General features: G+C 72.6%; 88 protein-coding genes, 2 pseudogenes and 1 riboswitch. Of the genes and pseudogenes, 27 read left to right on the forward strand and 63 right to left on the reverse strand.

Annotation, left to right across the window (positions count from 1 at the left end; genetic code table 11):
- A pseudogene (locus AB0L45_RS14360) lies at positions 1-101 on the forward strand (ATP-binding protein); the annotation flags it as partial.
- Positions 102-164: 63 nt separating this feature from the next.
- On the opposite strand, the gene AB0L45_RS14365 reads toward AB0L45_RS14360, so the two are convergent.
- The 4 genes from AB0L45_RS14365 to AB0L45_RS14380 all read right to left on the reverse strand — a co-directional run bounded on the left by AB0L45_RS14365 (position 165) and on the right by AB0L45_RS14380 (position 5,659).
- Complete coding sequence (locus AB0L45_RS14365) at positions 165-827, reverse strand: DUF4360 domain-containing protein (RefSeq protein ID WP_365839546.1); 663 nt, start codon at positions 825-827, stop codon at positions 165-167.
- Positions 828-1,064: 237 nt separating this feature from the next.
- Complete coding sequence (locus AB0L45_RS14370; protein ID WP_365839548.1) at positions 1,065-1,274, reverse strand: acyl-CoA carboxylase epsilon subunit; 210 nt, start codon at positions 1,272-1,274, stop codon at positions 1,065-1,067.
- Between the two features lie 96 nt (positions 1,275-1,370).
- Positions 1,371-2,954, reverse strand: coding sequence for an acyl-CoA carboxylase subunit beta (locus AB0L45_RS14375; RefSeq protein WP_365839550.1), 1,584 nt, complete (start codon positions 2,952-2,954; stop codon positions 1,371-1,373).
- Positions 2,955-3,214: 260 nt separating this feature from the next.
- Complete coding sequence (locus AB0L45_RS14380) at positions 3,215-5,659, reverse strand: polysaccharide lyase 8 family protein (RefSeq protein WP_365839552.1); 2,445 nt, start codon at positions 5,657-5,659, stop codon at positions 3,215-3,217.
- 238 nt (positions 5,660-5,897) lie between these two features.
- On the opposite strand from AB0L45_RS14380, the gene AB0L45_RS14385 reads away from it, so the two are divergent.
- Positions 5,898-6,527, forward strand: a complete 630-nt coding sequence (locus AB0L45_RS14385) for a YceI family protein (protein WP_365839554.1) — start codon at positions 5,898-5,900, stop codon at positions 6,525-6,527.
- 86 nt (positions 6,528-6,613) lie between these two features.
- Here AB0L45_RS14385 and cimA read toward each other — a convergent pair whose 3' ends face one another.
- From cimA to AB0L45_RS14415, 6 genes are all read right to left on the reverse strand, one after another.
- Positions 6,614-8,230, reverse strand: a complete 1,617-nt coding sequence (cimA, locus tag AB0L45_RS14390; RefSeq protein ID WP_365839556.1) for a citramalate synthase — start codon at positions 8,228-8,230, stop codon at positions 6,614-6,616.
- Between the two features lie 705 nt (positions 8,231-8,935).
- Positions 8,936-10,285: an MFS transporter gene (locus tag AB0L45_RS14395; protein WP_365839558.1), complete on the reverse strand. Its 1,350-nt coding sequence runs from the start codon at positions 10,283-10,285 to the stop codon at positions 8,936-8,938.
- A gap of 55 nt (positions 10,286-10,340) precedes the next feature.
- Positions 10,341-11,612, reverse strand: coding sequence for a hypothetical protein (locus AB0L45_RS14400; RefSeq protein WP_365839559.1), 1,272 nt, complete (start codon positions 11,610-11,612; stop codon positions 10,341-10,343).
- Between the two features lie 9 nt (positions 11,613-11,621).
- Entirely contained in the window at positions 11,622-12,854 is a 1,233-nt protein-coding gene (locus tag AB0L45_RS14405; protein WP_365839561.1) for a hypothetical protein, read from the reverse strand.
- Between the two features lie 177 nt (positions 12,855-13,031).
- Complete coding sequence (locus AB0L45_RS14410) at positions 13,032-13,652, reverse strand: TetR/AcrR family transcriptional regulator (RefSeq protein ID WP_365839563.1); 621 nt, start codon at positions 13,650-13,652, stop codon at positions 13,032-13,034.
- A 17-nt stretch (positions 13,653-13,669) separates the two neighbouring features.
- On the reverse strand, positions 13,670-14,719 hold the full coding sequence (locus tag AB0L45_RS14415) for an agmatine deiminase family protein (protein ID WP_365839565.1): 1,050 nt from the start codon (positions 14,717-14,719) through the stop codon (positions 13,670-13,672).
- 268 nt (positions 14,720-14,987) lie between these two features.
- Here AB0L45_RS14415 and AB0L45_RS14420 point away from each other — a divergent pair.
- A pseudogene (locus tag AB0L45_RS14420) lies at positions 14,988-15,903 on the forward strand (cytosine permease); the annotation flags it as partial.
- Here the strand turns inward: AB0L45_RS14420 and AB0L45_RS14425 are convergent.
- Positions 15,818-16,903 carry a branched-chain amino acid aminotransferase gene (locus AB0L45_RS14425; protein WP_365839567.1) on the reverse strand — a complete coding sequence of 362 codons (1,086 nt, stop codon included), beginning with the start codon at positions 16,901-16,903 and terminating at the stop codon, positions 15,818-15,820. The pseudogene AB0L45_RS14420 and the gene AB0L45_RS14425 overlap by 86 nt on opposite strands.
- A gap of 310 nt (positions 16,904-17,213) precedes the next feature.
- The gene (locus AB0L45_RS14430; RefSeq protein WP_365839569.1) at positions 17,214-18,254 is read right to left on the reverse strand and encodes a 3-isopropylmalate dehydrogenase; all 1,041 of its coding nucleotides are present in this window, start codon (positions 18,252-18,254) and stop codon (positions 17,214-17,216) included.
- A gap of 129 nt (positions 18,255-18,383) precedes the next feature.
- On the opposite strand from AB0L45_RS14430, the gene AB0L45_RS14435 reads away from it, so the two are divergent.
- Positions 18,384-19,949, forward strand: coding sequence for a fibronectin type III domain-containing protein (locus AB0L45_RS14435; RefSeq protein WP_365839571.1), 1,566 nt, complete (start codon positions 18,384-18,386; stop codon positions 19,947-19,949).
- Positions 19,950-20,027: 78 nt separating this feature from the next.
- On the opposite strand, the gene AB0L45_RS14440 is transcribed toward AB0L45_RS14435, so the two are convergent.
- Complete coding sequence (locus AB0L45_RS14440; RefSeq protein WP_274535863.1) at positions 20,028-20,159, reverse strand: hypothetical protein; 132 nt, start codon at positions 20,157-20,159, stop codon at positions 20,028-20,030.
- 520 nt (positions 20,160-20,679) lie between these two features.
- Between AB0L45_RS14440 and AB0L45_RS14445 the strand changes: the two genes are divergently transcribed.
- A complete protein-coding gene (locus tag AB0L45_RS14445) occupies positions 20,680-21,033 on the forward strand; it encodes a beta/gamma crystallin domain-containing protein (protein WP_365839574.1) in 354 nt (117 codons plus the stop codon).
- A 232-nt stretch (positions 21,034-21,265) separates the two neighbouring features.
- Positions 21,266-21,907: a Uma2 family endonuclease gene (locus AB0L45_RS14450; protein ID WP_365839576.1), complete on the forward strand. Its 642-nt coding sequence runs from the start codon at positions 21,266-21,268 to the stop codon at positions 21,905-21,907.
- Between the two features lie 68 nt (positions 21,908-21,975).
- Here the strand turns inward: AB0L45_RS14450 and pruA are convergent, their stop codons facing one another.
- Both pruA and AB0L45_RS14460 read right to left on the reverse strand, forming a co-directional pair.
- Positions 21,976-23,607, reverse strand: coding sequence for an L-glutamate gamma-semialdehyde dehydrogenase (gene pruA, locus AB0L45_RS14455; RefSeq protein ID WP_365839578.1), 1,632 nt, complete (start codon positions 23,605-23,607; stop codon positions 21,976-21,978).
- A 109-nt stretch (positions 23,608-23,716) separates the two neighbouring features.
- On the reverse strand, positions 23,717-24,643 hold the full coding sequence (locus tag AB0L45_RS14460; RefSeq protein ID WP_365839580.1) for a proline dehydrogenase family protein: 927 nt from the start codon (positions 24,641-24,643) through the stop codon (positions 23,717-23,719).
- A gap of 266 nt (positions 24,644-24,909) precedes the next feature.
- Here AB0L45_RS14460 and AB0L45_RS14465 point away from each other — a divergent pair, with 266 nt between their 5' ends.
- A complete protein-coding gene (locus AB0L45_RS14465; protein WP_365839582.1) occupies positions 24,910-26,220 on the forward strand; it encodes a helix-turn-helix domain-containing protein in 1,311 nt (436 codons plus the stop codon).
- Between the two features lie 650 nt (positions 26,221-26,870).
- Here AB0L45_RS14465 and AB0L45_RS14470 read toward each other — a convergent pair.
- The 8 genes from AB0L45_RS14470 to AB0L45_RS14505 all read right to left on the reverse strand — a co-directional run bounded on the left by AB0L45_RS14470 (position 26,871) and on the right by AB0L45_RS14505 (position 38,982).
- The gene (locus tag AB0L45_RS14470) at positions 26,871-27,566 is read right to left on the reverse strand and encodes a TetR/AcrR family transcriptional regulator (RefSeq protein ID WP_365839584.1); all 696 of its coding nucleotides are present in this window, start codon (positions 27,564-27,566) and stop codon (positions 26,871-26,873) included.
- A gap of 202 nt (positions 27,567-27,768) precedes the next feature.
- Positions 27,769-28,743 carry a PRC and DUF2382 domain-containing protein gene (locus AB0L45_RS14475; RefSeq protein ID WP_365839586.1) on the reverse strand — a complete coding sequence of 325 codons (975 nt, stop codon included), beginning with the start codon at positions 28,741-28,743 and terminating at the stop codon, positions 27,769-27,771.
- 281 nt (positions 28,744-29,024) lie between these two features.
- Positions 29,025-30,617, reverse strand: coding sequence for a phosphoglycerate dehydrogenase (gene serA / locus AB0L45_RS14480; RefSeq protein WP_365839587.1), 1,593 nt, complete (start codon positions 30,615-30,617; stop codon positions 29,025-29,027).
- A gap of 301 nt (positions 30,618-30,918) precedes the next feature.
- On the reverse strand, positions 30,919-31,917 hold the full coding sequence (gene ilvC, locus AB0L45_RS14485; RefSeq protein WP_365839589.1) for a ketol-acid reductoisomerase: 999 nt from the start codon (positions 31,915-31,917) through the stop codon (positions 30,919-30,921).
- Between the two features lie 104 nt (positions 31,918-32,021).
- Entirely contained in the window at positions 32,022-32,546 is a 525-nt protein-coding gene (gene ilvN / locus AB0L45_RS14490) for an acetolactate synthase small subunit (RefSeq protein WP_003986033.1), read from the reverse strand.
- Positions 32,547-32,591: 45 nt separating this feature from the next.
- A complete protein-coding gene (locus AB0L45_RS14495; protein ID WP_365839592.1) occupies positions 32,592-34,457 on the reverse strand; it encodes an acetolactate synthase large subunit in 1,866 nt (621 codons plus the stop codon).
- 208 nt (positions 34,458-34,665) lie between these two features.
- Positions 34,666-37,686, reverse strand: a complete 3,021-nt coding sequence (locus AB0L45_RS14500) for an EAL domain-containing protein (RefSeq protein ID WP_365839594.1) — start codon at positions 37,684-37,686, stop codon at positions 34,666-34,668.
- Positions 37,687-38,019: 333 nt separating this feature from the next.
- Positions 38,020-38,982, reverse strand: coding sequence for a 2-hydroxyacid dehydrogenase (locus AB0L45_RS14505; protein ID WP_365839596.1), 963 nt, complete (start codon positions 38,980-38,982; stop codon positions 38,020-38,022).
- Between the two features lie 87 nt (positions 38,983-39,069).
- On the opposite strand from AB0L45_RS14505, the gene AB0L45_RS14510 reads away from it, so the two are divergent.
- The 4 genes from AB0L45_RS14510 to AB0L45_RS14525 all read left to right on the forward strand — a co-directional run bounded on the left by AB0L45_RS14510 (position 39,070) and on the right by AB0L45_RS14525 (position 41,835).
- Positions 39,070-40,062, forward strand: coding sequence for an aldo/keto reductase (locus AB0L45_RS14510; RefSeq protein WP_365839598.1), 993 nt, complete (start codon positions 39,070-39,072; stop codon positions 40,060-40,062).
- Between the two features lie 181 nt (positions 40,063-40,243).
- Positions 40,244-41,416 (forward strand): PQQ-dependent sugar dehydrogenase, encoded by a 1,173-nt coding sequence (locus tag AB0L45_RS14515; RefSeq protein WP_365839600.1) that lies wholly within the window; start codon positions 40,244-40,246, stop codon positions 41,414-41,416.
- A gap of 12 nt (positions 41,417-41,428) precedes the next feature.
- Positions 41,429-41,575, forward strand: coding sequence for a hypothetical protein (locus tag AB0L45_RS14520; RefSeq protein WP_365839602.1), 147 nt, complete (start codon positions 41,429-41,431; stop codon positions 41,573-41,575).
- A gap of 29 nt (positions 41,576-41,604) precedes the next feature.
- Positions 41,605-41,835, forward strand: a complete 231-nt coding sequence (locus tag AB0L45_RS14525; protein WP_365839604.1) for a DUF6191 domain-containing protein — start codon at positions 41,605-41,607, stop codon at positions 41,833-41,835.
- Positions 41,836-41,860: 25 nt separating this feature from the next.
- Here AB0L45_RS14525 and AB0L45_RS14530 read toward each other — a convergent pair whose 3' ends face one another.
- The 6 genes from AB0L45_RS14530 to AB0L45_RS14555 all read right to left on the reverse strand — a co-directional run bounded on the left by AB0L45_RS14530 (position 41,861) and on the right by AB0L45_RS14555 (position 52,458).
- Entirely contained in the window at positions 41,861-44,935 is a 3,075-nt protein-coding gene (locus tag AB0L45_RS14530; protein ID WP_365839916.1) for an AAA family ATPase, read from the reverse strand.
- A 112-nt stretch (positions 44,936-45,047) separates the two neighbouring features.
- Positions 45,048-45,248 carry a hypothetical protein gene (locus tag AB0L45_RS14535; protein WP_365839606.1) on the reverse strand — a complete coding sequence of 67 codons (201 nt, stop codon included), beginning with the start codon at positions 45,246-45,248 and terminating at the stop codon, positions 45,048-45,050.
- Between the two features lie 237 nt (positions 45,249-45,485).
- Positions 45,486-46,142 (reverse strand): hypothetical protein, encoded by a 657-nt coding sequence (locus AB0L45_RS14540; protein WP_365839608.1) that lies wholly within the window; start codon positions 46,140-46,142, stop codon positions 45,486-45,488.
- Positions 46,143-46,432: 290 nt separating this feature from the next.
- On the reverse strand, positions 46,433-48,703 hold the full coding sequence (locus tag AB0L45_RS14545) for an MMPL family transporter (RefSeq protein WP_365839609.1): 2,271 nt from the start codon (positions 48,701-48,703) through the stop codon (positions 46,433-46,435).
- Between the two features lie 245 nt (positions 48,704-48,948).
- On the reverse strand, positions 48,949-51,072 hold the full coding sequence (locus AB0L45_RS14550; RefSeq protein ID WP_365839611.1) for a phosphocholine-specific phospholipase C: 2,124 nt from the start codon (positions 51,070-51,072) through the stop codon (positions 48,949-48,951).
- Positions 51,073-51,255: 183 nt separating this feature from the next.
- Positions 51,256-52,458: a helix-turn-helix domain-containing protein gene (locus AB0L45_RS14555; protein WP_365839918.1), complete on the reverse strand. Its 1,203-nt coding sequence runs from the start codon at positions 52,456-52,458 to the stop codon at positions 51,256-51,258.
- A 97-nt stretch (positions 52,459-52,555) separates the two neighbouring features.
- On the opposite strand from AB0L45_RS14555, the gene AB0L45_RS14560 reads away from it, so the two are divergent.
- Positions 52,556-53,035 (forward strand): hypothetical protein, encoded by a 480-nt coding sequence (locus AB0L45_RS14560; protein ID WP_365839613.1) that lies wholly within the window; start codon positions 52,556-52,558, stop codon positions 53,033-53,035.
- A 260-nt stretch (positions 53,036-53,295) separates the two neighbouring features.
- On the opposite strand, the gene AB0L45_RS14565 is transcribed toward AB0L45_RS14560, so the two are convergent.
- Positions 53,296-54,957 (reverse strand): FAD-binding protein, encoded by a 1,662-nt coding sequence (locus AB0L45_RS14565; RefSeq protein WP_365839615.1) that lies wholly within the window; start codon positions 54,955-54,957, stop codon positions 53,296-53,298.
- Positions 54,958-55,317: 360 nt separating this feature from the next.
- Between AB0L45_RS14565 and AB0L45_RS14570 the strand changes: the two genes are divergently transcribed.
- Entirely contained in the window at positions 55,318-57,057 is a 1,740-nt protein-coding gene (locus AB0L45_RS14570) for a glycoside hydrolase family 18 protein (protein WP_365839920.1), read from the forward strand.
- Positions 57,058-57,114: 57 nt separating this feature from the next.
- Here the strand turns inward: AB0L45_RS14570 and gatB are convergent, their stop codons facing one another.
- The 10 genes from gatB to gdhA form a co-directional block, all read right to left on the reverse strand.
- Positions 57,115-58,623, reverse strand: a complete 1,509-nt coding sequence (gene gatB, locus AB0L45_RS14575; RefSeq protein WP_365839617.1) for an Asp-tRNA(Asn)/Glu-tRNA(Gln) amidotransferase subunit GatB — start codon at positions 58,621-58,623, stop codon at positions 57,115-57,117.
- A 24-nt stretch (positions 58,624-58,647) separates the two neighbouring features.
- On the reverse strand, positions 58,648-58,890 hold the full coding sequence (locus AB0L45_RS14580) for a hypothetical protein (protein WP_030668052.1): 243 nt from the start codon (positions 58,888-58,890) through the stop codon (positions 58,648-58,650).
- Positions 58,887-60,389 carry an Asp-tRNA(Asn)/Glu-tRNA(Gln) amidotransferase subunit GatA gene (gene gatA / locus AB0L45_RS14585; RefSeq protein WP_365839619.1) on the reverse strand — a complete coding sequence of 501 codons (1,503 nt, stop codon included), beginning with the start codon at positions 60,387-60,389 and terminating at the stop codon, positions 58,887-58,889. The genes AB0L45_RS14580 and gatA overlap by 4 nt, the downstream gene beginning before the upstream one ends.
- Entirely contained in the window at positions 60,386-60,682 is a 297-nt protein-coding gene (gene gatC / locus AB0L45_RS14590) for an Asp-tRNA(Asn)/Glu-tRNA(Gln) amidotransferase subunit GatC (RefSeq protein ID WP_003984986.1), read from the reverse strand. The genes gatA and gatC overlap by 4 nt, the downstream gene beginning before the upstream one ends.
- Positions 60,683-60,921: 239 nt before the next feature.
- A complete protein-coding gene (locus AB0L45_RS14595) occupies positions 60,922-63,042 on the reverse strand; it encodes a bifunctional diguanylate cyclase/phosphodiesterase (RefSeq protein ID WP_365839621.1) in 2,121 nt (706 codons plus the stop codon).
- Positions 63,043-63,198: 156 nt separating this feature from the next.
- Positions 63,199-65,415, reverse strand: a complete 2,217-nt coding sequence (gene ligA, locus AB0L45_RS14600) for an NAD-dependent DNA ligase LigA (RefSeq protein WP_365839623.1) — start codon at positions 65,413-65,415, stop codon at positions 63,199-63,201.
- Between the two features lie 31 nt (positions 65,416-65,446).
- The gene (locus AB0L45_RS14605) at positions 65,447-66,409 is read right to left on the reverse strand and encodes a methionine synthase (RefSeq protein ID WP_365839922.1); all 963 of its coding nucleotides are present in this window, start codon (positions 66,407-66,409) and stop codon (positions 65,447-65,449) included.
- Positions 66,410-66,533: 124 nt separating this feature from the next.
- Positions 66,534-67,223 (reverse strand): SDR family oxidoreductase, encoded by a 690-nt coding sequence (locus AB0L45_RS14610; RefSeq protein ID WP_365839625.1) that lies wholly within the window; start codon positions 67,221-67,223, stop codon positions 66,534-66,536.
- Between the two features lie 103 nt (positions 67,224-67,326).
- Positions 67,327-67,869 carry a TIGR00730 family Rossman fold protein gene (locus AB0L45_RS14615; protein ID WP_365839627.1) on the reverse strand — a complete coding sequence of 181 codons (543 nt, stop codon included), beginning with the start codon at positions 67,867-67,869 and terminating at the stop codon, positions 67,327-67,329.
- Positions 67,870-67,940: 71 nt separating this feature from the next.
- Positions 67,941-69,323, reverse strand: a complete 1,383-nt coding sequence (gene gdhA / locus AB0L45_RS14620) for an NADP-specific glutamate dehydrogenase (protein WP_365839629.1) — start codon at positions 69,321-69,323, stop codon at positions 67,941-67,943.
- 294 nt (positions 69,324-69,617) lie between these two features.
- Here gdhA and murJ point away from each other — a divergent pair, with 294 nt between their 5' ends.
- Complete coding sequence (murJ, locus tag AB0L45_RS14625; protein ID WP_365839924.1) at positions 69,618-71,186, forward strand: murein biosynthesis integral membrane protein MurJ; 1,569 nt, start codon at positions 69,618-69,620, stop codon at positions 71,184-71,186.
- Here the strand turns inward: murJ and AB0L45_RS14630 are convergent.
- Positions 71,152-71,982 (reverse strand): VC0807 family protein, encoded by an 831-nt coding sequence (locus tag AB0L45_RS14630; RefSeq protein ID WP_365839631.1) that lies wholly within the window; start codon positions 71,980-71,982, stop codon positions 71,152-71,154. The two genes, murJ and AB0L45_RS14630, sit on opposite strands and share 35 nt — an antisense overlap.
- A gap of 203 nt (positions 71,983-72,185) precedes the next feature.
- Here AB0L45_RS14630 and AB0L45_RS14635 point away from each other — a divergent pair, with 203 nt between their 5' ends.
- Complete coding sequence (locus AB0L45_RS14635) at positions 72,186-73,244, forward strand: aldo/keto reductase (protein WP_365839633.1); 1,059 nt, start codon at positions 72,186-72,188, stop codon at positions 73,242-73,244.
- A 36-nt stretch (positions 73,245-73,280) separates the two neighbouring features.
- Here the strand turns inward: AB0L45_RS14635 and mnmA are convergent, their stop codons facing one another.
- On the reverse strand, positions 73,281-74,402 hold the full coding sequence (mnmA, locus tag AB0L45_RS14640) for a tRNA 2-thiouridine(34) synthase MnmA (RefSeq protein WP_365839635.1): 1,122 nt from the start codon (positions 74,400-74,402) through the stop codon (positions 73,281-73,283).
- A gap of 54 nt (positions 74,403-74,456) precedes the next feature.
- On the opposite strand from mnmA, the gene AB0L45_RS14645 reads away from it, so the two are divergent.
- Together AB0L45_RS14645 and AB0L45_RS14650 are read left to right on the forward strand one after the other, a co-directional pair.
- Complete coding sequence (locus AB0L45_RS14645; protein WP_365839637.1) at positions 74,457-75,146, forward strand: N-acetylmuramoyl-L-alanine amidase; 690 nt, start codon at positions 74,457-74,459, stop codon at positions 75,144-75,146.
- 57 nt (positions 75,147-75,203) lie between these two features.
- Positions 75,204-75,767 carry a hypothetical protein gene (locus tag AB0L45_RS14650; protein ID WP_365839638.1) on the forward strand — a complete coding sequence of 188 codons (564 nt, stop codon included), beginning with the start codon at positions 75,204-75,206 and terminating at the stop codon, positions 75,765-75,767.
- A 47-nt stretch (positions 75,768-75,814) separates the two neighbouring features.
- On the opposite strand, the gene AB0L45_RS14655 is transcribed toward AB0L45_RS14650, so the two are convergent.
- Positions 75,815-76,984, reverse strand: a complete 1,170-nt coding sequence (locus AB0L45_RS14655; protein ID WP_365839640.1) for a cysteine desulfurase family protein — start codon at positions 76,982-76,984, stop codon at positions 75,815-75,817.
- Positions 76,985-77,149: 165 nt separating this feature from the next.
- Between AB0L45_RS14655 and AB0L45_RS14660 the strand changes: the two genes are divergently transcribed.
- Complete coding sequence (locus tag AB0L45_RS14660; RefSeq protein ID WP_365839642.1) at positions 77,150-77,980, forward strand: alpha/beta hydrolase; 831 nt, start codon at positions 77,150-77,152, stop codon at positions 77,978-77,980.
- Positions 77,981-77,986: 6 nt separating this feature from the next.
- Here the strand turns inward: AB0L45_RS14660 and AB0L45_RS14665 are convergent, their stop codons facing one another.
- Genes AB0L45_RS14665 through AB0L45_RS14685 form a run of 5 tightly spaced genes read right to left on the reverse strand, consistent with a single transcriptional unit; the run spans position 77,987 to position 88,104 of the window.
- Positions 77,987-83,347, reverse strand: a complete 5,361-nt coding sequence (locus AB0L45_RS14665) for an SAV_2336 N-terminal domain-related protein (RefSeq protein WP_365839644.1) — start codon at positions 83,345-83,347, stop codon at positions 77,987-77,989.
- Positions 83,344-84,363, reverse strand: a complete 1,020-nt coding sequence (locus AB0L45_RS14670; protein ID WP_365839646.1) for a MoxR family ATPase — start codon at positions 84,361-84,363, stop codon at positions 83,344-83,346. Before AB0L45_RS14670 ends, AB0L45_RS14665 begins: the two co-directional genes overlap by 4 nt.
- Positions 84,364-84,398: 35 nt before the next feature.
- The gene (locus tag AB0L45_RS14675) at positions 84,399-86,726 is read right to left on the reverse strand and encodes a trypsin-like peptidase domain-containing protein (protein WP_365839648.1); all 2,328 of its coding nucleotides are present in this window, start codon (positions 86,724-86,726) and stop codon (positions 84,399-84,401) included.
- A 22-nt stretch (positions 86,727-86,748) separates the two neighbouring features.
- Positions 86,749-87,192 (reverse strand): CU044_2847 family protein, encoded by a 444-nt coding sequence (locus AB0L45_RS14680; RefSeq protein ID WP_365839650.1) that lies wholly within the window; start codon positions 87,190-87,192, stop codon positions 86,749-86,751.
- 54 nt (positions 87,193-87,246) lie between these two features.
- The gene (locus tag AB0L45_RS14685; RefSeq protein WP_365839651.1) at positions 87,247-88,104 is read right to left on the reverse strand and encodes a thioesterase family protein; all 858 of its coding nucleotides are present in this window, start codon (positions 88,102-88,104) and stop codon (positions 87,247-87,249) included.
- A 138-nt stretch (positions 88,105-88,242) separates the two neighbouring features.
- Here AB0L45_RS14685 and AB0L45_RS14690 point away from each other — a divergent pair, with 138 nt between their 5' ends.
- A complete protein-coding gene (locus tag AB0L45_RS14690) occupies positions 88,243-88,857 on the forward strand; it encodes a TRIC cation channel family protein (RefSeq protein WP_365839653.1) in 615 nt (204 codons plus the stop codon).
- Between the two features lie 17 nt (positions 88,858-88,874).
- Here AB0L45_RS14690 and AB0L45_RS14695 read toward each other — a convergent pair whose 3' ends face one another.
- From AB0L45_RS14695 to AB0L45_RS14740, 10 genes are all read right to left on the reverse strand, one after another.
- The gene (locus AB0L45_RS14695) at positions 88,875-89,936 is read right to left on the reverse strand and encodes an alpha/beta hydrolase-fold protein (protein ID WP_365839655.1); all 1,062 of its coding nucleotides are present in this window, start codon (positions 89,934-89,936) and stop codon (positions 88,875-88,877) included.
- A 111-nt stretch (positions 89,937-90,047) separates the two neighbouring features.
- Positions 90,048-91,451 (reverse strand): M1 family metallopeptidase, encoded by a 1,404-nt coding sequence (locus AB0L45_RS14700; RefSeq protein WP_365839657.1) that lies wholly within the window; start codon positions 91,449-91,451, stop codon positions 90,048-90,050.
- 121 nt (positions 91,452-91,572) lie between these two features.
- Positions 91,573-92,382 carry a class I SAM-dependent methyltransferase gene (locus tag AB0L45_RS14705; protein ID WP_365839659.1) on the reverse strand — a complete coding sequence of 270 codons (810 nt, stop codon included), beginning with the start codon at positions 92,380-92,382 and terminating at the stop codon, positions 91,573-91,575.
- A gap of 161 nt (positions 92,383-92,543) precedes the next feature.
- Positions 92,544-93,629 (reverse strand): dipeptide ABC transporter ATP-binding protein, encoded by a 1,086-nt coding sequence (locus tag AB0L45_RS14710; protein WP_365839661.1) that lies wholly within the window; start codon positions 93,627-93,629, stop codon positions 92,544-92,546.
- A complete protein-coding gene (locus tag AB0L45_RS14715; RefSeq protein ID WP_365839926.1) occupies positions 93,626-94,756 on the reverse strand; it encodes an ABC transporter ATP-binding protein in 1,131 nt (376 codons plus the stop codon). The genes AB0L45_RS14710 and AB0L45_RS14715 overlap by 4 nt, the downstream gene beginning before the upstream one ends.
- A gap of 104 nt (positions 94,757-94,860) precedes the next feature.
- Positions 94,861-95,871: an ABC transporter permease gene (locus AB0L45_RS14720; protein ID WP_365839663.1), complete on the reverse strand. Its 1,011-nt coding sequence runs from the start codon at positions 95,869-95,871 to the stop codon at positions 94,861-94,863.
- 77 nt (positions 95,872-95,948) lie between these two features.
- Positions 95,949-97,697 carry an ABC transporter substrate-binding protein gene (locus tag AB0L45_RS14725; RefSeq protein ID WP_365839665.1) on the reverse strand — a complete coding sequence of 583 codons (1,749 nt, stop codon included), beginning with the start codon at positions 97,695-97,697 and terminating at the stop codon, positions 95,949-95,951.
- A gap of 70 nt (positions 97,698-97,767) precedes the next feature.
- A complete protein-coding gene (locus tag AB0L45_RS14730; protein ID WP_365839667.1) occupies positions 97,768-98,766 on the reverse strand; it encodes an ABC transporter permease in 999 nt (332 codons plus the stop codon).
- Positions 98,767-99,612: 846 nt separating this feature from the next.
- The gene (locus AB0L45_RS14735; protein ID WP_365839669.1) at positions 99,613-100,419 is read right to left on the reverse strand and encodes an enhanced serine sensitivity protein SseB C-terminal domain-containing protein; all 807 of its coding nucleotides are present in this window, start codon (positions 100,417-100,419) and stop codon (positions 99,613-99,615) included.
- A gap of 159 nt (positions 100,420-100,578) precedes the next feature.
- Positions 100,579-101,376, reverse strand: coding sequence for an enhanced serine sensitivity protein SseB (locus AB0L45_RS14740; protein WP_365839928.1), 798 nt, complete (start codon positions 101,374-101,376; stop codon positions 100,579-100,581).
- Positions 101,377-101,646: 270 nt separating this feature from the next.
- Between AB0L45_RS14740 and AB0L45_RS14745 the strand changes: the two genes are divergently transcribed.
- On the forward strand, positions 101,647-102,441 hold the full coding sequence (locus AB0L45_RS14745) for a hypothetical protein (RefSeq protein WP_365839671.1): 795 nt from the start codon (positions 101,647-101,649) through the stop codon (positions 102,439-102,441).
- A gap of 344 nt (positions 102,442-102,785) precedes the next feature.
- On the opposite strand, the gene AB0L45_RS14750 is transcribed toward AB0L45_RS14745, so the two are convergent.
- Positions 102,786-103,541 carry an AAA family ATPase gene (locus tag AB0L45_RS14750; protein WP_365839930.1) on the reverse strand — a complete coding sequence of 252 codons (756 nt, stop codon included), beginning with the start codon at positions 103,539-103,541 and terminating at the stop codon, positions 102,786-102,788.
- A 262-nt stretch (positions 103,542-103,803) separates the two neighbouring features.
- Positions 103,804-103,899: riboswitch (glycine riboswitch) on the forward strand.
- A 141-nt stretch (positions 103,900-104,040) separates the two neighbouring features.
- On the opposite strand from AB0L45_RS14750, the gene gcvT reads away from it, so the two are divergent.
- The 5 genes from gcvT (at position 104,041) to AB0L45_RS14775 (ending at position 110,500) form a co-directional block, all read left to right on the forward strand.
- On the forward strand, positions 104,041-105,168 hold the full coding sequence (gene gcvT / locus AB0L45_RS14755; protein WP_365839673.1) for a glycine cleavage system aminomethyltransferase GcvT: 1,128 nt from the start codon (positions 104,041-104,043) through the stop codon (positions 105,166-105,168).
- An 88-nt stretch (positions 105,169-105,256) separates the two neighbouring features.
- On the forward strand, positions 105,257-105,631 hold the full coding sequence (gene gcvH, locus AB0L45_RS14760; protein ID WP_365839675.1) for a glycine cleavage system protein GcvH: 375 nt from the start codon (positions 105,257-105,259) through the stop codon (positions 105,629-105,631).
- A gap of 55 nt (positions 105,632-105,686) precedes the next feature.
- Positions 105,687-106,946, forward strand: coding sequence for a serine hydroxymethyltransferase (gene glyA / locus AB0L45_RS14765; RefSeq protein ID WP_365839677.1), 1,260 nt, complete (start codon positions 105,687-105,689; stop codon positions 106,944-106,946).
- Positions 106,947-107,204: 258 nt separating this feature from the next.
- A complete protein-coding gene (locus AB0L45_RS14770; RefSeq protein ID WP_365839679.1) occupies positions 107,205-109,004 on the forward strand; it encodes an APC family permease in 1,800 nt (599 codons plus the stop codon).
- 113 nt (positions 109,005-109,117) lie between these two features.
- Positions 109,118-110,500, forward strand: coding sequence for an L-serine ammonia-lyase (locus tag AB0L45_RS14775; RefSeq protein ID WP_365839681.1), 1,383 nt, complete (start codon positions 109,118-109,120; stop codon positions 110,498-110,500).
- Positions 110,501-110,570: 70 nt separating this feature from the next.
- Here the strand turns inward: AB0L45_RS14775 and AB0L45_RS14780 are convergent, their stop codons facing one another.
- From AB0L45_RS14780 to AB0L45_RS14795, 4 genes are all read right to left on the reverse strand, one after another.
- Positions 110,571-111,443 (reverse strand): HNH endonuclease, encoded by an 873-nt coding sequence (locus AB0L45_RS14780; protein WP_365839683.1) that lies wholly within the window; start codon positions 111,441-111,443, stop codon positions 110,571-110,573.
- Positions 111,440-112,105 (reverse strand): class I SAM-dependent methyltransferase, encoded by a 666-nt coding sequence (locus AB0L45_RS14785; RefSeq protein ID WP_365839685.1) that lies wholly within the window; start codon positions 112,103-112,105, stop codon positions 111,440-111,442. Before AB0L45_RS14785 ends, AB0L45_RS14780 begins: the two co-directional genes overlap by 4 nt.
- 56 nt (positions 112,106-112,161) lie before the next feature.
- Positions 112,162-112,425, reverse strand: a complete 264-nt coding sequence (locus AB0L45_RS14790; protein WP_365839687.1) for a hypothetical protein — start codon at positions 112,423-112,425, stop codon at positions 112,162-112,164.
- 111 nt (positions 112,426-112,536) lie between these two features.
- Positions 112,537-113,244, reverse strand: coding sequence for a phosphatase PAP2 family protein (locus AB0L45_RS14795; protein ID WP_365839689.1), 708 nt, complete (start codon positions 113,242-113,244; stop codon positions 112,537-112,539).
- Positions 113,245-113,778: 534 nt separating this feature from the next.
- On the opposite strand from AB0L45_RS14795, the gene AB0L45_RS14800 reads away from it, so the two are divergent.
- Both AB0L45_RS14800 and nadE read left to right on the forward strand, forming a co-directional pair.
- The gene (locus AB0L45_RS14800; protein ID WP_365839691.1) at positions 113,779-114,333 is read left to right on the forward strand and encodes a GH25 family lysozyme; all 555 of its coding nucleotides are present in this window, start codon (positions 113,779-113,781) and stop codon (positions 114,331-114,333) included.
- Between the two features lie 79 nt (positions 114,334-114,412).
- Positions 114,413-115,243, forward strand: coding sequence for an ammonia-dependent NAD(+) synthetase (gene nadE / locus AB0L45_RS14805; RefSeq protein ID WP_365839693.1), 831 nt, complete (start codon positions 114,413-114,415; stop codon positions 115,241-115,243).
- Positions 115,244-115,343 lie beyond the last annotated feature (100 nt).

Here is a 115,343-nt window from a genome sequence, read left to right on the forward strand (position 1 = left end):
CCGACGCACCGATCATCACCACCGACGCCCGCCACCGCAGCGAGGCCAAGAGCGCCCTCATCACCCTGGTCGAACACGCCCTCATGGCCCGTCTGCGCTAGTGCGGCCACCGATGGGACGAGCCCCCGCACCGGCGGTGCGGGGGCTCTGTGCTGCCTGTGTGCCTACCTCGGGCACTGCTTCCACGCGAAGTGGTACTTGGTGTTGATGCTGCCGTCGGTGGAGTCCATCGCCATGTAGCTGGTCAGCTTGGGGTCGGAGCCCTTGGCGTCCACGCGCAGCTCGGTGTTGATGTTGAAGTACCGTTTCTCGCCACAGGGGGCGTAGACCAGCGCGTCGATCCCGGTCTCGTCCGAGGCCTGCCAGTTGGCGTCGTACGGGCCGGTGAACCGGTGGCTCTTGCGGGCGGTCTCGGAGCTGCCCTGGAAGTAGTAGCCCGCCTGTTCCAGGCCGACGGCACCGGGCGCGAGCTGCGCGTAGCCGCGGTAGTCGGCCTTGGCGATGGCGTAGGTGAAGCCCTGGGGGACGTGGACGTTCAGGGCGATCTGGCAGTTCTTGCGGGAGTCCGTGGGTCTGCTGTCCTTGCCCGCCTGGGCGAGGTATTCGCTGTACGTCACGGTGAACGCGGTGTTGTCGGGCGCGACGGCCACCGCGGCGCTGCCGGGCCGGCAGCCCGAGCCGTTGACGGTGGCGACCGTGATGGTGATCTGGCCGGTCGGCGGTGCCTCTTCGCCGTAGCGGGGGGCCTGTGCGGTGGCGGGGGACGCCGACCCGGCGAGGAGCAGCAGCGATGCCGCGGCGGCACCGACACCCAGGGTGCGGAGCATGGGATTTTCCTTCCGGTCGTCCTGTGGCCGGCTCCCGCGGCCCGGAGTGCGGGACGACAGGAGCGGAATGACGAGCGCATGTCAGCACGGGGAGCACGTCTTGGACAGCTCCCGGCCCCGGAGTCGGTGCGAACCTACGCCTTGTTTCGGCCGCCGCAGCAACGGCGTACGACGCGCGAAGAAAGCAGTCGGGCCCGGCACTCACGAGGAGTACCGGGCCCGGTGTGACGGCTGTGCTCAGCGCTGCCAGCTGCCGGCACCGCGGAAGCCGTGCTGGCGCTCCAGCCGGCGCCAGCGCGCGGCGGTGGCGCGGCGGCGGCCCGGCACGGCGGCCTCCGGCCGGTGGGCGGCACGGGCGAGCAGGACGGCGGTCAGCGCCGCCAGCTCCTCCTCGCTGGCCTCACCCTTCTCCACGCGGATGGGGCTGGTCTGAACGGGAGTGGTCACGTCGTTTCTCCGGTCTGCGAAAGGTCCGGTCGGGGGCCGGTCGGTGGCTGTCGTGCCGGGCGGGCCTGCGCGCCCTACGGGGCGGGCCTGCGCGCCTTACTGGGGCGGGTTGCCGTGCTTACGGGCGGGCAGGTCCGCGTGCTTGTTGCGGAGCATGTCCAGGGAGCGGATGAGGACCTCGCGGGTCTCGGCGGGGTCGATCACGTCGTCGACCAGGCCGCGCTCGGCCGCGTAGTACGGGTGCATCAGCTCGGACTTGTACTCCTTGACCATCCGCGCCCGCATCGCCTCGGGGTCGTCCGCCTCCGCGATCTGCTTGCGGAAGATGACGTTGGCCGCGCCCTCGGCGCCCATCACCGCGATCTCGTTGGTGGGCCAGGCGTAGGTCAGGTCCGCGCCGATGGACTGCGAGTCCATGACGATGTAGGCGCCGCCGTACGCCTTGCGCAGCACCACGGAGATCCGCGGGACGGTGGCGTTGCAGTACGCGTACAGCAGCTTGGCGCCGTGCCGGATGATGCCGCCGTGCTCCTGGTCGACGCCGGGCAGGAAGCCGGGCACGTCCAGCAGCGTGACGATGGGGATGTTGAACGCGTCGCACATCTGCACGAACCGCGCGGCCTTCTCGGACGCCTCGATGTCCAGCACGCCGGCCAGCGACTGCGGCTGGTTGGCGACCAGGCCGACGACCTCGCCGTTCATCCGCGCCAGCGCCACGATGATGTTGGTGGCCCAGCGCTCGTGGATCTCCAGGAACTCGCCGTCGTCGACCAGCTCCTCGATCACCGCGCGCATGTCGTAGGGGCGGTTGCCGTCGGCCGGCACCAGGTCCAGCAGCGTGTCGCCGGAGCGGTCGGCGGGGTCCTCGCACTCCACCGACGGCGGGTTCTCCCGGTTGTTCGACGGCAGCAGGGAGATGAGGTAGCGGACCTCTTCGAGGCAGGTGGCCTCGTCGTCGTAGGCGAAGTGGCACACGCCCGAGGTCTCGGCGTGCACGTCGGCGCCGCCCAGGCCGTTCTGGGTGATCTCCTCGCCGGTGACCGCGCGCACCACGTCCGGGCCGGTGATGAACATCTGCGAGGTCTCGCGGACCATGAACACGAAGTCGGTCAGCGCCGGGCTGTAGGCCGCGCCGCCCGCGCACGGGCCGAGCATCACGCTGATCTGCGGGATGACGCCGGAGGCCTTGGTGTTGCGCTGGAAGATGCCGCCGTACCCGGCCAGCGCCGAGACGCCCTCCTGGATACGGGCGCCGGCGCCGTCGTTCAGCGACACCAGCGGGGCGCCGGCCGCGATGGCCATGTCCATGATCTTGTGGATCTTCGTGGCGTGCGCCTCGCCCAGCGCGCCGCCGAAGATCCGGAAGTCGTGGGCGTAGACGAACACGGTGCGCCCGTGCACGGTGCCCCAGCCGGTGATCACACCGTCGGTGTAGGGCTTCTTGGCCTCCAGGCCGAATCCGGTGGCCCGGTGCCGCCGCAGCGGCTCCACCTCCCGGAAGGAACCCTCGTCCAGCAGCAGCTCGATCCGCTCACGCGCGGTGAGCTTGCCCTTGGCGTGCTGCGCCTCGGTCGCCCGCTCGCTGGGGCCGCGCCGGGCCTGCTCACGGATGGCGTGCAGCTCGGCGACCCGCCCGCGGGCGTCGTTCGCCTCGGCGGGCACATCTTCGACAGTGGTCATGTATCGACGGTACGTGGCCGGACCCTCCGGAACCGATGTCGGTTTCGTACAACGTCGGAAGCGATTTGGTGGGCAGGCAGCACAGAAGCGTCCTGGACGAGGCCTGCGTCACCCCTGGTCGGCACGCCGGACTGCCTCAGCGGTATGTATGGGCCCGACAAAACGCGCCCGCGTGGCGTTGTGGCAGTCCACTGCTTGACCGGGCGCCGCGGAACCCCGGCCGGCGCGTCGGCGCCGCCGTGGCCAGGCGGAACGGCCGGTCAGCGCAGGGCGACGGTGCAGGTGTGGCTGGTGCAGGCGGTGCCCGGAGTGACGCGCAGCCGCAGCGCCGGGGTGGTCGCCAGGACCGTGACGGCGGGCCCGGCGGTGAGCACGGCGCGGACCGGACGGCGCCAGACCACCTCGAAGGGCGTGCCGGTACGCGGCGGCTCGGCGACGCACAGTGACGCCGTGCGGCCGCCGTGCCGCCCGTACGCGGCCTGGGCCGGCCGCTCGCGCAGCAGGACGCTCGCGGGTGCCGAGACGGTCACTCCGCCCGCCGCACCGGCCTGCCAGAAGTTCGCGGCGGTCAGGCCGAGCGACGGGACGGCGACGGCCTGGCACCGGCCGGTGTTGGCGAGGACGGTCAGCCAGTGGCGGTCGGCGGCCCGGGCGGCGAGGGCGCGCGGGCCCGCGCCGGGCATCAGCAGGTACGCGTACGCGGCGTCCGCCGGGTCGGTGCCGTGGTCGATCCAGAGGGTCAGGTAGCGCCGGGTGAACGGTTCGGGCGAGCCGCCGGTGTTGATGTCGCTCCAGGCGCCCGTCCGGGTGTCGCGCAGCGCGTGCAGGGCGGTTTCCCCGGCGCCGGGGACGCGGGGGAAGACGTACCCGCCGTGCCCGGCCAGGTGGATCCAGCGGGCGCGCGGGAAGGCGAGCGGACGGCCGGGTGCCGCGGGCTGCCGTACGCCGTCGACGGTCAGCGCCTGCTTCCCCGCCGCGCCCAGGTTCCGGTTGTCCACGACCGTCTCGGCGGGCACCCCGTCGCGGGAGGTGATGCCGGCGCCCAGGCAGACGACGCAGTCCGCGGCGAAGAACCACGACTTCTTGGCGCGCAGGGTGGCGGACAGGCCGCGTACGTCCTGTCCCACCACGGCGTACTCCCCGTCGGTGGTGCCGCCGACCCACCGCGCGGCCGGCTTGGGCGCGCCCCAGCCGCCGCCCTCGTTGTCGGCGAGCCGTTTGGCGGAGACGGTCGTGCCGGGCAGGCGGTACGGATCGACGGTGGGCCAGAACGCGTCCGTGTACTGGGCGTTCGCGAAGTCGCGGCCCCACCAGTAGAGCATTCCGGCGCCGGTGTGCCAGCCGCGCGGGTTCTCGCCGTTGCCGTTCTCGTAGTACGTGATGCGGTCCGAGGCCATGGCCAGGCCGGCGGCCCAGCCGGGGCGGCGGTGCACGGCCCGGTCCATGGCGGGGAAGAGCCGGTGGGCGACGGGCTCCGGCGCGACCGGGCCGCCGTCGTCCGCGAGCGCCTTCAGGCGGGCGAGGTCGGCGATCTCGTACTGCCGGTCGGCGAGCACGGGGTAGCTCACGTCGCGCCGGATCCAGCCGCGGACCATCGCCTGCCAGCGCTCCCGCTCCCGGGGCGTGGCCGCCTCCGCCAGCAGGGTGACGGCGGCGACCAGGGCGTGGCCGTGGAAGTGGTCACTGCGCATCACCCGGCGCTCGTCCGCGCGCAGAAAGCCGCGGCTGATGGCGCGTCCGTTGACGCTGTCCATCATCAGGCCGTTGTAGAGCAGCGGCGCGTAGGCGTGCTCCACGCTGTCGAAGATGATCTGGCGCTTCGGGTCGGTGACGGCCCAGTCGGTCCCGGCGAGCAGGGTGAAGAGGCGGCCGAGGCCGTCGAGGAGGACGAAGCCGTAGGTTCCGGAGTAGGCGACCCAGGTGTGCTGGACGAAGGAGCCGTCGGCGTAGAGGCCGTCGCCCTTGGTGACGTACGGGAAGACCGGGGACAGCGCGTCACGGGCCAGCGCGGTCTTCGCCGGGGCCCGGCCGAGGATGCCGCGCAGGGCGACGACGCGGCACAGGTCGACGCGGTTGGCGCCGGTGCTGGTGCCGGTGTAGTCACCGAGCATGCTGTCCGGTACGAAGTGGTCGACGGCGGCCAGGTACCGCTCCCGCCGGTCCGCGCCGAGCTGGTCGTGGAGCATCGCGACGGTGTCCAGGAGGAGCCGCGGGCTGCCGATCTGCCACTCCCACCAGTTGCCGTACCGCGCGGTGCCGGCGTGGTAGACCGCGTCGTGCACGTGGTCCAGGCCCCGGACGGCGTCGGCGGCGAGGCCCGCGTCGCCGGTCAGGCCGGTGCCGGGCTGGAGGTACGCCCGGGCCATGGTGGCCAGCCGGCTGTAGCTGCGGGTGATGCCGGCCGGCGGGTCGAAGGGGCTGTCGGGCCAGAGCGATCCGGTGGCCGGGCGCATGGCCGCGCGGAAGCCGCGGGCCAGCTCGCCGGTCTCCTTCAGGCGGGCGGCGTACGGCTCGGCGGCGGGGTCGAAGCCGGTGCCGAGCTGGATGCCGAGCCAGCGGCGGCGCAGGGCTTCGTACGGGTCGCCGTCGGCGGCGTGCGCGGCGGGGGCCGGTCCGGCGAGCGCGGGCGTCAGCGCGAGGCCGAGGGCGCCCGCTCCGGAGAAGCCGAGGAAGCCGCGGCGGGACCAGACGGGGGAAGGCGGCACGGTCCGTCCTCTCCGTGAGCGTCAACTGCGTACGGATCGGGGCTGGTTGAACGGTGTCCGACGGCTGAGACCCTGCCACGGGCCGCGCACTTCGACAATGCCCATGACATGTCCGCCGCGGGACATCGCATCACTCCCCCACGGGACAGATGTTGAAACTTGAACTAGATAGCGCTAGGCTCGATCTCGTTGAAGGTTAAACAACCTTGTTCGAGCATCCCGTCTTCGAGGAGGAGCCATGGCTCTGTTCCACCGCAAGCGCGCCGCCGACGCCGGCCACGCCACCACCGACCGGGCCACCGCCGTCCTCGACGCCGGCCCCGACCTCACCGCGCTGACCGGCGACTACACCATCGACCCGGCCCACAGCCGGATCGGCTTCACGGTCCGGCACGCCATGGTCACCAACGTCCGCGGCGCCTTCGGCACCCACGAGGGCACCCTGCACCTGGACGACGCCGACCCGGCCCGCTCCACCGCCACCGTCGACGTCACCATCGCCTCCGTCGACACCGGCATCGCCGACCGCGACGCCCATCTGCGCGGCACCGACTTCTTCGACGCCGACACCTTCCCGCTGATGACGTTCCGCTCCACCGCCGCCGAGCGGGTGGGCGGCGACACGTACCGCGTCACCGGCGACCTGACGATCAAGGACGTCACCCGGCCGCTCACCATCGACCTGGAGTTCCAGGGCGCCGCCACCGACGTGTACGGCGCCGAGCGCGTCGGCTTCGAGGGCAGCGCCGAGATCCTGCGCTCCGACTGGGGCCTGACCTGGAACGCGGCGCTGGAGACCGGCGGTGTGATGGTCAGCGACAAGGTCAAGCTGACCTTCGACATCTCCGCCGTCAAGGCCACCGCCTGACCCGGAACCCCGAGAACCCCGCGGCCCCGTCCCGGCTCCTCCCCCAAGGACCGGTACGGGGCCGCGGTCGTCCCGGCGCCGTGCGGTCACTCCTGCGGCTCGACCCCGGCCCGCATCAGTCCGTACGCGTACGCGTCGTCCAGCGCCTGCCACGACGCGGCAATGACGTTCTCGGCGACGCCGACCGTCGACCACTCCCCCTGCCCGTCACTGGTGGACACCAGGACGCGGGTGATCGAACCGGTGCCCAGCCGGCCCTCCAGGATGCGGACCTTGTAGTCCACCAGCTCCAGCCCGGCCAGCTCCGGGTAGATCCGTTCCAGGGCCACCCGCAGCGCCCGGTCCAGCGCGTGCACCGGTCCGTTGCCCTCGGCGGTGGCCACCAGCCGCTCGCCCTTGGCCCACAGCTTCACCGTCGCCTCGTTGGCGTGCGTACCGTCCGGCCGGTCCTCGACGATCGCCCGCCACGACTCCACCCGGAAGTACCGCAGCGCCCGGCCCTCCGCCTCCTCGCGGAGCAGCAGCTCGAAGGAGGCGTCGGCGGCCTCGTACGTGTAGCCCGCCAGCTCCCGCTCCTTGACCCGCTCCACCACCCGGCCGACCAGCTCCCGGTCGCCGCTCAGGTCGAAGCCCAGCTCCTTGCCCTTGAGCTCGATGGAGGCGCGCCCCGCCATGTCGGAGACCAGCATCCGCATGCTGTTGCCGACCAGCGCCGGGTCGATGTGCTGGTACAGGTCCGGATCGACCTTGATCGCGGAGGCGTGCAGCCCGGCCTTGTGCGCGAAGGCGGAGACCCCGACGTACGGCTGGTGCGTGGACGGCGTGAGGTTGACGACCTCGGCGATGGCGTGCGAGATCCGGGTGGTCTCGGCCAGCTTGCCCTCGGGCAGCACCCGGCGCCCGTACTTCAGCTCCAGGGCCGCCACGACCGGGAAGAGGTTGGAGTTGCCGACCCGCTCGCCGTAACCGTTCGCGGTGCACTGCACGTGGGTCGCGCCCGCGTCCACGGCGGCGAGGGTGTTGGCCACCGCGCAGCCGGTGTCGTCCTGGGCATGGATGCCCAGCCGCGCCCCGGTGTCCGCCAGCACCGTCCGTACGACGGCCGCGACCTGCGCGGGGAGCATGCCGCCGTTGGTGTCGCAGAGCACCACCACGTCGGCGCCGGCCTCGCGCGCGGTGCGGACGACCTCCTTGGCGTACGCCGGGTCGAGGGCGTACCCGTCGAAGAAGTGCTCACAGTCCAGGAAGACCCGGCGGCCCTGTGCCCGCAGGTACGCGACGGTGTCCCGCACCATCGCCAGGTTCTCCTCCGGCGTGGTGCGCAGCGCCAGCTCCACATGGCGCACGTGCGACTTGGCGACCAGCGTCACGACCGGCGCCTGCGACTCCAGCAGCGCGGCGACCTGCGGGTCGTCCTCGACCCGCACGCCCGCCTTACGGGTGGCGCCGAAGGCGACCAGCTGCGCGTGCCGGAAAGCGATCTCCGTACGGGCCCGCTGGAAGAACTCGGTGTCCCGGGGGTTGGCGCCGGGCCAGCCGCCCTCGATGAAGCCCACACCGAAGTCGTCCAGGTGCCGGGCGATGGTCAGCTTGTCCGCCACCGTCAGGTTGATGCCTTCGCGCTGGGCCCCGTCGCGCAGCGTCGTGTCGAAGACGTGGAAGGCGTCGGACAACGCGGGTCCGGGTTCGGGTGCGTCCGTCATGCTGGTCTGGCTCCTGTCGAGGTCTCGGGTTACCGGAATACCCGGTTCCACCGCCCCCTCATGGTCCCTCGCGCTCCGCCTCCGGCGAAGGTGGTGCCGGAAACGAAAAGACCCCTCGCGGATGCGAGAGGTCTGCGCGCGGGTCTGGGGCGACGGTGACCGCGCCGTACTCGGTTCGTACGGGGCGGTCACTGCGGACCGGCGCGCCTGCTGCCAATAATGATGGCGAGGGAGGGCACGGCGTCAGTGTGCCATACGTTCCCGGAGGGGGGGCGGGTGTCTCACAGTGCGGGCCATAGGGGTGGCCGGTCCTGTGTCCTCAAACGCCGGACGGGCTGATTTCGCCTGGCTGCGGGCCGTCAGGGGTGACGGTTCCTGTGTCCTCAAGCGCCGGACGGGCTGGATTTGGCCTGGCTGCCGGCCGCCAAGGGTGACGGATCCTGTGCCCTCAAACGCCGGACAGGCTGATTTCGCCTGGCTGCGGGCCGTCAGGGGTGACGGTTCCTGTGTCCTCAAGCGCCGGACGGGCTGGATTTGGCCTGGCTGCCGGCCGCCAGGAGTGACGGATCCTGTGCCCTCAAACGCCGGACAGGCTGATTTCGCCTGGCTGCGGGCCGTCAGGGGTGACGGTTCCTGTGCCCTCAAACGCCGGACAGGCTGATTTCGCCTGACTGCCGGCCGCCAGGAGTGACGGATCCTGTGTCCTCAAGCGCCGGACGGGCTGGATTTGGCGGGCTGTGAGCTCGGCTGGGCAGGTTCAGGCGTGCTCTCTCCTTCCGCCTGCTTCACCCGGTTCAGGTCGATCGTCCGCGTCTCCCGCATCGTGATGTAGACGACCAGGGAGACCGCCGCGCAGCCGGCCACGTACCAGTAGTAGCCCGACTCGATGCCGCCCTTCTTGAACCACAGTGCGACGTACTCCGCCGTGCCGCCGAAGAGGGCGTTGGCGATGGCGTACGGGAGGGCCACGCCGAGGGCGCGGATGCCGGTGGGGAAGAGTTCGGCCTTCACGCAGGCGTTGATGGAGGTGTAGCCGGTGACGACGAGCAGGGCCAGCAGCGAGAGGCCGAGGGCGGGCCAGAAGCTGCCGGCGTGCCGGAGCAGCGTCATGATCGGCACGGTCAGGAAGGTGGAGCCGACCGCGAAGGTGATCAGCAGCGGGCGGCGGCCGATCCGGTCCGAGAGCTTGCCCGCCAGCGGCTGGATGCACATGAAGACGAACAGCGCGCAGAAGCTGACCAGCGAGGCGGTCGGTTTGTCCATCCCGGCGCTGCCCGAGAGGTACTTGGTGAGGTAGGTCGTGTACGTGTAGTACGCGACGGTGCCGCCCATGGTGAGGGCGATGACGAGGAACGCCTCGCGCCGGTGCGCCCACAACGCCTTGATCGTGCCGCGCGCCGGGTCGCTGTGCGCGCTGTCGTCCTGCGCGTACACCTCCGTCTCCAGCATGTTGCGCCGCAGGTAGAAGACGATGGCCGCGCCGAGCGCGCCGATGATGAAGGGGATGCGCCAGGCCCAGCTGTGCAGGGCGTCCTCGGACAGGGTGCGCTGGAGGACGATCTGCAGGCCGAGTCCGAGGAGCTGGCCCGCGGTCATGGACACGTACTGGAAGCTGGAGGCGAAGCCGCGCCGGCCGGGGGCGGACGCCTCGGTGAGGTAGGTGGCGCTGGCCGCGTACTCGCCGCCCACCGAGAGTCCTTGCAGCATGCGGGCGATGAGCAGCACCGCGACGCCACCGTACCCGGCCACCGCGTAGGTCGGCGCGACGGCGATGAGGATGGCCGAGGCGGACATCAGGGTGACGGTGAGGGTCAGCGCGGCCTTGCGGCCCTTGCGGTCACCGACCCGGCCGAGCACCCAGCCGCCCACCGGCCGCATGAAGAAGCCGACCGCGAAGATCCCCATGGTGTTCATGAGGTTGGCGGTGTCGTTCCCCTTCGGGAAGAAGGAGTCGGCGAAGTACACCGCGAAGCTGGCGTACACGAACCAGTCGAACCACTCGACCATGTTGCCGGCCGAGCCGACCCAGATCTTCTTCCACTGCTCTCGTCCCATGACGGATCACGCTCGCCGACGCCGCCCGCCGCGGCAAGGGTTCAGCGGGCAACGATCACGCTTCGTTACCTGCGGGGTATGCGGAGGAACGGCGTACGAACACGTCACCGCGCCCGTTGGTGTCATCCGGAACCAGGTCCTCCGCCCACGAGGCGAAGACGACGGTGCGGGCGTGCGCATCCAGGGCGGCGTCGCGGAGGTCGGTGGCGGGCTGCACGAGCCGCGTCCGGCCGTCACGCAGATCGCGTAAGGACAGCCCGTCGGCGGACCGGAACGCCAGGTACCGGCCGTCGGCGCTGAGCCGTCCCGCGGCGGTGGTGCCGGCCGGGTCCGCCGCGTCCACCCGCTGGGTCGTCCCGGTGCGCAGGTCGCGGCGGAAGACGTTGCGGCCGCCGTTGGTGTCGCCGGGGGTGAGGTTGGCAGCGACGGCGGTGAACAGGACGTACCGGCCGTCGGCACCGATGTCGTCGAGAACCGAGTAGCGGTCCGAGGGGGTGCCGTCGTAGGGCACGTCGGCCTGCCGCACCCGGCCGGTCGAGCGGTCCGTGACGTAGACGTCCGTCTGCGGCCGGCCGGACACCTTGGGGACGTTGGTCCGGTACGCGACATGGCGGCCGTCGGCGCTGATCCGTGGCGAGTCGGCCTCGGTCGCGCCCTGCGGCGGCGGGCCGCTGACCCGCTCGGTGGTGCCCGCCACCCGGTCGCGGACGTACACCCGTACGTCGCGGTTGGGCGAGCCGGGGTACCGGGCGGCACGGGAGGCGGCGAAGGCGACGTACCGGCCGTCGGCGCTGACGGCCGGGTGGTACGAGGCGGTGCCGAAGCCTGGTTCGAGGCCGGTGTCGACCCGCTCGGTGCGGCCGGTGCGCAGGTCGCGGGCGTAGACGTACGACGCTTCGCCGCACGGGCCGTGACCGTCGCAGACGCGGTGGGAGGCGGTGAAGGCGACGGTGCGGCCGTCGGCGCTCAGTGCGGGCTCGTGGGCCCAGGAGCCGGGCGGCGCTCCGGCGGACGCCGCGTCCACCCGGGTCAGTTCCCCCGTGCGGGAGTCGCGGACGTACACGTCCTGGAGCCGGTCGGTGTCTCCCGGGACGAGGTTCGCCGCGTCGGAGGCGAAGGCGATGTACCGGCCGTCGGCGGAGACGGCGGGGGTCTGGCTGTCGCCGTCGCCCTGGGTGCCGTCGGGGGCGACGCTGACGCGTGCGATGCGGTAGGTGCCGGTGTCCGGTGCCGGGCCGTGGGCCGCCGGGGCGGTGGGCGCGGCAAGGGCGGTGGCGAGAGCGGTGACCAGCGCGGCGGCGGCGCGGCCCGCGATTGCGTACGGCATGGTGCCCCCTCAGCGGACGTGCCGCAGGAACACGTCGGTCTCGTCGTTGGTGTCGTCGGCGACCAGGTCGTCGAGGTGCGACTCGAAGACGGCCTTGCGGCCGTCCGGCGTCATCCCGTCGGGCCCGGCGGTGGCCGCCCTGGGCCTGCCGTCGGTGCCGGGGCTGACCAGGGTGTCCTTGCCGGTCTTCAGGTCCTTGACGTACAGCCCGTACGCGGCGCCGTAGGAGTGCAGCAGCAGGCGCCGGCCGTCCGGGCTGATCGCGTCCGCTTCGGCGTACGGGTTGCCGTCGATGCCGTCCACCCGCCGGATCGCACCGCTGCGGACGTCCCGCACGAAGGCGTAGGAGCGCGCCTCGTCGGGCACCGGCACGATGTTCTTCGCCGAGGAGTTGAAGGCGACGGTGCGGCCGTCGGCGCTGAGCAGCGGGTCGGTGGAGCCGGAGGTGGCGGGCCGGCCGTCGGCGGTGGTGTCGATCTGCCGCTGCTCGCCGGTGCGCAGGTCCGCGAGGTGGATGTCGGCCCAGTCGCGTTCGCCGCCGGGGCCGCCGCCGCGCCGGCTGCGCTCCCGGTAGGCCACCTTGGTGCCGTCGGCGCTGATGCGCGGCGCGTCGTAGCCGCGCCCCTCCTTGGCGGGGATCCTGTTGGCGCGGCGCGTCGTGCCGGTCCGGCGGTCGCGTACGTAGATCCGGCCCAGTTCCTCCTCCGGCGGCGGGGCGGTGGCCTGCCGGCCCAGGAAGGCGACGTAGCGGCCGTCGGCGCTGAGGGCGGGTGTCTCGCCGCCGGTGAAGCCCGCGTCCAGGTCCAGGTCCACGCGCTCCAGGCGGCCGGTGCGGATCTCGTGGACGTAGACGTGGTACGTGCCGTCGGTCTCCGCGTCGAAGGCCACATAACGGCCGTCCGCGCTGATCGTGGCGAAGTCGGCGTTGCCCGGGCCGAGCGGGGCGTTGAGGCGGCGGGTGGTGCCGGTGCGGCGGTCGTGGAGGAAGACGTCGTGGACCAGGGCGCCGTCGTTGTCGTCGCCCGGCACGAGGTTGTCGGCCGCGGAGTCGTAGGCGATGTACCGGCCGTCCGGGCTGATCGCGGCGTTGTACGAGCCGCCGCCGACCGCCTGCGCCCCGTCCGGCGCGGTGTTGACCCGCTCGGTACGCGGCCCGTGGCCGCCGGCGGCCGTCGCGGACGTACCGGTACCGCCTGCCGCCAGTGCCCCGGCCAGGGCGGCGATCGCCACCGCACCCGGCACCGTGCGTCTGCTCCTGCCCCTGCTCCTGCTTCTGCCCCTGCGCACGGCCATGCTTCCCCCCGGAAACACCCGCGTCCGGCCCTGCGCCGGAGCGCCAGGGGATCCAACCGCACCACGGGCGACAGGGTCAATGCGCTCTTTTCCGTACAACCTGGTCCGGGTGTCAGGCGTCCGCGGTCACAGCCCTTCCGCGGGCCGCAGCGCCTCGTCCAGGAACTCCCCCACGTGCCGCAGCACCTGCTCCCGGTCCAGGCCCGGCAGGCCGACGACGAGGTGGGTGCCGAAACCGTCCAGCAGCGCGCGCGTACGGGTGGCGAAGCGCTCCGCGTCCACGGCCCGCAGCTCCCCCTTCGAGGCGCCTTCGGCCAGCAGCGCCACCAGGTCGCGGTGCCAGGCCAGTTCCAGGTCGAGCTGGCGCTCGCGGGCCTCGTCGTCCACGTTCTGCGAGCGGTTCCACACCTCCAGCCACAGGGTCCAGCGCGGGTCGCGGCGCCCCTGGGGGAGGTACAGGTCCACCAGCGCGTCGAGGCGTTCGCGGGCCGGGACGCGGCGGGCGAGGGTGGCCCGGCGCCGGGCGCCGAGCTGTTCCTCGCTCCACTGGAGGGTCTGGAGCAGCAGCTCGTCCTTGGTACCGAAGTAATAGAGGATGTGTCCGCTGCTCATCCCGACCTCGCGGCCCAGCCCGGCCATGGTCAGCCGGTCCAGGCCCGCCTCGGCGATGGTGGCCATGGCCGCGGCGAGGACCTGCTCGCGCGGCTGGGTGAGCCGCCGCCGTGGTCGGCGGACCGGTCCGGGCACGGGAACCTCCGGGAACGTCAGACGGTGCCCACCTTGGGCTGCTGCTGGGTGATGCAGTGGATGCCACCGCCCGCTGCGAAGATCGTACGGGCGTCGACCGGGGTCACCGTCCGCTCCGGGAACAGCCGCCGGAAGATCCCGGCGGCGTCCTCGTCGCGCGGGTCGCCGAACGCGCACAGCACCACGCCGCCGTTGCACAGGTAGTGGTTGATGTACGAGTAGTCCACCGGCTCGCCGTCCGCCTCCACGACGGTCGGCGCGGGCACCTCGACCACTTCCAGCCGCCGGCCGCGCGCGTCCGTCGCGGCGCGCAGCAGGCCGATGATCTCCTCGCACACCTCGTGGTCGGGGTGGGCCGGATCGGGCTGGGTGTGCGCGACGACGACGCCGGGACGGGCGAACGCGGCGACGATGTCCACGTGGCCGCGGGTGCCGAACTGCCCGTAATCGGCGGTCAGTCCGCGCGGCAGCCAGACCGCCTTCGTGGTGCCGAGGCAGGCGTGGACCTCCGCCTCGGCCTCCTCCTTCGTCCGCCCCGGATTGCGTCCGGGGTCGAGCTGCACGGTCTCCGTCAGCAGCACCGTCCCCGCACCGTCCACGTGCAGGCCGCCGCCCTCGTTGACCAGCGACGACCGATACGTACGGGCCCCGGTCAGCCCGGCCACGTACCCGCCGATCTCCGCGTCCCGCTCCCAGCGGGCCCAGTCCTGCCCGCCCCACCCGTTGAACACCCAGTCGACGGCGGCGAGCCGCCCGTTCCCGTCCGTCAGGAACGTCGGTCCGATGTCCCGCATCCACGCGTCGTCCAGGGCCCGCTCGACCACCTCGATCCCCGGCCCGAGCAGCCGCCGCGCCCCGTCGCCCTGCCCGGTACCCGCCACGACCGTCACCGGCTCGAACCGCCGCACGGCCCGCGCCACCGCGGCCCACGCCTCCCGCGCCCGCTCCAGGCCCGCACCACCCTCCTCACCGAAGGTGGCATTGGGCCCGGGCCATGCCATCCAGGTCCGGTCATGCGGAGCCCACTCGGCAGGCATACGGAAGCCGTCGGCGACGGGGGTGCTCATGGGGTCCTCCGGACTCGGGGCGGGACTGGGGCCGGACGGGGCGGGCCGCACGGAGCGGGACGGCCCCCGTCCGGACCGCCCCGCGACTGGTGCGCGGCGCCGCACTCCGCCGCTTTAGTGCGGCACTCTAACCAGGTTCCGACGAGTCGCCAAGCAAGCGCCCCCCTTGACGCGCTACCAGGCCATAGTTCAGATTGAGCGCCGTTCGAACAACTGCCCCCGGTCACCTTCCCCGTGCTCGCGTTCGTCCGCACGCGAGTCCCCCTCCGGCTGGACGTACGCCGCCGTGTACGCGCTGCTCGTCGCCTGCACCATGCTCGGCGCGGTGCACGGCCACCGGCTGCTGCTGCGCCTGAGCCGCGCCCTCGTCGTCACGATGACCGCCGTCCTGGCCCTCGGCCTCCTCGCGTACGCGCCGCCTCCACCACCGCTCCCCCGCCCGGCACCCCGCTGCTCCTGCACTCCTTCTGGCCCACCTGGCTGCTCGCCACGGTCTCCGCGGGTCTCAGCGGCCCGATCGCCTTCATCACCCTGCTCGGCGACTGCACCCGCCACCTCTCGCCGCGCCGCCACTCCTCGCGCGCCGTCCTGCGCACCACCTGGCTCGGTCTCGTCGCGGGCCTGCGCGCCTCCCCCGCCGGCAGGCCACCCACGCGGTCGCGGCGCTCGCCACCGCGCTCGTCTTCCTGGGCCACTTCCTGTGGTCCGCGCAGTCCACGATGACCTCGTTCGTGCTGCTGCTCACCGCCGTCGGCGCCCCGTGGGCCGTCATCACCCTCCTCGGCCACGTCCGGCACGGCGGTACGTACGACTCCGAGGCCCTCCAGGTCTGCAACCGCCGCGCCCGGGGCGGCCGTTACTGGTACCGGTCCGGCTGGCACCCGCGGGCCGCCCTCGCCTGGGCCGTCGGCTCCGCGCTCGGTCTCGCCGCCGTGGACACCCCCTTCTACCGGGGGCCGCTGCTGTCCTGGGCCGACGGCGTCGACATCAGCTTCCTGCTGTCGGCGGCAGCGGCGGGCCCGGCGTACACGGCCCTGACCGCACGCGAACGGCCGCCCGGCAAGCTGCCGGACGGCCGTGGCGAAGCGGGGACGCGGGTCAGCCCAGGGGGTGCATCCAGCCGTGGGTGTCCGCCGTCGCGCCGGTCTGGAGGTCCAGGAGGGCCTTGCGGAGCTTCATCGTGACCTCGCCGGGCTTGCCGTCGCCGACGGTCCAGGAGGCGGCCTCGGACTTCACGGAGCCGACGGGGGTGATGACGGCGGCGGTGCCGCAGGCGAAGACCTCGGTCAGCGAGCCGTCCTCGGTGGCGGCCTTCCAGTCCTCGACGGAGATACGGCCCTCGGTGGCCTCGTAGCCCAGGTCGGTGGCGATCTTCAGGAGGGAGTCGCGGGTGATGCCGGGGAGGAGGGAGCCGGACAGCTCCGGGGTGACGATCTTGTTCCCGTACACGAAGTACAGGTTCATGCCGCCCATCTCCTCGATCCAGCGGCGCTCGATGGCGTCCAGCCAGACGACCTGGTCGCAGCCGTGCTGGGCGGCCTGGGCCTGGGCGACGAGGGAGGCGGCGTAGTTGCCGCCGGTCTTGGCGGCGCCGGTGCCCCCGCGCACGGCGCGCACGTACTCCTGGGAGAGCCAGACCGAGACCGGCTTGACGCCGCCGGTGAAGTAGGCGCCCGCGGGCGAGGCGATGATGATGAACAGGTACTCGTTGGCGGGCCGGACGCCCAGGCCGACCTCGCTCGCGATCATGAAGGGGCGCAGGTAGAGCGATTCCTCGCCGCTGGCCGGCACCCAGTTCTTGTCCTGCTTGACCAGCGCGTCGCAGGCCTCGATGAACGTCTCGACCGGCAGCTCGGGCATGCCGAGGCGGCGTGCGGACGCCTGGAAGCGGCGGGCGTTGGCGTCCGGGCGGAAGGTGGCGACGGTGCCGTCGGGCTGGCGGTAGGCCTTGAGCCCCTCGAAGATCGTCTGCGCGTAGTGCAGCGTCATGTTGGCCGGGTCCATGGACAGCGGCGCGTACGGGACCAGCTGGGCGTCGTGCCAGCCGCGGCCTTCCGTCCACTTGATCGTCACCATGTGGTCGGTGAAGTACCGGCCGAAGCCGGGGCTGGCCAGGATCTTCTCCCGCTCCGCGTCGGACAGCGGGTGGGAGGAGGGCTTGAGCTCGATCGTGGGCGTCGTCATGAGTGCGTGTCCTTCACCGGTGAGGTTGTGGGGCCGCGCTCACGAAGTCCTTGTCGGTACAGGACGTCCGGTATTCCCCTCGTACAGCGGCTCCGCGTTCGATTATCGCTCCCGAGGTGCCGGGGACGGAAATGCCGTGGTGCGGGGAGGGTGGGACGCCTGGGTTCCGAGGCGGATCCGTGTGCGCCTGCCAGGGGTCGATGGTCGCACCCAACCCGGCGGTAGCCCAGTCGCGCACATGCGGGACAGCGCCGGGTCGGTGCGGCCCGGCGCTGTCGTCAGCTGAGATGCGTACGGTGAGCGGCGGGCGTCAGCCCGCTACTCGGGCGGCGAGCGCGTCGCCGATCTCGCCCGTGGTGCGGGGGGTGTCGCCCCGTGCCGCGAGGTCGGCGGCGACGGCCTCCTCGATACGGGCCGCCTCGGCCTCGTACCCGAGGTGCCGCAGGAGCAGGGCGACGGACAGGACGGTGGCCGTGGGGTCGGCCTTGCCGGTGCCCGCGATGTCCGGCGCCGAGCCGTGCACCGGCTCGAACATGGACGGGAAGGCGCCCGTGGGGTTGATGTTCCCGGAGGCGGCCAGGCCGATGCCGCCGGTGACGGCCGCGGCGAGGTCGGTGAGGATGTCGCCGAAGAGGTTGTCGGTGACGATCACGTCGAACCGCTCGGGCTGGGTGACGAAGAAGATGGTCGCCGCGTCGACGTGCAGGTAGTCCGTGGTGACCTGGGGGTACTCCTCGCCCACCGTGTCGAAGATCTTCTTCCACATGTGGCCGGCGTGCACCAGGACGTTGTTCTTGTGCACCAGCGTCAGCTTCTTGCGGGGGCGCGCGGCGGCCCGCTCGTACGCGTCCCGGACCACCCGCTCCACGCCGTACGCGGTGTTCAGGCTGACCTCGGTGGCGACCTCGTGCGGGGTGCCGGTGCGCAGGCTGCCGCCGTTGCCCGTGTACGGGCCCTCGGTGCCCTCGCGGACGACGACGAAGTCGATGTCGGGGCGGCCGGCGAGCGGCGTGGCGGTGTTCGGGAAGAGCTTGGAGGGGCGCAGGTTGACGTAGTGGTCGAAGGCGAAGCGCAGCTTCAGCAGCAGGCCGCGCTCCAGGACGCCGGAGGGTACGGACGGGTCGCCGATCGCGCCGAGCAGGATCGCGTCGTGCTCCTTGAGCGCTTCCAGGTCCGCGTCCGGCAGGGTCTCGCCGGTGGCGTGCCATCGCCTGGCGCCAAGGTCGTACTCCTTGGTTTCCAGCTTGACGTCCTGCGGGAGGGCCGCGCCGAGGACCTTCAGTCCTTGGGAGACGACCTCCTGGCCGATACCGTCACCGGGGATCACTGCGAGGCGAATGCTGCGAGACATGTCTGGACCCTACTCTCCGTCCCATTGCTTGACACGTGGTGTCCGGGATACGGACAGATGAGCAGCCGGACACCTGCCGTTCACCCGCAGGGCCCCGAACTGTCGAACGGTGATGCGACGTTGCGCTCCATGGACACACCACGCGTGGGCATTCCCGAACCGCTCGCGAGCCGTATGAGCATGCCCGAGCAGCACGAGTACCTCCGGACGAAGCTGACCCGCCGCGGGCTGCTGCGCACCTCCGCCGTGACCGCCGGCGCCGTCGCGGGCGGCGGCCTGCTGGCGGGCCCGGCCCAGGCCGCCTCCCCCACCCTGCTCGCCTCCCCCGCCACCGGCGCCGTGCACGGCTCGCTGGTGGCGCCGTTCGGCCGGCACCTGGCCTTCGGCGCGGACCCGAAGCACCAGATGCGCGTCTCGTGGCAGGTGCCGTTCGCGGTCAGGCGGCCGTTCCTGCGGGTGGGGCTGCGGCCCTGGGACCTGAGCCGGAAGATCCAGGCCGAGGTGCGGGAGCTGCACACGCCGTCGCTGGGCAAGAAGCTGCCCGCGGTGGACCAGTACTACCTGCACGCGGCGCTCGACGGGCTGCGGCCGGGCACCACGTACTACTACGGCGTCGGCCACGACGGCTTCGACCCCGCCGACTCCCGGCACTTCGGCACCCTCGGCACCTTCCGCACCGCGCCGGCCCGCGCCGAGCGGTTCGTCTTCACCGCCTTCGGCGACCAGGGCGTCAGCTACCACGCACTCGCCAACGACCAGCTCATCCTGGGCCAGGACCCGTCCTTCCACCTGCACGCCGGCGACATCTGCTACGCCGACCCGAACGGCACCGGTACCGACCAGGACACCTACGACGCGCGCCAGTGGGACCAGTTCCTGGCGCAGACCGAGACGGTGGCCAAGACCGTGCCGTGGATGGTGACCACCGGCAACCACGACATGGAAGCCTGGTACTCCCCCAACGGGTACGGCGGCCAGAACGCGCGCTGGAGCCTGCCGGACAACGGGCCGGACGCCGAGAACACGCCGGGCGTCTACTCCTTCACGTACGGGAACGTGGCCGTCGTCGCGCTGGACGCCAACGACGTCTCGTACGAGATCCCCGCCAACCTCGGCGTGACCGGCGGCAAGCAGACCACGTGGCTGGACCGGAAGCTGGGCGAGCTGCGCGCCGCCCGGGGCATCGACTTCATCGTCGTCTTCTTCCACCACTGCGCCTTCTCCACCACCAACTCGCACGCCTCCGAGGGCGGGGTGCGCGACGCCTGGCTGCCGCTCTTCGAGAAGCACCAGGTGGACCTGGTGGTCAACGGCCACAACCACGTCTACGAACGGACCGACGCCCTCAAGGGCGGCCGGGTCACCAAGAAGGTGCCGGTCGGCGAGACGGTGGACTCCTCGCGCGAGGGCATCGTGTACGTGACGGCCGGCGGCGCGGGCAAGTCGCTGTACGACTTCCCGGTGCCGGACAGCTACGAGGGACACGTACGCGACCTCGACCACGTGGACACGTACCACTGGGCCGAGGGCAAGGTGAAGGTGAAGGAAGCCGTGCAGTGGTCGCGGGTGCGCTACACCGGTTACTCCTTCATCGCGGTCGAGGTCCTGCCGGGGCACCGGCCCCGGATGAAGGTGACGGCCCTCGCCGAGTCCGGCGAGAGCATCGACCGCTTCGAGGTCACACGGCGCCGCTGACGCGGGCGCCGTGGGCGGGGCGGACGGGGCGGGCGCGCCCGCGCCCGCCGCTCGCCGCACACCGGACGGCTCCCGGGCTCAGTGCCCGGTCGAGCCGCCGTTGTCCCGGCGGTCGAGCGCCCGCTGGAGCGCCGCCGCGGCGTTCTTGCGGTCGGCCTCGCCGGTCGCGCGGGCGGAGTGACGGATCCTGCGGACAGCGGTCTTGGTCATGATGCGCCTCCAATGCCAAAGCCCCGAGAGATGAACGGAAGCGTCCTTCCGGAAACGCCGACAGACGCGGGGGCCACGGCATCAGCAGGGATCACCTGCACGCACACACCGGGCCGCACCCGCCACCGCTCGATCGAGCGGAACGTTCGGCTCCTACCAAGCTAAGCCAGCGGCGCCGCGCTGTCTGCCCCATTACTTGGGCTTCCTACTATCTGAGACGGGCACTGGCCTGAGGTGCACGTTCGAGTGATCGGCCGAGGCCGGCGGGCCGGGGCACGTCCGGCGCGAAGGGGGCGCCGGACCCCGAAGGCCGCGATCGTCGAACGCGGGGCCTAACCGCAACATTTTGTCAACATAGCCCTGATCCGGACATTCGGGGTCGAGTTCCAGCCCGCCGCCCCGGAGAAGATTGCCACCTACAGCGGCTTTACAGGATCGTCTTTTTTGTCGGCGCGCGGCAGCCTTCACCGGTCGCGGCGCGCCCCCTCCCGGTTCGACATTCGAATTAAGGAGAACCCCCGTGCTTTCCAAGAAGAAGAGGGTCGGACGTTCCGTCGCCGTGGCATTCGCCGCGGCCGCCGCGTTCACCATGACCATGCCCACCGGTAGCGCCTACGCGATCGACAAGGTCGAGTGCCGCGGCGGCGAGAACTTCCTCAAGATCTGGTCGCACAGCGGCGGCCGCCAGAGCGTGGACTGCTACGCCAACCGCGGCCGGACCAACTTCGGCGGCTGGTGGGTCGACAAGATCTCCACGGGCAACAACGACCTGATCTACTACGACGCCAACGGCGACTCGGTGCGGATCAACCGCTGGACCGAGATCACCTTCCCGAACCGTCCGCCGAAGGTGAATTCCATCGAGATTCTGTGACGTATTGACGGTCGGCGCCTCGGAATGGCCATTTCCCTGACTGGCCATTCCGGGGCGCTATCGTTTTTGGGCAGGTGCCGGAGTTCGCTGGGCGGGGAGCAGGGGCCCGCTGTGCTCGTTCGAGTGATGGTCGGACGATCTGCCACGGTGCGGGACACGACTCCGTAGCGTGATGGCGTCGCTTGTGCCACGGGGCCGGGCGCGCCCACACTTGAGGAGGAGGTGCTACGCCATGACCGCTCTCGCCCATGAGGCGTCCAAGACCACATCGGAGGCCCCGATGCCCCCGCCTGATCTGGACGAAGTCCTGTGGGAGGCATGGAAGGCCATGGAACTCCCCGAGGGCTTTCACGCTGAGATCGTCGAGGGGTTCATCGAGGTGTCGCCTACTGGCCGCTGCAGCCACGGCATGATCATCAATCGCCTACGCGAAGAGCTCGTGCTGTACCTGCGTGGTAGTGACCACGCTTCGTTTCAAGACCTGAACGTGATGAACGGCCCCTCAGTGTGGATCCCGGACATCTTCATCGCCCCCAGAGACATCCAACCGCACTTCACTTCCGACGGCCTCTGCGTCGAGGCATCGGCTGTTCTTCTCGTCGTCGAAATGGTGTCCCCCGGGCACCGGGACAGGACGCGCGACCGCGTGCGTAAGCGCCGTGACTACGCACGCGCCGGTATTGCTGTCTACGTCATCATCGATGACTACGACGAGCTCGGTACCGTGACCGTCCTCAGCGGCCCCCGTCCCGGCGAAGCAAGCTACGCCGCCGAGCACCGCGTCCCCTACGGCACCGACATCGCCGTCCCCGAAGGCCCCGCCAAGGGCTTCGTCATCGGGGAGGCGATCACCGGGCCGCCACGCAGCGGCTGATTCCACGCCGACGGCCCGGCGCCCCACCGAAGGGGGCGCCGGGCCGTCGGCGTCGTGCGGCTACCGCGTCAGCCCATGTGCGGGTAGCGGTAGTCCGTGGGGGCGACCATCGTTTCCTTGATGGCGCGCGGGGACATCCAGCGGAGCAGGTTGAACTTGGAGCCCGCCTTGTCGTTGGTGCCCGAGGCGCGGCTGCCGCCGAAGGGCTGCTGGCCGACGATGGAGCCGGTGGGCCGGTCGTTGAGGTAGAAGTTGCCGGCGGCGAAGCGCAGCTTCTCCGAGGCGGCGACCAGGACCTGGCGGTCCTGGGCCAGCACGGCGCCGGTCAGGGCGTACGCCGAGGCGGACTCCATCTGCTCCAGCATCGCGTCGAAGTCGGCGTCCTCGTAGACGTGGACGGCGATGATCGGACCGAAGTACTCGGTCTTGAAGACCTCGTTCTCCGGGTCGGAGCAGACGATCACGGTCGGGCGCACGAAGTAGCCCACCGAGTCGTCGTACGTGCCGCCCGCGACGATCTCGCAGGTCGGGTCCTCCTTGGCGCGGTCGATCGCGGCCTTGTTCTTGGCGAAGGAGCGGTCGTCGATGACGGCGCCGATGAAGTTCGACAGGTCGGTGACGTCGCCCATGGTCAGGCCCTCGACCTCGGCGACCAGGTCGTCCTTGAAGCCGTTGTCCCAGGTGGAGCGGGCGATGTAGGCGCGGGAGGCGGCGGAGCACTTCTGGCCCTGGTACTCGAAGGCGCCCCGGGTGATGGCGGTCTTCAGGATCGCCGGGTCGGCGGTCGGGTGGGCGACGATGAAGTCCTTGCCGCCGGTCTCGCCGACCAGGCGCGGGTAGGAGCGGTAGTTCGTGATGTTCTCGCCGACCGCCTTCCACAGGTACTGGAAGGTGGCGGTGGAGCCGGTGAAGTGGACGCCGGCCAGCTCCGGGTGCGGCAGCGCGACCTCGGAGACCTCCTTGCCGTCGCCGGTCACCAGGTTGATGACGCCCTTGGGCAGGCCGGCCTCTTCCAGGAGCTGCATGAGCAGGATCGCGGAGTGGGTCTGCGTGGGGGACGGCTTCCAGACGACGACGTTGCCCATGAGGGCGGGTGCGGTCGGCAGGTTGCCGGCGATGGCGGTGAAGTTGAAGGGCGTGATCGCGTAGACGAAGCCCTCCAGCGGGCGGTGGTCCAGGCGGTTCCAGACGCCGTTCGGCTGGACCGGCGGCTGCTCCTGGAGCAGCTCGCGCGCGAAGTGGACGTTGAAGCGCCAGAAGTCCACCAGCTCGCAGGGCGCGTCGATCTCGGCCTGCTGGGCGGTCTTGGACTGGCCGAGCATGGTGGAGGCGGCGATGGTCTCGCGCCACGGGCCGGACAGCAGGTCGGCGGCCTTGAGCAGGATCGCGGCGCGGTCGTCGAAGGACATGGCGCGCCAGGCCGGGGCGGCGGCCAGGGCGGCGTCGATGGCGTCCTGGGCGTCCTGGCGGGTGGCGTTGGCGTACGTACCGATGACCGCCTTGTGGTTGTGCGGCTGTACGACGTCGAAGCGCTCGCCGCCGCCCATCCGCTTCTCGCCGTTGATGGTCATCGGCAGGTCGATCGGGTTGCCGGCCAGCTCCTTGAGCTTGGCCTCCAGGCGCGCGCGCTCCGGGGAGCCGGGGGCGTAGCCGTGCACCGGCTCGTTGTACGGGGCGGGGACGTGGGTCACGGCGTCCATGTCGGCCGTCTCCTTCGATCGGGGGTGTGCGGATACGTCAAGTTGTGGGGCGCCCGGCCGCGGACGGCGGCCCGGCGCGTGCGGTCCGGCGGCGGGCCGGACGCCTGGCTCAGCCCTTGGTGACGAGCGAGCGCAGGAAGAACGCGAGGTTGGCGGGGCGCTCGGCGAGGCGGCGCATGAAGTAGCCGTACCAGTCCGTGCCGTACGGGATGTAGACGCGCATCCGGTGGCCCTCCGCGACCAGCCGCTGCTGCTCGCTCTCGCGGATGCCGTAGAGCATCTGGAATTCGAACTCGGCGGGCTTGCGGCCGAAGCGGCGGGCCAGCTCCTGGCCTATGGCCACCATCCGCGGGTCGTGCGACCCGATCATCGGGTAGCCGTTGCCCGCCATGAGGATCTTCAGGCAGCGTACGTACGCCTTGTCGACCTCCCGCTTGTCCTGGAACGCGACCGTCGCGGGTTCCTTGTACGCGCCCTTGACCAGGCGCACGCGGGATCCTTCCCCGGCGAGCGCGTGGCAGTCGTCCTCGGTGCGGAAGAGGTAGGACTGGAGCACCGCGCCGGTCTGCGGGAAGCGGGTGCGCAGCTCGCCGAGGATCGCCAGGGTGGAGTCGACCGTGGTGTGGTCCTCCATGTCCAGGGTGACCGTGGTGCCGGCCTCGGCGGCGGCCTCGACGACCGGGGTGACGTTCTTCAGGGCCAGCTCGTGGCCGCCGGGCAGCGCCTGGCCGAAGGCGGAGAGCTTGACCGACATCTCGGCCCGCTCGCCCAGGCCCAGGTCCTTGAGGGCGGCGGTCAGCTGGAGGTAGGCGTCGCGGTTGCGCAGCGCCTCGGCCGGGTCGGTGATGTCCTCACCGAGGTGGTCGAGGGTGACCTCCATACCGCGGTCCGCCAGGGACCGTACGGCGGCCATCGACGCGTCCAGCTGCTCACCGGCCACGAAGCGGTCGACGACCGGTCGGGTGACCGGGGCGGCCGAAACGATACGGCGGATGCTGTCACTGCGGGCTGCGGCGAGAAGCACAGGACCCAGCACGGGGCACCTCCACGATTCAAGATGACAAAGCCGGGCGGGCGCCTGACCGGCGGGCGCGACGGCGGGATGAGCCACCTGAAACTTAAGGATCTCGCTACTTCGCGGCCATCGACAGCTGTCTGGCCTTCGTGGCCGGGATCTCAGACAGATGTATGACAATGGTGGAGGACCACAACGGCACCGGCGGACGCACGCTCCCCGGTGACCGCACCGAGAGCGGCGGCCGAACGGCCCGGGAGCCCGACCGGAAAGGAGCCACGCGGCGTATGCGGGGCGATTACCAGCAGCTCGTGGACGAGATCTCGGCCGCCCTCGGCGCCCCGGCGACCCTGGAGGACCGCGACTTCGGCCTGATCGCCTTCGGCGCGCACGAGGGCGACGACGACCTGGTCATGGACCCCGTGCGGACCCGCTCGATCCTCCAGCGCCGCTCGACGGCGGCGGTACGGGCCTGGTTCGAGGCGTTCGGCATCGCCCGCGCGAAGACGGCGCTGCGCATCCCGCCCGACCCGGCGGCCGGCGTCTTCCGGGGTCGCATCTGCCTGCCGGTGCGCCACCGCGGCATCGTGCACGGCTATGTCTGGCTGCTGGACGACGGCCACCTGACCGACCTGGAACTGGGCGCGGGCGGCGCGCCGCCGGACCCCCGTATCGAGCAGGCGATGGAGTCGGCCGCCGGCATCGGCGCCCTGCTGGCGGCGGAGGCCCGGGCCGGCGCCGAGCTGGGTGACCTGCTGCGCGCGCTGCTGGTCTCGCGCCCCGCTGAGCGCACCGCGGCGGCGGCCGCGCTGCGCGACGGGCTGCGGTCCGCGGCGGACGCTCCCCTGATGGTGGTGGCGGTGACACCGTGGGACGTGCCGGAGGCCGATCACGCGCCGCTGCCCAACCTGCCGGGCCTGCTGGCCGCCTGCGCGCTGCCCGCCGCGAACGGGGCGGCCGAAGAGGCTGCCGGCCCGGCCCTCGCCACCGCTTCGGCCGCTTCCGGAGGGCGGCGCCCCGCCTCCGTACCGCCGCCGCGGGCGACCGCCGGCGCCCCGTCGCTGGCGGCTCTCGTACGGCTGCGCTCGCCGTCCACCCTCGCCGCGGCCCGCACGGTGGCCGAGCACCTGCTGCGCTCCCCGCGTGCGGGCGGGGGGCTGGCGCCGTCGGGCACGGAGGGCCGTACGCTGCCGGTCGCCGCCGGACTCGGCACTCCCGTACGGGACTTGGCCGCCCTGCCCACCGCCTGGCACGAGGCGCTGGCCGCGGCGCGGGCCGCGCGCGCCGAACCCCGGCTGGGCCCGGTGGCCGAGTGGCACGCCATCGGCTCGTACCGCCTGCTGACCGGACTGCCGTCGGCCGAGCCGGACACGGCGGTACGCCCGCTGCTGACCCCCGCCCACAGCGAACTCGCCCGTACCGCCGAGGTGTTCCTCGACTGCGCGGGGCAGGCGGGCCGCGCCGCCCAGGCCCTCGGCATCCACCGCCAGACGCTGTACTACCGGCTCGGCCGCGTCGAGAAGCTGACCGGACTCGACCTGGACCAGGGCGGCGACCGCCTGCTGCTCCACATGGCGCTGAAGACGGCGCGGCTGTGAGGCGCCCGGCGGCGGCGCGACCAGCGGCGACCGCCGTACGGCCGGTGACTGCCCGCCCCGCGGGCGGACGCGCCGGGTCCGCCCGCCGGACGGCGTGGCCCCGGCCGCCCGCGAACGGAAAGTTGTTGAGTACTGGACAGAGGGCGGGTCCGGACGCACGATGAGAATCTGCGGCCCCGGAGCCCGACGGGGCGCCGGGCAGCCGCAGGGGGTGCGGCCGCCGCCGGGAGAAGAACCGGAAAACCGGCGGCGACCGGATGCCGGGCGACGGGGCTCCTCTTCCCCTTCACCTGGCACTGACCGCCCTTCCTGGAGGGCCGGGGGCGCGCGGGAGGACCCCTGGCCGAACGGGCCGGGAAGGGCGGGGCCGGAGTCGCATGTTCGCTGCGTGGCGCGGATCTCCGGCCGGTCTCGGGTACGGACTGCTCGGCGACCTCTGGGTCTGGGAGATCCGGGCCCGGCCGCAGCTGCTGCCTGGTCCCGTACGGCGAGCGTAGAGCGCGGCGGCGCGGCCGGACAAGTGCAGAGCGGTCAAATACCGAACGCTATCGGCCGGTTGGCCGCCGGGGACGGCTCCGGAGCGGGCCGGGGGCGGCGTGCGGAGGGTCGGGAGGCGGTGGGCGTACGGTCAGAAAGCGGCGGGTGTTCGGTCACGAAGCGGCAGGCCCGTCACCCGTACGTTCCGGTCCCTCACCGATACGTCCCGGTCCCTCACCCGTACCTTCCGCCCCGTCGCCCGCGCCTTCCCGCCCCGCGCGCCCCCCGAGCACCGCGCCGGACAGCACCCGCCGCATCGCCTCCACGAGGTCACCGCCCGAAGGCAGCGCCGCCGGGGTGATCAGGGACTGCACCATCAGACCGGTGAGCAGCGCCTGGTAGAAGGAGCCGACGACGCGCGCCGACTCCGCGTCCACCTCGGTGTCCGGTACGTCCTCGAAGACCGCGACCAGGCCCTCGCCGCCCTCCGGCAGCACCGTGGCCAGCGCCGTGCGCAGTTCGGGGTCGCGGGGCAGCAGGCCGAGCACCTCCACCTGGGAGGCCACGAAGTCACGCTGTTCCAGGAAGCTCCGCAGGATCCGGTCCCACACGGCCGCGAAACGCTCCACGGAATCGCCGGCCGGTTCCCCGCTGCCGGTGTCCTCCGTGCCGGCGAGCCGCGCGCCCCACTCCTCGACCGTCTCCACCAGCGCCTGGCGCATCAGGACGTCCTTGGAGCCGTAGTGGTAGCCGATGGACGCCAGGTTGGTGCCGGAGGCGGCCACGATGTCGCGGGCGGTGGTGCGCGCGTACCCCTTTTCCAGGAGGCAGCGCTTGGCCCCTTCCAGCAGGTCTTCTCGGTGTCCCATGCGGTCAGCCTATGCCCGGCGGTCACCGGCCCCGGACGGGTGTCCCGTACGGACGTCTCGGGCAGCTGCCCACCGGTTACGGGCGTCCCGTACGGCCGCCTCCGGACAGCACGGCGCCCGGCCCGCCGCACTGCGGAGGCGGCGGGCCGGGCCCGTGAAACGGCGGACGGCCGGAAGCGACGGCGCCCGGACCCCCGGCGGCCTACCGGCCCCGCTCCGGGTCCGGTCCGCCGCGGCCCCGGTCGGTCCCCGGCATGCCACGGCCCCGCCGGTCGCGCCGGCCGGTGCCCTTGCCGTCGTCGAACTCCACCTCTTCCCGGTGGACCTCGGTGTTGACCTCCTGCTGCTCGGTGACCCGCTCGGTCTCCAGCCTGATCCGCTCGACCGGCACGTTCTCCTTGCGGACCACGACCTGCTCCTCGTAGAGCGTGACGTCGAGTTCGCCGTCGGAGAGTTCCGGCTGCCGGGTCCGCCCCTTGCGGCGGTCCTCCTCGCTGATCTTCTCGCGCCGGATGCGTGCCTCGTCGTGGCTGACGGGCACGGTGCGGTGCACCTCCTCGGTCGTCACGTGCTTGCGCAGCCGGGCGTGGCCGCTCTCGTGCGACTCGGTGCCGAGCTCCACGTGCTCCTCGGAGATGAGCATCTCCGGGTTCTGCTCCTTGGCCCGCGCGGCGTCCGAGTCCCGGCCGCGCGCCATGGCCATCGCACCGGCCCCCGCACCGGCCAGCGGCGCGGACTCGGTCCGGCGGCGCTCCTCGGGCCGGCGCATGCCGGCCGCGCCCGCCGCCCCGGCGGTGCCCATGCCGGCACCGGTGGGCGTGGTGCGGCCCGGCACGGTGCCGGACGGTGCGGTACCCGGCCGCGCCATCCCGTAGTGCCGGTACAGCCGCTCCTCCTCGGCCGGCTCCAGATGCCCGTCGGCGTCGATCCGCGGCGCGTCCTTGATCTGGTTCTTGGTGTAGGGGACCTGCATCTCGTCGCCCACCCGCCGGCATCCGGCGAGCGGTACGAAGGTCTCCTTCATGCCGAACAGGCCGGTGCGCACGGTGATCCACTCGGGTGCCTCGGTGGCGTCGTCCCGGTAGATCTGCTGGACCGAGCCCACCTTGGTGCCCTCCGCGTCGACCACGTTCATGCCGGTCAGATTTTGAGGGTTCTCACCCAGGGGTGCGTTCATGGCGTCGCTCTCCTTCCGCACGCGCCGGCAGGGGGCACGCGCAGTTCCCATTGCGCGTCGGCCCGCGGCGCGCAGCGAGTCGGAAAACCCCGGGAGATCCCCGGCAGACCGGCCCCACGGCGTGTTTGCGCGGCGCCCGGCCTCCATCCGCACTACGCCGAACGGGTGAATGGTTGACCGCTCACCCGTCCCGGCCCGGGCGCCCACGGCACCGGGCCCGGGCTCCGCCGCAGCGGGGCCCGGGCCCGGTGGTGGTACGCGTCCTGCCGTAGCAGCCGCTGTCAGTCGGCGAGGTTGACCGCGCGCGCCGACGTGGCGCCGATCTCCTCGGCGATCTCGGCGAGCACCGGCGCCGGAATCGTGTCGTCGACGGTCAGCGCGACCAGTGCCTCGCCGCCCGCGTCGGCCCGGGAGACCTGCATGCCCGCGATGTTGATGCCCGCCTCGCCGAGGATCCGGCCGAGCGTGCCGACGACGCCGGGGCGGTCGCCGTAGCGCAGGAAGGCCATGTGGTCGGCGAGCGCCAGGTCGATGGAGTGCTCACCGACCGCGACGATCTTCTGCTGGTTCTTGTTGCCGGCCAGGGTGCCGGAGATGGAGATCTCGTCGCCGCCGGCCAGGGTGCCGCGCACCGTGACCACGTTGCGGTGCTCGGCCGACTCGCTGCTGGTGGTCAGGCGGACCTCGACGCCGCGCTCCTGCGCGAACAGCGGGGCGTTGACGTACGAGACGGTCTCGGCGACCACGTCCTCGAACACGCCCTTGAGCGCGGACAGTTCCAGCACCTTGACGTCGTGCTGGGTGATCTCGCCGTACACCTCGACGTCGAGCCGGACCGCGACCTCGCCCGCCAGCGCGGTGAAGATCCGGCCGAGGCGCTCGGCCAGCGGCAGCCCCGGCTTGACGTCCTCGGCGATCACACCGCCCTGGACGTTGACCGCGTCCGGCACCAGCTCGCCGGCCAGCGCCAGGCGCACCGACTTGGCGACCGCGATGCCCGCCTTCTCCTGCGCCTCGCCCGTGGAGGCGCCCAGGTGCGGGGTGGCGACGACCTGGTCGAACTCGAACAGCGGGGAGTCCGTGCACGGCTCGGTGGCGTACACGTCCAGGCCCGCGCCGGCCACCCGGCCCTCCTTGAGGGCGCTGGCCAGCGCGGTCTCGTCCACGATGCCGCCGCGCGCGGCGTTGACGATGCGCACCGTCGGCTTGACCTTGTGCAGCGCCTCGTCGCCGATCAGGCCGAGGGTCTCGGGGGTCTTGGGGAGGTGGACGGTGATGAAGTCCGCGACCTCCAGCAGCTCGTCGAGGGTGACCAGCTTGACGCCCATCTGCGCGGCGCGGGCCGGCTGCACGTACGGGTCGTACGCGACGATCTTCATCCCGAAGGCCGACATGCGCTGCGCGACCAGCACGCCGATCCGGCCGAGCCCGACCACGCCGAGGACCTTCTCGGACAGCTCGACGCCGGTGTACTTGCTGCGCTTCCACTCGCCGTTCTTCAGGGCGGTGTTCGCCTGCGGGATGTTGCGGGCCGTGGCGAGCAGCAGGCCGCAGGCCAGCTCGGCGGCGGTGACGATGTTGGAGGTCGGCGCGTTGACGACCATCACGCCGGCCTTGGTGGCGGCGGAGACGTCGACGTTGTCCAGGCCGACACCGGCCCGGGCGACGACCTTGAGCTTGCGGGCGGCGGCGATGGCCTCGGCGTCGACCTTGGTCGCGCTGCGCACGAGGATGGCGTCGACATCGGCGATGGCGGGCAGCAGCTCGGCGCGGTCGGCGCCGTTGCAGTGCCGGATCTCGAAGTCCGGGCCGAGGGCGTCGACGGTGGCGGGCGACAGTTCCTCGGCGATCAGTACGACAGGTTTCGAGCTCACGTGGTCTTCAGTCCTCACTAGTCCTGGGGGCCCCTCCCGTGCCCCTGATGGCTACGGGGGAGGACGGCCGTCCCGACGGCCGAAGGCGGTGAAGGGGGCAGCCGCGTGGAAGACGCACGACGCTGTGAGCCTGACGCGCTTGTGCTGTGCAGTGTAGTGGCGGCCCCCGGCCGTTCATCCGCCGTTTCGGAAGGATCACCCGGTAGTGGTGTGACGCGATGGACAACACCACGGCGGGGGCGCGGGCGCCGGTCATGGCGAACGGGGCCGCGGCGGCTGCCACGGCCCCGTGCCGTACGGCTCACTGCTCGTCGTCGACCCAGCTCATCAGCTTGCGGAGCTTCTTGCCGGTGGTCTCCAGCAGGTGGTCCTCGTCGGCCTTCTTGTACTCGTTGTACTTCGGCAGGCCGGCGTTGTACTCCGCCATCCAGTTGTTGGCGAAGGTGCCGTCCTGGATCTCGGCGAGCACCTTCTTCATCTCGGCCTTGGTGGCGTCGTTGACGATCCGCGGGCCGGTGACGTAGTCGCCCCACTCGGCGGTCTCGGAGACCGACCAGCGCATCTTCTCCAGGCCGCCCTCGTACATGAGGTCCACGATCAGCTTCAGCTCGTGCAGGCACTCGAAGTAGGCGATCTCCGGCTGGTAGCCGGCCTCGACCAGCGTCTCGAAACCGGCCTTGACCAGCGCCGAGGCGCCGCCGCAGAGCACCGCCTGCTCACCGAACAGGTCGGTCTCGGTCTCCTCGGTGAAGGTGGTCTTGATGACGCCGGCGCGGGTGCCGCCGATGGCCTTGGCGTACGACAGGGCCAGCGCGAAGGCGTTGCCCGAGGCGTCCTGCTCGACGGCCGCGATGCACGGCACGCCGCGGCCCTCCTCGTACTGGCGGCGCACCAGGTGGCCCGGGCCCTTGGGGGCGACCATGCACACGTCGACGCCCTGCGGGGGCTTGATGAAGCCGTAGCGGATGTTCAGGCCGTGGCCGAAGAACAGCGCGTCGCCGTCCTTGAGGTGGTCCTTGACGGACTCCTCGTAGACCTTCGCCTGGATCGGGTCCGGCACCAGGATCATGATGACGTCGGCCTCTTCGGCCGCCTCGGCCGGGCTGACCACCCGCAGGCCCTGCTCCTCGGCCTTGGCCTTCGACTTCGAGCCCTCGTGCAGACCCACGCGCACGTCGACGCCGGAGTCGCGCAGGGAGAGGGCGTGGGCGTGGCCCTGGCTGCCGTAGCCGAGAACCGCGACCTTGCGGCCCTGGATGATGGACAGGTCGGCGTTGTCGTCGTAGAACAGCTCGGCCACTTCGGGTATCTCCTTGGATCTAGCTGGTTGCCCGACACATTACGTCGGGCGCGGGAGGAAAGGTTCGGGGGTCTCGCGATCCGGTCCGGGCGGGCCGGACCGGATCAGGCGGAGCGGTCCAGCGCGCGCAGCGAGCGGTCCGTGATGGAGCGGGCGCCGCGCCCTATGGCGATGGTGCCGGACTGCACCAACTCCTTGATGCCGAACGGCTCCAGCATCTTGAGCATCGCTTCGAGCTTGTCGCTGCTGCCGGTCGCCTCGATGGTCACCGCGTCCGGGGAGACGTCGACGGTCTTGGCGCGGAAGAGCTGGACGATCTCCACGATCTGCGAGCGGGTCTCGTTGTCGGCGCGCACCTTGGCCAGCACCAGTTCCCGCTGGACCGCGGAGCCGGGCTCCAGCTCGACGATCTTCAGGACGTTGACGAGCTTGTTGAGCTGCTTGGTGACCTGCTCCAGCGGGAGCGACTCGACGCTCACCACGATGGTGATGCGGGAGATGTCGGGGTGCTCGGTGACGCCGACGGCGAGCGAGTCGATGTTGAATCCGCGGCGGGAGAACAGCGCGGCGATCCGGGCCAGGATGCCGGGGGTGTTCTCCACCAGGACGGAGAGCGTGTGCTTGGACATGGTCGGTCTTCTCTCTTCTATCCGCGTGTCTCGCGTCCCGGCTGCTCAGTCGTCTTCGTTGTCGCCGAAGTCGGGGCGCACCCCGCGGGCCGCCATGACCTCGTCGTTGGAGGTGCCGGCCGCGACCATCGGCCACACCTGGGCGTCCTCGTGGACGATGAAGTCCACGACCACCGGGCGGTCGTTGATCGCGTTCGCCTTGGCGATCACCGCGTCCAGCTCGGCCGGGTCCTCGCAGCGCATCGCGACGCAGCCCATCGCCTCGGCCAGCTTCACGAAGTCCGGCACGCGGGTGCCGGCGCCGGCCACCTCGGCCGTGGCGAGGCAGTCCTCGGGGCCGCTGTGCAGGACGGTGTTGGAGTAGCGCTGGTTGTAGAAGAGCGCCTGCCACTGGCGGACCATGCCCAGCGCGCCGTTGTTGATGACGGCGACCTTGATCGGGATGTTGTTCAGCGCGCAGGTGACCAGCTCCTGGTTGGTCATCTGGAAGCAGCCGTCGCCGTCGATCGCCCAGACCGTACGGTCCGGCTGCCCGGCCTTGGCGCCCATCGCGGCCGGGACGGCGTAGCCCATCGTCCCGGCGCCGCCCGAGTTCAGCCAGGTGGACGGCGTGTCGTAGTCGATGAAGTGCGCGGCCCACATCTGGTGCTGGCCGACGCCCGCCGCGTAGATCGTGCCCTCCGGGGCCAGCTCGCCCAGGCGCTGGATGACCTGCTGCGGGGCCAGGCTGCCGTCCTCGGGGTGGTCGTAGCCCAGCGGGTACGTCTCGCGCCAGCGGTTGAGGTCCTTCCACCAGGCGGTGTAGTCGCCGGTGCGGCCGGCCGCGTGCTCGGCCTGGAGGGCGACGACCAGGTCGGCGATGACCTCGCGGGCGTCGCCGACGATCGGCACGTCGGCGGCGCGGTTCTTGCCGATCTCGGCCGGGTCGATGTCGGCGTGCACGATCTTGGCGAACGGGGCGAAGGAGTCCAGCTTGCCGGTGACGCGGTCGTCGAAGCGGGCGCCGAGCGCCACGATCAGGTCGGACTTCTGCAGGGCGGTGACGGCGGCGACCGCGCCGTGCATCCCCGGCATGCCCACGTGCTGCGGGTGGGTGTCGGGGAAGGAGCCCAGGGCCATCAGGGTGGTGGTGACGGGCGCGCCGGTCAGTTCGGCCAGCACCTTCAGCTCGGCGGTGGCGCCGGACTTCATCACACCGCCGCCGACATAGAGGACCGGGCGCCGGGCCTCGGTGATCAGCCGGGCGGCCTCGCGGATCTGCTTGGCGTGCGGCTTGGTCACCGGGCGGTAGCCGGGCAGGTCGGTGTGCGGCGGCCAGGAGAAGGTGGTCTGCGCCTGGAGGGCGTCCTTGGCGATGTCCACCAGGACCGGTCCGGGGCGCCCTGTGGAGGCGATGTGGAACGCCTCGGCGATGGTGCGGGGGATCTCGGCCGCGTCGGTGACCAGGAAGTTGTGCTTGGTGATCGGCATCGTGATGCCGCAGATGTCCGCCTCCTGGAAGGCGTCGGTGCCGATCGCCTTGGAGGCCACCTGGCCGGTGATGGCGACCAGCGGGACGGAGTCCATGTGGGCGTCGGCGATCGGGGTGACGAGGTTGGTGGCACCGGGCCCCGAGGTGGCCATGCAGACGCCGACCTTGCCGGTGGCCTGCGCGTAACCGGTGGCGGCGTGGCCCGCGCCCTGCTCGTGGCGGACCAGGACGTGGCGGACCTTCGAGGAGTCCATCATCGGGTCGTACGCGGGGAGGATGGCGCCTCCCGGAATGCCGAACACGGTGTCGGCCCCGACCTCTTCGAGCGAACGGATGAGGGACTGCGCGCCCGTGACGTGCTCGACGGCGCTCGCGGGTGCTCCGCCGGAGTGACGGGCCCGCGGCTGCGGATGGTGGGCCCCGGTGGCCTGCTCGGTCATCTGCGTCTCTTCTCGAAGCTGAGGGTTTTGGTGGGGTATGGGGGTGGTTATGCAACAAAAAACCCCTCGTGCCGTGAGGCAAGCGAGGGGAGCGCGCCGGTGCGGAGCGCTGGGCTTCTTGAGTGACCCAGCTTCAGCCGACGCGCTTTCCAAGTACGAGAATTCGGGTGCGCATGGAACTGACCCTCCCCCCGGGGCCAGCCGAGTGTCAAGTGGGTGGGACGGAGGTCTCACTATTTGGGCGCAGCGGAGGCCGCGCCATGGCCGCTTCCGCACCGTCCCGGCCGTCACCCGGCCCGTAGCGCCTGGGCAGTTCGCCCAGCACCCGTCCGGGTGACATCGGTTCGCGGCCCGCCTTGACGTGGCGCACCGGCAGGCCCGTACCGCTGAGCACCACGGCCCGGCCCTCGCTGCCCGGGCCCGGCACCGGATAGCTGCCCTGGGTCAGCGCGCGGCGCAGCCGGTGTTCGTCCAGCGGCCCGGCGAAGGCCATGCCCTGGCCGTGCGTACAGCCCATCGAGCGCAGCGCGACGATCTGCTCCGGCAGGTCGACGCCGTCGGCGACGGACTGCATGCCGAGGTCGGAGGCGATCCGCAGCAGCCCCGATGTGATCTTGTGCAGCCGGGCGGAGTCCACCACCCCGTCGACCAGGTCGCGGTCCAGCCGCAGCACGTCGACGGGCAGCCGCCGCAGCGCGCCGATGGCGGCCGCGCCGCTGCCGAAGCCGTCCAGGGCGATCCGTACCCCCAGACGGCGCAGGGCGACCAGGCGCCGCTCCAGCTCCTCCAGCGGTATCCGCGGATCGGTGTCGGACAGCTCCAGGACCAGCGACCCGGACGGCAGGCCGTGCCGGGACAGCAGTGCCTCGATGCTCTTGGGCGGCAGCGCCCGGTCGAGCAGGCGGTGCGCGGAGATCCGGACGGCCACGGGGACCGGATGGCCCGCCCGGTGCCGGCCGGCCGCCTGCTGCACCGCCTCCTCCAGCTGCCAGCGGCCCAGCTCGGCGGTGCGGTCGCCGTCCTCCTTGAGCCGGCCGCGGTCGCCGACCCGCAGGAACTCGGCGGGGGTGAAGAGTATGCCCTGGGCGGAGCGCCAGCGGGCCAGCGCGGCGACCGCCGTGATCCGGCCGCCGGCCAGCTCCACCACGGGCTGGTGCAGCAGCGCGAACTCGCCGTCGTGCAGCGCGGTGCGCAGCTTGGTGGCCAGTTCGGCGCGGCGCACCACGTCGGCCTGCATCTGTGGCGCGTACAGCTTGACGCAGCCCTTGCCGGCCTGCTTCGCGCGGTACATCGCCAGGTCGGCGTTGCGCAGCAGGGGGCCGGGGGTGATGCCCGGTTCGGCGAAGGCGACGCCGATGCTGGCGGCGACCCGGACGTCCCGCCCGTCGATCTTGTACGGGTCGGAGAGGCGGACGCGCAGCCGGTCGGCGATCTCCAGGATGCGGTGTTCGCGGGCCGTGTGGTCGCGGGAGCCGTCGCCCATGATCAGTGCGGCGAACTCGTCGCCGCCCAGCCGGGCGGCGGTGTCCCCGGCCCGTACGGATTCGGCCAGTCTGCGGGCGGCCTGGGTGAGCAATTCGTCCCCCGCCTGGTGGCCGATGGTGTCGTTCACCTGCTTGAAGCCGTCCAGGTCGATGTAGAGCACGGCGGTGCCCGGATCGGTGGCGCGGCGGCCGGTCAGCGCCTGGCTGACCCGTTCGGTGAACAGGGCCCGGTTGGGCAGGTCGGTGAGCGCGTCGTGCGAGGCGTTGTGCTGGAGCTGGGCCTGGAGGCGGACGCGTTCGGTGACGTCACGGGAGTTGAAGATGAGGCCGCCGTGGTGGCGGTTGACCGTGGACTCGACGTTGAGCCACTTCTCGCCGCCCGCCCGGTGCTCGCCCGCGCGGAAGCGGCACTCGATGCGTGTGGTCGGTTCGTCCTCCGGCTTGGCCGCGAGGAATCTGCGCACCTCGTGCACCACGCGCCCCAGGTCCTCGGGATGGATGAGGGAGGCCAGCTCGGAGCCGACCAGTTCCTCCGCGTCCCGGCCGTAGACGCCCGCGGCGGCGGGGCTGACGTAGCGGAGTATCCCGGTCGGCGCGGCGATCATGATGACGTCGCTGGAGCCCTGCACCAGTGACCGGAAGTGGTTCTCCTTCTGGGCCAGTTCCTGCGTGAGGGTGATGTTGTCGAGCAGCATGATGCCCTGCCGTACGACCAGGGCGAGGACGACCGTGCAGCCGGTGAAGAGCACCACGCGGTCGATGCGGCGGCCGTCCAGGACGTTGTACAGGATGCCCAGCGTGCAGACGGCGGCGGCCAGGTACGGGGTGAGCGCGGCCAGCGAGCCGGCGATGGGCCGGGTGGCCGCCGCGGTGGCGGTGGTGGCCGTGGCCGGCGGGGTACGGCGGGCGGCGCGCTCGGGAGCGGCCGCCGCGCCGTCGCCGCCGGGCAGCCGCCGGGCGACCCAGGGCGCGTACGTCAGCAGCATCGAGCCGGCGAACCAGCCGGCGTCCAGGATCTGCCCGGAGCGGTAGTGCTCGCGCAGCAGCGGTGAGCTGAACAGCGCGTCGCACAGCACCGTCAGGGCCAGCGCCGCGATCGCGGTGTTGATGGCCGAGCGGTGTGCCGAGGAGCGCTTGAAGTGCAGCGCGAGCACCATGCTCACCAGCACGATGTCCAGCAGCGGGTACGCCAGCGCGAGCGCGCCCTGCGGCACGCTCTGGCCCTGGAAGTGCGCGGTGTGCGCGAGCGCCAGGCTCCAGGACAGCGTCAGCAGCGAGCCGCCGATCAGCCAGGCGTCCAGTCCCAGGCACACCCAGCCGGCCTTGCTCACGGGCCTCTTGGCGAGCACGAGCAGGCCGACGATGGCCGGCGGGGCGAAGAGCAGGAAGCAGAAGTCCGCGAGCGACGGGCTCGGCACCGGCTGGCGCAGCACGACCTCGTACCAGCCCCAGACGCCGTTGCCGATCCCGGCCATCGTGGAGGAGGCGGCGAACAGCAGCCAGGCGGGTCGAAACCGGCCGTGGTGCCTGCGGGCGTACAGGAAACAGGAGACGGCCGCGGCGAAGGCGGCCACGCTGAGCCCGAAGTCGCCCATGAAGAGCGCCAGTTCGGAGGAGCCCCAGCCGAGGGCGGCCCCCACGGCGTACCCGCCGCAGACGACCGCGAGCACGACCTGCGGCACCACGCCCGGTGCGCCGCCGGTCTGCACCGGCGGCCGGGTGAGGACCGCGCCCGTGGCGCTCACCGCCCTCTCCTCCCGTCCGCCGCGCGCCATCGTGGTGGCCGGTGCGCCATCGGCGTCCGGCGCGCCCGGGAGCCCGGGGGTGTCCCCCCGGGAGATCGCGGATCGCCTGTCTCGCGGATCATCCATCGGCCGTACATCGCCCGTCGCCCCCCTAGGTTCCGGTCTTTCGCGCTGCGCCGCATCACTGCCCGGCACGGTCCCCGCTCGGACGATACACCAGGTTCGTCACTCAGGGACATAGCTTCTCTACACAGCGTGACTGTCGGTGGGATGCGGATACCCAGTGCAGTCGTACGGCCCCGTAGAGCTACCCGCAAGGGGTCCGGGAAGGTTTCACCCGGCCGTAGCCACGACGTTGCGCAAGGGATCACCCGAGGCGAAACGGGCCAGCTGATCCCTGATGAGACGCTTCGCGCGGGGCAGGAAGGCAGAACTGGGGCCACCGACGTGTGGAGTGATGAGCACGCCGGGAGCGTGCCACAGCGGGTGCCCCGCGGGCAGCGGTTCCGGATCGGTGACGTCCAGGGCCGCCCGCAACCGCCCCGATTCGAGTTCCGCGAGAAGCGCCCCCGTGTTGACGACGGCGCCGCGCGCGACGTTCACCAGCAGCGCTCCGTCCTTCATCCGGGCCAGGAAGTCGCTCCCGACCAGGCCACGAGTGGCGTCGGTGAGCGGCGTGGTGATGATCACGACGTCCGCCTCGGGCAGCACGGCGGGCAGTTCGGCGAGCGGAAGCACGGGCCCGCGCACGGTCTCACGTGCGGTGCGCGCAATGCGCGCCACCCGCGCACACTCGAAGGGCGTGAGCCGGTCCTCGATCGCACTGCCGATCGAGCCGTACCCCACGATGAGCACCGATTTGTCGGCGAGGGCGGGCCGGAATCCGTCGAGCCACCGCGCCGCGTCCTGGCCGCGGACGAAGTCCGGGATGCCGCGCAGCGAGGCGAGCGTCAGGGTGAGCGCCAGCTCGGCCGTGCTCGCGTCGTGCAGGCCGCGGGCGTTGCACAGGTGGGTTCCCGGGGGCAGTTGCGACAGCGCGGGCAGCATGTGCTCGACGCCGGCCGTCAGCGTCTGCACGGCCCGCAGCCCGGCCATCTCCGCCAGCGGCCGTATGCACGTCTCCGGATCCTTCATGTACGGGACCACGTAGAAGGCGCAGCGCGCGGGGTCGGCGGGGTACTCCGGCGTGGCGTCCCAATGGACGTAGCGGAAGCCGTCCGGCAGTCCGCCGACCTCGTCGGGAGGGATCGGGAGCCATACGTCGTTCGCGGCGGTGCGCGGGTCTGCAGGTGCCATGGCCCGAGGCTATGCGATGCCCTTCGTGCTCAGACGTTAGTTTGGTCTGGCCCTTGATCGGGGGCGAGGGGATGGAGGCACGACCACGTGGAGCGCAGGACAATCGGGGCCACAGCGCTCGAAGTGGGTGCAATCGGACTCGGCTGTATGCCGATGAGCTGGGGGTACACCGAGTCGCAGCGCAACGGCGAGAGCTCGCTGCGCACCGTGCACACCGCGCTCGACCGGGGCTGCACCCTGCTCGACACCGCCGACATGTACGGGCCGTTCACCAACGAACTGCTGGTCGGCCGGGCCCTGAAGGAGCGCCGCGCGGAAGCCTTCGTCTCGACCAAGGTCGGGCTGCTGGTGGGTGAGCAGCACATCGTCGCCAACGGGCGGCCCGGTTACGTCAAGCGGGCGTGCGACGCCTCACTGCGCCGCTTGCAGACCGACTGCATCGACCTGTACCAGCTGCACCGGACCGACCCCGAGGTGCCGATCGAGGAGACCTGGGGCGCGATGGCCGAGCTGGTGGCGGCCGGGAAGGTGCGGTCGCTGGGGCTGTGCGCGGTGGGTGCGCGGGCCGGGCGCCGCCGGGGCGCGCGGCTGTACGACGGGACGCTGCGGCAGCTGGAACGCATCCAGCAGGTGTTCCCGGTCAGCAGCGTGCAGGCCGAGCTGTCGGTGTGGTCGAAGGAGGCGCTGGAGGCGCTGCTGCCGTGGTGCGTCACCCGTGGGGTGGGTTTCCTGGCCGCCATGCCGCTGGGCAACGGCTTCCTGACCGGCACGCTGACCCCTGGCCAGGGCTTCGAGCCGGAGGACATACGGGCGCGGCACCCGCGCTTCACGGCCGAGATGATGGCCGCCAACCAGCCGGTGGTGGCCGGGCTGCGCCGGGTGGGCGCGCGGTACGGGGCCACACCGGGGCAGGTCGCGCTGGCGTGGGTACTGGCGCAGGGGCCGCACGTCGTGCCCGTACCCGGCACGAAGAAGGAACGCTGGGCCGCCGAGAACGCGGCGGCGGCCGGGCTGGCACTGGACCGCCGGGACCTGGCGGAGATCGCCGCACTGCCGCCGGCGCGGGGGTCGTGGGACTGAGCGGCTGCGGGTGGCCGGGGCGGGCGGCGGGTACGGGGGCCGGGGCTCGGGGTGGCGGGTACGGGCCGACGGGCCGGGGCCCGGGGCGGTGGGTTCGGGCCGCCGGGCCGGAGTGGGGGCCTGACGTGCGCGGTGCGGTGTGGTGTCGTAAGGCGGGTTCCGTCGACGAGAGGACTTCGCCGTGCAACGACGCTCCGTGACCTCCGTGTTGGCCGCTGCCGCGTTGCTGCTGGCAGCAGGCTGTTCCGGGGGCTCCCCGGATCCGGCCGGCTCCCCCGCCGCTTCGTCGGCCCCTTCGTCCGCCGCTCCGTCCGAGAGCGAGGCCGAGGTCTCCGTGTCCGCCTCGGCGCCGCCCGCCAAGGGCTCGGTGCGGGTCGTCAGCACCTTGACCACCGGTCTCACCTCACCCTGGGGAGTGGCCGCGCTGCCGGGAGGTGACCTGCTGGTGTCCTCGCGCGACACCGGCAAGATCTTCCGGGTGGCGGCGGACGGCGGCCGTACGACCGAGCTGGGGACGGTGCCGGGGGTGGCGCCGGGCGGCGAGGGCGGGCTGCTGGGGATCGCGGTGGCGCCGTCGTTCGGCCGCGACCACCAGGTGTACGCGTACTTCACCACCGAGTCCGACAACCGCATCGCCCGGATGAACTACGACGCCAAGAAGCAGCCGGGCAGTCAACTGGGCGCTCCCGACACGGTGCTGAAGGGCATCCCCAAGGGGCAGATCCACAACGGCGGCCGGATCGCGTTCGGTCCGGACAAGATGCTCTACGCGGGCACCGGCGAGACCGGTGACACCGGCCTCGCCCAGGACCTGAAGTCGCTGGGCGGCAAGATCCTGCGCATGACGCCGGAGGGCGAGCCGGTGCACGGCAACCCCGACGCCGGCTCGGTGGTGTACTCGTCCGGACACCGCAACGTGCAGGGCCTGGCCTGGGACGCGGAGGGGCGCCTGTGGGCCGCGGAGTTCGGGCAGAACACCTGGGACGAACTGAACCTGATCGAGCCGGGCGGGAACTACGGCTGGCCCGAGGCCGAGGGCAAGGGCGCGGGCGACGCCCGGTTCGTGGACCCGGTGGCGCAGTGGAAGACCGCGGACGCCTCGCCGAGCGGCATCGCGTACGCCGAGGGCTCGATCTGGATGGCCGGGCTGCGCGGCGAACGGCTGTGGCGGATCCCGCTCGCCGGACAGCGGCCGTCGGCGGCGCCGCAGGCGTTCCTCCAGGGTGAGTACGGGCGGCTGCGTACGGTCGTGACGGCCGGGGACGGCGGGCTGTGGCTGGTCACCAGCAACACCGACGGGCGCGGTGAGCCGGAGAAGGGCGACGACCGGGTCCTGCGCCTGTCGGTGAGCTGACGGGACGGACCCATGCAGGTGCAGACCCGGGTACAGGCGCAGACCCGGGTGCAGGCGCAGACCCGGGTGCAGGCGCAGACCCGGGTGCAGGCGCAGACCCGGGTGCAGGCGCAGATCCAGGTACAGGCGCAGATCCGGGTGCGGCTACGCGGACGGTGACAGACATGACCGCCCGTACCGCCCCGGTGGTGCCTACACTCGTCCGTACGGGACCGGCCACGTCGGCAGGGGGCGGGATGTTCAACCTGGTGGAGGAGTTGTTCGCGCCGGGGCGCAAACACACCGAGGAGGAACGGCGGCGGCTGACCCTGGTGGTCACCGACACCGGTGACAGCGATCCGGGCAAGGGGCCGATAGACCTGTCCTCGGGCAAGGTCACCATCCGCCTGCCGGAGCAGGAGCCGCCACGGCACACCTGACGGCGGGCGGCCGGGACCGCGCCCGTCACCCCGCCGTCCGCTCCGCCGGGGCGAACAGGCGGAGCCGGTGGGCCAGCGCGCCGGCCTCGCCGCGGCCCGCGACGCCCAGCTTGGCCAGGATGTTGGAGACATGCACGCTGGCCGTCTTGGGCGAGATGAACAGCTCCTCGGCTATCTGCCGGTTGCTGCGCCCGGCCGCGACCAGGCGCAGCACGTCCCGCTCGCGCGGGGTCAGCTTGAACGTCTCGGCGGGTTCCGCGTCGGCGGGACCGCCGCCGGCGCGCTGCCCGGCGTCCGGGGCCGGAGCCGTGAGCGGTATGCGGGCGCGCCGGGCGAGCTGTTCGATGCCGTCGCCGAGCGGCCGGGCGCCGAGCCGTACGGTCGCGGCATGTGCCTGGGCGAGGAGCAGCGCCGCGGCCTCGCGCGGCGTACGGCCCTCCAGCCCCGCGGTCGCCCGGGCGGCGTCGTGCAGCAGCGCCTCCGCCCAGCGGTAACAGGCCACGGCGAGTTCGTACGGGCGCTGCACCTGCTCGAAGGCGGCGACCGCCGCGGCCCAGGCGTCCGGCGCCGGGCGCCCTTCGGCGCGCAGCAGCTCGGCCTCGACGGCGCGGGCGTGCGCCGCCCACACCGGCACCACCGCGGGCGTGCGCTTGGCGGCCTCCCGTATGCGGGCGAGGGTGTCCGGGCGCTCCGGCTCGGCGGCGGGCAGTCCGCGCAGCTCCGCCTCGGCGGTGGCGGCCGACCACAGCAGCGGCCAGACATACCGCTGGGTGCCGGGCGGGAAACCGGTCTCCAGGGCCTGCCGGAGGATGCCGCGTACCTCCGGGACACGGCCCCGGGCGGCGGCGATCACCAGGCAGTGGCAGGCGAGGGGGATGGTGTGCTGGGGCTGGGTGTCGAAGTGCTCACGGACGACGGCCAGTTTCCGCTCCGCGCCGTCCAGATCGCCCCCGGCCAGGTCGAGAACCATGAGGCGCTGGGTGGCCAGGGCCATGGACCGGGCGCTCAGTGAGCGGTCGCGGGCGTCCAGTGCCGCCTGCCGCGCCTCCTGCCAGCGGCCCAGCGACTGCAGCGACTCGGCGCGGTTGCCGCACGTCCAGCTCGCGCTCTCCTTCAGGCCGTACTGGTCGGCGAACGCGATGCCCCGGTCCGCGGTCTCGACGGCGTCCGCGGAGCGGCCCACGCCCTCCAGGAGCGAGGACAGGTTGATGTGACCGCGGGCGACCACCCGGGAGCAGCCGCGGGCCACGGCGCGGTCCAGGGTCGTGCGCAGCGCGGCCAGCCCACCGTCCACGTCGCCGGCGTCCACCCGCAGCCCGGCCAGGGTGACGAGGGAGTTCAGCTCCTCCTCCTCGTCGCCGACGAGCCGGGCCAGCTCCACGGCACGCTCGGCCGTGGCGAAGCTGTCCGGGCCGGGGGTGTGCAGCACCGCCCAGGTGGCGGAATGGGCGAGCACCGCCGCGTGCACCGAGGACGGCGGCAGGCCGCGCACCAGCTCCTGGGCGCGGGCCAGTTCGGACCGGCCGTCGCCGCGGCCGGTGCTCTGCGTGAGGCGGGAGCGCTGGAGCAGGAACCACGCCGTACGCAGCGGGTCCTGCTCCGCGTCGAGGGAGCGCAGGGCGCGCTTGGTGATCGTGAAGGCGCGCTCGGTGTCCCCGGACAGGCGCGCGGCCACCGCGATCTCGGCGAGCAGGTCCAGGAAGCGCAGCGCTTCGTCGTCGCAGCCGCAGGCCGGGTACGCCTCGGCGTAGTCCACCGGGCGCACGGCGCGGCGGACCTCCTTGGGCGCGTCGTCCCACAGCTCCAGCGCCCGGTCCAGCAGCCGCAGTTGCTCGGTGTACGCATGCCGGCGGCGGGCCTGGACGGAGGCGGCGAGGACGGCGGGCAGCGCCTTGGCCGGGTCGTGGGCGTGGTACCAGTAGCTGGCCAGGCGGGCGGCGCAGGTGTCGGCGCGGACCAGCGAGGGGTCGGCCTCCAGGGCTTCGCCGTACCGCCGGTTGAGACGGGTGCGCTCGCCGGGCAGCAGGTCGTCGACGACGGCCTCGCGCACCAGGGCGTGCCGGAAGCGGTAGCCGGTGCCGTCCCGGTCGGGCACCAGGGTGTTGGAGCCGACGGCGGCGCGCAGCGCCTCGATGAGGTCGTCCTCGGGCAGGCCGCAGACGGCGGCGAGCAGTTCGTGTTCGACCGTGGAGCCGCCCTCGGCGGCCACCCGCACGACCCGCTGGGCGTCCTCGGGAAGCGCCTCGACCCGGACGAGCAGCAGGTCGCGCAGCGGGTCGCTGAGCCCGGCCGGCAGACAGCCGTCCTGGAAGCCGCGGGCCAGCTCCTCGACGAAGAAGGCGTTGCCCTCGGAGCGTTCGAAGACCCGGTCGACCAGTGTTTCCTCGGGGTCGCTGCCGGTGATGCCGGCGATCTGGGTGCGCACCTCGGAGCGGGTGAAGCGGGCCAGTTCGACGCGGCGGATCGTACGCATCCGGTCGATCTCGGCCAGGAACGGGCGCAGCGGGTGGCGGCGGTGGATGTCGTCGGAGCGGTACGTGGCGACGAGGAGGATGCCCGCGTCGTGGAGGGCGCGCAGCAGGTAGGAGAACAGCTCGCGGGTGGAGCGGTCGGCCCAGTGCAGGTCCTCGATGACGATGACGAGCGGGCGGTGGGCGGCCAGGCGCTCCAGGAGCCGGGCGGTCAGCTCGAACAGGCGGGCCCGGCCCTGCTCGTCGTCGCGCCCCTCGCGGGCGGGTTCGCCCAGCTCCGGCAGGATGCGGGCCAGTTCGCCCTCCTGGCCGGCGACGGCGGCGGCCAGCTCCTGCGGCAGCCGGGCGTTGAGCAGGTGCAGGACCGCGGAGAACGGGGCGAACGGCAGGCCCTCGGAGCCGATCTCGATGCAGCCGCCGACGGCCACCAGGACGCCGTCGGCCCGCGCGGCCTGCGCGAACTCCTCGATGAGCCGGGTCTTGCCGACCCCCGCCTCACCGCCGATGAGCAGCGCCCTGGGCTCGCCCGACTCCTCGATACGGGCGAGAGCGCCACGCAGCGTGTCGAGCTCGCTGCCGCGGCCGACGAACACCGGACTGACGGACCTGGTTTCCACGCCGCTGAGCATCGCACAGCGGTCTGACAACGCGGCAGTGGTCATCGTCACGTGGGACGGCTCGCGGGGCGGCTGAGGGGGCCGCCGGGCCGTCGCCGAGGGTGGCACGGGTGCGCCTCACCCGTCAGGCGGCGCGGGTGTACCGGTCCGGTGCGCCGTTCACCCGCCCTCCGGCGCCGTTCCCGGCCGAGCCGGCGCCCCGCCGTGCGCGCCGGGCCGTGCGGGCCTGCCGCCCCTCGCGGGCCTGACGGGCCAGCCGCTCCTGGTCGGCCTCGCGCCGCAGCTGGTCGTAGCGGGTCCGGATGGCGAGTTCCCCGTAGTACATCGTGTGCTCCCTGGTTCCGGCATCGGCACGGTGGCATCCGCCGGCGGTCCTGCCTGCGGTGCCTGTTGACGTGCTCCAGCCTGCTCGCCCAGGGGGACGGCCCACATCGGGCAGGTTCCCGATCTTGCGGGGTGCGGGGGCCTTAGACGGAACGGGGCCCCGGGCCGGCCGTGCCTCAGGCGGCCGCGTACGGCCTTAGGTACGGCCCGCTCCCGGGGCCCGTCGGCGGCTGCGGCCTCAGGAACCGGGCGTTCCGGCGCCGGCCTTGGGCAGGGTGGGCAGGCTCGCGAACAGGTCGAAGTACATGCCCGCGGAGACGATCAGGCCCAGTACGCCGAGGGCGAGGCCGCCCCAGGCCACGGCCCGCATCCAGGTCGGGCGGGGCCGGGTGAGGACCAGGCCGGCGACGACGACGGCGAGCAGCGCGAAGATGCCGTTGACGAGGGCGTGGGTGTGCCAGGGGGCGCCGTAGACGGTGCCGATCTGGTCGGTGGCCTTGCCCGTCTGGAGCTTGATCTGGCCGAGCAGCGTCTGGCGCTCGGCCAGCACCGTGCCGACCCAGGTGCCGGTGAGCGAGGCGAGCCCCAGCCCGGCGGCGACGACGGCACCGGCGCCGGACGCCACCGAGCCGGTCGCGGCCGCGGCGGGCGCCGCGTCGGGGTCCGCGGTGTCCGCGGCGTTCTTGCCGTCTTCCTCGTCCGCCCCGTCGGCGTCCGTGGTGCGCGGCGCGTCCGCGTCGGCCGTACCGTCGGCCGGGGTCTTGTCGTTCGCCCCGGCCGTCCCGTCCGCCGCGGCGGCCTCGGACGCCCCGTCGGCCTCCGTCGTCCCGGTGGCCGCCTTGGCCTGGTCGGCCTTCGTGTCGTCGGTGCGCTCTTCGGTCTTGGTGGTGTCCATGGGCGCGACCGTAGGGGCCGCGTCTGAGAGACGTATGAGAATCCCCGGGGCACAGGGGAAACCGGCCGCCACGGCGGACGGGCGTGCCACACGGGACGTACGGCGGCCGACCGTACGAGGGGGCAGGAGGCAGGCCGTACGAGGGGGGTACGGAGGCCGACTGCACGGGGGTATGGAGGCAGGCCGCACGGGGGGGGTGGAGGCAGGCCGCACGGGGGGAGGCAGGCCGTACGAGACGTACGAGGGCAGGCCTGAGGTCCCACGGGACCTACGGCGGCAACCGGCCCGCGCTACTTCCGTACCAGGCCCTCGCCGCCCCGCCGCGCCCCCGGCACGGCAAGCGGAACCGCAACCGGAACCGGTAGCGCACCCTCCGTATCCTCCGGGCCTGCCCCCGGGCGCACGACCGGCTCCGCCTCCCCCGGCGGCTCGATGCTGATCCGCGGCAGCCGCCGCTCCAGCCACCCCGGCAGCCACCAGTTCGCGCCGCCGAGCAGGTGCATCAGGGCGGGTACGAGCAGGGTGCGCAGCACGAAGGCGTCCAGGGCGACGGCGGCGGCCAGGCCGATGCCGAACATCGCGATGATGCGGTCGCCGCTGAGCACGAACGCCGCGAAGACCGCGATCATGATGACGGCCGCCGAGTTGATCACCCGGCCGGTCTCGGCGAGCCCGACGCGTACCGCGCGGCGGTTGTCGCGGGTCAGCCGCCATTCCTCGTACATCCGGCTGACCAGGAAGACCTGGTAGTCCATGGAGAGCCCGAAGAGGACCGAGACCATGATCACGGGCAGGAAGGGCTCGATCGGGCCCGCGCTGCCGAGCCCGAGCAGTTCGCTCCCCCAGCCCCACTGGAAGATCGCCACCACGATCCCGAAGGAGGAGGCGACGGCCGCGATGTTCATCGCGGCGGCCTTCAGCGGTATGCCGATGCTGCGGAACGCGAGGAGCAGCAGCACGCAGCCGAGGCCGATCACGACGCCGACGAAGAGCGGCAGCTTGCCGACGATGACGGACGCGAAGTCGTCGTAGCTCGCGGTCACCCCGCCCACGTGGACCCGCATGCTGGTGCCCTCGCCGGCCTTCGGCAGCACCGTGTCGCGCAGCCGTTCCACCAGGTCGGAGGTCTGCCGGGACTGCGGGGAGCCGTCCGGTACGACCGTGATCACGCCGGTGCTGCCGCTGCCGTCGAACTCCGGCCCCTGGACCCGCGCCACGCCCGGTGTGCTCCGCAGCTCGTCCGGCAGCCGGTCGAAGGCCAGCCGGTCCTTGGCTCCGTCGAGATCGCCGACCAGGGTCAGCGGCCCGTTGGAGCCCGGTCCGAAGCCCTTGCCGAGCAGGTCGTACGCCTGCCGGGTGGTGCTCGTCGCGGGGTTGTTGCCCTGGTCGGAGGTGCCCAGGTGCAAGGAGAACGTGGGCAGCGCGAGGATCAGCATGACGACGGCCGCGGCCGCCCCCAGCAGCTTGGGGTGGCGCTCCACGAAGCCGGACCACCACGCCGCGAAGCCGGCCGGTGGTTCGGGGCTGGGTCCGTCGGCGGCCAGCTGCCGCCGTTCGCGCCGGCTCAGCGCCCGCGGCCCGATGACGCCGAGCAGGGCCGGGAGCAGGGTGACGGAGGCGGCGACGGTCAGGACGACGGTGAGCGAGGCGGCGATGGCGACGCCGTTGAGGAAGCCGAGCCGCAGGACGAGCATGCCGAGCAGGGCGATGCAGACGGTGGCGCCGGCGAAGACCACCGCGCGCCCCGAGACGCTGACCGCGCGCTCGGCGGCCTCCTGGACGGTGAGACCGGATTTCAGCCCTCTGCGGTGCCGGGTCACGATGAAAAGCGCGTAGTCGATGCCGACACCGAGGCCGATGAGCATGCCCAGCATCGGGGCGAAGTCGGCCACCGTCATGGCGTGGCCGAGCAGGGAGATGCCCGCGGTGGCGGTGCCGACGCTCACCACCGCCGTGACCAGCGGCAGGAGGGTGGCGGCGAGCGAGCCGAAGGCGAGGAAGAGGACGACGGCGGCGGCGCCGAGGCCGATCGCTTCGGCGAGGTGGGCGCCCGAGGTCTCGGTGACCGCGATGCCGGCGCCGCCCAGCGCCACCTGGAGTCCGTCGCCCGCGGCGGCCTCGGCGGTGTCCACGACGCGCTGGACCTGGGCCTTGTCCAGGTCCTCGGTGGCGGCGTCGAAGGCGAGGCCCGCGTAGGCGGTGTGTCCGTCCTGGCTGATCTGTCCGGTGCCCTGCGGCCCGTAGGGGCTCTGTACGGACGCGACGCCGGGCAGCTTGGAGATCTTGTCGAGGGTCTGCTGGAGGTCCTTCTGCACGGCGCCCGCGCGTACGGTGCCGGTCTCCGTGTGCCACACGATCGTGTCGCGGTCCCCGGAGCGGTCCGGGAAGGCCCGTTCCAGCAGGGCTCCGGCCTGCCCCGATTCCGTACCGGGGACGTCGTAGTGGTCGGAGTAGGCGGAGCCGGCGGCTCCGGCCGCGGCGGCGGCTCCCGCGAAGGCGGCGAGCCAGAGCACGATCACGACGATGCGGCGCCGCAGGCACCACCGGGTCAGTCCGGTCATCAAGCTCTTCGTCTGCTTCCCGGGTCAGGCGCCGATGTCTCCCGGGGTGTACCCGTGGTGCCGAACGCGTAATGGAGGGGGAAGCACGGGACCACCGCCTGCCGACGAAGGGGCGGCGGGCCCGTACCTCTTGCAGAGTGACAGCCCGAAAAGATCCTTTGACCCCTTTGTGGACTTCCCCACAAAGGGATCCGGAAGCGGAACCGGCCGGCGTTCGGAAGCGGGCCGTTTGCGTACGGCCGCGGTCAGCCGGTGACCGACTCCTTCCCGTTTTCGATGTGGCCCATGAAGCGGCGGTGGAAGGCCGGGTCCTGTGCGACGGCCAGGTCCAGGTCGTACCAGCCGTGCGCGGCCGCGGCGGAGTGCGCGACGGTACGGGTGCTGCCGGCCCGCACGGTGATCTTCCGGGGCGCGGCGTCACCGTACGCCAGCGGCTTCAGCGTGAAGCTGAGGTCGGTGTGTCCCTTGTTGACGAGGGTGAGGTGCAGTTCATGCCGGTGCGCGTCCAGGCGGGTGGCGATCCGGACCGCGGCGGCGGCACCGGCGGCCGTGCCCGCGTACTCACGCCGGAACCCGTTGGGGCCCGTGAGGGTGAAGCGGTACGTGCCGTCCTTGACGGGCACTTCCCAGTCGGCCCGGCCCAGCACGTCGCGGTGCTGCGGCGTGCCGTACTCCCCCGCGTACGGGTACAGCGCGAAGTGCGCGCCGGCCCGCCCCTCGTTGCGCACCGCGAGCCGGAAGCGCCCCGCCTGCGCGTCGTACGCGCCGTCCGCGTCGGGCTGGTACGGCAGCGGGCGCGCGGGCCGGGTGCCGGGCTCCTGGCGCGGCAGCCGCTGCTCGCGCGGCGGGCGCGGGGACCAGCGCCCGCTGAACGGCGGGATCGCGCCGGGCCGCTCGACGGCGGGCTGCCGGCGTGGGCGCGAGAAGTCGAAGGCGGTGGTCAGATCGCCGCAGACGCTGCGCCGCCAGGCGCTGATGTTGGGCTCGCGCACGCCGGTCCAGCGCTCCAGGAAGCGGACGATCGAGGTGTGGTCGAAGACCTGCGAGCAGGCGTAGCCGCCCACCGACCAGGGCGAGATCACCAGCATCGGCACGCGCATCCCGAGCCCGGTCGGCCTGCCGTCCCAGAACTCGCCCTCCGTGCCGGCCGGCGGCACCGGCGGCGGCACATGGTCGAAGAACCCGTCGTTCTCGTCGTACGTGAGGAACAGCGCGGTGCGCCGCCACACGTCCGGGTTCTTCCCCAGCGCGTCGAGCACCTTGTAGACGATGGTGGCGCTGGCGACCGGCGAGGAGGAGCCGGGGTGCTCGGAGTCCGCGGCGGAGGGGACGATGTAGGACACCTCGGGCAGTTTGCCCGCTGCGACGTCGGCGGCGAAGGCGGTGGCCGTGGAGCCCGGCTCCCCGCGGCGCAGCGCGCGCTCGAAGAGACTGCGGTCGGCCGCGCTCAGCGCCCGTACGCCCTCTTCCAGCAGTCCCTGCAAGCGCTTGCGCTCGGCCTCACCGGCCGCGGCGACCTTCCCGTAGAACGCGGTCATGTTCTGCACGCCGCCGCCCACCTTGGCCAGCGCCTTCTTCATGACCGCCTTGAAGGTGGCGTAGAACTCCAGGTTGTTGTCGGTGAAGTTGTCCCACTCCTGGTAGACGCGCCAGCTGCGCCCGGCCTTCTCCAGGCGCTCGGCGTACGTGGGCCAGGTGTACCCCGTATGGGTGTCCTCCGCGTACGCGTCGTTGCCGACCGCGCGCTTGCCGGAGCCCGGTTCGAAGCCGGTCCAGCCGCTGACCAGGTGGTTGCGGTTGGGGCTGGTGGAGGAGTGGATCGAGGAGTGGTACGCGTCGCAGACGGTGAAGGTGTCGGCGAGCTCGTAGTGCAGCGGTATGTCCTGGCGGTCGTAGTGGGCCATGGTGGCGGCCGTCTTCGCGGTGACCCAGTGGTCCATCCAGCCGTCGCGCCACGCCTTGGCGCCGCCGGCCCACTCGTGGTTGAGCGCCCCGATGTACTGGAGGTCCTTCTTCTGGGCCGCCGCGGCCTCGCGTACGGAGAAGGGCAGGACGGTGCCGACGCCGAGCGCCCCCGGCTGCTCGAAGACGCTCCGGCCGTTCGGGAGCTGCACGGCGTTGCGGTCGGCGTAGCCGCGTACGCCCCGCAGCATCCCGAAGTAGTGATCGAAGGAACGATTCTCCTGCATCAGCACGACCACATGCCCGATCCCACCGAGCCCGCCCCGGCCACTCCCGCCCCCATGCCCGGACGCGTACGCCTCCGGCCCGGCGGCCAGCGCCTGCTGCAACGACGGCGGCAGCAGCGACGCAGCGGCGGCCGCCGCACCAAGTCCCACGACCCGCCTACGAGATACCTCGGATGCCACGCGCGACCTCCCAGTCGACTGCCCACGGCCGGGCAATGGTTCGCCACCGGCCCATTGGCGGGGGCGAGCGGGACGGTAGTGGAGCGGGGTGGCGCGAGATAGGTGTCGGAGTGACAAGTTCGAGAACAGATGGGTCCGGTTCCGGTTACGGTTCCGGGCATGGCCGCACCCCGTCGTCGGCGCTCACGCGGCGCCGTCGAGTACCGCCCGGACTTCCGGCACGTCCCGGAAGCCCGCCAGCCGGCCCAGCACGATCCGCACCCGCTCCGCAGTACGGTCACTGGTCACGGCCGCGCTCAGCGTGACGACCCGTTCCGCTGTCGCTGCCGCCTCTTCCGGTTCGTTCGCGTCGGCCAGCGTGACGGCCAGCCACGACAGATACAGGGCGAGTTCCCGGGTGTGCGTCGAGTCGTACCGGCTGAGCACGTCCCGCAGCACCGGCACCGCACGCAAAGGCCGACGCAGCTCCGTGTAGACCCGGCTTTCCATGACCCGCAACTCCCCGGCGTCCACCCAGTACAGGTAGGCGGGCGACTCGGCGCCCACGCTGTCCGCGGCCAACGCCTCACCGGCCTCTCCGAGTGCCCGCATGGCGGGCTGGACTTCCCCTGCCTTGGTGTGGGCCCATGCCACCCGATCGAGGTACAACGCGCGAGCTTTCGGGGGTGCGTCCGGCCCCGCCCCGTCGAAGGCTGCCCGTGCGAGCCGGGCCCCTTCAACCTCCCTGCCGATGTTGCTCAGTTGATAGGCCAGCGATCCAGCGAGGTCTCCGGCCAGCGTCCGGTCGTCCGCCTGCATTGCCGCGCTGATGCCGAGCCGGTAGACGCGTTCCGCATCCGCGTGCTGCCCGGCGTCACTGGCAATCCATCCCGCGATCTGCGCCAACTCGCCGATCTGGCGGAGGAGAGCACGGCCCACCTCCCCGGAGTGGGTGCCTTCCTTGTAGACCCGTACAGCGGCGCGGAGTTCCCGCAGAGCGGGACGGATCAGGTCGCCCCCGGCCAGCACGTCGTCGGCGAGCCGGAGCCCGTGCACGCGCTTTTGCAGGTCACCGACCTGCCCCAGTCCGACGCGCCGGCCCTCGCGGGCGCTGAGCGGAGCCAGCGGATCGTCGTCGGGCAGGAAGTCCGCAAGGGACGGCAAGGGTGGCTCATCGGGCTTCTGCGACTCCGTGAGCATGTCCACGGACACACCGAGGGCAGCAGCGATGAACGGCAGCCACTGGCGGGGCGTGCGCTTCCCCTGCTCCCACCGGCTTACCTCCTGGCGGCCCACCGGTTCGCCTGTCACCCCGGCGCCCCGGCAGATCTCGTGCGCCAAGCGCTCCTGGCTCCATCCACGGCGGTTCCGCTCACGCCGGATGTTGGCCCCGATGCCGCTTCGCATGGAGCCAGTCTGGCCGACATCTGGCCTACATGGGGCCGCTGGCGGCCACGCCGGTCCCGGCGCGACGATCGCCCTACGAACCACCGAGGGGACGGCGATGACCATGGCCTACGACTGGGCCCCCACCACGGGCACGTACGCGGTTGACGCGACCAGCAGCCGAATCGGTGAGGTGCGCAGGCTGATCGAGGGGGCTGCGTATCTCGTTCCGCCGGGTGGCGGCGCTGAGTGGGCAGTCCGGCCCGACCGGCTGCGCCGGCCCACCGACAGCGAGCGGGCGCGGGTGCTGACCTGGACCCGACCGGTCGTGAGCCGGTCCACACCGCACCGCAGCCGTCCGGAACCGCCGGTCGATCTCCCCATGCAGCCCCCGTCACTCGAACCGGTGCCGGTCCAGGACTGCAAGGGGTGCGCGCACGCTGCGGCCTGGCGACGGGCGTACCGGACGGGAAAGGGCACGGCGGACGGCTTCACCGACCACTCGGCGGCGCTGGACTGCTCCCTGGAGATCCGCAACCACCCACACGAGCCGCGCGTCCTGGGGCTACCGGTCAACGCCCCGGCGGTACGCCCATGAGCCCCCGCAGCGTGATCCGCGCCGTGCGGCACGCCATCGGCACCCACCCGCAGAGCGAGGTCACCCAGCCCCGATCCCGGGACGCGAAAGGACACCACTCCTGACGCGTTGGCGGCCGTCGTCGCCAAGTTCCCGGACGGAGGCCCGGAACCGGCCCGGCGCGCTGATGGCGGCCCCACCCGGGGCTTCGTGATCCCGTCCGGCGAGGACTGACCGCCCGCACCCGGGCCGCCCCACGGGCAGCCCGGGTGCGGACCACGTCACCGCGCCGGGCGGATCGACAGGTCGTGCCGGAACTCGTCGCGCGGATCCCAGCGGGCCTTGACGCGCTGGAGGCGCGGGTAGTTTTCCTTGTAGTAGAGCGTGTGCCAGGGGACGCCGGAGGCGTTCAGTTTCGGGTCGGCCAGGTCGGTGTCCGGGTAGTTGATGAATGAGCCGTCGCTGACCTCGCCCGGTACGGGCACGCCGCCGGTGTCCGCGTAGACATCGCGGTAGAAAGCGCGCAGCCAGGCCTGGGGCTTCGTGCCGGCTTCTGTCGGTCCTTCCCAGCCGGTCATGTAGACCGCTTTCAGGATCGAGTCCCGCTGGGCCACCGCCGTCGCGTCCGGTGCGACGGTGTTGACCTTTCCGCCGTACGAGACCAGCCACAGTGAGCCGTTGACGCCTTCGGGTACGGCGTCCTTACTGCCCGCGGGGGCCGCCAGATGCCGGTGGATCGCGGTGATCTGCCGGTCGGTGTAGCGCTTGCGGAGGTAGCCGGCCTTGACCTTGAAGGGGGCCGGTTCGCTCTCCTGGACGAGGGCCACCGCCTCCAGCCACGGCCGGACGGAGTGGTCGAGTGTGGGCCGGGTGCCCACGCCGCGTCCGACGGCGTCCACGTAGGCGCGCATCCGGCGCTCGGCGTCGGGTGTGGTGGCATCCATCTGGCCCGCCATGAGGATGGTGCCGGTGTTACGGCTGTTGAGCATGAGGACGCTGAACAGGTCGGCGTACGGGGAGTCCGGGCCGCTGTTGTGCTCGTACCAGGTGCCGTGGTTGCGCACCAGGCGGGTGAAGGCGCGTTCGTCGAGGTTCTTCCAGTCCCAGGTGGCGGCGAAGCTGAGGAGGGACGCCGGGGCCTTGGGCAGCAGGCGGGTGGGGTCGTCGCCCCGGGCCTGCGGGTCGCGGAACCAGTAGCGGGTGACGATGCCGAAGTTGCCGCCCCCGCCGCCGGTGTGCGCCCACCACAGGTCGTGGTGGGGGTCCTCGGGGTCGCGGGTGGCCACCACGGCGCGGGCCCTGCCGTCGCGGTCCACGACGACGACTTCGACGGCGTACAGGTGGTCCACGGACAGTCCGTACCGCCGCGAGAGCGTGCCGTACCCGCCGCCGAGGACGTGGCCGCCGACGCCGACCTCGGCGGTCGCGCCGGCCGGGATGGACACGCCCCAGCCGAGGAACAGGGCGCGGTAGACCTCGCCGAGCAGGGCGCCGGGTTCGACGGCGAACGCCCGGCGGGCGGCGTCGTAGTGGACCGCGCGCAGGGGAGAGGTGTCGATCAGGGCCTTGACGGACGGGTCGTCGACGAAGTTCTCGAAGCAGTGGCCGCCGCTGCGTACGGCGATGCGCTTGCCGTCCCGTACGGCCTGCTGCACGGCGGCGACGACCTGTTCGGTGGTGCTCACGACGTGCACGTGGTCGGGCTTGCCCACGAAGCGGCCGTTGCAGCCGCGCCGGGTCAGGGAGGCGTAGCGCGGGTCGCCGGGGCCCAGGGTGACCAGGCCGGTGCCGGGCGGGCGGCCGGCCGCGGCGGCGGTCGCTCCCGGTCCGGCGGCAGTGGCCGGTGCGGCCGCCGCCGCGAGGCCCGGTGCCGCCAGCGCGGCGGCCGTTCCCCCCAGTGCCGCCGCTCCCGCGAGCAGGCTCCGGCGCTTCACTTCAGCCATGGTCGTCCGCTCCTGTAACTGTGGTGTCCGTGACGGTGGTTGGTGGTGCTGCACCCCTCCACCTTCGGGCCCGCGAGAGACCGGATCATCCTCCACGGTGACCACCTGCCCCCTAAGGAGGAAGATGTACGCCGCTCACCGCCGCCCCTCCCTGAGGAGGGCACCCGGGGACCGCGCATCATCCGGAAGAACGGTTGACCCGGCCCCGGCGGCGGCACGAACACCGGCGGAAGTCTTCACGAACTCTTGACAACCGCATTGGTCTGGACCATTTTGTGTGCGCAACGCCCGCCCGCCTCCGGGCCCGGCGGACGGCCCTTCCGGGCTCATGACTTGGAGACAGCCATGCCCCACCCCCTCATGTCCCGCACCCCCCGCTCCCGGCACAGACGGTGGATCGGCACCGCCTTCACCGGTCTGGCGGCCGCCGCCCTCGCCGTCACCGGCACCGCGGCCGGCGCCTCGGCGGCCCCCCACGCCGCCGCGCCCGCCGGTGCCGCCGCCGACGTCAACAACGCGAAGAACCCCGGGTTCGAGTCCGGGCTCTCCGGCTGGACGTGTCCGGCGGGCGCCGGCGCCGCCGTGTCCTCCCCGGTGCACGGCGGCACCTCGGCCCTGAAGGCCACGCCGTCCGGCTCCGACCAGGCCAGGTGTTCGCAGACGGTGGCGGTCAAGCCCGGTTCGACGTACACGCTCAGCGCGTACGTGCAGGGCTCGTACGTCTACCTCGGCGCCAGTGGCACCGGTACGACCGACGTGTCCACCTGGGCGCCCGGTGCCACCACCTGGCAGCAGCTGAAGACCACCTTCACCACCGGCCCCTCGACCACCTCCGTCACCGTCTACACCCACGGCTGGTACGGGCAGTCCGCCTACTTCGCCGACGACATCAGCGTCTTCGGGCCGGACGGCGGCGGCAGCGGCGACCCGGGCGACCCGGTCCCCGACGCGCCCGCCGGGCTGACCGCCGGCGCGGTCACCTCGTCCTCCGTGGCGCTGTCCTGGAGTCCGGCGAAGTACGCCACCGGGTACCACGTCTACCGCGACGGCACCAAGGTCCAGGCGGTCGGCGGCACGTCGGCCACCGTGACCGGCCTGAGCCCCGCCACCGCGTACCGCTTCCAGGTCAGCGCGGTCAACGCGGCCGGCGAGTCCGCCAAGTCGGCGGCCGTCACCGCCACCACGTCCCCGGGTGGCGGCGGCCCCGGCCCCTCCGTACCGAAGCACGCGGTCACCGGTTACTGGCAGAACTTCAACAACGGCGCGACCGTCCAGAAGATCAGCGATGTCTCCGACCAGTACGACATCATCGCGGTCTCCTTCGCGGACGCCACCACCACGCCCGGCGCGATCACCTTCAACCTCGACTCGGCGGGCCTGGGCGGCTACACGGTCGCGCAGTTCAAGGCCGACATCAGGGCGAAGCAGGCGGCCGGCAAGAACGTCATCCTGTCCGTCGGCGGCGAGAAGGGCACCATCTCCGTCAACGACTCCGCCTCCGCGAACAACTTCGCCAACAGCGCTTACGCGCTGATGCAGGAGTACGGCTTCAACGGCGTCGACATCGACCTCGAAAACGGCATCAACCCGACCTACATGTCGCAGGCCCTGCGCTCGCTGTCCCAGAAGGCGGGCAGCAAGCTGGTCATCACCATGGCCCCGCAGACCATCGACATGCAGTCCACCCAGGGCGGTTACTTCAAGACCGCGCTGAACATCAAGGACATCCTCACCGTCGTCAACATGCAGTACTACAACAGCGGTTCGATGCTCGGCTGCGACGGCAAGGTCTACTCGCAGGGCACCGTGGACTTCCTCACCGCCCTGGCCTGCATCCAGCTCGAAGGCGGCCTCGACCCGTCCCAGGTGGGCATCGGCGTCCCGGCCTCCACCCGCGCCGCCGGCGGCGGCTACGTGTCGCCCAGCGTCGTCAACAACGCGCTGGACTGCCTCACCAAGGGCACCGGCTGCGGCTCCTTCAAGCCCGCCAAGACCTACCCGTCCCTGCGCGGCGCCATGACCTGGTCCACCAACTGGGACGCGGCGACCGGCAACGCCTGGTCGAACGCGGTGGGACCGCACGTCCACAACCTGCCGTAGGGCAGCGAAAGGGGCGGCACACCATCGGTGTGCCGCCCCTTACCGCGTTACCGGACGTCAGCCCTCGACGCCCAGCTTCTCCAGGATCAGCTCACGAACGCGGGCCGCGTCGGCCTGGCCGCGGGTGGCCTTCATGACCGCGCCGACCAGCGCGCCGGCCGCCGCGACCTTGCCGCCGCGGATCTTGTCGGCGATGGCGGCGTTGGACTCGATCGCCTCGTCGACGGCCTTGCCCAGCGCGCCCTCGTCGGAGACGACCTTCAGGCCGCGCTTCTCGACGACGGTGTCCGGGTCGCCCTCGCCCGCGAGGACGCCCTCGATGGTCTGGCGGGCCAGCTTGTCGTTGAGGGAGCCCTCGGCGACCAGCGCCGCGACCCGCGCGACCTGCTCCGGGGTGATGGGCAGGGCGGCGAGGTCGACGCCGTCCTCGTTGGCGCGGCGGGCCAGCTCGCCCATCCACCACTTGCGGGCGGCGGCGGAGTCCGCGCCGGCCTCGGTGGTGGCGACGATCAGGTCCACGGCGCCCGCGTTGAGGATCGACTGCATGTCGTGCTCGGAGACGCCCCACTCCTCGCGCAGCCGGTTACGGCGGACGCGCGGCAGCTCGGGCAGACCCTGGCGCAGCTCCTCGACCCACTCGCGGGACGGGGCCACCGGGACCAGGTCGGGCTCGGGGAAGTAGCGGTAGTCCTCCGCCTCCTCCTTGACCCGGCCGGGGGTGGTGGAGCCGTCCTCCTCGTGGAAGTGGCGGGTCTCCTGGATGATCGTGCCGCCCGAGGAGAGCACGGCCGCGTGCCGCTGGATCTCGAAGCGGGCGGCGCGCTCGACCGACCGCAGCGAGTTGACGTTCTTCGTCTCCGAGCGGGTGCCGAACTTCTCGGTGCCCTTGGGGCGCAGCGACAGGTTCACGTCGCAGCGCATCTGGCCCATCTCCATGCGGGCCTCGGAGACGCCCAGCGCCTTGATCAGCTCGCGCAGCTCGGCGACGTACGCCTTGGCGACCTCGGGGGCCCGCTCGCCCGCGCCCTGGATGGGCTTGGTGACGATCTCGATGAGCGGGATGCCGGCGCGGTTGTAGTCCAGGAGGGAGTGCGAGGCGCCGTGGATACGGCCCGTCGCGCCGCCCACGTGGGTGGACTTGCCGGTGTCCTCCTCCATGTGGGCGCGCTCGATCTCCACGCGGAAGATCTCGCCGTCCTCCAGCTGGACGTCCAGGTACCCGTCGAAGGCGATGGGCTCGTCGTACTGCGACGTCTGGAAGTTCTTCGGCATGTCCGGATAGAAGTAGTTCTTCCGGGCGAAGCGGCACCATTCGGCGATGGAGCAGTTCAGCGCCAGGCCGATCTTGATCGCGGACTCGACGCCGACCGCGTTGACGACCGGGAGCGAGCCGGGCATGCCGAGGCAGGTGGGGCAGGTCTGCGAGTTGGCGTCGGCGCCCAGGGCGGTCGAACACCCGCAGAACATCTTGGTCTTGGTGCCGAGTTCGACGTGCACCTCAAGACCCATCACGGGGTCGTAGGTGGCCAGCGCGTCCTCGTACGACACCAGTTCAGTGACGGTCACGGAAAACTAACCTCTCAGTCCCGCTCAGCCCGCGAGCACGTCGTCGTTGTTGAGACGACGCAGATCGCGGACCAGCAGCGCGACTCCGGTGGCGATGGCGGCGGCGGAGACGACGGCATCGAGGAGCTGGAGCTTGTCCTGCTCCCCCTTGGCCGCCTTCGCCTGCTTGACGACGCTCACCGCACCGAACAGCGTGGTGCCGATGGACAGATACGTACCGGCCTTGGACTTCTTGAAGCCCTTGGCCTTCGCAAGCTTTCCACTCACAGGGACGGTGCCTCCTCAAGCAGCGGGTGCCCCCAACGGGCGGTGAACGCGGCCTCGACCGCGGCACCGACCTTGTAGAGCCGGTCGTCGGCCATGGCAGGGGCGATGATCTGCAGCCCCACCGGCAGCCCGTCCTCGGGGGCCAGGCCGCAGGGCAGCGACATGGCCGCGTTGCCTGCCAGGTTCGTCGGGATCGTGCACAGGTCGGCGAGGTACATCGCCATCGGGTCGTCGGCGCGCTCACCGATCGGGAAGGCGGTGGTGGGCGTGGTCGGCGAGACCAGCACGTCGACCTGCTCGAAGGCCTTCTCGAAGTCCTGGGTGATCAGGGTGCGCACCTTCTGCGCGGAGCCGTAGTACGCGTCGTAGTAGCCGGAGCTGAGCGCGTAGGTGCCGAGCATGATGCGGCGCTTGACCTCGGGGCCGAAGCCGGCCTCGCGGGTCAGGGCGGTGACGTCCTCGGCCGAGCGGGTGCCGTCGTCGCCGACCCGCAGGCCGTAGCGCATGGCGTCGAAGCGGGCCAGGTTCGAGGAGCACTCGGAGGGCGCGATCAGGTAGTACGCGGCGAGCGCCTTGTCGAAGGACGGGCAGGAGATCTCCACGATCTCCGCGCCCAGCTCGCGCAGCAGCTCCACGGACTCGTTGAAGCGCTGCATGACGCCGGCCTGGTAGCCCTCGCCGGAGAACTCCTTGACCACGCCGACGCGCATGCCCTTGACGTCACCGTTGCGGGCCGCCTCGACGACCGGCGGGACCGGCGCGTCGATGGAGGTCGAGTCCAGCTCGTCGTGGCCGGCGATGACCTCGTGCAGCAGGGCCGCGTCCAGGACCGTACGGGCGCAGGGACCGCCCTGGTCGAGGGAGGAGGAGAACGCCACCATGCCGTAGCGGGAGACCGCGCCGTAGGTGGGCTTGACGCCGACCGTGCCGGTGACGGCGGCGGGCTGGCGGATGGAGCCGCCGGTGTCCGTGCCGATGGCCAGCGGGGCCTGGTACGCGGCGAGCGCGGCGGAGGAGCCGCCGCCGGAGCCGCCCGGGATACGGGTGAGGTCCCAGGGGTTGCCGGTCGGGCCGTAGGCGCTGTTCTCGGTGGAGGACCCCATGGCGAACTCGTCCATGTTGGTCTTGCCGAGGATGACGACGTCGGCGGCCTTGAGCCGCTTGGTCACCGTCGCGTCGTACGGCGGGATCCAGCCTTCGAGGATCTTCGAACCGACGGTGGTGGGCACCCCCTCCGTGGTGAAGATGTCCTTCAGGGCGAGCGGCACGCCGGCCAGCGGGCCGAGCTTCTCGCCGCGCTCGCGCTTGGCGTCCACGGCACGGGCCTGGGCGAGGGCGCCCTCGCGGTCCACGTGCAGGAAGGCGTTCACCTTCTCGTCGACGGCCTCGATGCGGGCCAGGTGCGCCTCGGTGACCTCGACGGCCGTGACCTCGCCGGCGGCGATCTTCGCCGCGATCTCGGCGGCGGTGAGCTTGATCAGATCTGCCATGTCGGTCACTCCTCCCCCAGGATCTGCGGCACCTTGAAACGCTGCTGTTCCTGGGCCGGGGCGCCGGACAGCGCCTGCTCGGGCGTCAGCGACGGACGAACCACGTCCGGCCGCATGACATTGGTCAGGGGCAGCGGGTGGGAGGTCGGCGGTACGTCTTGGTCGGCGACCTCGGAGACGCGGGCGACCGCGCCGATGATGTCGTCGAGCTGTCCGGCGAAGTGATCGAGCTCTTCGTCCTTCAGCTCCAAGCGCGCCAGCCGGGCGAGGTGGGCAACCTCCTCGCGCGTGATGCCAGGCATGCAGCGATCCTCAGGGTGAGTGTCTTGGCTGTGTTGTCCGGGCCAATCCTATGGCGTAGCCGATGGGGGTTCGAAACGCATTCCCCGAGGGGGCCGTCACGGGCGCTTCGCGGGGCGCGGGCGGGCTGGGCAGGCCGGCGGTACGGGAGCGGGGCGGCGCCGCCGTCCGGACGTGCGGCGCGGGGCGCCGGCGGCGTACGGCGACGGTCGGCGGCCGGGGCACCGGGCCGCCGGTCCGGTCAGGTGACGCGCTGGTCGGCGGTCTGCTCGACCGCCGCGGCGCGCTCGTGCTGGGGCTCGGCGGCCGGGCGCTCCGCCTCGCGCTGCCAGCCGCGCTCGCCGCGGGCCCGCAGCCAGGCCGTGGTCTCGTCCGGCGGCATCGCGGCGGCGACCAGCCAGCCCTGTACGGCGTCGCAGCCCAGGTCGCGCAGCCGCTCCCAGGTCTCGTCGTCCTCGACGCCCTCGGCGACCACCAGCAGGCCGAGCGAGTGGGCCAGGTCCAGGGTGCAGCGGACGATCTCGGCGTCCTCGTTGTCCACGGCCAGCCGGGCGACGAAGGAGCGGTCGATCTTCAGCTCGCTGACCGGCAGGCGGCGCAGGTGGACGAGGGACGAATAGCCCGTGCCGAAGTCGTCGAGGGACATCTTGACGCCGTGCCCGGTCAGCCCGGGCAGCGTGTCGGCGGCCCGCTGCGGGTCCTCCAGCAGGACGTGTTCCGTTATCTCCAACTGGAGCGAGCCCGGCGGCACCTGGTGCCGGGCCAGCCGGGCGGCCACCGCGCCGGCGAAGCCGGGGGTGTGCACGTCGCGCGGTGAGACGTTGACCGCGACCGGCACCTCCAGGCCGGACGCGCGCCACCGGGCCACCTGGGCGAGCGCGGTCTCCAGGACGTACTCCGTCAGGCGCGGCATCAGCCCGGACGACTCGGCGATGGCGATGAACTCGTCCGGAGGAACCCGGCCGCGCTCCGGATGGACCCACCGCACCAGCGCCTCCAGCCCGGCCACATGCCCGTCGAAGCCGACCTTGGGCTGGTAGTGCAGCTCCACGTCACCGGCGTCCAGCGCGCGGCGCAGGTCACCCAGCAGGCCCAGCCGGTCGGGCGTGTTGCCGTCCCGTTTGGCCTCGTACACCTCGACGCCGCTGCGGTCCCGCTTGGCCTGGTACATGGCGACGTCCGCCCGGCGCAGCAGGCCCTCGGCGTCCAGGGCGTGGTCGGGGAAGACCGCGACGCCCGCGCTGGCCTCCAGTACGAGGGTCAGGCCGTCCAGGTCGAGCGGCGAGCCGAGGGCCGCGACCAGGTTGCGGGCCACCCGCTGGGCGCTGGTCAGGGAGTCGGCGGTGGGCAGCAGGACCGCGAACTCGTCACCGCCGAGCCGGGCCACCTCCGCGCCGCGCGGCAGCGCGTGCCGCAGCCGGTCGGCTATCTGGAGCAGCAGCCGGTCGCCCGCGAGGTGCCCGAGGGTGTCGTTGACCGAGCGGAAACGGTCCAGGTCGATCAGGACGAGGGCGGAACGGGCGCCGATGCGCTCGGCGTCGTCCAGCGCGGTCCAGGTGCGCTCCAGCAGCCACTGGCGGTTGGGCAGGCCGGTGAGCGGATCGCGCAGCTGCTCCTCGGCGCGGGCGCGGGCGATCCACAGGGTGGAGTCCAGGGCGATCAGCGGTACGGCGAACATCGGCAGCAGGAACGGCGCGTGCACGGCGGCCACCACGATCAGCGGCGAGATGCCGAGCAGCGCCACGCCCACCAGGGCCTGGCGGGCCAGGGCCGTCCGGGCGATGGTGGGCAGGCTGCCGCTGTGCGAGGCCATCGTGAACCACAGCAGGGCGCGGGTGACGACCAGGTAGGCGGTGGCCGCGACCAGGATGTCGGGCAGCACGGACAGGTCCCAGGCCGCGGGCTGCCAGGGGTGCTCGATGGTCGGTACGACGTGGAAGGCGGCGAGGCCCAGCGCCGCGGCGCCGATCCCGAGGATGTCCACCGCGCCGTGCAGCAGGGCCTGTCGCCAGCGGTGCCGGCGCGCGGCGCCGACCAGCAGGACGACGGCCACGCTCACCAGGACGGCGGGCACCCAGCCGTACAGCAGCAGGACGGCGAGGGCCAGGGCCGCGCCCGAGCCCGTGCCGCCCCACCAGCGGTCGCGGCCGAGCGCCACCAGATGGCCCACGATGACGCCGGTCAGGATCGCCAGGGCCCAGCCGACGGCGCCTTCCGGGAACAGGGCCCGGCCGGCGCCGAGCGTCCGGATCACCCCCGCCGCGAGCGCGGTGCCCGCCATCAGCACGACGGCCGCGGGCAGCGCGGGCACGACGAGCCGGCGGAGCCGCGACGCCGGAGCGGCGCTGTCGGTCGGTTTCATTCCGATACCTCTCACAGCCGGCTGTGCCCGCGCCACGGCAGGCGCACACCTCAACAGTAGGCCGCAGAAGGCCGCCGCGGGCAGCGATCGGCAGCGGTTGCCCGAATGCGACCCGGCCTTCCGGAACCATCTGCTATGCGCCGATGAGGTGACTCCTCACTCGCCCTCAGGCGGAGTGACAGCTACCGCTCGTGCTTCATCGGGCCCCTGCTCCAGCAGCACCGCGAAGCCGTCATCGTCCAGCACAGGCACCTTCAACTGCATGGCCTTGTCGTACTTCGAACCAGGATTGTCTCCCACCACCACGAAACCGGTCTTCTTCGAAACGGAACCGGTCACCTTCGCTCCGAGACGCTGCAGGGCTTCTTTCGCGCCATCTCTGGTGTGTGACTGAAGTGTGCCCGTTACAACGACGGTGACGCCTTCAAGTGGACGCGGGCCTTCGTCTCCTGAGGATTCCTCCTCCATCCGGACCCCGGCCGCCCGCCACTTCTCCACGATCTCGCGGTGCCAGTCCTCGGCGAACCACTGCTTGAGGGAGGCCGCGATGGTCGCGCCGACGCCCTCCACGGCGGCCAGCTCCTCCTCGCTCGCGTCCCTGATCCGGTCCAGCGAACGGAACTCCATCGCCAGCGCCTGGGCCGCCACCGGACCCACATGACGGATCGACAGGCCCGTCAGGACGCGCGCCAGCGGCCGCTCCTTGGCCGCCTGGATGTTCTCCAGCATCGCCAGGGCGTTCTTCTTCGGCTCGCCCTTCTGGTTGGCGAAGAAGGTGACGACCTTCTCCTCGCCGGTCTTCGGGTCACGCTTGGGCAGGCCGCTGTCCGGGTCCAGGACGTAGGACTTGATGGGCAGCAGCTGCTCGATGGAGAGGCTGAAGAGGTCGCCCTCGTCCTTCAGCGGCGGCTCGGCGGGCTCCAGGGGCTGGCTGAGCGCGGTGGCCGCGACATAGCCGAAGTTCTCGATGTCCAGCGACTTGCGGCCGGCCAGGTAGAACAGCCGCTCACGGATCTGCGCGGGGCAGGAGCGGGCGTTGGGGCAGCGCAGGTCGACGTCGCCCTCCTTGGCGGGCTGCAGCGCCGTACCGCACTCGGGGCACTCGGCGGGCATCACGAACTCCCGCTCGCTGCCGTCCCGCAGGTCCACCACCGGCCCCAGGATCTCCGGGATCACGTCACCGGCCTTGCGCAGCACGACCGTGTCACCGATGTAGACACCCTTGGCCTTGACCACGTCCTGGTTGTGCAGGGTGGCGAACTCGACCTCGGAACCGGCCACCGTGACCGGCTCGACGACCGCGTACGGCGTGACGCGGCCCGTACGGCCGACGCCGACGCGGATGTCCACCAGCTTGGTGTTGACCTCCTCCGGCGGGTACTTCCAGGCGATCGCCCAGCGCGGCGCGCGCGAGGTGGCACCGAGCCGGCCCTGGAGGGCGATCTCGTCCAGCTTGACGACCGTGCCGTCGATCTCGTGGGCGACGGCCGTGCGGCGGGTCTCCGGGTCGCCGTAGCGCTTGATGAAGTCGCGCACCGCCTCCAGGGAGTCCACGACCTCGTTGTGGTCGGAGGTGGGCAGGCCCCACTCGCGCAGCAGGCCGTACGCGTGCGACTGGCAGTCGATGTCGAAGCCCTCGCGGGCGCCGATGCCGTGCACGACCATGTGCAGCGGGCGGGTGGCCGTGACCTTGGGGTCCTTCTGGCGCAGCGAACCGGCGGCGGCGTTGCGCGGGTTGGCGAACGGCGGCTTGCCGTCGGCCACCAGCCGCTCGTTCAGCTCCAGGAACTTCTCCATCGGGAAGTACACCTCACCGCGCACCTCCACCAGCTCCGGGACGCGGTCGCCCTTCAGACGGTCCGGGATCTCGGCGATGGTGCGGACGTTGGGCGTGATGTCCTCACCCGTACGGCCGTCGCCGCGGGTGGCGGCGCGGGTCAGCCGGCCGTTCTCGTACGTGAGGTTGACCGCGAGCCCGTCGACCTTCAGCTCGCACAGGAAGTGGTAGCCGGCGCTCTTGGGGTCGCCGCCCAGCTCCGTCGCGATCCGCTCGGCCCAGGCCGCCAGCTCCTCGTCGTCGAAGGCGTTGTCCAGCGAGAGCATCCGCTCGCGGTGCGCGACCTCGGTGAACTCGGTCTCGTACTGCCCGGCGACCTTCTGCGTCGGGGAGTCCGGGGTACGCAGCTCCGGATACTCCTCCTCCAGCGCCTCCAGGGACCGCAGCAGCTTGTCGAACTCCGCGTCGCTGACGACGGGGGCGTCCTTCACGTAATAGCGGAAGCGGTGCTCCTCGATCTGCTCGGCCAGATGGGCATGCTCTTCCCGCGCCTTCGCGGGCACCGCGTGCCCCGCCGTCTGCTCTTCGCCGGCCACCGTTACGTCCTCCCGTGATCCTTGAGTGCCGTCACTCAGGGTTGTCTGCGAGCGATCTCGCGGCCCGGACGCAGTGAGCGAGCACCGCACGGGCATATGCGGGCGAAGCACCCGCCAGCCCGCACGACGGGGTGACCACCACGGACTCCGCGAGAGTCCCCGGCGCCAGCCCCAGCCTGCGCCACAGCGTCCTGACACCCATGACGCTACCGGCAGGGTCTGACAATGGGCCGTCCACGCCCGGCACCACGCCCGCCAGCAGCGTCGTACCGCCCTCGACCGCCTCGCCGACCGCCTCCTCGTCACGCTCGGTGAGCAGTCCGAAATCGAACGAGATGCCGGACACGCCCGCGCGGCGCAGCAGCGCGAAGGGAACCTCGGGGGCGCAGGAGTGGACGATCACCGGTGCGTCCGCCTCCCCGGCGACGGCGACCAGATCGCGCAGCGCGCCCTCGACGACGGCCCGGTCCACGGCGCGGTGGGTGCGGTAGCCGCTCGCGGACTTGATCCGCCCCTGGAGGACGGCCGTCAGCGACGGCTCGTCGAGCTGGAGCACCGGGCGCGCGCCGGGCACCCGCCGCCGGACGTCGGCCAGGTGCGCGCGCAGGCCCTCGGCCAGCGACGCCGTCAGGTCCCGGCAGGCGCCGGGGTCGCTGAGGGCCGCCTCGCCGTTGCGCAGCTCCAGCGCGGCGGCCAGCGTCCAGGGGCCGACCGCCGAGACCTTCAGGTGCCCCTCGTAGTCCTGGGTGAACTCCTCCAGCGCGTCCAGGTCCTCGCCCATCCAGGACCGGGCGCGCCGGGTGTCCCGGCCCGGCCGGTCGCTGATCCGCCAGCCGCTCGGCTCCACGTGGGCGTACACCTCGACGAGGAGGCCGGCGGTCCGGCCGATCATGTCGGCGCCGGGCCCGCGGGCGGGCAGCTCCGGCAGGTACGGCAGGGTCTCCAGCGAGCCGGTCACGGTCCTGGCGGCCTCGCGGGCGTCGCCGCCGGGCATCGAGCCGACACCGGTGGCCGTGCCGGTGCCGGCGTGGCCGGCGAGGCGGGTGGGGGCGTTGTTCTCGGTCACCCTCTGAGGGTATGTGGCCCTGGACCACGGGGCGCCGGGTGGGCGGGCGCCGTCACCGCCCCGGACGCACCGTCAGGTCGTTGATCTCCGCGTCCCGCGGCAGGTCCAGTGCCGTGAGCAGGGTGGTGGCCACCGATTCCGGGTCGATCCACCGGGAGGCGTCGTACTCGCGGCCTTCCTGGCGGAAGACGCTCTCCTGCATGGGGGTCGCGGTGCGGCCCGGGTAGATGGAGGTGACCCGTACGCCGTTGCCGTGCTCCTCGGCGCGCAGCGAGTCGGCCAGCGCCTTCAGGCCGTGCTTGCTGGCGGCGTAGGCGCCCCACTGGGCGTGGGCGTGCAGGCCGGCGCCGGAGTTGACGAAGACGACATGACCCTTGGCGACGCGCAGCTGCGGGAGGAACTGGCGGGTCAGCTCGGCGGGCGAGACGAGGTTGGCGGCGAGGGTGCGCTGCCAGGCCTTGGGGCCGAGGTCGCCGACGGCGCCCAGCTCGACGACGCCCGCGATGTGCAGCAGGGAGTCGAGGCGGTCCGGCAGCGACTGCTTGCCGAAGGCCCAGTCCAGCTTCTCCGGGGTGGCGAGGTCGCCGACCACCGTACGGGCGCCGGGGAACTGCCCGGCCAGCTCCTTGGCGCGGCCGGCGTCGCGCGCCAGCAGCCAGAGGTCCTCGCCGCGGTCGGCGAGCCGCCGCGCGACCGCCGCTCCGATGCCCGATCCTGCGCCCGTGATCAAGTGCGTACCCATGGGCCCGATCCTAACGAGGGGTACGGGTACGGGGCGCGGCCGTCCGCGTGGAGCGGAATCTCCGGCTCCGGTCCGGACTCCCGCCTCTCACGTCCCGTACGCCTCAGCCCTGGACGCCCGCCTGCTCCTCCAGGTACGCCAGGGCCCCCGCGCCGTCCTCCGCGAAGAAGACCAGTTCGGTGAGCGGGAGCGGCAGGAAGCCCTCCTTCTCCATGCGCTGGAACTGCTCCTTGAGGCCGTCGTAGAACCCGGCGGCGTTCAGCAGGACCACGGGCTTGGTGTGCAGGCCGTGCTTCTTCAGCTCCAGGATCTCGGTGGCCTCGTCGAGCGTGCCCGTGCCGCCGACCATGATGACGATCGCGTCGGCCCGCGCCAGCAGCTCGGCCTTGCGCTCGGCGAGGTCCTTGGTGACCACCATGTCGTCGACCCCGGGCCGCACCTTGTGCGCGAGGAAGTCCACGGAGACACCGGCGAGCCGGCCGCCCGCCGCCTCCACGCCGTCCGCCATGACCTTCATCAGTCCGCTGTCCGAGCCGCCCCACACCATGGTGTGGCCGCCCTTGCCGAGCAGCTCGGCGAACTCGCGGGCGGGTCCGGTGTAGCGGGCGTCGAGGTCGGCGGCGGAGCAGAAGACGCAGATGTTCATACCGGCCACTCTACGATCCGGCACCGGTGCCGGATCCGGCGCGGGACCGGCCCCGCCCCGGCCCCGGCGCCTCAGATCAGCCCCTGTGCCAGCATCGCCTCCGCCACCCGCTCGAAGCCCGCGACGTTGGCGCCCGTGACGTAGTCGCCCGGCAGGCCGTGGCGCTCGGCGGTCTCGTAGCAGGTGTCGTGGATGCCGCGCATGATCGCCGCCAGTTCGCCCTCGGTGCGCTCGAAGCTCCAGGACTCGCGGGCGGAGTTCTGCCGCATCTCCAGGGCGCTGGTGGCCACGCCGCCCGCGTTGGCCGCCTTGCCGGGCCCGAAGGCCACGCCCGCTTCCTGGAAGAGGGCCACCGCCGCGGGCGTCGTCGGCATGTTGGCGCCTTCCGAGACGGCCTTGACGCCGTTGCGCACGAGGACGCGCGCGGCGTCGGCGTCCAGCTCGTTCTGGGTGGCGGAGGGCAGCGCGACGTCGCACGCCACGTCCCAGACCCGGCCGCCCGGCACGTACCGGGCGGAGACCCCGCGCCGCTCCGCGTACTCCTCGACGCGGCCCCGCTCGACCTCCTTGACCTGCTTGAGCAGATCGAGGTCGATGCCCTTCTCGTCGATCACGTAGCCGCCGGAGTCCGAGCAGGTCAGCACGTTGGCGCCGAGCGCCTGGGACTTCTCGATGCTGTGGACGGCGACGTTGCCCGAGCCGGAGACCACGACCTGCCGGCCGTCCAGGTCCTCGCCGCGCTGCCGCAGCATCTCGGCGGTGAAGAGCACGTTGCCGTACCCGGTGGCCTCCGTACGGGCCGTGGACCCGCCCCAGCCGAGGCCCTTGCCGGTCAGCACCCCGGCCTCCCAGCGGTTGGTGATCCGCCGGTACTGGCCGAAGAGGTAGCCGATCTCGCGGCCGCCGACGCCGATGTCGCCCGCCGGTACGTCGGTGTGCTCGCCCAGGTGCCGGTGCAGCTCGGTCATGAAGGACTGGCAGAAGCGCATCACCTCGGCGTCGGAGCGGCCGCGCGGGTCGAAGTCGCTGCCGCCCTTGCCGCCGCCGATGTTCAGTCCGGTGAGGGCGTTCTTGAAGACCTGCTCGAAGCCGAGGAACTTGACGATGCCGAGGTTGACGGACGGGTGGAAGCGCAGCCCGCCCTTGTAGGGCCCGAGCGCGCTGTTGAACTCCACCCGGAAGCCGCGGTTGATGCGGACGGCCCCGGAGTCGTCCTGCCACGGTACGCGGAAGAGGATCTGGCGCTCCGGCTCGCAGAGCCGTTCCAGGATGCCGGCCTCGGCGTACTCGGGACGGGCCGCCAGCGCCGGGGCCAGGGTCTGCAGCACTTCGAGGGCGGCCTGGTGGAACTCGGGCTCCCCCGGGTTGCGCCGTACCAGTTCCTGGTGCAGCAGCTCCAGGGAGACCGCTGAGTTCCGTCCGGCCGCACCGGTCCCGGCGTGCACTGTCGACATGTCCGTACTTCCCTTCGTGGCCGACGAAGGGCCGCCCGCGGCCCGGATCCGCGCGCGTGGCACCGGAGTCCGGCCGGGCTGCCCTTGGCGTCCCGTCGCTGCCGCCGAGCCTAGGGGCCCGGGGGCCGCCCGTGGCCACCGGGACGGAAGTCGCGATGCGTGAACCTCTGGGTTTAGGTTGCGGTCATGGTGGAGGGAACGCGCGCAAGCGCACACACGACGCAGACGGCCGACGGCGAGGAGGACACGAGGACGGGCGGGGGCGGCGGGAATCTGCGCCGTTCCTCCTTACTGATGGCCGCCGGTACGGTCGTCTCCCGGGCCACCGGCCTGATCAGAGGCGTCCTCCAGGCCGGCGCCCTCGGTACCGGGCTGCTGGCCACCACGTACAACACCGCCAACCTCGTGCCGACGAGCCTGTACACGCTGCTGATCGGCGGCGCCCTCAACGCGGTGCTCGTCCCGCAGCTCGTACGGGCCCGGGCGGAGCACCCGGACGGCGGGCGGGCCCACGAACAGCGGCTGGTCACGCTGGTCCTGACCGTCCTCGGCATCGGCACGCTGCTCGCGGTGTGGGCCGCGCCCGAGATCGTGAGCCTCTACACGACGGACACGCCGGAACACCACGCCGCGTACGAACTGACCGTGGTCTTCGCCCGGTTCCTGCTGCCGCAGATCTTCTTCTACGGGGTGTTCGGCATCCTGGGGCAGGTGCTCAACGCGCGCGGGAAGTTCGGCGCGATGATGTGGACGCCGGTGCTCAACAACGTCGTGCTGATCGCCATGTTCGGCGCGTACCTCGGCCTGCTGACCGTGCCGGAGACGGTGGCGGAGATCACCGACGCGCAGGTGCGGATGCTCGGCGTGGGCACCACGATCGGCATCGCCCTCCAGGCGCTCGCCCTGGTCCCGTACGCGCGCGAGGCGGGCTTCCGCTTCCGGCCGCGCTTCGACTGGCGCGGCACGGGGCTGCGCAAGAGCGCGAACGCCGCGCGCTGGACGCTGCTGTTCGTGCTGGCCAACCTGGTCTCGATGACCGTCGTGACGCACTACGCGACCGCCGCCGACCAGGAACTGCCCACCGGCGGCGTCGGCCTCTCCTCCTACACCTACGCGCAGAACATCTGGGGCCTGCCGCAGTCCGTCGTCACCGTCTCGCTGATCACCGCGCTGCTGCCGCGGATGACCCGGGCGGCCGCCGAACGGCGCCTGGACGACCTGCGGGACGACCTCTCCCGCGCGCTGCGCGTCAGCGGCGCGGTCATCGTCCCGGCCGCCGTGTTCTTCGTGGCCTTCGGCCCGGAGATGGCGCAGCTGCTGTACGCGCACGGCGCCGCCAGTGCCGAGTCCGCCGTGCCGCTGGGGCAGATGCTCCAGGCCCTCGGGCTGGGCCTGATCCCGTTCTCCGCCCAGTCGCTGCTGCTGCGCGGCTTCTACGCCTTCGAGGACACCCGTACGCCGTTCCTGATGGCCGCCTGGATCTCCGGCGTGAACATCGCGCTCGCCACCGCCTGCCACCTGCTGCTGCCGGCCCGGTGGGCGGTGGTCGGCATGGCGGCCGCGTACGCCCTGTCGTACGGCGCCGGGCTGCTGGCCAGCGCGTACCTGCTGCGGCGCCGGCTGGAGGGGCGGCTGGACGGGCGCCGGCTGAGCCGTACGTACGGCAAGCTCACCGGTGCCGCGCTCGCCGCGGGGGCGGTGGGCTGGGCGGCTGCCCAGGCCTGCGCCGGTGCCACCGGGAGCACCTTCTGGTCGACTGCGGCGGCCCTGGCCGCCGGGGCGGCGACCATGGTCCTGCTCTTCCTGCTGCTGGCACGCGCCCTGCGGATCACCGAGCTGCGGTCGCTGCCGGGGCTGCGCTGACGTCCGGGGCCGGGGCGGAGGCCGCCGCTCCGGTCCCCGCGCCGGCCTCCGCGTGCGCCGCCACCTCGGCCACCAGCATCCACACCATCGTGTGGATGCCGACCATCGCGCTGACCACGGTGGCGACGACGACGGCCACGATCAGCAGCACCGTGCCCAGCCACACCATGACGTCCACCGGCAGGGTGAACGCGCCGATCACCCGGGCCACGCACTCGCCCAGCAGGGCGGCGCCCCACACGGCGGAGTGCCGGCTCTGCGCCCGCCGGAACCGCGCCGACCCGGCCGTCAGCCGGTCCCACGCGGCGGCCTTGGCCGTGTCGCCGCGGGTGAGCCAGGGCTTGAGCGTCGGCGCCAGCATCGGCCGCCCGATGAGCGCGGACACCAGCACCGCCAGGCCGAAGGTGCTGCTCACGGCGCTGTCCTTGGCCAGCATCAGCCGCTCGTCGCCCGCCATCAGGCTCAGCAGCAGGCCGACGACGTTGGTCACCGTCATCACCGTGGCCATGGCGTTGAGACGGCGCTCCCTGACCAGGCTCCACACGGACCGCGCGGCGGGCAGGGCACCGCTCCAGGCCAGCGCGGCGAGGGTGCTCAGGCCGAAGACGCCGGTCAGGACGTAGTACGAGGCGATCGGGACGCCGACGTCCAGGAGCAGCGCCCGGGGGCCCTCCAGATTCTTGCCGGGCCGGGCCGTCCCACCGGTGCGGGCCGTCCCGCCCGTACGGGCCGCCTCGCCGGTGCCGGTGCCGGTTCCGGCGCCGGCCGTCGTACGGTGCGGGGCCTGGCTGTCCATGGGGTCCTCCGTGTCACTGTCCGCGTGGTCCGTCCGTGCCGCTTCCAGCCTCGCCGCGCGGCCCCCTCTCCCGGCAGCTCCGGCTGTCACCACATCGCCGTGACATTTGTCAGGCCACGCCCGCCCGGCCGGACGCTTGCGCTGGAGTGCCCTCCAGCTCATAGCGTCGGACGCACGACCCGACCACCGAAGGGGAACTCTTCGTGCGTTACACACTGTTCGGCAGGACCGGTCTGCGGGTGAGCGAGCTGAGCCTCGGCACCATGACCATCGGCTCGGACTGGGGCTGGGGCGCCCCCGAGGACACCAGCGCGCGGATCGTCGACGCGTACGACGACGCGGGCGGCAACTTCATCGACACCGCGAACAACTACACCGACGGCAGCTCCGAGAAGATCCTCGGCAAGCTGCTCGAAGGCCGCCGGGACCGCTTCGTGCTCGCCAGCAAGTACACCTGCGCGACCCGCGAGGGCGACCCGAACGCCGCGGGCAGCCACCGCAAGAACCTGGTGCAGTCGGTGGAGCAGAGCCTCACCCGGCTGCGCACCGACCACCTCGACGTCCTCTGGGTGCACGCGCGGGACCACTTCACGCCCGTCGAGGAGACCATGCGGGCGCTGGACGACGTCGTACGGTCCGGCAAAGTGCAGTACGTCGGTGTCTCCGACTGGCCCGCCTGGGAGATCGCGCAGGCCAACACCCTCGCCGAGCTGCGCGGCTGGACCGCGTTCGCGGGCTCCCAGCTGCGCTACAGCCTGCTGGAGCGCACCCCGGAGCGCGAGCTGCTGCCCCAGGCGCGCGCCTTCGACCTGGCCGTCCTGGCGTGGGCCCCGCTGGCCGCCGGCAAGCTCACCGGCAAGTACCGCCGCGGCGAGACGGGCCGGCTGGACGTGGTCGGCGACGACGGCCGCGGCCCGGGCCACACCGAGGAGACGATCACGGCGGTGCTGGAGATCGCCGAGCAGGGCGGCTGGAGCCCGGCCCAGGTGGCGCTGGCGTGGCTGCGGCAGCAGCCGGGGAACATCATCCCGATCATCGCCGCCACCAAGGAGAGCCAGCTCGCCGACAACCTCGCGAGCGTCGAGGTCGAGCTGGACGCGGCCGCCCTGCGCCGGCTCGACGAGGTCAGCGCCGTACCGCTGGGCTTCCCGCACGACTTCCTTGCGGAGTCCGGGATCACCCGGAACGTCTACGGCGACCGCTGGAGCGCCATCGAGGAGCGGCGCTCGACCTACCGCCGGTCGGTACGCGGCGTGCTCTGAGCCCCCGGCCGGCGGCCCCGGCCGGGCGCCCGCCGGTCACGCGAGCGCGCGGACCCGTTCCGTCGTCGCGATCGTCGCCGAGCCGACCACCCGTGTCCCGTCGTACAGCACGACGGCCTGGCCGGGGGCCACGCCGCGGACCGGTTCGGCGAAGGTCACGCGCAGTCCGCCCTCGACCGGCTCGGCGGTGACCTCGGTCTCGCCGCCGTGGGCGCGCAGCTGGGCGGTGTACGTGCCGGGGCCGTCCGGCGCGGCGCCGCACCAGCGGGGGCGGACGGCGGTCAGCGCGGTCACGTCCAGGGACTCGGCCGGGCCGACGGTGACGGTGTTGTCGACCGGGGAGATGTCCAGGACGTAGCGCGGCTTGCCGTCCGGGGCCGGGGTGCCGATGCGCAGGCCCTTGCGCTGGCCGATGGTGAAGCCGTACGCGCCCTCGTGGGTGCCCACCTTGGTGCCGGACTCGTCGACGATGTCGCCTTCGGCGCGGCCGAGCCGCTTGGCGAGGAAGCCCTGGGTGTCGCCGTCCGCGATGAAGCAGATGTCGTGGCTGTCCGGCTTCTTGGCGACGAACAGACCGCGCCGGGCGGCCTCCTCGCGGATCTCCGCCTTGGTGGTGACCGTGTCGCCGAGCGGGAACATGGCGTGCGCGAGCTGCTGGTCGTCGAGCACGCCGAGGACGTACGACTGGTCCTTGGCCATGTCGGAGGCGCGGTGCAGCTCACGGCTGCCGTCCGGGCGCTCCACGACCGTGGCGTAGTGGCCGGTGCAGACCGCGTCGAAGCCGAGGGCGAGCGCCTTGTCCAGCAGCGCGGCGAACTTGATCTTCTCGTTGCAGCGCAGGCAGGGGTTGGGCGTACGCCCCGCCTCGTACTCGGCGAAGAAGTCCTCGACCACGTCCTCGCGGAAGCGCTCGGCGAGGTCCCACACGTAGAACGGGATGCCGATGACGTCGGCGGCGCGGCGCGCGTCGTGCGAGTCCTCGATCGTGCAGCAGCCCCGGGCTCCGGTGCGGAAGGACTTCGGATTCTCGGAGAGCGCGAGGTGCACGCCGGTCACGTCGTGGCCGGCCTCGGCGGCGCGGGCGGCGGCGACGGCGGAGTCGACACCGCCGGACATGGCGGCGAGCACGCGGAGGCGGCGGGGAGCGTCAGTCGTCATAACCCTTCCAGGGTAGACGGAACCACCGACGGCCCTCCAAGCGTTGTGCAGCGCATGGGAGACGCGGGGGGAGCCGGGCAGCCGGCCGGCCAGGGGTTCAGCAGGCGGGCCCTGCTGCTCGGCGGCGTGGGCACGGCGCTGGCGGGCGGTACGGCGTACGCGCTGCACGACGACGTGCTGCGCTGGTGGTGGCGGCTGCCGGGCCGCAGGAAACCGCGGACGGACGGCGCGGTGGACCACACCTCCGCGCGCTGGGTGCCGGCCGCCCCGGCGAACTGGCGGCAGGCCGACCGCCCGGACGATTACCCGATCGACCGGGTCGTCGTCCATGTCGTCCAGGGCGGCTACACCGACGCGCTGCGGGTCTTCCAGAGCCCGCTGCACGGCGCGGCGGCGCACTACGTGGTGCGCAAGGACGGGCAGGTGGCGCAGACCGTCCGGGAGCTGGACGTGGCGTACCACGCGGGCAACCGCGCGTACAACGAGCGCAGCATCGGGATCGAGCACGAGGGTTACGTGGACCGCCCGGCGTCCTTCACTCCTGCCATGTACGCATCATCCGCCCGGCTGACCGCCGGGATCTGCCGGCGCTACGGCTTCCCCGCCGACCGGCAGCACATCGTGGGCCATGTGGAGGTACCGGGCGCCGATCACACCGATCCCGGGCCACACTGGAACTGGAGGCTGTACCTGGACCTGGTGCGCGCCGAGCTGCGCCGGCCGTCCCCCACCCCGGGGGCGTGACGCGGGCCGCCGGGGCGCCCGGGCGCCGCGCGGCGCCCCTCGCGGAACGGACCATGCATGGCGTACGACAGAGCCCCGGCCACTGGGCCGGCGCGCCGCGGCACCGGCGGCCGCCCCGGCACCGGCCTCGCCGAGGACCGCGTCTTCGGCCGGATCGTGCTGGACCTGGACGCCGACGCCGGCCTGCTCACGGTCCGGGGCGACCGGGTGGCGACGGCCGAGCTGCGCCGCTCACCGGGCGCGCCGCCGGCCGGGCACGTCCCCGTCGGCACCCGCGACGGCGCGTACCTGCGGCTGACCGTCGACGGCCGGCCCGCGCACCTCACCCCTGCCGGGGGACGGCTGACCCGGCGCTCCCACCGGGTGGAGGCGATCTACGGCGGCGCCGTGTACCGGCTCCTCCCGGACTCGCCCAACGGGAGCCGGCTCGTCAAGGAAGGCCGCCGGATCGCGGACTTCTCCTCGGACGGCACCGGGCACGTCTGGGCCGACTGGCATCCGGACGTGGCGCCGCCGCTGCGGGAGGACGCCGCGGTCGGGTACGCCCTCGCCGCGGCGTTCGGCACCGGCGCCGAGCCGGCCTGGCGGCTGCTCCTCCAGGCAGCGGCCGACTGGCTCTGAGCCCGACGCGCCGAGCCCGGCTTGCGTGGAGCCCGGCAGCCCCCGGGTCAGCTCAGCCCCGCGCTCCGTGCCCGTTCCACCACCGGACCGATCGCCTCCGCCACCGCCGCCACGTCCGCCGCGGTGCTGGTGTGGCCCAGGGAGAAGCGCAGCGTGCCGCGGGCGAGGTCGGCGTCCACGCCGGTGGCGAGCAGGACGTGGCTGGGCTGGGCGACGCCCGCGGTGCAGGCGGAGCCGGTGGAGCAGGCGATGCCCTGGGCGTCCAGGAGGAGCAGCAGGGAGTCGCCCTCGCAGCCGGGGAAGGAGAAGTGGGCGTTGGCGGGCAGGCGGCCCGCCGGGTCGGGGTCGCCGCCGAGGACGGCGTCCGGGGCGGCGGCCCGTACCGCCTTGACGAGGTCGTCGCGCAGGGCGCCGATGTCGCGGGCGAACTCCGCGCGGTGCGCGACGGCGTGCCGCGCGGCGGCGGCGAACGCGGCGATGCCCGGGGTGTCCAGGGTGCCGGAGCGCACCTGCCGTTCCTGGCCGCCGCCGTGCAGGACGGGGACGGGTGCGTACTCGCGCCGCAGCAGCAGCGCTCCCACTCCGTACGGCCCGCCGATCTTGTGTGCGGAGACGGTCATCGCGGCCAGGCCGGAGGCCGCGAAGTCGACCTCCAGCTGTCCGAACGCCTGCACCGCGTCGGCGTGCAGCGGAACGTCGAACTCCGCCGCGGCCTCGGCCAGTTCGCGGACCGGCATGACCGTGCCGATCTCGTTGTTGGCCCACATGACGGTGGCGAGGGCGACGTCGTCGGGGTCGCGGGCGATCGCCTCGCGGAGCGCGTCGGCGTGCACCCGTCCGTACGCGTCGACGGGCAGCCACTCGACGCGCGCGCCCTCGTGCTCGGCGAGCCATTCCACGGCGTCCAGGACGGCGTGGTGCTCGACGGGGCTGGCGAGGACGCGGGTACGGGCCGGTTCGGCGTCCCGGCGGGCCCAGTACAGGCCCTTGACCGCGAGGTTGTCGGCTTCGGTACCGCCCGCGGTGAAGACGACCTCACTGGGGCGCGCGCCGAGCGCGGAGGCGAGGGATTCCCGCGCCTCCTCGACGGTGCGCCGGGCGCGCCGGCCCGCGGCGTGCAACGAGGACGCGTTGCCGGTGACGGTCAGCTGGGCGGTCATCGCCTGCACCGCCTCCGGGAGCATCGGGGTGGTGGCGGCGTGGTCGAGGTAAACCATGGTGCGCACGATTCTACGAGCAGGCGCGGGGGCGCATGCCGGGCGCGTGGGGGCCCGGCCCCACGCCCCCGGCCGCACCACGCGCCGGCCCCGTCGCCTCACGGGCGCGCACCCGTCCCCGCGGCCCCCTCGACACCCCTGTAAGGAGTCACTACGCTTACGGTCATGACACAGTGGCAGCTGAACCGTACGTACCGCAGTACCTCGGGTGAAGTGCGCTGGACCGCGCTCGGCGAGGACGGGGCGCCGCCCCTGGTCCTGCTGCACGGGACGCCGTTCTCCTCGTACGTCTGGCGAGGCGTCGCACGGGCGCTGTCCGCCCGCTTCCGGGTCCACGCCTGGGACATGCCGGGCTACGGCGCTTCCGCGCAAGCCGCCGGCCAGGACGTGTCCCTCCGCAAGCAGGCCGAGGTCTTCACCGAACTGCTCGCCCACTGGGGACTCACCGCCCAGGAACCCACCGTCGTCGCCCACGACTTCGGCGGCTACGTCGCCCTGCGCGCCCACCTCGCGCACGGCGCGCGCTACCGGCGCCTCGCCCTCGTCGGCCCGACCGCCCTCCCCGGCTGGGGCTCCGCCACGTACCGCCTGCTCGGTGAGCACCCCGACGTCTTCGCACAGCTGCCCACCGCCCTGCACCGGGCGCTGGTGACGGAGTACATCTCCTCCGCGAGCAGCCCCGGCCTGCACCCGTCCGTCCTGGAACAGCTCGTCGCACCGTGGTGCACCCAGGAGGGACAGCCCGCCTTCTACCGGCAGATCGAGCAGAACGGGCTGCTCAGCACCGCGGACCTCAAGGAGGAGTACGGCAAGGTCTCGGTACCGACCCTCGTCTCCTGGGGAGCGGAGGACGCCTGGAACCCCGTCGCCCTGGCGCACGACCTCGCGGCGCTGATCCCGGACGCCCGCCTGCACCTCTTCGAGGGCGCCGGGCACCTCGTACAGGAGGACGCGCCGGCGGAGCTGACGGCCGTGCTCGGGGCGTTCGCCGCGTAGCGGCTCTCACGCCCCGCCCGGCTCCAGGGGCGGCCGCAGCGTCGGTCCCGTCGAGCCGGGCGTGTTCAGCGTCTCGTACAGGGCGAGCGCTTCGCTCCAGCGCTCCTGGGCCCGCTTCTCCTGGCCCAGGGCGTCCAGCGCGTGGGCCAGCAGGCTCAGCCCGTCGGCCATCCGCCGGTCGCCGCCCGCCTCCGCGAACAGGCGTACCGCTTCCTCCGCCGCTCGTACGGCGCCGTCCGCCCAGTTGACGGCGAGGCAGGACTCGGCCGACCGCAGCTGGACCAGGCCCGTCCAGAGCCGCTGCCCGGCCTCGTCGAAGAGGGGCGACGCCTCCTGGAGGGCGGCCAGCGCCTCCTCGTGGCGGCCCGTTTCGGCCAGGGCGACGGCGAGGAAGTACAGCCCCGTGCCGAGACGCTGCCCCTGGCCCATGGCGCGGCAGATGTCCACGCCCTGCCGGGCGAGCCCGACGCCCCGCGCCGCCTCCCGGTCGCGGACGCACAGCCGGGAGCGCTCCACCAGTACGGCGGCCTCGCCCAGCCGGTCGCCCTGCACCTGGCAGTGGCTCATGGCCAGGGTGAAGTGCTGTTCGGCGTCGGGCCGGCGCAGCCCGACCGCGGCGGCGCCACGCACCAGCGGCGCCCGGCCGCTGGTCACCGGGTCTCCCGCGTCGAGACCCAGCCGGTACGCGCGGCGGGCCTCGTCCTCGGCGTCGGCGAACCGGTCGGCCGTCAGGCAGGCGCGGGCACGGGCCAGCCGGGCGCGCGCCTCCGCGCGCTTGTCGCGGCCGGTGGCCGCCCCGGTGGTCACGGCCAGCGCGGTCTGCTCGTAGCGGTCCGTCAGGCGCCCCGCGCCCAGCAGGGGTTCGAGGAGGAGCAGCGTGTCGGCGCACCGGGCGGTGTGCGCCCCGGACGGCAGCTCCACCACCTGCTGGACGACGGACAGCGCTCCGGCTCCCTCCGCCGCCCACCAGTCCGCCGCCGCCCTGCGGTCCGCGAACGGGGCGGCCGTGACGGACGAGGCGGGCGAGGCGGTGCGGTCCAGGAGCAGGGCGCCGGGCGCGTCGAGGCCGTACGCCCGGTGGGCGGTGACCAGGTACCAGTCGAGGAGCCGGGACAGCGCGGCGGTGCGGTCCTCCGGCGCGGTGTGCCGGGTCAGCTCGTCGTAGGCGAAGGCGGCGAGTGCTTCGCGGTGCCGGTAGCGGCCGGCGGCCGAGGTCTTCAGCAGTCCGGCCCGCACCAGGGTGTCCAGGTGGGTACGGGCGGTGGCGGGGTCGGTGCCCGTGAGGGCGGCCACGGCGGCGGCCGGCAGGTCGGTACAGTGCGGCAGCGCCAGCAGCCGGAAGGCGGCGAGCGCAGGCGGGGCGAGGTCGTGGGTGAGGCGCAGCGCGGTGCTGCGGATCATGGCCTCGGCCGCCGTACGGTCCGCCGGGCCGTCCAGCAACAGCTCCGCGGCCACCGCCTCGACCGCGGCCTCCGAACAGCCGCACGCCTCCAGCGCCGCGCGCGCCACCGCGCGGCGGGCCGCGACCCGTTCCTCGCCGACCCGCAGCGCGAGGAGTTCCAGCGCGTCGGTCAGGCTCAGGCTCTCCAGGTGCACGGACAGGACGCCGGTCAGGCCGGCCGGCGGCCGGTCGCGGCCGATGACCAGGGCGGCGCCCGCGGCGTCCGGCAGCAGGGGCAGTACGGCCCCGACGTCACGCACCTCGTCCAGGACGACGACCAGGCGCAGGGCGCCGACCGCCGCCCGGTAGAACGCCACCCGCTCCCCGGCCTCGGCGGGGATCTCCTCCTCGCGGTAGCCGAGCTGGCGCAGCAGCACAGCGGCCAGCCGCGGTACCGCGGCCTCCGGATCGCCCTCGGCCGGCATGATCGCGTACAGCCGCCCGTCCGGGAACCGGTCCTGCACCGCGTCGGCCACCCGCGCCGCCAGGCTCGTCTTGCCGACGCCCGCGCCCCCGGAGATGACACAGGCGTTGCGTCCCGTCGGCCGCTGCCGCGTCAGGTGGTCCGCCAGCCGCCCCAGTTCGGCCGTCCGGCTGCCGCCCGCGCGGTCCTGCCGGGGCCCGTACCGGCCGGCCCGCAGGAGGCTGCGCAGCCCCGGGGAGACCGGCTCGTCGTGGGCCAGGGCGCGCGCGAGGAGTTCGCGGGTGCGTTCGCGGGCCGGGTCCAGGTAGAGCAGCCAGGTGAGCGCTTCCTCGGCCGCGGCGTGCCGGCCCAGGCGCAGTTCCATCTCGGTGCGGTCCTCGACCAGGGTGCGCCGCCGGTCGGCCAGCCGCCGGGACTCGGCGCGCAGATACGGCCCCGGCAGCCCCGCCAGGGGCTGTCCGCCCCGCCACAGGGCGACGGCCGCGTCCAGCAGGTCCCTGGCGCTGTCCCAGTCCCGGGCCGCGCGGGCGTCGCGGGCCACGGTGACCAGGTCGTCGGCCCGGCGCAGGTCCACGTCCAGGTCGGTTCTGGCGGTCCGGCGCAGCGCGTAGCCGCCGTTCTCGGTGACCAGGACGTCCGCGTCCGGCCCGAGGGCCTTGCGCAGCCGGGAGGCGTACGTGTGCAGGGCGGCGTAGGCGGAGTTCGGCGGGTCGTCGCCCCACAGGGCGTCGATCAGGTCGGCTTCGGAGATGACACTGCCTGCGCGCAGCACCAGGACGGCGAGCAGCGCGCGCTGCTGCGGTGTGCCGGTCGCCAGGTCCGCACTGCCGCGCAGCATCCGCACCGGACCGAGCACGGTGATGCGCAGCGGCTCGCGCGGGGGCGGCGGGGCCGTGTCGCCGCTCTGCCGGGCCTTGCCCTGGGCGCGCGCGAGCGTCAGCAGTTCCCGCAGGCGGGGGCGGGAGGGGTCGCGGGCGAGCAGTTCGGTCAGCTCGGCCTGGGCCCCGTCGTACCCGCCGAGCCACAGGTCGCACTCGATGCGTTCCTCGACCAGGGTGTGCCGCCACTCGGTCAGCCGCAGCCGCTCGGACTGCGCGTACGGGCCGGGGAGCCCGGCCAGCGGCTCGCCGCGCCACAGGCCGAGGGCGGCGTTCAGCAGGGTGCGGGCGCGGTCCCACTCCCCCGCGTCCCGGGCGGCGCGGGCGGCGCGCTCGTAGCCCTGGGCGCGTTCCAGGTCCATGTCTATGTCGGTCCCGGCGTCGCCGCGCAGGGCATAGCCGACGCGCTCGCGGACCAGGACGTGTTCGTCCTCGCCGAGGGCCTTGCGCAGCCGCGCGATGCCGTGGTCCAGCATCGAGCGGGCACTGCGCGGCGGGTCGGCGCCCCAGAGCGCGTTGAGCAGTTCGGCCTCGGAGGCGACGCCTTCGTGGCGCAGCAGGAGGGCGGCGAGCAGCGCCCGGTCCATGCGGGACGGGATCTCGATCCGCTGGTCGCCGCGCCACAGGCCGACCGGCCCGAGCACGGTGAAGCGCAGCGGCTCGCGCAGCTCTTCGACGGGCAGGGCGGGGAGGGAGCGGCGGGGTGGGGCCTCGGGCAGGGGCGGGGCCTGGGGCAGGGGCGGAGCGGGCTCGGTGGCGGACTCTTCCGGGGCTTCCGGGTGGTGTGCTGATGCTTCCGGGTGGTGTGCCGGTGCTTCCGGCTCCGTACGGGTGGGTGCTTCGGCCTCCGTACCGACGTTGGTTTCGGCTTCCGTACCGACGAGGGTTTCGGCCTCCGTACGGACGGGCTCTCCCCCCTCCGTACGAACGGGCTCTCCGGCAGTCCTGGCAGCCTCGGCCGTTTCCGTGCCGGTGCCCGGTACGTCCGTCCCCCCGGGCACACGGCCCCCCAGCCGCTCCAGCACAGGGCTGGCGAGCACCGCGAACGCCTGCGCCGACTCCTGGAGGCGCATCTCCCCGGTGTCGTCGGCGACCAGGGCCGGGAAGTCGGGCAGCCGCCCCATGTACGGCTCCAGGGCGCGCCCGACCGCCTCGACGACGGCCAGGGACTGCTGGGTGCCGAGGCCGCTGAAGAGGAGGTCGCGCACGCCGGGCCGGAAGTCGTAGACGGGCTGTCGCGCGCCGGTGCCCAGCGGCCCGTCGAACCCGCCGAGCGAGCGCGCCCCGCGCGGGGCGGCGACGCGTTCCAGCAGGCCGCCGAGGAGGATCTCGGCGACCTGGGTCGGTCCGGCGTCGCTCATCGTGGCGGCCCGCACCAGCTGCATCAGGGGCACGGTGAGCGGGTTGATGGCGGACAGCCGTACGGCCAGACGGTACGCCTCGGGCGAGAACGCGCCGCGGAAGTGCGCGACCAGGTCCGCCGCCGAGCCCGCGGGGCGCGGCGGGTCCTGCTCCGGGTCCTCGCCCAGCAGCACCGTGTCGATCAGGTGCGGGACGCCGGGGCGGGTCAGCAGGGCGGCCCACTGTCCGAGCCCGCCGGGGGTCAGCGGGACGACGGGCAGCGCGACCGTGCCCGGCTCCTCGGCCTCCGGGTCCGGCTCGCCCGTCAGCGGGTCGAGCACGGTGGTCCGGCCGGCGCCGCCGAACTCCACGGGGGAGGTCAGCAGCCGGGGCTGGGCGTCCAGCGCGGTGCCCCGCCACAGCCGCCGGGGCAGCGGGTGGAGCACCGCCACCGGCCCGTAGCGGCCCCAGCGGCGCACGGCGCGCGCCGCGTCCGGGGTGCGCCAGCCCGGGCTCGTGCCGTCGGTGAGGACGAAGGTCAGGGTGGGGCCGGCGGCCCACGGCAGGCGGCCCAGGACGGCCATGTCCTGCGGGTCGAAGGCACACACCCGCACGCCGCGGAAGATGCCGCCCCGGTCGAGCACCGCCCGCAGCTCACCGGCGAGCTGGCTCCACACCCGCATCGACGGCGCGTCGTCCACCAGCAGGACGGCGGACCAGCGGTGCTCCTGGTCCGGCCGGGAGACGACGTCGAACAGCGCGGTCTCCGCGGCGAGCCGGACGGTGGCTTCCACGTCGGGCGCCGAGCGGTGCGGGTGCGGCTCGAACCGGCGCAGCGGGCGCAGGGCCCGGGACAGGTGCTGGGGTCTGGCGAGCGCGCGGCGGCCGGGGGCCCGGGCGGGCCGGGCCCGGCGGCTGAGCGCGCTGCCGCCCTCGCTGCCCATCGCGTACAGGGAACGCTGCGACGGCAGTACGGTCACGGGGGTGCCGCCGGGCAGGCCCGCGCCCCCTTCGTCCCCCCGCGCGCCGTCCGTACCGTCCGGCCCGTCCGCCTCCCCCGGGCCGCCACCGGCGCCGTCCGCGCGCGCGTCCGCCGGCGCCGGTGCCGGCACCGGGCCGCCGTCCGGTCCCGGCCCGGCGTCCTCGCCGGGCCGTTCCGCGGGCAGCGCGGCGCGGCGCTCGCCCTCGCGCACCACGCGGGCCAGCCACAGGACGTCCAGCAGTTCGCTCGCGCCGAGGTCGTACCCCTGGCCCGCGAGGATCTGCCGCAGCCGGTCGATCATGGCGACATGGGTTCGTCCAGGCGGTGCATGACCGCGGAGAGCAGTTCGTCCTTGGTCAGGTCGGCTCCGGTGATGCGCAGGTGGACGGCGGCCAGCAGCTGGTCCGTGGCGAGCGTCTCGGTCTTGGAGCGCTGGAGGAAGCCGTCGATGAGGTCCTCCGCCTCGGCGAGCGCGGCCGGGCCGAGGTTGTGGGCGACGATCTCGCGCAGCCGCTCGGGCGTCGGGTCGGGCAGGTCCAGGCGGACGCAGCGGCGCAGGAAGGCGGGCGGGAACTCGCGTTCGCCGTTGCTGGTCATCACCACGACGGGGAAGTGCGCGCAGGAGACGACGCCGCGGTGCACCCGTACCCGCTCCCGGCTGCCGTCGGTGAGCACGTGCACGTCCTGGTGCTGTTCGGACAGCCGGGCCAGTTCCGGGATCTCGAACTCGCCCTCCTCCAGGACCACCAGCAGGTCGTTGGGCAGGTCGATGTCGGACTTGTCCAGCTCGTCGACGAGCAGGACCCGGGGGCGCTCGGTGGCGGCCAGCGCCGTACCGAGCGGGCCCAGGCGCAGGTAGTGGCCGATGTCGGTGGTGAAGGAGCCGCGGTGGTCCTTGAGCCGGCGCGGCGCCGTACGGGCCGCCTCCCGCTCGCGGCGCAGCGACGCCTCGCGCAGCCGGCCCACCGCGTCGTAGCGGTACAGCGCGTCGGACAGGGTGGAACGGGAGTTGACGGACCAGCGCAGCACGTCGCCGAGGCCCAGCTCGGCGGCGATGGCGCGGGCCAGCGAACTCTTGCCGGTGCCGGGGCGGCCGGTGACCAGCAACGGGCGGTGCAGGTGCAGGGCGGCGTTGACGACGGACACCTCGTTGCGGTCCATCAGGTACGGCGCGGGCGTCCCGGCCCTCCTGCGGGCGGCGGCGAAGTAGCGCCACGGGGGTGCCGCGGGCAGGGGCGCGGGGCCGCGGAACACCCACCAGCCCTCGGGCTCCGGCCCGGCTCCCGGGCCGTGGTCGGGTGTGCTCTGTGGGGCCACGGGTCGTTCTCCTTCGTCCTTGCTCAGGTGCTGCGTCACGGCTGGGTCAGTACCCAGGCGTCCGGGGCCAGTTGCGGTGGCCGGTGGTCGGGCGCGTCGTACATCAAGGAGAGCTGGCGTCCCCGGTGGCCGGTGGAGGCGACCTCGGCGACCGCCTTGGCCCGCTCCAGCCGTACCGTCTCGGGGAGCTGGGTGTGGTGCCCGCCCTCGACCAGTTCGAGCAGGCCCGCCGCGACGCTCTCGCCGTGTTCCTCGCGGTGCCACAGGACCGTGTGGACGCCCGCCTGGACGCACTGGCGCAGCAGCGCGCCGTGGTGGCGGGGCTCGCAGCAGACGATGACGGTGCCCACCTCGGGCTGCATCTCCAGGCGGGCGCGGGCCACCTTGCGGTCGGTGGCGTCGTGGTCCAGGACGAGGCTGCGGGCGGTGTCCAGGGCCGCGGTGCGCCGCTTCCACCCGGCGTAGCTCTCGCGGGAGCGCCGGGCGGTGCGGATCACCACCCGGCGGGTGAAGCCCAGCCCGAAGGGGCCGTCCTCGTCGGTGTCGAAGGACTCCCAGCGGTCCACCGGCAGGCCGAGCCAGGCGGCGGGCAGGAAGAACTCGACGAGCGCCGGCTCCGGGTCCTCGCGGATCTCCTCGACCAGCACCCGGTGGATGTCGTCCACGACCTGTTCGCTGGTCACCTCGGTGTCCCGGGCGAGGACGAGCTGGTGCGGCGCGTCGCCGCCGCTCCACGCCCAGACCTGGTACGTGTAGTGCCGTCCGGTGGCGGTGGGCAGCAGCTCCACCTGGACACGCGGCACCTTCGACAGCCGCGCGCCGCCGCCGTACCGGCCCGGGCCGCTGCCGTTCGCCGAGGGGGCCGCGCCCATCGGCCCCGCGCCCGTCGGCCCCGCGTCCACCTCCGCCATGCCCACCGCGGCGTTCCCGATCCCCGCCCAGCCGGCGGACGGCCGCGCGCCGGGGTGGGCGGTGTGGTGAGTGGCGTGGTGGGCGGCCTGCTGAGCCGCATGGCGGGCCGCCTGGTGGGCCACGTGTTCCGCCGCCGCGTCCCGGGCCCGCTCCGCGCGGTAGCCCCGTACGTCGGCCGTGTACTGGCGTACGGCGGCCACGTCCACGCCCAGCCGCAGGGCCGTCCGCTCGGTCCAGGCCTCCAGGTCCTCGGCCGGGTACGCGCCCGCCTCGCTCTCGTCGACCCCGATGCGCACCACGCCCTGGAGCAGCGGCGGCATCGGCTGGGCGCCCTGGGCCTCGAAGCCCTCCAGGACGTCGACGGCGTCGGCCAGCCCGGTGACCGCGGGCAGTTCGATGGCGTGCGGCAGGACGGCGGTGAGCAGCTCCCGCGGGTCCGTGCGGCCGCAGTGCGCCAGCAGGCCGGTCAGGTCGCGCTGCTGTTTGCGGGTCAGGCACTCGCCGGGGCTGACGGCGCGGGCCACCCTGCGCAGCCGCTCCCACTGCGGGCCGCTGCCGGGCGGCATCATCTCCCGTACGGCCTGGAGGAGTTCGGGCACGCCGCGCCGGACGCCCACGGCCAGGCCGACCAGCCGGTCGAGGTCGGCGCCGGGGCCCTGGGAGGGCCGCCGCAGCCGGGAGGCGAGCAGTTCCTCGCAGCCGCGGACCGCGTCCGGGGTGGTCAGGATCGTCTCCAGGACGGCCAGCAGCTGCTGGACGCCGCGCCGGGCGGTGGGCACCGCGGGCGGCGGCAGGTCGGGCAGTTCGGCCTCGATCGCGGGGACGCTGATCGCGTAGAGGGTGGCCGCGGCCTGCGGCTGGCGGGCGCCGGGCGGTACCTGGAGGTCGGCCACCACGAGGCCGACGACGGCCTGCCGGTCGCGGTCCCACAGCGGCCCGCCGCTGAAGCCCTCCTTGACCTCCGTGCCGCCGATCACGTCCAGCGCCACCCAGGGCGGCGCGGAGACCCGGGGCACCGCGCGCACGGTGGGCAGCGGGTGGCCGCTGGCCCACAGGGCGATGACCTCGTTGCCGTAGGCGTGCGGGAGGAACGGGGCCGGTTCGGCGCCGGCGGGCGCGGGGCCCGCCAGGCGCAGGACGGCCAGGTCGCCGTGGTAGAGCAGCGCGCCGGGCGGTACGGGCCGGCTGCCTCCCGCCGTGGCGCGCGGCGGGCTCCACAGGGCGGGCTCCACGTGGGCGGTCAGGTCCCGGTCGGGCGCCACGTGCGGCAGCCGGACGCGGACGGTGTCGCCCGGGCCCGGCAGCGTCTGGTCGTAACGGTCCCGGCCCAGCGCGCTGTTGACGACGTGCGCGCAGGTCAGGACGGCGTCGTCGGCGAGCAGGACACCGGCGCCCACGGCCCGTCCGGTGTCGCGTACCGAGACGAAGGAGCGGTACAGCGGCTGATCCACGCCGGACACCACCATGCCGTCCTCAGGTCGCGCTGCCGCTGCCGAGGTTCCAGGTGGCGGAGACCTTGAAGCTGGCCTCGCCGTTGCCGGAGAAGACCCCCAGGCTCAGGTCCGAGCCGAGGGTCACCCCGAACTCCACCGTGACCTCGTCCGGCCGGTGGTCACCGGCGGCGAGCGAGCGGTGGATGCTGCCCAGGACGGCGCCCAGCGGCCGCAGCGCGCCCTCCAGCGTCTCGCCGCCGCGGGTCAGCGCCCGGGCGACCCGTCCGTCCACGCTGACCGGGCGGGAGTGGCCGAAGCCGTCGGGCAGCTCCAGTCCGGTGTCGTCCTGTCCCGGCTTGTCGTCGGGCGCCGCCGCGGGCCGCTGCGCGCCCTCGCCGCCGTGCGCGCCGGCCGGGGCCAAGTGCAGCCAGACGACCGTGCTTTCGCCGGTGCCTTCGTCGATGCTCAGTGGCATGTCCCCCATGTGATCAGTCTGGCACGTCACCGGGGGCCGCCGCGCCCCCTTTGGGGCAGCGATTCACGCCGTGCCGGCGGACCGGGGCGCCCGGGCCAGCTGACGGGACTGGGCGACCAGTTGGTCCGCGCTGTCCCAGACCTCCGCGTCCTCCTCCAGGAAGCCGCCCGCCAGGTTGCGGGTGGTGATGGCGACGCGCAGCGGGCCGGGGGCCGGGCGGCGGCGGATGTGGGTGGTCAGCTCGACGGTGGGCACCCAGCCGGTCAGGCCGATCTCGAAGGCGGTGGGCGGCAGCGCGTCGACCGTCAGCAGCAGCGAGAGCGGGTCGGGGTCGCGGCCGTCGGCGAGGCCGAACCAGCCGCGCATCTCACCGTTGCCGGAGGGCGCGCCGACGGCCCAGCCGCAGGTCGCCGGATCCAGCCGGATGTCGAGGCGGTCGGTGATGGCAGTGCTGCCGGGGATGGTGGGCTGCCCTTCGGGCGCGCTCTCGGTGCCCAGGCAGTGCTCGTACGGGGGGATGGCGGGCGGTTTGGCGGTGGTCCGTACGTCGTCGGTGAGCGTGTCGAGGTCGCCGTACGCGGCGAGTACCCGCAGCCGCTCGACCTCGCTGCCGTCCTCCTCGAACTGGACGAGGGTGGCGGTGCCGGTGGACATGGTGCGGCCGGTGCGGACGACCTCGGTACGGATGACGGCGGGGCCGGGGACCGAGGCGGTCAGGTAGTGCGCGGTGACCGAGAAGGGGTCGGGGTGCGGCAGGGCGTCGCCCAGGGCGCGGCCCATCAGGGCGAGCAGGTAGCCGCCGTTGACCGCGTGGATGATCGTCCAGCCGGCGGAGAGGTCCGCCTCGTAGTGTCCCGGGGCGCGCCGGACGACCGCCGTGTCGCGGTCGAATTCGCTGTCACCTATGGTCACCTGTGCCATGCGCGGCACGCTACACGGATTTGTTACTGACCGGTAGACCCTTTTTCCTTCAACCGTCCGCCGGACCGGACCCCCGCCCGCGGCGGCCGCCCGCCCGCGCCCGCGCGCCCCGCCCCGGCGGCCTGAGATCATGGGCCCATGCTTCACGTGCTCTACCTGGTCGGCGTCTCCGCCTTCGCCGCGAGCGGGGTGCTGGCCGCGTACCGCGCCAACATGGACCCGTTCGGCGGCCTGGTGCTCGCCTTCGCCGCCGCCACCTCCGGCGGCACCCTGCGCAGCCTGATCCTCGACGACCACCCCCTGTACTGGACGCACGACTGGGTCCTGCTCACGCTGATCGTCTGCGTCAGTGTCGGCACCATCATCTACCTGCGGTACTGGCAGCTGCCCCGCAAGTCGCTGCTGGTCGTCGACGCGGTCGGGCTGGCCGTCGTCACCGTCATCGCCGCCCGCGCCGCCATCTCCGCGGGCGCGACCCCGCTGGCGGTGATCATCCTCGCGGTGATGAGCGGGGTGGCGGGCGAGGTGATCCGCGACGTGCTGTGCGGGGAGTTCCCGCCGCTGCTGCTGCGTGAGGACGTGTACGCCATCGCGGCGCTCGCCGGCGCCGCCTCCTACCTGGGCCTGCACCACCTCCACGTACGCGCCGACGTCGCCGCCGTGGTCTGCGCCGGGCTGGTCTTCGCGCTGCGCATGGCGGCGGTCTACTTCGACTTCCACCTGCCGCGCCCGCAGCAGCTCAAGCCGCGCTGAGGGCCCGCGGCCCCGTACTACGCCGACGGCCGCGGCGCCGTCAGCTCCTCGCTGAGCCACCCGAAGGCCGCCGGATACATCCGCGTCCAGGTGCCGTAGTTGTGGCCGCCCGTCGGCAGCACCAGCGTCCTGACCCGGGTCCTGGTGCCTTCGGCGGCCTTCTTGAAGCGTGCGATGTTGGCGGGCGGGCTGATCGGGTCCTGCGCCGAGGTCGCCAGGAACAGCCCCACGTCGGCCTTCACGTGCCGGACCAGCCACTGCGGGCTGTTGCGCTGCCGCAGCGCCGGGTCGGTGAGCACGTCCGGGTCGCCGGTCAGCGGGTCGGGATCGAAGGCCACGCCCGCGCCGAACGTCTTCGGGTACTGGAGCGGCAGCTTGGCCGCGCAGTACCCGCCCGTGGAGAAGCCCAGCAGTCCCCAGTTCTTCGGGCCCGGCGCGGTACGGAAGTGGTGGCTGACCAGGTCCGTGACGTCGGTCGCGAGCCAGGTGGCGGTCTTGCGGTGCGGGGTGTCGGAGCAGTCGGTGTCCACGCTGCCCGGGTTGACGACGGGCAGGGCGAGGATGAAGGGGTGCGCCGCGCCGCCCTCGACGAGCTGCTGGAGGTCGCCGGGCAGGCCGCCCTGCTCCAGCCAGGACTGCGGTGAGCCGGGCACGCCGTGCAGCAGCATCACGACCGGGAACCTGGTCTTGCGGTACGCCGGGTCGTCGTACTGCGGCGGCGTCCAGACCATCACCTGGCCGGAGAGGTGGGACTTCGCACCGCGGAAGTAGGTGTCCTTGATGCCGTGGGGGCCGTTGTTGAACTTGGCGCGGCCGACCGGCGGCCCCGGCATCGCGACCGCGTCCTGTTCGGTGCCCAGCAGGTCGTCCCAGGAGGCGTAGAGGCCGTAACTGTTGTTGATGGCGACCGCGACGACGCAGACGGCGGTGGCCTGGCACAGGCCGATCAGCAGGATTCTGGCCAGCCAGCGCAGGGGCTGCGGCCCCCGGACCCTGCCCCACAGCAGCAGCGTGGCGAGGACGGCGAGCACCGTCGCCGTCACCAGTACCACGAAGAACGGGGTTCCGGTCAGACTCATCGGTGTCCCCTTTCACCGCTCGTACCTCTCCCGACGGTACGGGACGGGGCCGGCCGCACCGCGGGGGCGGGCCCGCGTGCCGGAAGGTCTCCGCGCGGGCCCGCCGGTGCGTCAGGGCAGTGCCGGCTTGCCGGTGGTGAACAGCCAGGTGCGGAAGAGGTCGCCGAGCCGCTGTCCGGAGATCCGCTCCGCCAGCGCGATGAACTGTCCGGTGTCCGCGTTGCCGTAGCGGTGCTGCGTCGTCCACGCGGGCAGCAGCGCGAAGAACGCCCGGTCGCCGATCCGCTCGCGCAGCACCTGGAGCGTCATCGCGCCGCGCGTGTAGACCGCCTGCGCGAACATGGTGTCCCGCTGCGGGTCGCCGACCTTGATCTTCCAGAAGTCGGACTCGGCCGGCCGGGCCGCGTACGCCGCGCGGAAGGCGTCGTGCGCCGTGCGGGTGCCCTTGTGCTCCTCCCACAGCCACTGCGCGTACGAGGCGAAGCCCTCGTTGAGCCAGATGTGACGCCAGTTGCGGGGCGTGACGGAGTCACCGAACCACTGGTGGGCGATCTCGTGGGCGATGGTCGTCTCGCTGCGGACGGCCGAGTAGACCGGCTTGGTCTGGGTCTCCAGGGAGAAGCCCGCCTGCGGCATGTCGTCGACGATCGCGCCGGTCTCCTCGAAGGGGTACGGGCCGAAGACCTTCGACCAGTAGTCCGTCACCGCGGCGGTGATGCCGTAGACATCGACCGTGCCGGTCGGCAGCTTCGGATCGGTGGCGACGTAGACCGGTATGCCGCCGGGGGTGCTGCCCGTCCGGACGTCGAACTTCCCGATCGTGGCGGTGGCCAGGTACGTCGCCATCGGCTTGCGCTCGCGCCAGTGGAAGTACGAGCGCCCGTCCTCGTCGTACCGGTCGACCAGCCGCCCGTTGGAGACGCCGGTCAGGCCCTCGGGCGCGTCGATGCGGATGTCGTACGTGGCCTTGTCGCCCGGGTGGTCGCTGGAGGGGAACCAGGTGGACGCGGCGTTCGGCTCGCAGGCCACGAAGACCCCGTCGTCGGTCTTCATCCAGCCGTAGTCCGAGCCGAAGACGATGGGCCCGCCGAGCGGCAGCGGCACCCCTCCGTAGACCACCTCGACGGTGAACCGCTCCCCCTCCTCCAGGCTGCGCCGGGGCGTGACGGTGATCTCGTCGCCGGAGCGGCTGAACTTCGCGCGTCTGCCGTCCACCTCGATCGAGGTGACCTCCAGCTTCTGGAGGTCGAGGTGGAAGGAGCTGAGGTCCTGGGTGGCGCGCGCGGTCAGTTCCGTACGGCCGTCGAGGCGGCCGGTGGCGGGCTGGTAGCTGACGCCGAGGTCGTAGTGCAGGGCGTCGAAGCCGCCGTTGCCGAGATTCGGGAAGTACGGGTCGCCGACGCCCGGGGCGCCGGGTGAGGCGGCGGGAGCCGCCGCGAGGGTGAAGGCGGCGGCGGCCGCCGTGGCGAGGGGGAGCAGACGAGCGGGGCGACGTGCTGAACGGGAGAGTGCCATGAGCCGTCCCTTCGAACACACGGATGTCGTCTGGTGAACAACCGCGCCGACTCTGCACTCTTCTGTCGCTTTTCACGCCTGACTTTGCCAACTCGTCATGCCACTCAGGCCAGTTGCCGCCTCACTCCGACTGCTTTCCGGCCACGTAGAGAATCTTGCGGCAGACGTCCTCGTCCGGGATGCCGGTCAGCTTGCGGCCCTCCACGCCGTGCGCCGCGATCAGCCGCAGGCCCCCGGCGGCCAGCTGCCCGCGCACCGTGGCGTCGGAGTGGTGGTGGTAGCGGTGCCGGGACGACACCCGGCGCCAGGTGGTGTCGCCGGTGCGCGCGAAGTAGTCGTGGGTGACGTCCACGACCGCGTCCGGACCGGCCGGTACGGGCCCGCCCCGCCACACGTCGAACCGGCCGTCCCGGTCCACGACCTTGGTCACCGCGTAGTCCCGCCGGAAACTGCCCAGCGTGGTCATGTCGAAGACGACGACGCCCCCGTCCGCGAGCTGCCGGCCCAGGCCCGCGAACGCGGCCGCCAGCTCCGCGCCGGACAGGTAGGCCAGCGGCTCGCCCATGCACGTGACCACGTCGAAGGTGCCGAGATCCGGCATCTCCCGCAGGTCGGCGACGACGAACCGGGTGCCGGCCGCCGCCGGCTTGGCGCGCGCGGCCTCGATCATCTCCGGCGAGAGGTCGCAGCCCGTCACCGTGAACCCGAGGCGGTCCCGCAGGGCGAGGGTGCCGCGCCCCGTGCCGCACCCCGCGTCCAGCAGCCGCTTGCCGGCCGGCCCGTACCGCTCGATCAGCTTGCGGTAGAAGGTGACCCAGCGCAGCAGGTACGGGTCCTCGACGATGGTGTCGTAGTCCGCCGCGACCGCCGCGTAGGCGGTCAGCGCGGGGTCGGCGGCCGTGGCCTCGGGGTCTTCGTGCTGCGCGGACAAGGCACTACCTCTCCAGGGAACGGGCCGGCGGGCGCCGCTGAATCTATGGTCGGCAAAACCGGCCGGTCAAGGGTGGTGCGGACGCGGGAGGGCCGGTACGCGGGCGGCGTCTCCGCCCGCCCACGTACCGGCCCGCACCTCTCGTGTCCTGCACTCCGGCCTCAGTCCCCCGCGGTGCCCGGTGCCCCCGCGCCGACGGTCTCCGGCACGTTCTCCGGGTGGTGGCAGGCCACCTTGTGGCCGCCACGCAGCGCCACCAGCGGCGGCTCGGTGGTCGAGCACACCTCGGTCGCCTTCCAGCAGCGGGTACGGAACCGGCAGCCCGAGGGCGGGTTGATCGGCGAGGGCACGTCGCCGGTGAGCAGGATGCGGTCGCGCTGGGTGCGCCGCTTGGGGTCGGGCACCGGCACGGCGGACAGCAGTGCCTTGGTGTACGGGTGCATCGGCGCGTCGTACAGCGACTTCCGGTCGGCCAGCTCCACGATCTTGCCGAGGTACATCACCGCGATCCGGTCCGAGACGTGCCGGATGACGGACAGGTCGTGCGCGATGATGACGTAGGTCAGGCCCAGTTCGTCCTGGAGGTCGTCCATGAGGTTGACGACCTGCGCCTGGATGGAGACGTCCAGCGCGGAGACCGGCTCGTCGGCGACGACCAGCTTGGGCTTGAGCGCCAGCGCCCGCGCGATGCCGATGCGCTGCCGCTGGCCGCCGGAGAACTCGTGCGGATAGCGGTTGTAGTGCTCCGGGCTCAGGCCCACCAGCTCCAGCAGCCGCTGCACCTCCTTCTTCACGCCGCCCTCGGGCTCGACGCCCTGGAGGCGGAAGGGGGTGCCGACGATGCCGCCGATGGTGTGCCGCGGGTTCAGCGAGCCGTACGGGTCCTGGAAGATCATCTGTACGTCGCGGCGCATCGGACGCAGTTTGCCCGGCGACAGGTGGGTGATGTCGCGGCCCTCGAACTCGATGCTGCCGCCGGTGGGTTCATCCAGCCGGGTGATCAGCCGGCCCATCGTCGACTTGCCGCAGCCGGACTCGCCGACCACGCCCAGGGTCTCCCCCGGCCGTACGTCGAAGTCGATGCCGTCGACCGCCTGCACCGCGCCCACCTGCCGCTTCAGCAGGCCCTTGGTGATCGGGAAGTGCCGTACCAGGCCGCGCACCTTCAGCAGCGGCGCGGCGTCGGCGCTCGCGTCGGTCCCGTCCGTCGTGCCGGCGGCGACGCCGGTCTCATCAGTCTCGGTCACAGCTTCGGCGCAATCTCTTCGGTCCAGATACGCTCCCGCTCCTCCTGCGCCATGTGACAGGCGGAGAAGTGTCCTCCCCCGCCGGCTACGCCCTCATTGGCGGGGGTGCCCCCACCGCCGGCTTCGCGCAGTTCGGGGCGGACGGTGCGGGTGATGTTGTCCTTGGGGACGTCCGCGTACGGGCAGCGGGGGTTGAAGGCGCAGCCGCTGGGGATGTTGATCAGGCTGGGCGGTGATCCCTTGACCGGGATCAGGCGCTCGGTCTGCTCGCGGTCGATGCGCGGCATCGACCCCAGCAGGCCCCAGGTGTACGGGTGCTGCGGCTCGTAGAAGACCTTGTCCGCCGGGCCGCGCTCGACGCACCGGCCGCCGTACATCACCAGCAGCTGGTCGGCCAGCTCGGCGACCACCCCCAGGTCGTGGGTGATGATGATGACCGCCGAGCCGAACTCCTTCTGGAGGTCGCGGATCAGGTCGAGGATCTGCGCCTGGACCGTCACGTCCAGGGCGGTGGTCGGCTCGTCGGCGATCAGCAGTTCCGGGTTGTTGACCAGCGCCATGGCGATCATCGCGCGCTGGCGCATGCCGCCGGAGAACTGGTGCGGGTGGTCGTCCACCCGCTTGTCGGGCTGCGGGATGCCCACCCGGTCCAGCATCTCGACCGCCCGCTTGCGCGCGGTCTTCTTGTCGACGTCGTGGTGGACCCGGTACGCCTCCACGATCTGGTTGCCGACCGTGTAGTACGGGTGCAGCGCGGACAGCGGGTCCTGGAAGATCATCGCCATCTCGCGGCCGCGCAGCCGGCGCACCTCGTCCGGGTCGGCGCCGACCAGCTCCTTGCCGTCCAGCCAGATCTCGCCCGACATGTTCACCTTGGCGCGCTGCTGCCGGGAGGCCCGGTGCAGGCCCATGACGGCGAGCGAGGTGACGGACTTGCCGGAGCCGGACTCGCCGACGATGCCGAGGGTGCGGCCCTTCTCCAGGGTGAAGGAGAGGCCGTCCACGGACTTCACGATGCCGTCGTCGGTCGGGAAGTGCACCTTGAGGTCGCGCACTTCGAGGAAGGCGGTGGGCGCTCCCGAGCCGGCCGCGGCCGGTTCGCCGACGGCGGCGCCCGTCTTCGTCAGGTCCGTCGCGGCGGCGGGCGGCCCGGCCGTGGTGGTGTCCGGGACGGTGGTCTCCGGGGTGGTGGCACCGGCGCCCTGGCCGGCGGTGGAGTCTGGGGAGTCGGTCACGAGAGCCTCACCCGCGGGTCGACGGCGGCGTACAGAACGTCCACCACCAGGTTGCATATGACGATGAAGAACGCGGCGAGCAAGGTGACGCCGAGGATGTTCGGCAGGTCGTTGGCGTTGATCGCCTCGACGGCGAACGCGCCGACCCCCTTGAGGGAGAAGACCTGTTCGGTGATGAGCGCTCCGCCGAGCAGCAGGCCCACGTCCATGCCGAACACCGTGATGATCGGGGTGAGCGCGGCGCGCAGGCCGTGGCGCACCACGACCTTGCGCTCGCCCAGCCCCTTGGCGCGCGCGGTCCGGATGTAGTCCTCGCTCAGCGTCTCCAACATGCCCGCTCTGGTCAGGCGTGCATAGAGGGCGGAGTAGAGGAAGGCCAGGGTGATCCAGGGGAGCACCAGCGTCTGGGCCCACATGAAGGGGTCCTCGAACAGCGGCACGTAGTCGCTGCGCTCGATGATCGGCCACTGGTAGGTGAACAGGGCCAGCGCCAGGGCGCCGGTGAAGAACATGGGCAGTGACACACCGGCCAGCGCGACGCTCATGGCCATCCGGTCGAAGACCGAGCCGGGGCGCAGCGCGGAGAGCACGCCGGTGGCGACACCGGTGACCAGCCATACGACGGCCGCGCCGGCGGCCAGCGAGACGGTCACGGGGAGCCGGGTCTGGATCTCCGGCCAGACCTCCAGGTGGGTCTTGAAAGAGTAGCCGAAGCACGGCACGTTGCATGTGGCGGCGTCCGGGCCGAACTTGTAGTCGACCCCGACGAAAATGCCCTTCAGGAAGTCCCAGTACTGTACGAAGACCGGCTTGTCCAAGCCGAGGTTCTTCTTCACCGCGGCGAGGTCCGCGGCCGATGGGGCCTTTCCGATGTACTGCGCGGCCAACTGGTCAGCGGTCTGTCCGGCCAGTTTCGGCAGCACGAAGAAGATGCCGAAGGTGACCGCGCTGACGATCAGCAGCAGAATCACAGCGCTGATCAACCTGCGGATGATGTACGCGAACACGGGACTGCGGCGTCGGCGCCGCGGGCCGGACCGGCCGGCCCGCGGACACCAATGCCTTCACCTGCCTTCCGGGGCTGCTACTTCTTGACGCCGATGTTGAGGTAGTCGTACTCACCGCTGTAGGCGGAGGTGGACACCAGGTTGGTGGCCTTCGGCGAGCGGTACAGCAGGATCTTGAAGTAGGTCAGCGGGACGATGACCGCCTGCTCCATCGTCTTCTTGTCGATCTCCGCGTAGTCCTTCTCGCGCTGCGCCTTGTCGCTGGTGGCGATGGCCTCGTCGAGCAGCTTGTTGATGGCCGGGTCGTCCAGCTCGGAGAGGTTGGAGTTGCCGGACTTCTGGATCGCCTTGCCGTTGACGATCTGGTTCAGGTAGCCGAAGCCGGTCGGGTAGTCCGAGCCCCACTGCATCATCATCAGGCCGATGTTGTTCTTCTTGGTGAACTCCGGCACGCCCGCGTAGTCCGAGAAGTACTTGCCGCTCGGGTACGTCTGGATCTTGGCGTCGATGCCGATCTTCTTCAGCGAGCCGACCACCGAGGTCGCCGCGTCCACCTCGTCCTGCCGGTCGCTGCGGGCGGAGATCGTGGTGCTCACGTTGCCGGCGCCGCACGCCTGCCACTGCTTCTTGGCCTCGGTCAGGTCGAGGTTGTCACCGTTGTACTTCTGCGGGTACTGGTCGAACTTCTGGTACCCGGCGAGGTCGGTGGGCAGCACGGTGGTGGCGACGTCACCGCGGATCGGGCCGCCCTGCGCGGTCTGCACGGCCTTCTTGTCGACCGCGTACTGCACGGCCTTACGGCACTCGATCTTGTCGAACGGCGCGACCTTGGGGTTGATCGCCACGTACGACAGGCGCTGGCCGAGCGCGTTGTCGGTGTTGGCCTTCTCCTTGGTGCTCGTCAGGAGCTGGGCCTGGGTCTGGGCGTCCACGCCGCGGCCGGCCATGTCGACGTGCGTGTTGCCGGCCTTGAGGTCCTTGTCGATCGTCGACTGGGCGACCTTCATGTTCAGCACGATCTTGTCCGGCAGCTGCTTGCGCAGCGGGTCGGTCTTGGCGTCCCAGTGCGGGTTGCGGACGAGGACGACCTTCTTGCCCTCCTCGTACGTGTCGAACTTGTAGCTGCCCGAGGAGGCGATGTTCTTGGTGTAGTCCGCGCCCTTGTCCCTGGCCTGCGGCACCGGCGCCGTCTGCGGGGCGCTGACCAGGTAGTCGAACTCGGCGAAGGGCTGCTTGAGGTGGAAGACGATGGTCTGGTCGTCCGGGGTCTCGATGGACTTCAGGCCCTCCGGGCTCTTGTCCTTGTACGGGCCCTTGTAGCCGCCCTCGTTGTCCGCCAGGTACGTCTGGAAGTAGTTCGGGCCGAGCGAGAGCACGTCACGCGCGAAGTTGCTGCGCTCCACCGCGTACTTGACGTCCTTGGAGGTGATCGGCTTGCCGTCGTCGTACTTCAGGCCCTTGCGGATCTTGTACGTCCAGGTCTTGTTGCCGTCGCTGGACTTGCCCATCGACTCCGCCAGGTCGGGCACCAGCTCGTTGCCCTTGGGGCCCGGGCCCGGCTTGAAGGTGGTGAGCGGACGCGCGTACAGGCGGCTGAAGTTCCAGACGTAGGCGTAGTACGTGTTGCCCGGGTCGTAGGACTCGGGGGCGTCGCTCATCGCGTACGTGAGCGTGCCGCCCTTGTCGTCCGAGGCGTTGACGATGCCCTTGGTGGCGGCGTTCGCCTCGGCCGAGCCGCTGCTCGAACCTTTGCCGCTGCAGCCGGACAGCAACAGGCCCGCACTGGTGAGGGCCGCGATCGTTGCGACCGGGACTGACCTTCGCATAATGGTCGGTTTCCCCTTCGTTGGTCGGAAACTTGGGTGGGGGACGCCGGGCGTACGGGCCCGGGCGGGGTCAGCGGCTGCGCGGGTCCAGCGCGTCCCTCAGGCCGTCGCCGAGGAGGTTGAACGCCAGCACGGTGACGAAGATGGCGAGGCCGGGGACGAGCATGTACTGCGGGTCGACCTCGTAGTACTTGACCGCCTGGTTGAGCATGCCGCCCCAGGACGCCTGGGGCGGCTGGATGCCGACGCCCAGGAAGCTCAGTGCCGCCTCGAAGAGGATGTTGGAGGGGATCAGCAGCGTCGAGTAGACGATGATCGGGCCCACCAGGTTGGGCAGCAGCTCCCGGAAGAGGATGAACGGGCCGCGGGCCCCCATGCCGCGCGCGGCGTCCACGAACTCCCGCTCGCGCAGCGAGAGCGTCTGGGCCCGCACGATCCGGCCCATGTACGGCCAGTTGAAGAAACCGATCACGAAGATCAGGACCGAGATGTGCAGCGGCAGCCCTTCGAGCCCGAAGGCGCCGCCCTGGAGCGAGGCCGAGATCGCGATGGCGAACAGCAGCAGCGGGAACGCCAGGAAGACGTCCATCAGCCGGCTGATCAGCGCGTCCACCCGGCCCCGGTAGAAGCCGGCCACCACGCCGAGCACGGTGCCGATGGCCACCGACAGCAGCGTCGCGCCGAACGCCACGATCAGCGAGACCCAGGAGCCCTCCAGCACCCGCGCGAGCAGGTCACGGCCGAACTTCGGGTCCACGCCCAGCGGGTGGTCCAGGCTCATGCCGCCGAGGTCGCCCTTGGGCAGCGTGGTGTTGGGGTCGATGAGGTCCTGGTTCGGGCTGTTGGGGTCCAGGCCCAGCCAGGACTGGACCGGCCGGGAGAGCGCCGCGATCAGGATGAGCAGGATGACAACGATGGCACCCGCTACCGCGACCTTGTCGCGCCTGAAGCGCAGCCAGGCGATCTGGCCGAGCGAGCGCCCCTCGATCTTCTTGCTCTCGACGCCTTCCAGCACCGCTTCCGGCTGCGCTTCGGCAGCCGCCCCGGTGGTCTCGATCGGTGCGGTCACGGTGCCTTTGACCCCTCTCGGCCGACACTGCCGGCCCATGCGCGCCGCGGTCAGGCGGCCTGGTTCACATCACTGGTGCGAGTGGTGCTTGCGGTGCAACTGGGAGAACTCTGGAACAGCTGGAGCAACTGAAGCGTGGAATACGGACGTTGCGGGTACAGGTGTTGCAGGCCTTACGGATGTTGCAGGCGGAGCAGACGTCGCGGAACGTCACGCGACGACGAGTGGTGCATCTCGTACACAGGGCCGAAACCCTCTGCTGCGGGAGTCTTCATCCGATTCGCGATCACTCACCAGCCCTGACCGGGAATGGATGCGCAACTGTGATGTAGCCCACGGGCTTCCGTTATGCGGACAGCGGCCCCGACTGAGCGGGGTGCACGGAGGTGCGCGGGGGTCAACTTACGGGCGTGAGGTGCTATTTCGGGCTGCGGGTGGCGGGGGGGGGGGTGACGGAGGGCGGCCGGGGGCGATGCGGTGGGCGCGGCGTGGGCGCGGCGATGCAGTAGGCGCGGCGTGGGCGCGGCGATGCGGTGGGCGTGGCCTGGACGCGGCGATGCGGTGGGCGCGGCGGGCATGGTGGGGGTGACGGGCGCGCGGCGCGGTTCCGGCTCGTCCCCCTTGGGTAACCCCCTGCTGGGGGAGCGCGGCCGTTCGATTTGCCCTCATAGGCGCACGGGCGGCCCGGACGCCGTGAGCCCGCCGGCGTGAACCGGCAGCTCGGCGTGGGCCGGCGGCATGGCGCGAACCGGCGGCATGGCGTGGACCGGCAGCTCGGTGCGAACCGGCCGCTCGGCGTGGACCGGCAGCTGCCGGGGCCGGGGCCGGTGCCGCACGGAAGGGTTGTCAGTACGGGCGCGGGTAGCCGTAGCCGTACGACGGTCCGGGAGCCTGGGCCGGCGCGGGCACCGGGCCCGCCGCGTAGGCGTCGCGGTCGAAGAACGGCCGCGCGTTGGCCCGCATCCACATGCCGACCGGGTCGTACTCGTCGTTCATCGCGACCGTCGAGACGGGCAGCCCTTCCGGCACCGCGCCGATGGACTGCTGGATCATCAACCGTACGGAGTCCACGGCCGCTTGACCCGTGTCGTACAGATCCAGGCCGATGGCCAGGTACGGGGCGCCGAGCGCGGGCTGCACCCAGGCCCGGCGCAGGGAGCGCACCGCGGGCGTGCGGTGCGCGTTCTGCCCCAGCAGGGCGTAGAACTGGGGGATCTCGATGGCCGGTTCGGTGATCCGCAGCGGGCCGGCCGGCAGCCGGTCCAGGCCGCCCGCGATGCGCCGCAGGTCCAGCCACGGGATGCCGACGCCGCCGCCGGGGGCGTGCGGGTTGAGCCACAGGCCCCAGCGGTCGGGGAAGAGGGTGGCCGCGATGTCGCGCCCGTAGACGACCTCGTGGGCACGGTTCCAGCCGCTGGCGGCGAGCTCGGGGGCGGAGGTCACGCACGGCGCGTAGCCGAGGCCGTCGACCTCCATGTTGCCGTACTGCGCATCGGGCGAACCGGCCTGGCCGTGCCAGAGCAGCATCCAGACCTGCCCGGCGGCGAGTGCCTGCAGCAACGCCTCGTAGGCGTCGTACCGGCCGGGCGAGACCTGCTGCAGCATCTGCTCGACCTGCCCGGCAGCCGCTCCCTGATGCGCACCCGCGCTCACGTGGTCCGTCCCTTCCTGTCGGCAGGCACGTGGGGTACGCCTGCCGGTTGCAACAACAGCTTAGAGCCTGCGTCCGGACCCCGGTCGGATCAGCACACGCCGCTTGCGGTCACCGGACGGAGCACTCCGGGCGCACCGGGGCGCCGGGGGCGCGGGCTCTCAGGCGATGTCGCGGGAGTAGAAGGGCCGGACCCGCTCCAGCATCCAGTCGGCGACCGGGTCGCCCTGGGCGAGGTCCAGCATGACCAGTTGGACGGGCCAGGTCAGCGGCGTCCCGCCGAGGGCCCGGCCGAGGGCGGCGGTCACCGCGTCCCGTACGGCCGGATCATGCGGTGTGACGGCCGCGGCGTCCACCTGGACGCCGACGAACAGCGCGGGCGCGTCCCCCTCGACGCTGGCCAGCGCGCGGCGCGCGGTGACCACGAATCCCGCGGAGGAGAACTCCAGCCCGGCCGCGGCCAGGAAGTCCACCGGCTCCTCCTGCCAGTCCGGCTCGAACAGCCGGACCCGGGCGCCGCTCGGCGCCCCGGGCAGGTCCGGGCGGCCGGTCCGGCACAGCTCGGCCACGGCGGCGGGCGGCAGCGGTACGCCGACGGTGCCCTCCGGGTTGACGGCGATGCCGATCAGCGGCGGCAGGCCGCGTGCGAACTCGACGGCCGGCGCGACGGTGAAGGAGAGGTGCGGCCCGGCCACCCGCTGGAACTCCTGCTCGGAGCTGAAGACCGGGACGTAAGCGGCCGAGTCGATCTCGACGGTGGGCAGGTCCAGGCCCGCGCGGCCCATCCCGGCGCTCTCGGGGCCGCCGCCCTTGGGCAGCGGCACCCATATCCGGCTGCGGCCCAGCACCTCGACGATGCGGGCGCCCGCACCGGGGTGCCCCACCGAGGCGGTGAGTACCTCCTCCAGCTCGTTGGCGGGCCACTCCAGCCGCGGAATGCCCTGCTCCGGAAAGTCCATGTCCACCCGTCCGCTCGTCACCATGCGTACCGCGTACCGCTGGTACCGCACACCACCGGCACCGCGTACCGCCGCGCGCCGCTCGCACCGCGCGCCGCCCGTACCGCGCCTTACCTGGTCGACGACCCTAACGCCAGCAGGCGGCGGGAGCCCTGGTGCGTCCGGATGACCACCGAACGCGCGCGAGCGGTTGCGGACCGTACACACCCCTCTCAAGGTGGCTCCAGGGTGATCTTGCCCTGCCGTTCCTACAGAAAGGCACGTCTCCTGATGGCAACGCACCGGACCGCCTCCGCCCTCGTCTGCGCCACCACCGCCGGCGCCCTCGCCTTCGGCATCACGGGCACCGCTACCGCGGCGGAAGAACCCGAGCCCCCGGTCCGCAACCACAGCATCATCGTCGACGACATCAGCCGGCTGGCGGACGCATCGGCCCGGCTGGCCGAGAAGACGGCCGACGACCGCGGCCACTCCGTGGAGGTCAGGTCCGCCCGCACCCGTGTGGACACGGTCCTGCAGGACGCGCTGCGGTTGGCGGACATGCTGAACGAGGACTCCGACCGCACGGTGACGGCCGACGCCGTGCGGCTGCGCAGGGTCTCGCAGGACCTGCGGACGCAGCTGGACGAGCTGTCCGAGTACCGGGCCCCGACGCCGGGTGAGGAGGCCGACTCCGCGAACCTGACCGGCGCGGTCTCCCGGTCCGTGACCGACATCTTCAAGATCCTGGGCATCGACCGGCTGCTCGGCGGTCTGCAGCAGCAGCCGGGCGCCCAGCCCGCGGCCCCGGCGGCCGACCGGCCGGCCCGGCCCGCCGCGCAGCCCGCCGGCGACTCGGAGGAGGCGGACGACCAGTCCGCCGCCCAGCCGAAGGCGCCGACCAGCGACCCGCAGCCGGCCGCCGGCGACCAGCAGGCCGCCGACCCGCAGCCGGCCGCGGACGCGCCGCACCGGCAGGCCGCCGAAGCGCCGCAGCAGCAGGGTGCCGAGGCAGCGCAGCAGGGCTCGCTGCTGCAGTCGGTGCTCGGACTGCCGGGTCTGCTGCTCAAGTCCCTGGGCCTCTAGATCGCCCGGTGCCGAGCGTCCGAAGGAGGCGCGGATGCGGGAGATACGCCTGGACTAGGACCGGTCCTGACGGGCCGTACGGGATAATCCGTACGGCCCGTCAGGCATCCGGCATTACGGAGTGAACCTTGACGGACCGCCCGACGGACGGGCGGGCTCCGGTCCGCGGGCGGGCTTTGGTCCGCGGGCGGGCTCCGGTCCACGGGCGGGCTTTGCTCCGCGGGCGGGCTCCGGTCCACAGGCGGGCTCCGATCCGCAGGCGGGCTCCGATCCGCAGGCGGGCTCCGATCCGCAGGCGGGCTCCGGTCCACGGGCGGGCTCCGGTCCGCCTCGAAGATGGCGCCTCACTCGAAAACGATCTCCCGCAGCGCTCCCGCCGCCGGCCGGTCCAGCAGGACGGCCGAGGTGAAGCCCGCGGGGAGCCGGGCCGCCTGGGCGCGGGCGGTCAGCCGCCGCACCGCGCGCCGGTGCCGGGCGAAGGCGTAACCGGAGACACCGCGTCCGCGCGAGCGCTGCCCGGACAGCGCGACCTCGGGCGCTACGTCCAGCAGCACCAGGTGCAGGCCGCGCCCGCCGCGCCGGGCCTCACGCGCGAGCCAGCGGCGCACCCACGCCAGCGTGCCGCAGTCGTGCACCACCACGCTGCCGCCGGATCGCAGCGCCCGCCGCAGCCCCAGGTAGTGGGCCGCCCGGACCAGCGGCCGGTAGAGCGCGTACGGCAGCCGGCGCAGCCGGCCGCGCTCCCAGCGCTCCCGTACGTCCTGCGAGTCGATGCGGTGCACGGCGGCGCCCTGCTGGTCGAGGGCGGGCACCAGCCGCAGCATGAGCGTGCTCTTGCCGCTGCCCGGCAGACCGGAGACCACCACCACGTCGCCCGCCGCGAAGTGCAGCCCGGCCGTCTCGCGCGCGGCGCCCCCGTCCCTGAGGTCGACGACGTCCGTGACCGGCGCGTCCGCCGCGGCCCGCGTCCGGCCGGGGCGGACCACCCCGAGCGACGGCCGCCGGGCCCCCGGCACCACGGCCGGAGCCGGTTCCGGGACACAGCCCGGGGGCGCGCCTCCCGAACTTGTCGCGAGTGCGGCCTGCCTGTGCACCGTGATCCCCTCCCGGTCCGGTGTCGTCCCCTCAAGGGACTGCGTCCCTTACCCGCAGAGTGTCAAGAAAAGGTAATGCGCTTCAAGGAAATCCCACGATTCGTACAGTCCCAGGACACTGTCGTGACACCCCTGCGAACACCGGTACGACCAGGGCTCCTGTATCCGGCGATCCCGTGCGATGATGTGCGCGCCCAGTGCGGGACCGCGGCTCAGCGCGCGCGTCGCCGTACGGGTGCCACGCTCAGCCAACTGCATACCGGCCGCTTGAATCCGCGCGGGAGAGTCCCCGGCCGTCACGGCGGGGCGCCGAAGGAGCAAGTCCTCCCTTGAATCTCTCAGGCCCCGATACCGCGCGGGCGAGGCAGATCTGAAAAGCGGGCCGCCGTGGCGTGGCTCCACCCAAGGTGCAAACCGGGACCGGTCACGGCCTTCCGGTGAACCTCTCAGGTTCCGATGACAGATGGGGAGACCGTCCTGTCACCCATGCCCGGGAGCCACCACCATGACCGAAGCCCCCCGCCGCACCGCGCTGGACGCGACGCACCGCGCGCTCGGCGCGACCATGACCGACTTCGCCGGCTGGGACATGCCGCTGCGCTACGGCAGTGAGCGGGACGAGCACGTCGCCGTGCGGACCCGCGCCGGCCTGTTCGACCTCTCGCACATGGGCGAGATCACCGTCACCGGACCGCGCGCCGCCGACCTGCTGGACTTCGCGCTGGTCGGCAACATCGGCGGCGTGGCCGTCGGCCGCGCCCGCTACACCATGATCTGCAATGCCGAGGGCGGCATCCTGGACGACCTGATCGTCTACCGCCTCGGCGAGACGGAGTACATGGTCGTCGCCAACGCCTCGAACGCGCAGGTCGTGCTGGACGCGCTCACCGAGCGGGCGGCCGGCTTCGACGCCGAGGTGCGCGACGACCGGGACGCGTACGCGCTGCTCGCCGTACAGGGCCCGGAGTCCCCCGGCATCCTGAAGGGCCTCACGGACGCCGACCTGGACGGCCTGAAGTACTACGCCGGGCTGCCCGGCACCGTCGCGGGCGTGGACGCGCTGATCGCCCGTACCGGATACACCGGTGAGGACGGTTTCGAGCTGTTCGTCCGCCCGGCGGACGCGGTCGCCCTCTGGGAGGCGCTGACCGCGGCGGGCCGGGACGCGGGCCTGGTGCCGTGCGGCCTGTCCTGCCGGGACACGCTGCGCCTGGAGGCGGGCATGCCGCTGTACGGGCACGAGCTGACCACGGACACCACCCCGTTCGACGCGGGCCTGGGCCGGGTCGTGAAGTTCGAGAAGACGACGAACGGCGGCGACTTCGTGGGCCGCGCCGCCCTGGAGGCCGCCCGGGACCGCGCCGCGGCCAACCCGCCGCGCAAGCTGGTCGGGCTGATCGCCGAGGGCCGCCGTGTGCCGCGCGCCGGGTACCCGGTCGTGGGCCCGGACGGCGCCGTCATCGGCGCGGTCACCTCGGGTGCCCCCTCCCCCACGCTCGGCAAGCCCGTCGCCATGGCGTACGTGGACGCCGCGCACGCCGCGCCCGGCACCGCCGGTGTGGCGGTGGACATCCGCGGCACCCACGAGCCGTACGAGGTCGTGGCGCTGCCCTTCTACAAGCGCCGGAAGTGACACGCGTACCGCCGTCCCCGCCGCGTTTCCGTCTCACCTGTCAAGACCCCTGCAGCAAGCACGCCACCGTATCCAGGAGAATCAAGACATGAACAACCCCCAGCAGCTGCGCTACAGCAAGGAGCACGAGTGGCTGTCGGCCGCCGAGGAGGGCGTCTCGACGATCGGCATCACCGAGCACGCCGCCAACGCGCTCGGCGACGTCGTCTTCGTGCAGCTTCCTGAGGTCGGCGCCACGGTCACGGCGGGCGAGACCTGCGGTGAGCTGGAGTCGACCAAGTCCGTCAGCGATCTCTACTCCCCCGTCGACGGCGAGGTCACGGAGATCAACGAGGACGTGGTGAGCGACCCCTCGCTGGTGAACACCGCCCCGTTCGAGGGCGGCTGGCTGTTCAAGGTGAAGGTCAGCGGCGAGCCGGACGACCTGCTCTCGGCCGACGAGTACACCGCCTTCACCGGCTGATACGCCCACCCGCCGCCCGGCGGGGCCGTGCGCCCCGCGAACCCCAGGAAGAGTCATGTCGCTTCTGAACAGCTCCCTCCACGAGCTCGACCCCGACGTCGCCGCCGCCGTCGACGCCGAGCTCCACCGTCAGCAGTCCACCCTCGAAATGATCGCGTCGGAGAACTTCGCCCCCGCCGCCGTCATGGAGGCCCAGGGCTCGGTCCTCACCAACAAGTACGCCGAGGGCTACCCGGGCCGCCGCTACTACGGCGGCTGCGAGCACGTCGACGTGGTCGAGCGGATCGCCATCGACCGCATCAAGGCGCTGTTCGGCGCCGAGGCCGCGAACGTGCAGCCGCACTCCGGCGCGCAGGCCAACGCCGCCGCGATGTTCGCGCTGCTCAAGCCGGGCGACACGATCATGGGTCTGAACCTCGCGCACGGCGGGCACCTGACCCACGGTATGAAGATCAACTTCTCCGGCAAGCTCTACAACGTGGTGCCCTACCACGTGGACGACGAGACCGGCCAGGTCGACATGGCCGAGGTCGAGCGCCTGGCCAAGGAGACCCGCCCGCAGCTGATCGTGGCCGGCTGGTCGGCGTACCCGCGCCAGCTGGACTTCGCGGCGTTCCGCCGGATCGCCGACGAGGTCGGCGCGTACCTGATGGTCGACATGGCGCACTTCGCGGGCCTGGTGGCGGCCGGGCTGCACCCCAACCCGGTGCCGCACGCGCACGTCGTGACCACCACCACGCACAAGACCCTCGGCGGTCCGCGCGGCGGTGTGATCCTGTCCACCCAGGAGCTCGCCAAGAAGATCAACTCGGCGGTCTTCCCGGGCCAGCAGGGCGGCCCGCTGGAGCACGTCATCGCGGCGAAGGCGGTGTCCTTCAAGGTCGCGGCCAGCGAGGAGTTCAAGGAGCGCCAGCGGCGCACCCTGGACGGCGCGCGCATCCTCGCCGAGCGCCTGACGCAGTCCGACATCACCGAGCACGGCGTCTCCGTGCTGTCCGGCGGCACCGACGTGCACCTGGTCCTGGTGGACCTGCGCAACAGCGAGCTGGACGGCCAGCAGGCCGAGGACCGCCTCCACGAGGTCGGTATCACGGTCAACCGCAACGCCGTCCCGAACGACCCGCGGCCCCCGATGGTCACCTCCGGCCTGCGGATCGGCACCCCGGCGCTGGCCACCCGCGGCTTCCAGGCGGAGGACTTCCGCGAGGTCGCCGACATCATCGCCGAGGCGCTCAAGCCGTCGTACGACGCCGACGCGCTCAAGGCCCGGGTCACCACCCTGGCCGGCAAGCACCCGCTGTACCCGTCGCTGTGACACCGGTCACGCGGACCGCGCCGGGGCGGCCCCACGGGGCGTCCGGCGCGGCCGTGTGACGCGTTTCATGAAGTACGCCCCGAAAAGCGCCGCCCAGGCGGTGTCTGCGGGGTGAACAGGCCGTATGTCCGGGGTCGTTGGCCTCGGACCTACGGCCTTTCCGTCCGCCTTACGGCGATTTCGCGCCACATAGGCTGAGGCCGGCCCCTCGACGTCGCGGGGCCCTTCGCACCACAGCAGGACGGAACACGCACGGCAATGGACATGAGCGCGGGCAACCGCAAGGGGATCGGTCTCTTCGCCCTGACCATGATCGGCATCGGTTCGATCTTCGGCTCCGGCTGGCTCTTCGGCGCCGGCTCCGCCGCCCAGGTGGCGGGCCCCGCCGCCCTGGTCGCCTGGGTCATCGGCGCCGTCTTCATCGGCATGATCGCGATGTCCTACGCGGAGGTCGGCGCCGCGTACCCGATCCCCGGCGGCATGGCCCGTTACGGCCACCTCTCGCACGGCCCCGTACTCGGCTTCCTGACCGGCTGGGCCGTGTGGATCGCGGTCGCCTCGCTGATCCCGATCGAGTCCATCGCCGCCACCCAGTACATGTCCTCCTGGGGCTTCGGCTGGGCCCAGGGCCTGGTCGACCCGGCCGGCAACCACCTGACCGCGGCCGGCAGCGGCGTGGCGCTGCTGCTGACCTTCGCGCTGTGGCTGACCTGCTACTGGTCGGTCCAGCTGCTGGCCCGCGCCAACACCGTCCTGACGCTGGTCAAGTTCGCGATCCCGGTGCTGGCCGTGGCCGCGCTGATCGCGTCCGGCTTCCACACCTCGAACTTCACCGCGCACGGCGGCTTCGCCCCGTACGGCTGGCCGGCCGTGCTGACCGCCGTGACCACCTGCGGTGTGGTCTTCGCCTTCAACGGCTTCCAGGCCGTGGTCAACCTGGGCGGCGCCGCGAAGAACCCCGGCCGGGCCATCCCGGTCGCGCTGGTCGGCGCGCTCTCGCTGGGCCTGCTGATCTACCTGGCCCTGCAGACGGCGTTCCTCGGCGCGGTGCCGCCCGAGCAGCTGGCACAGGCCGGCGGGTGGCACGGGGTGAACTTCAGCTCGCCCTTCGCCGACCTGGCCAAGGTGCTGATGCTGCACTGGGTCGTCACGATGCTCCAGTTCGGCGCCTTCATCTCGCCGGCCGGCTCCAACATCGCCAACGTCGCGTCCGCCGCGTACATGGTCCAGAACCTCGCCGAGACCGGCTTCTTCTCCAAGAAGCTGGCCGCCGTGCACCCGCGGTACGGGACCGCCCGGCCCGCGATGTGGCTCAACCTGGGCTTCTCGGTGCTGCTGCTGGTCACCGTCGGCCACAGCTGGAGCGCGCTGGCCGGCGTGATCTCGGCGGCCATGGTCATCTCGTACCTGATCGGCCCGATCGCGGTGGGCGTCTTCCGGCGGACCAGGCCGGAGCTGCCGCGCCCGTTCCGGCTGCCCGCGGCGCAGGTCCTCTGCCCGCTCACCTTCGCCTTCGCGGCGTGCGCGCTGTACTGGTCGAAGTGGCCGGACACCGGCAAGGTCGCGCTGCTGACGCTGGTGGCCGCGCCGGTCGCCGCGGTGGTGCTGCGGCGGCGTGGGGAAACGAAGCTGCGCCGGCAGTTCGCGCCCGCCTGGTGGCTGGTCGGCTTCCTGGCCTGGATGTCCGCGGTCTCCGCCCTCGGCAGCCCGGACTTCGGCGGCCACGGCGTCATCCCCGGCGGCCTGGACATCGCCCTCGTCGCGCTCTCCGCCGTCGCCTTCTACTTCTGGGCCGTACGCGCCGGAGTCCGCGCCCACGAGGCGGGCCTGACGGGCGCCGCGCCCGCGATCGGCAGCGAGGCCGGTCCCGGGCCGGGGCTCGGCGCTGAGACCGGCGCCGGGCTCGCGTCCGGCACCGGCGCCGACCTCGCGCCCCGTACCGAGAGTGACCCCGCCCTCACCCCCGGGAGCGCTGATCCCGCCGTCGACGCCCGGGCCGGCTCCCCTGCGTCTTCTGCCGTTGCGCCGGAAGACAGCCGTCCGACGGCCTCCGTCTGAGAGTCTGTCCGCCGTCCGGGTTAGGCTCGACAGTCGGCGCAGAAACGTACCTTCCGTTTCTCCCGCCCCTTTGCTCCACCGTCCACCACGAGCAGACAAGGGAGTCCGCCACCGTGGCCATCTCCGTCTTCGACCTCTTCTCCATCGGCATCGGCCCGTCCAGCTCCCACACGGTCGGCCCGATGCGCGCCGCCCGGATGTTCGTCGGGCGGCTCAAGAAGGACGGTCTGCTCGCGCAGACGACGGCGGTACGGGCCGAACTCTTCGGCTCCCTCGGCGCCACCGGCCACGGCCACGGCACCCCCAAGGCCGTCCTCCTCGGCCTGGAGGGCCACTCCCCGCGCACCGTGAACGTCGAGACCGCCGACGACGAGGTCGAGCGGATCCGCAAGAGCGGGCGGCTGCGGCTGCTCGGCGCCGAGATAGGCAGCGACCACGAGATCGCCTTCGACGAGTCGACCGAGCTGATCCTGCACCGCCGCCGCTCCCTGCCGTACCACGCCAACGGCATGACCCTCTTCGCGTACGACGCCGGCGGCGCGCCCCTCCTGGAGAAGACCTACTACTCGGTCGGGGGCGGCTTCGTCGTCGACGAGGACGCGGTCGGCGAGGACCGCATCAAGCTCGACGACACGGTCCTGAAGTACCCCTTCCGCACCGGCGACGAACTGCTGCGCCTCTCCCGCGAGACCGGCCTGTCCATCTCCGCCCTGATGCTGGAGAACGAGAAGGCGTGGCGTACCGAGGACGAGATCCGCGCCGGACTGCTGGAGATCTGGCAGGTCATGCGGTCGTGCGTGTCCCGCGGCCTGTCCCGTGAAGGCATCCTCCCCGGCGGCCTCAAGGTCCGCCGCCGCGCCGCCAACGGCGCCCGCGCCCTGCGCGCCGAGGGCAGCCCCGAGGCCCACGCGATGGAGTGGACCACCCTCTACGCGATGGCCGTCAACGAGGAGAACGCGGCCGGCGGCCGGGTCGTCACCGCCCCCACCAACGGCGCGGCCGGCATCATCCCCGCCGTCCTGCACTACTACATCAACTTCGTGCCCGGCGCGGACGAGGACGGCGTGGTCCGCTTCCTGCTCGCCGCCTCCGCCATCGGCATGCTCTTCAAGGAGAACGCCTCCATCTCCGGCGCCGAGGTCGGCTGCCAGGGCGAGGTCGGCTCGGCCTGCTCGATGGCGGCCGGCGGCCTCGCCGAGGTCCTCGGCGGCACCCCCGAGCAGGTGGAGAACGCCGCCGAGATCGGTATGGAGCACAACCTCGGCCTGACCTGTGACCCGGTCGGCGGCCTCGTCCAGATCCCGTGCATCGAGCGCAACGGCATGGCCGCGGTGAAGGCCGTGACGGCGGCCCGCATGGCGCTGCGGGGCGACGGCCGCCACCACGTGTCCCTCGACAAGGTCATCAAGACCATGAAGGACACGGGCGCCGACATGAGCGTGAAGTACAAGGAGACGGCCCGGGGCGGACTGGCGGTCAACATCATCGAGTGCTGAGGCCCCTCCGGGCCCAGTCCCCGGGGGGCGGTCCCGCCTCACCTACTCCCTTGTGCCCCCTCCCTCCAGGTCAGGCACAGGCCTTCTCGACCTCCCGCAGGAACGCGGTCCAGTCCGGTATTCGGCGGCCTGGAACCGCGCTCCTCAGCGTGAGCCGGAGAGTGGTGTGCAGCGGCCAGGGCGAGTTCATGATCGCCTCGTTGCGCCGGGCCAGCCGGGCCAGTTCGGCACGGGTCGGCATGCGGTCACTCTTCTTCCCGTTGCACTTCGCGTGGGCGGCGGCGAGGTTCCAGAGGGCGTCCAGGTCGGGGCCGTACCAGCCGTTGACGCCGCCGTAGCGGCGCATGAGAGCGTGCGGGAAGACGTGGTCGACGGCGGTCGGGGCGCCGGATTCCAACGGCTCGTCGCAGATGTGGCAGCGCCCGTGCTGGAAGCCGGCGACGGCCTCGGCGACGCCGGTGACCGACCGGCGCCGGCGTCGGTCCGTGAGGTGCAGGGTGTCCAGGTCGACGTGGACGCCCTCCTCGATCAGGCTGCGGCCTATGCCGGTCGCGAAGCTGCTTTCCACGATGCTCCAGCGGGCGTCCAGCTCCGCGCGGAGCCCTTCAAGCTCGTACGAGCGCGCCACCTGGCCGAGGGCCGGGCTGAGCCGCACCGTGCGGTGGCGTCCGCGGCCGGCGATCTCGTAGAAGCGGTGCGGTACTTCGCCGCCGCCGTGGTGGTGGAACTTGCGCATGACCATCCCCGGCATCGACCGCTCCGCGGCCTCCAGCAGCCGCTCGGTGGGGTGCCCGAGACGGCGGGACTCCTCCCTCTCCTGCGCCGCTACGGTCAGGAAGTCCGTCGCCCCGCGCTCCGCCTCGCTTCCCGGCGCCTGGGGTGCTCGGCGTTCGAGGAGGGTCATCCCATACGTGGCAGTGGTGTAGAAGACGTCAGGGGTCATGTCGGGTTCTTCTCGAAGGCCAGGGATGTCCAGTGGACGGTGTCGCGGCCGAGGTGATCCTGGGCGGTGCTGCTTCGGAGGGGGCGGAGGCCGTGGTGGGTGGCGAGGGTGATCGTTTCGGGGGCGGGGATGTCGTACATCTGCCGGTCGGGGGGCGGGGGGCCGTGGCGTAGGGAGAGGAGCAGCCGGCCGCCGGGGGCGAGGAGGGTGTGCAGGCGGCGCATCGCGGCGGGGCGGTCGGGCTCTTCCAGGTGCATCCAGACGGCGGAGAGCAGGATTGCGTCGAAGCGCCCCGCGTCGTCGCCGAGGCGGGACAGGGCGGGGAGGGAGTCCGCGAGCCAGCGGATCGCGGGGGAAGGGTGCAGGCGGCGGGCGACGCGGCGGAGTTCGGGTACGGGCTCGACGGCCAGGACGTCGTGGCCGAGAGCGGCCAGCGCGGCGGCGTCCCGGCCGGTGCCGGCGCCGATGTCGGCCACGCGGGCCGGGGCGGCGGGCAGCAGGGGCAGGAAGTCCCGGTGCACGGTCTCGAAGCGGACGCTCTCGTACCGCTCGGCCAGTGCTGCCGCGGCCTGCGCGTAGTACGGCTGGACGCCTGCCGCGTCCCCGGCCGTCCGCCGTCGTGCGCCGCCGTCCTCGGCGTCCGCTCGTCCGTTCGTCGTCATGTCCGCACCCTACGGCCGGCCACTGACAATGCCCTCCGGCCCGCGCGTCCGGCCCTTCACTTGCCTATCTCCCAGGCGGTGGGCGGCAGTTCGCGGGCCCGCAGGTAGATCTCCATGGCGCTGCCGGCCGGGGCGAACGGGTGGACGCGGGCGCCTTCGAGGCCGGCCAGTATCCGGGCGCAGTGGTGGACACAGCCCGCGACCTCGCGGCCGTGCGGGTAGAGGATCGTGGCCGCGTCGTGCGGGCCTTCGCACGGGGTCGGGTCCGGGTCCGGTGCGGCGGGGCAGCGGGTCCGTGTGCCGTGGTGGCGGTCTGCCATGAAGGGCCTCCCCTGGGTGGTGCGTGCGGTGCCACGAGGGTGTTGCTCGGGTCCGCGCCGGTCCATGCCGTCCTTGGGGAACATCTGGGCAGGTCATGGACCGTTCAAGGATCAGGGGGCGGCACCGGGGGCCGGTGGTTCGGCAGGGGCGTGTGGGACGGGCAGGCGGCCTGTCCGTACCAGGTGCAGGGCCACGGAGAGCCAGGCGCCGGCGAGCAGCCAGCCGGCGAGTACGTCGCCGGGCCAGTGGACGCCCAGCCAGACGCGGGTGGCGGCGACGGTGACGGCCCACGCCGCGAGCGCGCCGCAGGCCAGGTGGCGCGCTGCGGTGCGGGGGAAGCGGGTGCGGACGGCCCAGACGAGGAGGCCGGCGGCCAGGAGGGACGTCGTGGAGTGCCCGGAGGGGAAGGAGTGGCCGGTGGCCCGGCCGGCCCAGTCGGCTTCGAAGGGGCGGGGGCGGGTGATCAGTTCCATCAGGCCGTAGCGGACCGCTTGACCGAGGAGGAGGGTGGCGAGGGCGACGGCCGCCGTGCGCAGCCGCTCGCCCCTGTCCCGGCCCGCGAGGGCGCCTGCCAGGAGGGCCAGCAGGTAGGGGACGGGGCCGGAGCCGGTGGCGGTGATCGCGCGGGCGGCGGTGGCCGCCGGGCCCGGCCGGTGGGCCACCGCCCAGTCGTGTGCGGCCCGTTCGGGGCTGAGCGGGGCCCAGGCGTGCGCGGCGAGCAGCGCGGCGGTGGCGGCGAGGAGCAGGGCGCACAGGCCGGCGGCGAGGAGGGGGCCGGGGGCGCGCAGCGGTCGCGGGCGGATTTCGGACGGTGTCACGGAGCCTCCGGGGAGGGCCGCTGGGGCGCGACGGCCGGCCCGGCGAGGGAGGGGCCGGCGGGGTGGCTCCCGTGGGGGCGTGGTGCGGCGTGCGTCATCCGGTAAGTCTGCCAAGGTCAGAGATGGTTCGTGCCGGAGGAATGTGCCGGGGGCGGCTGCGGGGGCCGCGGTACGGACCGTACGTGAGGCGGCCCGGACCTTCGCGCCGTGCGCTCCGGCGGGCGGCCGAAACGTGGGGGCGCCCGCTCTGGCCGAACTCCGGCGCATCTCTGGCCGACGCGCGCCCTTTCCGTGGCCGGACCGCGCGCCCCTCCCCCGCAGTCAGGGCCCGGACTCTCACGTATCGCTACCGAAACGGTAGTCGATCATCCCCGGTCGGAGAACGTCATCCACGGCCGCCCGCCCGCCAACAACGCGTTGATCAGCGGACGTTCGCCGCCGGACTCTGGCGCGCGGTGCCGTGGACATGTTGAACTGCTGATAACACCAGGTGACGCATCGTAATCGATCGTTTTCGGTCGGCAGGAGGCCCACATGCTGCATGGCGTCGACGTCAGCTCCCACAACCCCTCGTACTCGGCGACCGGTCTGGACTTCGTCATCGTCAAGGCGACGGAGGGCCGCTCGTACGTCAACCCGCACCAGAGCGCGCAGGCGGACAAGGCCCGCAAGGCGGGGTGCGTGGTGGGCTTCTACCACTTCCTGTGGCCGGGCAACATCGCGGCGCAGGCGAAGTACTTCGTCGAGAAGTGCGCGTCCGTGGAGGGCGACCTGCTCGCGGCGGACTGGGAGCGCACCGGTGGCGGCACGTACGCGAGCAACGCGCAGAAGGACCAGTTCCTGAAGGAGGTCAAGCGACTGCGGCCGACCCACCAGGTGCTCCTGTACTGCAACCGCGACTTCTGGCTCAACCACGACACGACCTCGTACGCCGGCGACGGCCTGTGGATCGCGGACTACGTCTCGGCCGGGCACCCGCGCATCAAGGCCCCGTGGCGCTTCCACCAGTACACGGACCGGCCGCTGGACAAGGACGTGGCCGACTTCGCTGACCGGGCCGCCCTGAAGGAATGGGCGTCCCCGTCATAGAGTCTTAGGAGGTAGTCCTGTCCGTACCAGTACCACGCGGCCTGCGTACCGCGCCGGCCCCGCGTCCGAAGGAGCAGCCGTGACCGACCCGGCGTCCACGTCCCAGCAGCAGGAGATCGCCCGGGATCTCCAGGTGTCCGCGTCGTTCGACGCCCAGGCGGAGATCGAACGCCGGGTGGCCTTCCTCACCGAACGGCTGACGGCCACGGGCCTGCGCGCCCTCGTCCTGGGCATCAGCGGCGGCGTGGACTCCACGACCGCCGGCCGGCTGTGCCAGCTGGCGGTGGAGCGGGCCCGCGACGCGGGGCACGAGGCGACGTTCCACGCGATGCGGCTGCCGTACGGGGTCCAGGCCGACGAGCACGACGCGCAGCTGGCGCTGGACTTCATCAAGCCCGACCGGGTGCTGACCGTCGACATCCGCCCGGCCAGCGACGCCGCGCTGGAGGCGGCGCTGGCCGGCGGGATCGTCTTCCGGGACGAGCGGCACCAGGACTTCGTCCAGGGCAACATCAAGGCGCGGCAGCGGATGATCGCGCAGTACGCGGTGGCGGGCGCCCAGGACGGCCTGGTCGTGGGCACCGACCACGCGGCCGAGGCGGTCTCCGGCTTCTTCACCAAGTACGGCGACGGCGCGGCGGACGTGGTGCCGCTCACCGGCCTGACCAAGCGCCGGGTGCGGGCCGTCGCGGACGCGCTGGGCGCCCCGGCCGAGCTGGTCAAGAAGGTGCCGACCGCCGACCTGGAGACGCTGGACCCGGGCAAGCCGGACGAGGACGCCCTCGGGGTCACGTACGAGGAGATCGACGACTTCCTGGAGGGGAAGCCGGTCGGTGAGCAGGCGTACGAGGCGATCGTGCGCCGCTACCACGCCACGGCCCACAAGCGGGAGCTGCCGACGGCTCCGTAAGGGGCCGGCCGGGCGGTCGCCGGTGCGGGGCCGGGTTCCGGTCCCGCACCGTTTTCCTGTCCGCGCCCTCCCGCGGCCCGCGCTCGCGCCCGCCTCGGTG

This window comes from Streptomyces sp. NPDC052496 (genome assembly GCF_040679095.1).
Lineage (GTDB): Bacteria > Actinomycetota > Actinomycetes > Streptomycetales > Streptomycetaceae > Streptomyces.

Bases quoted from the DNA above. Each gene is read 5' to 3' on its own strand.
- AB0L45_RS14545 (WP_365839609.1), bottom strand. From the start codon at position 48,703: ATGACCGGACTGACCCGGTGGTGCCTGCGGCGCCGCATCGTCGTGATC.
- AB0L45_RS14610 (WP_365839625.1), bottom strand. From the start codon at position 67,223: ATGGGTACGCACTTGATCACGGGCGCAGGATCGGGCATCGGAGCGGCG.
- AB0L45_RS14655 (WP_365839640.1), bottom strand. From the start codon at position 76,984: ATGGTTTACCTCGACCACGCCGCCACCACCCCGATGCTCCCGGAGGCG.
- AB0L45_RS14465 (WP_365839582.1), top strand. From the start codon at position 24,910: ATGCGGGGCGATTACCAGCAGCTCGTGGACGAGATCTCGGCCGCCCTC.
- gdhA (WP_365839629.1), bottom strand. From the start codon at position 69,323: ATGTCGACAGTGCACGCCGGGACCGGTGCGGCCGGACGGAACTCAGCG.
- AB0L45_RS14645 (WP_365839637.1), top strand. From the start codon at position 74,457: ATGGGAGACGCGGGGGGAGCCGGGCAGCCGGCCGGCCAGGGGTTCAGC.
- pruA (WP_365839578.1), bottom strand. From the start codon at position 23,607: ATGGACGCCGTGACCCACGTCCCCGCCCCGTACAACGAGCCGGTGCAC.
- gatC (WP_003984986.1), bottom strand. From the start codon at position 60,682: ATGCCTGGCATCACGCGCGAGGAGGTTGCCCACCTCGCCCGGCTGGCG.
- AB0L45_RS14560 (WP_365839613.1), top strand. From the start codon at position 52,556: ATGACCATGGCCTACGACTGGGCCCCCACCACGGGCACGTACGCGGTT.
- AB0L45_RS14475 (WP_365839586.1), bottom strand. From the start codon at position 28,743: ATGAACGCACCCCTGGGTGAGAACCCTCAAAATCTGACCGGCATGAAC.
- AB0L45_RS14365 (WP_365839546.1), bottom strand. From the start codon at position 827: ATGCTCCGCACCCTGGGTGTCGGTGCCGCCGCGGCATCGCTGCTGCTC.
- AB0L45_RS14785 (WP_365839685.1), bottom strand. From the start codon at position 112,105: ATGACGACGAACGGACGAGCGGACGCCGAGGACGGCGGCGCACGACGG.
- AB0L45_RS14540 (WP_365839608.1), bottom strand. From the start codon at position 46,142: ATGGACACCACCAAGACCGAAGAGCGCACCGACGACACGAAGGCCGAC.
- AB0L45_RS14435 (WP_365839571.1), top strand. From the start codon at position 18,384: ATGGACACACCACGCGTGGGCATTCCCGAACCGCTCGCGAGCCGTATG.
- AB0L45_RS14595 (WP_365839621.1), bottom strand. From the start codon at position 63,042: ATGAAACCGACCGACAGCGCCGCTCCGGCGTCGCGGCTCCGCCGGCTC.
- AB0L45_RS14650 (WP_365839638.1), top strand. From the start codon at position 75,204: ATGGCGTACGACAGAGCCCCGGCCACTGGGCCGGCGCGCCGCGGCACC.
- AB0L45_RS14740 (WP_365839928.1), bottom strand. From the start codon at position 101,376: ATGGACTTTCCGGAGCAGGGCATTCCGCGGCTGGAGTGGCCCGCCAAC.
- AB0L45_RS14660 (WP_365839642.1), top strand. From the start codon at position 77,150: ATGACACAGTGGCAGCTGAACCGTACGTACCGCAGTACCTCGGGTGAA.
- AB0L45_RS14680 (WP_365839650.1), bottom strand. From the start codon at position 87,192: ATGGGGGACATGCCACTGAGCATCGACGAAGGCACCGGCGAAAGCACG.
- cimA (WP_365839556.1), bottom strand. From the start codon at position 8,230: ATGACGGACGCACCCGAACCCGGACCCGCGTTGTCCGACGCCTTCCAC.
- AB0L45_RS14395 (WP_365839558.1), bottom strand. From the start codon at position 10,285: ATGGGACGAGAGCAGTGGAAGAAGATCTGGGTCGGCTCGGCCGGCAAC.
- AB0L45_RS14615 (WP_365839627.1), bottom strand. From the start codon at position 67,869: ATGAACATCTGCGTCTTCTGCTCCGCCGCCGACCTCGACGCCCGCTAC.
- AB0L45_RS14375 (WP_365839550.1), bottom strand. From the start codon at position 2,954: ATGACCACTGTCGAAGATGTGCCCGCCGAGGCGAACGACGCCCGCGGG.
- ilvN (WP_003986033.1), bottom strand. From the start codon at position 32,546: ATGTCCAAGCACACGCTCTCCGTCCTGGTGGAGAACACCCCCGGCATC.
- AB0L45_RS14565 (WP_365839615.1), bottom strand. From the start codon at position 54,957: ATGGCTGAAGTGAAGCGCCGGAGCCTGCTCGCGGGAGCGGCGGCACTG.
- AB0L45_RS14800 (WP_365839691.1), top strand. From the start codon at position 113,779: ATGCTGCATGGCGTCGACGTCAGCTCCCACAACCCCTCGTACTCGGCG.
- AB0L45_RS14745 (WP_365839671.1), top strand. From the start codon at position 101,647: ATGGCAACGCACCGGACCGCCTCCGCCCTCGTCTGCGCCACCACCGCC.
- AB0L45_RS14570 (WP_365839920.1), top strand. From the start codon at position 55,318: ATGTCCCGCACCCCCCGCTCCCGGCACAGACGGTGGATCGGCACCGCC.
- AB0L45_RS14520 (WP_365839602.1), top strand. From the start codon at position 41,429: ATGCAGGTGCAGACCCGGGTACAGGCGCAGACCCGGGTGCAGGCGCAG.
- AB0L45_RS14425 (WP_365839567.1), bottom strand. From the start codon at position 16,903: ATGACGACGCCCACGATCGAGCTCAAGCCCTCCTCCCACCCGCTGTCC.
- AB0L45_RS14385 (WP_365839554.1), top strand. From the start codon at position 5,898: ATGGCTCTGTTCCACCGCAAGCGCGCCGCCGACGCCGGCCACGCCACC.
- AB0L45_RS14790 (WP_365839687.1), bottom strand. From the start codon at position 112,425: ATGGCAGACCGCCACCACGGCACACGGACCCGCTGCCCCGCCGCACCG.
- AB0L45_RS14725 (WP_365839665.1), bottom strand. From the start codon at position 97,697: ATGCGAAGGTCAGTCCCGGTCGCAACGATCGCGGCCCTCACCAGTGCG.
- AB0L45_RS14450 (WP_365839576.1), top strand. From the start codon at position 21,266: ATGACCGCTCTCGCCCATGAGGCGTCCAAGACCACATCGGAGGCCCCG.
- AB0L45_RS14530 (WP_365839916.1), bottom strand. From the start codon at position 44,935: ATGCTCAGCGGCGTGGAAACCAGGTCCGTCAGTCCGGTGTTCGTCGGC.
- mnmA (WP_365839635.1), bottom strand. From the start codon at position 74,402: ATGACGACTGACGCTCCCCGCCGCCTCCGCGTGCTCGCCGCCATGTCC.
- AB0L45_RS14470 (WP_365839584.1), bottom strand. From the start codon at position 27,566: ATGGGACACCGAGAAGACCTGCTGGAAGGGGCCAAGCGCTGCCTCCTG.
- AB0L45_RS14440 (WP_274535863.1), bottom strand. From the start codon at position 20,159: ATGACCAAGACCGCTGTCCGCAGGATCCGTCACTCCGCCCGCGCGACC.
- AB0L45_RS14535 (WP_365839606.1), bottom strand. From the start codon at position 45,248: ATGTACTACGGGGAACTCGCCATCCGGACCCGCTACGACCAGCTGCGG.
- AB0L45_RS14780 (WP_365839683.1), bottom strand. From the start codon at position 111,443: ATGACCCCTGACGTCTTCTACACCACTGCCACGTATGGGATGACCCTC.
- AB0L45_RS14695 (WP_365839655.1), bottom strand. From the start codon at position 89,936: ATGAGTCTGACCGGAACCCCGTTCTTCGTGGTACTGGTGACGGCGACG.
- AB0L45_RS14555 (WP_365839918.1), bottom strand. From the start codon at position 52,458: ATGCGAAGCGGCATCGGGGCCAACATCCGGCGTGAGCGGAACCGCCGT.
- murJ (WP_365839924.1), top strand. From the start codon at position 69,618: ATGGCCGCCGGTACGGTCGTCTCCCGGGCCACCGGCCTGATCAGAGGC.
- AB0L45_RS14690 (WP_365839653.1), top strand. From the start codon at position 88,243: ATGCTTCACGTGCTCTACCTGGTCGGCGTCTCCGCCTTCGCCGCGAGC.
- AB0L45_RS14700 (WP_365839657.1), bottom strand. From the start codon at position 91,451: ATGGCACTCTCCCGTTCAGCACGTCGCCCCGCTCGTCTGCTCCCCCTC.
- AB0L45_RS14505 (WP_365839596.1), bottom strand. From the start codon at position 38,982: ATGGCACCTGCAGACCCGCGCACCGCCGCGAACGACGTATGGCTCCCG.
- AB0L45_RS14415 (WP_365839565.1), bottom strand. From the start codon at position 14,719: ATGAGCACCCCCGTCGCCGACGGCTTCCGTATGCCTGCCGAGTGGGCT.
- AB0L45_RS14685 (WP_365839651.1), bottom strand. From the start codon at position 88,104: ATGGCACAGGTGACCATAGGTGACAGCGAATTCGACCGCGACACGGCG.
- AB0L45_RS14665 (WP_365839644.1), bottom strand. From the start codon at position 83,347: ATGATCGACCGGCTGCGGCAGATCCTCGCGGGCCAGGGGTACGACCTC.
- AB0L45_RS14770 (WP_365839679.1), top strand. From the start codon at position 107,205: ATGGACATGAGCGCGGGCAACCGCAAGGGGATCGGTCTCTTCGCCCTG.
- gcvH (WP_365839675.1), top strand. From the start codon at position 105,257: ATGAACAACCCCCAGCAGCTGCGCTACAGCAAGGAGCACGAGTGGCTG.
- AB0L45_RS14630 (WP_365839631.1), bottom strand. From the start codon at position 71,982: ATGGACAGCCAGGCCCCGCACCGTACGACGGCCGGCGCCGGAACCGGC.
- AB0L45_RS14605 (WP_365839922.1), bottom strand. From the start codon at position 66,409: ATGCCCGGCGGCGACGCCCGCGAGGCCGCCAGGACCGTGACCGGCTCG.
- AB0L45_RS14495 (WP_365839592.1), bottom strand. From the start codon at position 34,457: ATGACCGAGCAGGCCACCGGGGCCCACCATCCGCAGCCGCGGGCCCGT.
- gcvT (WP_365839673.1), top strand. From the start codon at position 104,041: ATGACCGAAGCCCCCCGCCGCACCGCGCTGGACGCGACGCACCGCGCG.
- AB0L45_RS14430 (WP_365839569.1), bottom strand. From the start codon at position 18,254: ATGTCTCGCAGCATTCGCCTCGCAGTGATCCCCGGTGACGGTATCGGC.
- glyA (WP_365839677.1), top strand. From the start codon at position 105,687: ATGTCGCTTCTGAACAGCTCCCTCCACGAGCTCGACCCCGACGTCGCC.
- AB0L45_RS14400 (WP_365839559.1), bottom strand. From the start codon at position 11,612: ATGCCGTACGCAATCGCGGGCCGCGCCGCCGCCGCGCTGGTCACCGCT.